Below are 115,343 nucleotides of genomic sequence, written 5' to 3'. Positions count from 1 at the left end.
AACCTTCACCGCTGCTAAAAGCCCTCGTCGAGAAACTAGCAACAACAGCCGAGCACTCAGATCTGCAAACCGATCTGCTGACGGTAGTAAGACATGAAGTATTGACTCTCTCTCCTAAACTAGCGCACTCAACGTTGACAAAAACCATCAATCAGTGGACCCCTGGCTGTGACATGGACATTTCTAAAGAGCTGTGCTTGGTACTCACACTCCGTGAAGCAAGAAAAATGAAGCTGTCGGGAAAGAAAGAAGAGCAGATTGTCGATACGCTTTTTGCGGGTAACACAGAAGAATATGAGCAACTTTGCTTTTTGGTCTTTGGAGAAGCGCTATAAGTCGCACTCTAACGAGCCATCTTTTCAGTATTACGCAGAGTAACGCGCGCAGAAAATAGAGACTCAGATAAAAATAAAAAGGGCGTACATGGATGATGTACGCCCTTTTTATGTTCGCTCAAGGTGACTAGAAGGGAACTTCAATCTGCATCATCCAGTCAGCGTCGTAATATTCGTGCCAACGATAATCAAATCGCATTCTTGGCTGTCCGTCGGATTTATCACCAAAACCCACGCTAAACATCAGGCCATGACTACGGAGCCACTCTTCTGTGTCCATTTTGCTCTCTTCGTCTCGGAGCTCTTCCGGCATCCAAAAACCAAGCCCAAAATAATTCTTTTCTAGATTTTGGGTTAGGAGTGGTGTGTCTTCCGGCTTAATCGCCCACTCTTCCCAATAGTTTTCTGTTGGCCCTTCGAATTTCGCTTCCGCAGCATACCAAATCAACGCATCCGTACTTAATACGCCAATGGAATCTAAAATTTCTTCACAGATAGGAAGGGTGTTATCTTCAAACACAACAGAACGATCAGAAAAATAGTTACACGCAGAATGAGCTTGTGTTACCACAAGCAGCGCACATGCACTAAATACGGCTAATCTGACCATGAAAATCTGACCTCTCAGTTCCCAGATAATGTTTCTTTGTATAAGCCTTCGTTAAGCAACAATTCACAGACGGACGGGGTTGTGTAGGCGTTTATGTCTTCACCCGTAACCAATGCGTTACGTATATCCGTGCTTCTGACTTTTACTTTTTCAGGGCACGCCATAACAGTCCAACGTTCCATAATCTCTTCTGCTCTACTAAATTTAGCAAATTTGAAGAAATTATCAGGACCTATGACAAAAGTTATATCGGCTGTTGGGTAGATTTCTTGAATTTTTTCTAACAACGCATAGGTTGTCACACTTTGTCCGGGTTGGTACAAAGCTTGCTCTGCATCAGAACGCCGAACATTAGAAAGTCCCATATCTTTGATGAATGCATCAACCATTTTGCACCGAGTTGGGTAATCGAGCATATTCTTGCCCCAAGCGTGTGCAATGCTAGGTTCAAGTAGCACAAGGTCAAAGTGGCTCAATGACTCAATAACACTTTTGTGCCCTAAACTAGGTGGGTTAAATGCACTACCAAAAATGGCGATTTTTTTCATATCCGGTGATTACCTGGTTGAAGAGAGTTTTCTAATCTGCTGATTTCGGTATGATACTACTAATCTTTACAGCTTTTGACCCTAAAGTCGTGTTTATCAGTCTCAATTGCATGGTTTATCACCATTTGAGCAAGCGGGCTTTGGTGTCTGAAATATTTGCAGGAAAAGGAACCCTAAATGGAACAATCCATCCGTGATGAAATGCGTGTACTCCCTTCAATTGATCCGCATTTTGAAATTGAACGCCGTATTGCTTTTATTAAGCGTAAGCTACAAGAAGCAGGTTGTAAGTCACTGGTGCTTGGCATTAGTGGCGGTGTTGACTCAACCACGTTAGGTCGCCTTGCCCAGCTTGCAGTAGAACAATTGAATGCGGAATCTGGTACTGACAAATATCAGTTTATCGCAGTACGTCTGCCTTACGGTGAGCAAAAAGATGAAGATGAAGCGCAACTGGCACTCTCTTTCATCAAGCCAACACACTCTGTGTCTGTGAACATTAAAGATGGTGTTGACGGTTTGCATGCGGCGACTGATACCGCGTTGCAAGGGACGGGCCTGCTTCCGACTGAAGCCGACAAAATTGATTTCGTAAAAGGTAACGTAAAAGCGCGAGCTCGTATGATTGCACAATATGAAATCGCTGGTTACGTTGGCGGCTTAGTATTGGGAACAGACCACTCAGCAGAGAACATCACCGGTTTTTACACTAAGTTTGGTGACGGCGCGTGCGACCTTGCCCCTCTATTTGGTTTAAGCAAGCGTCAAGTCCGCGAGTTGGCTGCAACATTAGGCGCACCAGAACTACTTGTTAAGAAAGTACCAACGGCAGATCTAGAAGAACTAGAGCCGCAAAAAGCAGATGAAGATGCTCTGAACTTAACTTATGAACAGATCGATGACTTCTTAGAAGGCAAACCCGTTCCACAGCAAGTGAGTGATCGTCTGGTAGCGATTTACAAAGCAACGCAGCACAAACGTCAGCCAATCCCGACGATTTACGACTAAGCGATATTTTCCGTTCACTTTTAAACTCAAAACGCTGCTAAAGTTAGCAGCGTTTTTATTGAGAACCGGGGAGCCTTCTCGCTTAGTTTGTTACCGTCACGTCCGTCTCTGGAACAGCACAACACGCCAATACGGTTCCCATCGCACGTTCCTCATCTGTCAACGCAGGCACGTCCGGATGATGTACTTGACCCGACGTAAGCTGAACCTTACACGCTCCGCATAAGCCAGCACGGCAGCTATTGCTAACAACCTTCCCTGCGTCTTCAAGCTGATCTAACAACGTTTTCTGATTATTCCCTACAACTTTCGTCCCATTAAAATCGATCGCTATGCTCTTCTCTGGTCTTGAAGTGACTGAAGATACGCCAAACGCTTCTTGATGGTAGTTTTCTTCTGGCAGCCCTTTTCTTAGTAGGAGATTTTTCGCTTTCTCCATAAAACCATCAGGACCACACACAAACACTTGCCGCTGTTCAATATCTTTGATTTGCTTAATGTGTGACAAACTTAAACGCCCTTTTAACCCAAACCAATCAACGGCAGGCTGCGTCAAGCAGATTTTCACTTCTAGCCCTGGGTGCTTACGCTTTAACTGCTCCAACTCAGAGCGACAAGGAATATCATTTTCGGTACGACATTGATGGTAGAAAACCACGTTCTCCAACTGATTATGATCCGCTAAGTAACGTACCATCGATAGCATTGGTGTTACTCCACTGCCTGCAGAGAGTAACAATAGAGGCTGCGCTTCATGAGTTTTTAGGTGGAACTGGCCATCAGGTTGTTCTGCCTCTAAAACATCACCGACTTGTAAATTGTCTAAGAGCGAATTAGAGACTCTTCCACCTGCAATACGCTTAACAGAAATAGCATAGCGACCCGGACGAGACGGACTGGATGATAGCGTATAGCGTCGACCCACTTTCTTACCATCAATATTCACCTCTATTGGCAGGTGTTGTCCTGGCAAGTAATTAGGCAAAGAACCTTTGTTTGGTTCTAACCATAAGGTCACAAAGTCTTGGGCGATTTCCTCACGCTCAACACATGTTAACGTCATGCGCACTGGCGAGTTATCCGCGTAAAACTCCGGTTCTTTGTATTCCAGCACCTCAACTTTATCGCCTTGACGAATAATGCCCTCATTTCGCGCGACAAGATTCTGACCAAAGAATACTCCACCGACATCGTTTGCACGGAACTGTTGCAAGGTCTTGAGCGGCTCTTTGCTCTCACGGAATGTGCCTCTTTGGGTATTCACCGTAGTCAGGATACAGCGCTCGCAAGGTTTGAGAGACTCAAACTCTACCTCACCGATTCGTATGCGCTTCCATGAATCTTCTTCAAACGGCTTGGTATCAGAGACCACTAAGTTAGTACGGAACTGATCCATAGAGTGTTGCTCAGAGCTTCTTCGGTTCAGTTCATCAAGGGAAGCCTGGCTAATCACTAACACCGGATAACCATCGGCAAAGCTAACGTTTTGACCTAGCTTTTCGCGGACACGATTCGATTGCTCACCACTAAACAACAACTCAACGCGCTGCCCCAACACACGACTAAACCAGTCATCTGCATCATCTGTCGTGGTATAGGCAGTAAACGTATCTTTCCAAACCGTTGCAGGTGTCTCCTGCATTTTGAAATCTTGGTAACGGATTTTAAGTGGCTCCATCCCCAAACTACTAAACACCACTCCATCGGACAATAAGGCAGACTTAATGGTTACCATTTGCGGATACTTTCGCGCAGTGATCATCGAGCCATCAGCTTTCGCAATCATAAAGCGACGATCGAAGCTCAATCCTTGCTTCTCAACCCATACGGACGACAGCGATAATCCGCCAACTGACTTAACCGGAAAAACATTAATTTGGGATAAAACGGATTGCGACATGGCCTTCTTCCTACGGGTGTTTTTTATTTGTTGCGGTATTGTATACTCAAATCACATTAAGTTGCAGAGTCTGCTCTCTCTTCATCCATCGCAACTTTCTAGAAACCATATTCTTATAAATTTGGTTTGAGCGACAAGTATTTACTACACTCAACATTCGCGTTTTTTAACACCGTTCTGACCAAATACCGTTTGATAAAGTGTGATACGGCACACATAATTCATCTGAGTTATCACTGCCCCCATTTATTGATTTGGAGCTTAATTATGGATACAAGAAAACTGGTTCTGATTTTGTTATGTATCTTTCTTCCACCCGTCGCGGTGTTTATGGAGAAAGGTTTGAACAAAGACTTTTTGATTAACCTAATATTGACGTGTTTCTTCTTTCTACCAGGTACGATCCACGCGCTTTGGTTAACAATGAAGTAACCACTTACACTCTCACTCTGTAGAAAAGTGAAAAATGGGATGAAATGTGAGGGCAATTCCTCTATCATCCTGTCGCCTAAGCGCAAGCGTTTGCTCAAAAGCAAATACGGCGCTTAGGCTCCAATCAGACAACTTTTCAATGGTGGGAGCAATTAATGACAACACTGACAATCACTCGTCCTGACGACTGGCACGTTCACTTACGCGATGGGGAAGTTCTTAAAGACACCGTTCGCGACATCAGCCGCTACAATGGCCGTGCGCTGATCATGCCAAATACCGTCCCACCAGTTACTACAACTGAGCTCGCCCTAGCCTACCGTGACCGAATTCTAAAAGAGCAACATGGCGAACAGTTTGAACCTTTGATGGCGCTTTACCTCACAGACAACACCACACCAGATGAAATACGTAAGGCTAAAGCCACCGGAAACATTGTTGCGGCCAAGCTTTATCCTGCAGGCGCTACCACAAACTCAGATTCCGGTGTGACCAATGCGAAGAACATTTACCACGTTCTCGAAGCGATGGAAGAAGTCGGAATGTTACTTCTGGTTCATGGCGAAGTAACACATCACGATGTTGATATCTTCGACCGAGAGAAAGAATTCCTTGATACTGTCCTCGCTCCTATCGTCAATGACTTCCCTAATCTTAAAATCGTTCTAGAACACATCACTACCGCCGACGCAGCAAACTTCGTTAATAACGCCTCAGATAACGTAGCTGCTACCATCACTGCTCACCATCTTCTTTTCAACCGTAACCATATGCTTGTGGGTGGTATTAAACCTCATTTCTACTGTTTGCCAATTCTTAAGCGCGGAACCCACCAGCAAGCGCTGATCGAAGCAGCAACTAGTGGTAGCAAGAAGTTTTTCCTAGGTACAGACTCGGCACCACATGCGAAAGGGGCAAAAGAGTCCGCTTGCGGTTGTGCTGGTTCTTACACTGCACACGCAGCGCTAGAGCTTTATGCAGAAGTATTCGAGAATGAAGGCAAGCTGGAAAACTTGGAAGCGTTTTCAAGCTTCAATGGTCCTGATTTTTACGGCATTGCGCGCAACACAGATACGGTAACGTTAGAAAAATCCGCTTGGGATGTGCCGGAAACGATGCCATTTGGCAATGATATCGTTGTGCCTATTCGAGCAAATGAACAAATTGAGTGGAAAGTGAAGTAACCACTTTACTGACGTTCCATCCATAAAAGAGGGTCATGCCTTTCTGTGAAAAGAAGTCATGACCCTTGTTGTTCTTGTCTTGCTTTGGGCTGTGATTACTAGTGGCCGCGAATTTTTTCTACAGCAGCCCACACAGCAACCACAATCAACCCCGCCACAAAGCCGATAATGCCGTTAAGCAAAATAGGCAGAATCGCTGTAGCAACCGAATGACCACTAAAGTTCATAATAATCGGCTCTACAAAGTGATGAATGGCAGGTACGTTGTGCACTACAATCCCCCCGCCGACTAAAAACATCGCGGCAGTTCCCACAATCGTTAACAACTTCATCAGCTTTGGTGCAAAAGCAACTAAAGCACTGCCGACTTTCGCCATCCAGCCCTTACCTTTTGAGCGAATTTCAAGGTAGAAGCCCAAGTCATCCAATTTCACGATGCCTGCTACTAAGCCATAAACACCAATGGTCATGATGACTGCAATTAAGCTCACCACTAAGATTTGCGTCACAAGGCTCGCCCCAGTCACGGTACCCAACGCAATCACAATGATTTCCGCTGAAAGAATAAAGTCCGTTCGAATCGCACCAGCAACTTTGCGTTTTTCATACTCTTCTATCGACTCGCCAGTATTAACTAACTCTTCTTTTTCTTCGTGCGGATGGGAGTGAGGGAATACTTTCTCAAGCACCTTTTCTGCCCCTTCAAAGCAGAGAAACAAGCCGCCAATTAGCAATAGTGGCATGATAAGCCATGGAATAATCGCGCTAATTAGCAACGCTGAAGGAACTAAAATCAATTTGTTTTTGAACGAGCCTTTCGCAACCGCCCAAACCACTGGAATTTCTCGCTCAGATGCAACACCAGACACTTGTTGAGCGTTTAACGCTAGGTCATCACCCAACACACCTGCGGTTTTCTTTGCCGCCATTTTCGACATTAAGGCGACATCGTCGAGTACCGTGGCAATATCATCCAACAGTGTGAGTAAACTTGCTCCAGCCATTTTTTGTCTCTTATATGAAATTGAGTAAGTAACAAAATGTAACACCAATAAATCACTCATCAAAGTGATGATTTTGCAAAGAATACTATCCCAAATGGTGTTTTATATTGCCGTTAAGATAAGACAGGTCTAGTCTTGTGGTACCTTTCAGCAGTCAAAAGAAAAAGTATAGATGAAAAGTGGATACATTTACCCAATCGGTACCCCTGGCCAACCTTGGAGCGAAGAAGAACGTAAAGCTTGGTTAGCAACGCAAGAAGTAAAACGTAGCTACCAAGATGAAGTTGTCAGTAAAATCGATGCTCTACGCGAGCGTTTTGATATTGAACAATACGGTGCACTCTCATACAACGAGGCACGTTTCCCTCTGTTTTGTATCAAAACTCGCAACTGGGATTCAACGAAGCCTGTTGTTTTGGTCACAGGTGGCGTGCACGGTTACGAGACGAGTGGTGTACATGGCGCTTTAAAGTTTGTAGAAACAGAAGCAGAGCGCTACGCAGAGCATTTCAATATTGTCGTTGCACCTTGCGTGAGCCCTTGGGGTTACGAGGTGATCAACCGCTGGAACCCAAACGCGATTGATCCAAACCGCTCTTTCTATAAGGATAGCCCTGCCGAAGAATCTGCCAACCTCATGAAGCTCGTTGCAACATTAGGCGATGTATTAATGCACATTGATTTGCACGAGACGACAGACTCCGATGAAACAGAGTTCCGTCCTGCGCTTGCCGCTCGTGATGGCATTGAGTACATCGAGGGCATGATCCCAGACGGTTTTTACACAGTTGGAGATAGTGAAAACCCTCAACCCGAGTTTCAAAAAGCGGTGATTGAATCGGTTGCGAAAGTGACTCACATTGCACCTGCAGATGAAAATGGCGAAATCATTGGTTCACCAGTCGTACAGTTTGGCGTTATCAACTACCCAATGGTGAAGCTGGGTCTGTGTGGCGGCGTAACAAATTGCGTTTACGGCACGACAACGGAAGTGTACCCAGACAGCCCAACGGTGACCGCCGAAGAGTGCAACGATGCGCAAGTTGCAGCCGTGGTCGGTGGTCTGAATTACGTTCTGGCTCAGTTATAATAAGCGGTTCTTATATTGCTCCGGTGTCATGCCGGAGTATTTCTTGAACATTGCGATAAAAGGGCTAGCTTGGTTATAACCTAACGTCAACGCGACTTCCTTTACGGTCTGCCCTTTACGCAGCAACTCCATAGAATGTAAATATCGCACACGTAAGCGCCACTCAGTAAAGCTCATGCCCAACTCACTCTGGCAATGTCTCGCTAACGTGCGTTCTGTGGTATGCACTTTTTCCGCCCACTCCGCCAAACTGATCTCATCCGTCGGCGATTCTTCTACTGCTTTTAAAATCGGTTCAAGATACTTATTATCGGTCGTTGGTAAAAAGTGGTGTTCCACTTCTTGCTTTGCGAGCTGGTCCAATAACACCTGGACCAAGCGCTTGTCTTCATCACTTTGCGCCACGTTAATGTCTCGTTGGCGAAAGTCCTCAATGATGGACGACACGATTGGAGTCACTTTGATCAGACTCGTTTTGGTAGGAAAGTGCGCCGTCAATTCAGGGGCAATGTTCAAAGAACAATATTCGATCGGTTTACGGTTGTAACTAGTATGACGGATACCAGCGGGAACCCAAATTGCAAGATGCGGAGGCGCTAGAAATCTTGTATCTTCTGCATCCATCTCTAGGATCCCACCGCTGATCAGCTGCACTTGCCCCCAAGGATGGCTATGAATTCGTGTTTCTGTATTAGAGAGAAAGGCTTCAAAATTCATAAATACATCCGATGGTGCGCGGTCGATTGATAATGAGGGATGAAGATTTCTGGCGCTCTTTTTCAAAATTGTCTTCCTATCGCTTACGATGTCTTTTAAGAGATACTTTTTATTATAAAGACCTGCCAGACTAGCGCCATCAATAATTGTGCTATAGGGTTCTCATGATTTATTTACTTCCGTTTTTCACCGTTATGATTTGGGGTGGTAACTCAATTGTGAATAAGATGGCAGCAAGCGCCATTGAACCAAGTGCGATGAGTTTCTATCGTTGGTTTGTCGCAATGGTACTTCTAACTCCATTTTGTCTACCTGCGATCATCAAACAACGACACATTATTCGACCTTACTTAACTAAGCTGGCATTTCTTGCGTTACTTGGCATGGTGCTCAACCAATCACTTGGCTACTACGCTGGTTTAACGACAACGGCTTCCAACATGGCACTGATTACCTCTTTGGTTCCTTTGATCAGTGTGTTTTTAAGTGTTCCTCTGTTAGGCAAGTCTGTATCAATGTTAAGTATCGTCGGTGGTGTGATTTCGCTCGGCGGCTTGGCGTTTATGCTTGGTCATGGTGATATCACCTACTTTTTACATCAAGACATGACCCAAGGTGATAGCCTTATGCTGATTGCAGCCATGGTATACGCGGCTTATTGCGTGCTGCTAAAACGCTGGAAAATGCCATTCAATAGTTTGACTCTGGTTTACATGCAAGGCTTCTTCTCGGTTGTGATGCTTACACCACTTTGGCTATCTAGTGAGCAACTGTTACCAAGCCAAGACGCGCTACCATTAATCGCCTATGCTGGCATTGCGGCTTCCATTTTTGCGCCGTTAATGTGGGTGAAAGCGATCGATTCAATTGGCGCTGATTCAAGTGCCATGTTCATGAACTTAATGCCCGTCGTTTCTGTCGTACTTGCTTCAACGTTGATTGGTGAGAAAATTTACGCTTACCACATTATTGGTGGGCTGTTAGTCATCTCTGGCGTTATCCTGTCGCAAATAAAAATACGACACAGAAAGCCATTGCCCAATTCCGAGATAGCCTCCACCGCCAATTAATCCCAGTTCCCCAAGCCACAGAACTGCGCTGTGGCTTTTTGTTTTCATCGTTCGAATAAAAGTTAATATTTTGTTTCATTCTCTATTCCCGAAAATTCATCTTACTGCTAAATTGGGAAAACAATAACCCATCAAGGAAAGACAGATGAGCAGTGGTCAAAGAGACATTACCCTTCGCTTTTTAGCAGAACCCAGTGACGTCAATTTCGGCGGAAAAGTGCACGGCGGCGCCGTAATGAAATGGATCGACTTAGCAGCCTACGCCTGCTCTGCAGCGTGGAGTGGCAAATATTGCATTACTGCATACGCAGGTGGTATTCGTTTTGTTGCGCCGATTCATGTCGGCAACTTAGTCGAAGTTAGCGCGAAAGTCATTTATACCGGACGAAGCTCAATGCACATCGCGATTGACGTGCAAGCCAGTGACCCAAAGCAAATGAAAAACAGACTCACCACCCACTGTATCGTTATTATGGTTGCTGTGGATGAAAACGGAAAACCAACCGACGTACCGAAATGGGTTCCAGAATCTGATGAAGATAAAGCCTTGGAACAATCCGCTATCCGCCTTATGAACATGCGCAAAGAAATCGGGGAAGAGATGGAAGCGCACGTAAAGTATCTCAAGTAACCTACATCCGTTAAGAACGCTATTGACTACCTCAACGTTACTTATAACCAGAGTGTGGAGCAACATCATGGTTTTGCCATTTGCTTCACACTCGGCCTCCTCTGTCATAAATCCTTCACCTAGCTTTGCTTAAATCCATCCACTATTTTGGAGTTGGATAGAGTTTGGATCTTGAGACTAAAAGAAACGACCTTAAGTGAAGAGACGTTGACCAATTTAAAAGCGGTCGAGTACCAGTGGGTAAGAACCATGTACGTCGAGGGGTATAACGAAACAGAAATTAACCATTACATTCAAACCTGCTTTGGCGGTGATGTCACCTTTGCAAATTTATTTCGTCGCGTCGCACTACAGCAAGAAAGCTTATACACGCTGCTTCAATACGTTGGATGTGCCCCCTCCAGTCGAGAGTTTTAATCCTTACCTACCTCAATTTTACTGATACCTGAACTCAGGTTATTTATGTGAAGTGCTACGCAGGGCATTACTCAAGCCCTGTGTAATCCATTGCAAAGCCGCTAATCTTTATCCGCTTATTGAACAACTGTATTTAACAGGTATAAAAAAACCTGAGTCTAAACTCAGGTTATGGTTACAAAAAACTGTTAGTGATTGAATCGTAAGGAACTAAGCTAACAGCCAGCTATGCGTAACGCCAATAAAAGCCAAGATATTACTGATCGGCGGCCAAACCAAAATTGTAATATCCGTGCTACGTATAAGGGCGACCATGTGGTCGCCCTTTTCTAGTTATTCTTATCAATCTCAGACCACAAGAGATTATCCTTTCACACCACCAGCGGTTAGACCACCAACCAACCAGCGTTGAGCAAGTAAGAATACGGCAGTGATTGGCACTGCTGAAAGTACAGCAGCTGCAGCAAAGTCACCCCACAAGTAGTTTTGTGGATATAGGTATTGCTGCATACCCACTGCAAGTGTGTACGAGTCTACATCAGAAAGTAGTAGTGATGCTACAGGAACTTCACCAATTACCATGATGAACGACAAGATGAATACTACCGCTAGGATTGGCACAGACAAAGGAAGCAATACCAAACGGAATGCTTGCCATGGTGTCGCACCATCCAGTGCCGCCGCTTCTTCTAACGAAGAGTCAATACTTTCGAAGTAGCCTTTAATCGTCCAAACGTGCAGGGCGATACCCCCTAAGTAAGCGAAGATCAGGCCGCCGTGCGTGTTCAAACCAAGGAAAGGAATGTACTGACCCAATTTGTCGAACAGCGCGTATAGAGCAACCAATGCCAATACCGCAGGGAACATTTGGAAGATCATCATCGCTTTTAGGATAGTGTTCTTACCTTTGAACTTCATACGAGCAAACGCATAAGCTGATGTGGTTGATAGCGCCACGATTAGGATTGCAGAAATACCACCCACTTTTACTGAGTTCCACAGCCATGTCATGACTGGGAATGGTGGCGGTGTAACTGTACCGTCTGGGTTAGTCACCGAGAAACCTAATGCCAATTTCCAGTGATCAAGCGTTGGGTTGTCTGGGATCAGGCTGCCCGTTGCAAAGTTACCTTCACGGAATGAAATCGCGATGATCATCAGTAAAGGGAAAATAATCAGTGCCAAGAATGCCCACATCGCAATATGAGTAGCCCAAACACGATACTTTAATGACTTACCTTGTACCATTGCCATTGTAATCTCTCCTTAGTCCTGAGCTACTTTAGTTACGCGTAGGTTGATAAGTGCCAATGCGCCAACCAATAGGAAGATAAGTGTTGCTACTGCACTTGCTAGACCGAAGTCTTGACCGCCCGCACCTTCGAATGCGATTCGGTAGGTGTAACTTACCAATAGGTCAGTGTAACCCGCAGGTTCTGACGTACCAATCATGTTTGGACCACCGCCTGTCAACAACTGGATAAGCACGAAGTTGTTGAAGTTGAAGGCAAAGCTCGCAATCAACAGTGGTGTTAACGGCTTCAACATCATTGGTAGCGTGATACGAGTAAAGTTAGTAATAAAGTTCGCACCATCAATTGCTGACGCTTCATATAAATCATCAGGAATCGCTTTTAGTAGACCCATACATAGAATCATCATGTAAGGGAAACCAAGCCACGTGTTCACAATCAGAATCATGGTTTTCGCCATGAATGGGTCTGAGAACCAAGCTGGGCTAATACCGAACAAACCTTCCAGAAGCATGTTGATCTCACCAAAGCTTTGGTTAAACAAACCTTTAAAGATCAAGATAGAAATAAACGCCGGTACCGCATAAGGCAGAATCAGTAAGAGTCGGTAAACCGAGCGGCCTTTTAATGCTTCCCACTGAACAACACTTGCTAGAACAAGACCAATTACAAGCGTAAATAGTACGGTGAGTGCCGAGAACACAATCGTCCAGATAAAGATACTGATAAACGGCTCTTTGATGCCATCATCTTTCCACACACGCTCAAAGTTGTGTGTGCCAATGTTCACCACAAAGCCAGGAGACACTGTGCTACCAACAAACTGACCGTTTTCATCGACAGGTTGGTAGTAACCTACTTCCATATTTGGACGTAACGTCTCTTCAGTACGGTTGTTGTAAAGCGTTTCGCCGTCTTCTTGCAGCGTGTACAAAGGCACAACTGCCGCAAACTTACGTAACCCGCTCATGCGGATGTCTTCACCGCTCGGCAGATGCAAATCAACACTGCTCAACGTATTACGGCTCTTAACAATCGTCTTGATTGATTCTTTCTCGCCCGTAGCTTCTTCAATTGGCGATAGGTCAAGATCCGATGCTGAAAGGCTATCTAGCTGAAAAGTGGGCGTAGCAAGTAGCTCACCATCTTTTTCAACCACAAGCTGATGTCCTTGATCCGTTTTATATAAAGTGAACGGGTAGCTATCACCACTTTGATAAGTTCTGTCCAAAAGTACGCTCTGCGCACGATCAAAAGAGAGTTGGTTTTTCGCGCTGTAGTTGGTAAACGCCAAACCTATGGTGTACGCCAGAGGGAAAAGAATGAAAAGGATCATCCCTGCGATACCAGGGTAGATGTAACGGTGTGCGTACGTCTTTTTACTACCAAAGATGAACAACGCTAAAGCGGTAAGAATGATCGTAAGTAGTGCAAACGCAATCTCACCGCGTGAATACATAAGGATTGTTGCGTAGCCATTGATAATGCCGACTGTGCCTAAAAGTGACCATTTCATGAACACTTTTTTGCTGCTCGGAAGGCTGGCTTCTGGTGCTGTCATAGCATTTGTACCTTGAACTGACTGCATAGGGAACCTGCTAGCGAATATAGAATAAATATAGAAAAGTAAGGAGGAGTTGCCTCCTCCTTAAAAAGGTCTTACTTAATTATTTAGTCATTTGTTTTTCTGCGTCTGCCAATGCTGCATCGACAGTTTGACGACCATCAACTACGTTGATGATTGCGTTCTTAGCCGCGCCCCAGAATGCGTTCATTTGAGGAATGTTTGGCATAATTTCGCCGTTCATCGCGTTGTCCATTGTCGCAGCGATACGAGTATCTGAATCTAGTTCACGTTGGAACGAGTTAAGCGCTACCGCACCTAGAGGCTTATCGTTGTTAACCATACGTAGGCCGTCGTTTGTTAGTAGGTAGTTCTCAATGAACTCAACCGCTAGGTCTTTGTTTGGAGACGCAGTGCTGATACCAGCCGTTAGAACACCAACGAATGGCTTAGAAGATTGACCTTGGAACTTAGGTAGCGTAGTCACGCCGTAGTTAACGCCAGACTTCTCGATGTTGCCCCAAGACCATGGACCGTTGATCGTCATCGCTGTCTTGCCTTGGTTGAATGCAGACTCAGATACTGAGTAGTCCATATCTGCAGAGATTACGCCTTTGTCTACCAAGCCTTTTACGAAGCTCATCGCGTCTTTAACGCCTTCTTTCGCGATACCAGCGTCTTTAACATCGTAACCTTCAGAAGTGTATTTGAACGCGTAGCCGCCATCAGCAGCCATTAGTGGCCAAGTGAAGTACGGTTCTTTTAGGTTCCACATGATTGCAGACTTGCCGTCTTTTTTAAGTTTTGCATCTAGCGCTGCAACTTCTTCCCAAGACTTCGGTGGGTTTGGAACTAGGTCTTTGTTGTAGATTAGAGATAGAGACTCAACCGCAACTGGGTAGCCGATCAATTTGCCGTCGTAACGTACAGCATCCCAAGCGAAATCAACAATACCTTCTTGAATGTTCTTAGAAGGTTTAATTTCTGCTAGCAGGCCAGCTTCTGCGTAACCACCGAAACGGTCGTGAGCCCAGAATACGATGTCAGGACCGTCACCAGTCGCTGCAGTTTGAGGGAATTTGTCTTGAAGGCCATCTGGGTGAGCCACTGTCACTTTAATGCCAGTGTCTTCTTCGAATTTTTTACCAACTTCAGCAAGGCCGTTGTAACCTTTGTCGCCGTTGATCCAGATAGTAAGTTGTCCTTCTTCGATGGCAGCATTAGCACCAAAAGAACCCAAAGCAACAAGAGTACCTAGTGCTACAGCGCTTAACTTTTTCATGTTCGTATCCTTTTTATATTTTTGATGTAGGGCTAGTCCATTGAGGTTCAGCCGTATTTCGACATATATCATCTGAAATAATCCAATATGTCTCATCCTCCTAATCCCTACGCCCTTACAATTATGACGTATTTTCGTGATCTAAATCGCCAAGGGTAAGAGACTCAAATCACAAAACGGACACTTCCTGTGATCGGTTTCAACTTTAGGTGGAGCAATAATGTGATTTCCGACCAACTGCTTTATTCCTCCTCCTTTTTTACTCCTCCCTACCTACTCCCCCTACAATTATTTCTATTAGGAGGATGTCGCACCTCGCACAATCTTACAAACTTCAGTCATCCAAGAGTGGATGGTAAGAACCCTTTCCCAGCAGTGCCTACGTATTAGGAAAAAGATTTGCTGGTTTTGCATTGCCAGACGAGTGGAATGTCATTATTGGTGTTGTTTGTGGTAATTATTTCACGGGGGAGACAACACGAATAATGTGGGGGAGAGAAACTCGTACTTGGCTATGATGGGTAGCACTTCTATTCAGGACATTTTATTGAAGTGCTACCCTACTTTTCTTACCAACCGCAATAACTTACCGATTCCTACTGTTACTGCTCGCTAGATAATTCATATAATGATGAGCGGTGAATAATAAAAAATTGATCGAGGACGAGCTACATGGCGAGTGTCACGTTAAAAAATGTTTGTAAAGCGTATGGCGACGTACTGATTTCTAAGAACGTAGACCTAACAATCAACGAAGGTGAATTTGTTGTTTTCGTAGGTCCATCAGGTTGTGGTAAATCTACCCTTTTACGTTGTATTGCCGGTCTTGAAGACATTACTTCAGGTGATTTGTATATTGGTGACCAGCGCATGAATGACGTCGAACCATCCAAACGTGGTGTTGGTATGGTATTCCAGTCTTACGCTCTTTACCCACACCTTAACTTATATGACAACATGTCATTTGGCTTAAAATTAGCAAAAGCAGACAAAGCAGAAATCGACAAACGTGTTGAGCAAGCTGCAGAAATTCTACAATTGGGTCACTTACTTGAACGCCAACCAAAAGCGCTTTCAGGTGGTCAGCGTCAACGTGTGGCTATCGGTCGAACACTGGTATCGCAACCTAATGTATTCCTTCTGGATGAACCACTATCAAACTTGGATGCCGCACTGCGTGTAAACATGCGTGCGCAAATCACTAAGCTACAACGTCAACTTGGTTGTACCATGATCTACGTAACACACGATCAGGTGGAAGCAATGACAATGGCAGATAAAATCGTTGTACTAGACGGCGGTTATGTATCGCAAGTTGGTAAGCCACTTGAACTTTACCATTACCCACAAAACCGCTTTGTAGCAGGCTTTATCGGTTCTCCGAAAATGAACTTCATGAGCGTATTCATTGATGAAGTAGAAGCAGAGCGCGTCAAAGTTCAACTATCTAATGGCGTATCTTTCTGGATTCCAGTGGATGGCACGACGGTTAACCGTGGCGACCGCATGTCTTTAGGCATTCGCCCTGAGCACCTATTATCCGCTTCTGAAGCTGATGCAAGCATTCACGGTGAAGTGATGATTGTTGAGAAGCTAGGTAACGAAACTCAAGTATACCTAAACCTAGAAGGTGCGGACGCGGACGTTATTTTCCGTCAGCCTGACACTCTCGCAGTCGATACCGGCGATAAAATCGAGATTGGTATTCCAGCACACCGTTGTCACCTGTTCCACAGTGATGGTCGTGCATGCCGCCGCCTATACAAAGAAAACGGCGTAGAAGTCGAATAATTCATTCGTCCTGATTCACAATAAATCCCTCTCACTTGAGAGGGATTTTTTTATCCTAATAAATATAAGTAATTCGATACTAAATCATTAATCGTTAACGAATAAGATCACCCGTTTCTTCTACCTTCACATAAACCATTGTCTTTGTACTGATACTTCATTTTTAATACTTTTCCTCATCCCTCATGAGTAAGTACCAGCTTTTTCCTAACCCGCCAAACTTAGCCAAAGGTCTAAATTTCATTCTTATTTCCACTTACCTCAACAACGCAAATTTTTACACTTATCAACGAAATTACACGTGACAAAAAACTCAGAAGCATTCAACAGAATGCTCTGTTCACCAACTACTAATAACGCTCACGACACGGCAATTGGGGGGAGACACCCAAGGGCGGTAGCGTGTAAGAAGGGAAACTGAGTCATGAAACAAAAAGGACTTATCCGCTCTCACGAGGTGGAGTTCGCTTTTTTATATCGCATCTCAGATCTTGCTGTCATCGTCTCTTTTATGCTGCTTTTAGTGTTCAAAGACATGAATACTGCGATGGGGAAAGATTACGTCATACTGGCTTTTGTTGGAGGCATCTCCTTTCTATTTATGGCAGAAAGCGGCAATCTGTACCGCTCTTGGCGAACCAGTTCGTTTAAAGAGCAGATGATTATTGTCTGTGTGGCCTGGGCAGTAACTTCCGCGCTTATCTTTATTGTTCTGTATTTTTCGGAAGTCTATGACTTATTTGATAACACTATTCTGGCATTGTGGTTTGCGATTACGCCCGCTCTACTTTTGGCATGGCGAGTGACATTCCGTACCGGATTAGCCTATTTAAGAAAAAAAGGATTCAACACTCGTACTGCGATCATCATCGGCCAAACTCCTCACGGCATTACCCTTGCTAACGAAATTCAAAACCACACTGAACACGGTGTACTTTTTGATGGCTTTTACGATGAGCGTTCTTCCGACAGGTTGCCAAATTCTGCTTACCCTATTAAAGGGGCAGTTGACCACGCTCTTGAGCGAGCCAAGAAAGGGGAAGTGGATTACGTCTACATCGCAATGCCAATGCACGCAAAAGAACGTATTGCATCGCTTCTTAACCAATTCTCAGACACCACCGCAAATACGTATCTGATTCCCGACTTCTTTACCTATAACCTTTTGCATTCTCGTTGGGCGCAAATCGGCCAAGTTCAAACGCTCAGCGTATCTGATACGCCATTTGCTGGAATTTCTTCCTGGGTAAAACGGTTTGAAGACATTTTGTTTTCGAGCATTATTTTAGCCTTGATCTCTCCAGTCCTGCTCGCCATTGCGATTGGCATTAAGCTGACCTCTAAAGGTCCGGTCATTTTTAAACAGCATCGTTACGGTCTCGATGGACGCAAGATTGAAGTATGGAAATTCCGTTCAATGACCACTATGGATCAAGGCCCTCACGTGAAACAGGCGACAAAGAACGACCCACGCATTACGCCTTTTGGTGGTTTTCTGCGTCGCACCTCTTTGGACGAACTGCCTCAATTTATCAATGTACTGCAAGGGACCATGTCTATTGTTGGTCCACGCCCTCATGCCGTGGCGCACAATGAAGAGTATCGCCAGATTGTTGACCGCTACATGCTACGTCACAAAGTAAAACCGGGCATTACTGGCTGGGCGCAAATTAATGGCTATCGCGGCGAAACAGACACCTTAGAAAAAATGGAAAAGAGAGTCGAGTTTGATTTGGATTACATCCACCACTGGTCTGTTTGGATGGACATCAAAATCATCTTCATGACCGTTTTCAAAGGGTTCACTGGTGCTAACGCTTACTAAGGTTGAGACTATGAAGAAACTGACAATGGCAATAGCATTGAGTCTGTTTTCAACTGGCTTACTCGCAGAACCGATGGCTTACCAAACCGAGTCTGGCATTGAGTTTATTCCCCTCGTAAGAACTTTCTACGAGGGCGATGACAACATCAACAAAGCGGAGGAATCCGGCAATGTAGAATCGGTCAATATTTGGGGTATAGAGCCAAGCTTATTAGCACGTATAGAAAGGAATCGCTATCGCGCAGATATTTTGTACAAGTTGAAAGCAGGTTTTTCATCCGATGACCGCAACGACTTCGACGATCATACCTTTCAGTTTTCCAACTTTTTTGAGTTCAATCATCGTCATCGTTTAGTGGTTGATTATCGTTTTCGCGCCCAGCATGAAATTAGAGGGGAAGACATTACCGAAGGTAATGGTAGCGCAATAGACTCACCAATTGAGTTCAACCGTAACGATATCAAAACCAATTATGTCTTTGGCTCTAACGGTGCAAAAGGCAGACTCGAATTCGGTTTAGGCTACAGTGATAAAACCTATCAAAACTACCGTGACGGATTACCTGGGCGCCCAAACGCTAAAACGAAATACAACGATTTTCGAGCTCCCAATGCACACTTGGAATTCTATTTAAGGGCGACGCCAAGAACCTATTGGTTGGTTGGGACAAAACAAATAGTAACCGACTATCAGCACCGAAATTCTGCGCAACCATCCAAAGATAACAACACCAGTTTCTATTACACCGGTGCCGAATGGGAAGTAACGGGAAAAACCAAAGGCATCGCTCGACTCGGTTATCAAATCAAAGATTTTGACAGCGCTCAACGAGAGACATTTAAAGGCTTCAGTTGGGATATCGGCTTTGAATGGCTGCCTCAAGAACAAACTCTAGTCAGCGTGAAAACCACTCAAGCGGCAGTTAACCCAGATCAAGATGGTGATTACAACCTACAAACTCGTTATCGACTGAACCTCAAGCACGATTGGAATAGTTACCTTGCAACTCGCTTAGGTGCTATTTATCAACAAGATGATTACACGGGAATCTCCAGAAACGACGATCGCTACACCCTATCTTTTGGTATCGATTATCAAATTAAACGCTGGATACAGCTGCAAGCCGACTGGCAATACCAAGATAAAACCTCTAACCGACCAGGTTATAGCTTCGAACAGAACATTTGGACTTTAAGCGCACAGTTTTCTCTGTAACAAGGATTATTAATGAAGTCATTCATCACATTCATGAGCGTCGCGTTATTGCTATTTAGCACCTTGGTAAACGCTGACTCAAACGAGGAAGATTACTTACTCGATACTGGCGATACCATTTCCGTGCAGGTCTATGGTGAAGAAGATCTTACGATTAAAAATATTCTAATAACGTCAGATGGCTATTTTGATTACCCCTACCTTGGCCGAATCAAAGCAATCAAAAAAACACCGAAACAACTCAAGTACGAAATAGAAACGGGCTTAAAAGGCGATTATCTCATCAACCCAAAAGTGATGGTCACTATCAATAACTTTCGTCTGTTTTACGTTAATGGCGAAGTCAGGAAACCAGGTGGATTTGAGTACCGTCCAGGGTTAACCATAGAGAAGGCCATCGCTTTAGCGGGTGGCTTGACCGACCGAGCCTCACGCAAAGGCATTAACCTCACCAAACATAAAACGGGTCAAACGATAGAGGGTGTCAGTATGCACCGCAACGTTGAACCTGGTGACATTGTATTTATTGACCAGAGCTTCTTTTAAGTGACAGGGAATCAAATGAACGGGACTCATCCAAATAATCTCCAGATGAACAAAGTAGAACTGATTCGTTTTGGTCATCACTTTAAAGCGATTAAAAAGAATTGGCTAAGCATCGCAGCTTTCACGCTTCTGTTTTCATTAACTTGTACTTGGTATATCTACTCCAAAGCATCGATATACCAAGCTACAGCAACGCTACTCATCCAAGAAGAGCAAAAAAGTGCCCTTTCAATCGAGGAAGTATATGGTGTCGACACAACAAAAAAAGAGTACTTTCAAACGCAAATCGCTATTTTAAAATCGAATCATATTGCAGATAAGGTCATTAGAGAGCTGAACCTAACTCAACTACCGGAGTTCACACGCTCAGGTGGATTAAATCAAAAGATCGACCAAATAAAGTCGATCACTTTTGTTCAAGACCTACTGAATGTGGCTCCAAGCCCAAAAGAAACTGCCCAGTTTTCAGAGTCCTATTATCAGGCACTTCAAGCTTTCAGAAGTAAACTCGATATTGAGCCAGTACGTAACACCCAATTAGTCAGAATTCGCTTTCGTTCTACCGATCCTAAGCTTGCTACGACAATCGCTAACGCGGTCGGCCAAGCCTACATTGACGCAAATTTTGAAGCCAAATTGGTCGTTACACAAAATGCGGCTACTTGGTTGACAAATAACTCACAAAAATTGGAGGAGCGATTACGTAACTCTGAGCAAGCGCTGCAAGAGTTCTTGTTAAAAGAAGGGTTGATCGATATAAACGGTATTGATGAAATTTACGCAAATGAGCTAGAAGAACTCACTCGAAAGCTAAATGTCGCTGTTAATAAGCGTATTGAAGCACAGACGTTAATCCAACTGTTAAGACGTAAATCCTCACAAAGTTTAGACAGCTTGCTGTCAATTGATGAATTCGCTAATCAAGCGCAAATCCGCGATCTAAAATTGTCGGAAGCACAGGCAGCCAAAAATCTCTCTGAACTGGCACAGCGCTACGGACCTAAGCATGATCGAATGATTCAGGCGAAAGCACAGCTTGCTGAAATTCAATCAAGAACCCAGCAACTCATCCGTGACATTTCCTTCAGTAAGCAACAAGACCTTCTTGCTGCAAAAGCGCAAGAGGACATGCTTCGAGCAGAACTCGATAACAAAAAGTCAGACTTCCAATCGTTAGGGTCACAAAAAGCGCGTTACGAACAGTTAAAACGCGAGGTTGAATCCAATAAGGCACTCTATGAAGCGTTCTTAAATCGTGAGAAAGAGACCAACGCCACCAGCGACTACAAGAATGTCACGGCTCGCTTTACTGATAAAGCCATCATTCCTCTATTCCCGGTGGCACCACAACGAATCAAACTGGTACTGATTGCCACCTTTTTTGGCTTTGCCATTGCTTGCGCTCTGGTCATCATCTTAGAAACGATGCGAGAAGTTATCCGAAGCACAGCCGATGTGCAGGAAAAACTTGGTGTTACGTGTTTAGGTGTGATTCCTATGGTCAAAAAACGCAATTTGCGTAAAAACGGCGTCAGTTATACCGCGTATTTAGATGATGAAGAAAAGCTATTTAGTGAAGCTTGCCGCTCGGTCAGAACCTCGCTTCTGCTCAGATTAACCAACACGAAGCAAAAGATATTGCCCTTTACCTCTGCTATTCCAGAAGAAGGAAAAACATCAACCAGTATCAATATGGCGGTGTCGTTTTCAAAAATGGAAAAGGTATTGATCATCGACTGCGATTTACGTCGACCTTCCATCGCAAAGCGATTCGGTATTGCTGAATCAAGCCCTGGCTTAACGCATATCCTGACGATGGATACGCCAATCAAAGATTGTGTTACACATATAAAAGAAGCCAACTTAGATGTATTATCGGCCGGCCTAATTCCGCCAAACCCACAGGAATTACTGGCTTCTGATCGCTTTAAAAAGTTGCTCGAACATTTTCAAAATAAGTATGACCGGATCATTATCGATACACCGCCCCTACTGTCAGTGAGTGACGCACTTATTCTTGGTCAATATGCCAATGGTCTGATTACCGTCATTCGCTCAGAATCAACAAAATCATCACTGGTTAACCTTGCGTTATCTAAACAAATACAACACTCAGTTCCATCTCTTGGCGTCTTAATCACACAAGCCAAGGCCAAGGAAGGAGAGACGCTTTATGTCCAGAAATACGCCTACTAACGTAAACCTATCTTGGTACCAAACCTTGAAAAGCGAAGAACAGCCGGTATTGATCTATCAAATGGGCAAAGTAGGTTCGAGTGCATTAGAGCATTCCATTCCTAACTCGATTCACTTGCACGACCTTATGACCGTCGATGCGCAAAAACAAATATCTCCCGTTAGAGCGCAATTGCATAAGCCTCAGATCAATGCGTTAAAGCGACAACTAAAGCGTATAACGATGAGCCACATGTTAAAGCGCAAGAAAAAAGTTCGAATCATCTCGCTGGTGCGTGAACCGATCGGACGAAATGTCTCAATGTTCTTTCAAGCACTTCCTTTTTGGATGGCGGACAAATATCTAAAGGATGACAGCGCAATACGTACCGAACGTCCGCAGTTACTCCAAGAGGCATTTGATAAGCACATGAATCATCAATATGCGCTGCAGTGGTTTGACAACGAAATCAAACAACTAACAGGGATTGATGTGTTTAACGAACCTTTTAATCACGAAGTAGGCTATCAGACATACCATAACAATAACTTTTCACTGTTGGTCATTCGAAGTGACAAGCTAAAGCAGGCTAACTCCGCAGTCGAAGGCTTTTTAGGTTACCCCGTGGATGTCGTTTATGAAAATCAGTCAGACAACAAATGGTACTCGCCACTAATGAAAGAATTCAAAACGCAATTTCAACCTACACCCGAGTACGTTGAAGAAATGCTGAATTCTAAATTGACGAAGCACTTTTTCTCAAATGCAGAAATCACCGACCTTAAACAGCAATATCTGACCAATTAATCATGAAAACCAAGATTCTACATATTATTAATGATCTTTCTCAGAACGGCGGTGCTCAGAAGTTCTTAGTCGACCTTGTTTTAGAACATAAGCCTGAATACGAAATCAAAATTTTGGTCTTGTGTGATGAAAATGATTACTTACCAACGCTATCCGCCCAAGGGATAGAGTGTTTTAACTGGCGCACTTTGTCATTGAGTGAGAAATACTGTTTGCTACGTTGGCCGCATGTCGTTCACGGGCACCTCTACCCTTCCATTTATCTAGCGCTATTGGCGGTAGGTAAAAAACGAATCCAGACTGAGCACTGCTCTTACAACCGTCGACGTGACTATCCGTTGTTTAAGTTCATGGAATATGTCTTGTATTGGGGCCACGACTTGACGGTCAGTATTAGTGAAAAAGTACAAGATGAACTGGTGAAGTTCATGCCTCGCTACCAACATAAATATCACGTGGTGCACAATGGCGTTGATTTAAAAAGGTTTCCTATGATGCCGAAGTGCGCCAGCCACCTGATCGACAAACCAGTCATCAAGATTGGCATGGTGGGCCGACTTCACCAACATAAAGATCATGAAACGCTTATCCAAGCACTTGTCCATTTACCAAGACGATACGAGCTCCATCTTGCTGGAGATGGCGAAAAAAAATCGCCACTGCAAGCATTGGCAACAAAGCTCAACGTCACGCAACGTGTTCACTTTCATGGGGTAGTTTCTGATGTTCCAGCGTTTTTGAACGACATGGACATTTACGTGCAATCATCGCATGTCGAAGGCTTTGGCTTGGCGGCGGTTGAGGCCATGGCAGCAGGCTTACCCGTATTATCATCGGACGTACCCGGTTTGGATGACGTCACCGGACGTGCCGAATATTTATTTCAGGTTGGTAACTCAAATGAGCTGAGCCAGAAAGTGCTCCAGCTGTGTGAAAGTGTTGAGCGGTATGACGCTGCAAGTCAATACTCAGTCAATAGGGCCTCTCTCTACACCATCGATAAATTTCGTGAAGGTTACTATGGAATCTACCAGCAGCTTTGCACCAACAAATAGCTCCGCGCCATCGAGCCATCGAGCCTCATGGTTTGCAGCATGCCTATTAGCATTGTTCTTTATTCCTATGAAGTTTCGTGCTGGAGGAATAGCACTAGCACCATCAGACATCGTAAGTCTTTTGTCCATTGGTTTTACAGCGTTAGTGGTATTGGAAGGAAAAGCTGAAAAACTCATGCATCCCTGCATGGGGTTCCTCGTATTGTTCACTGGGTATGTGTTCTTAAATGGCCTGCTAAATCGCGTCCCCCTAATGCCGCTAGTTATAGAAACCGTGCAATGGCTGGCGATTCTCTGCTTGCTTAGCCTAATGTACGCCTATGGCGTGTTTGATGATGAATGGGTAATGGTTTATTTCACTTATCTGCTGTTTTTCATCTGTACGCTCGTTGCCTTATGGCACTTTGCTCAAGGCTATCAAAGCGGGTTTAAGTTACTCGGGGTAAGTAAATACGGGTTCGGTATACTTTGCTCACTACTGTACCTTTATCGGGATAAAATTCGCGCTTTCCACCTTTTGATGCTCGTTGCTTTGGTATTACTGGTGTTGTCGCAAGAAAGAAAAGCACTACTTGGTTTTTGTCTGCTTTTCTTCTTTGACCAGCTGCTCGTAAAAAACCTGATGAGAAAATCGCTTAATGAAACGTATACGTGGACCATTTTATTGGCCTTAAGCTTTATGGTGTTCACTGCCGTCGCAACTACACTCTATGTTGGGTTTGAAACGTTAGCAGACACATTGGAAATAACCCAAGAAGACGTCTTATTTGCCAACCAAAGTGAAGCTCGCTGGGTGTCGAACCTTCATAGAAAACTCTTACTTGCCAATGGGTTAGATATTTTACTTCAACACCCTATTTTAGGTGTCGGCGCGAAGATGCTGCCCAACTTTATGATCAGTTACTTTAACTATGATGAGCTGGCGATCTACACCCACAACTTTGTGTTAGATACCGCAATTGAATACGGGTTGCTCGGTATCGCCCTATTATTTGGTGGTTATTTTCTTTTTATTCGCTTTTGCTTCCGTAGTCTCAATGACAACAGGAAAAGCCTCTTACTCGCGATATACGCCCTCATCATGGTGTTCTTCGTTGCGGTAAATACCACCATCATTTTAATACTCTTATTACCCGTCATGATAAGCATGAGCCGCGAGTCAAAGGTCAACACCATTGCTCATACTTTTCCGGTAAACCATCACCACGAATTTGAATAATCAAGGATAGGATAGATGAAGTATTCAATCTCTCGACAATTTGAAAAGAACCGAGAACTCCAAGCTGACAATTTTGTTTTAGTTTACCAAATGGGCAAAGTTGGCTCATCGTCAATTGAGCACACGCTGGGAGAAAGAAATATCCCAAGCTATCACATCCACACCTTTGATGATCACGAAGAATTTCACATGTATCACAATAAAAAAGACGTGAGTAAATTTTTCGATTTCAAAAACCGTGCGCTCTACCGCTTAGTGCTCAAGCAACGAAAACGTATCTTACAAAAACGCGAACAGATCAAAATCGTCACACTGGTCCGTGATCCAATCGCAACTGTCTTTTCTCGTTTCTTTCAAGACCTCCATTTGCAATTTATCGAAGGCAAAAAGAATGATGCAATTCACCGAGATATGGCAGTCACGTATCAGCACCTCGAACATTGTTTCGATAACTATATCAATCTCAACTATTTTGCGAACTGGTTCGACAACGAGTTAAAGCGTAATTTCAATATCGATGTGATGCGCCAAGAACTGGACAACACTCAACCTTTCTTCACATTCAAGAACGAGCAAGCCAACGTCATGCTAATCAAATGCGAAAAGCTCAGCTCTCTCGATAAAGAAATTGGTGAGTTTCTCGGGCTGCAAGACTTCGTGCTGAAAAACAGCAATGAAGCGAAAAACAAGTGGTACTCCAATATCCACCAGCACTTTAAGCATCACTACGACTTTTCAAAGCTGTTCTATATGTACGATCTTCCCTTATATCGCCACGTTTATTCAGAACAAGAGCGTGATGCTTTCAAACATAAATGGATGCAGACACCAGGAACAAAATCATCATGAAAAAAGTGCTCCATATTACAGAAGCCTTCGGAGGTGGCGTTCAAACCGCCCTCTATAGTTATGCTCACTCCTCTCGAGACGAACCCTATCAACATTTCTTGCTAGCCAGAGCTCGAGAAAACGACTTAACCAATGAAAACAACCATCATATTTTCACACAGACCAAATGGGTGGAAGGCGGCTTACTTCAATTTGTTCGCGATGCAAACCACATGATTGCATCACTTGCTCCCGACGTCGTGCATTTGCACTCGAGTAAAGCGGGATTTCTCGGCCGATTTCTACAGCTTGGTAAGGCACGCTTGGTTTATACGCCGCACTGTTATGCTTTCGAACGTGAAGATATCTCCGAATTCGCGCGCCAGCTCTATAGAGCGCTAGAGAAAGTAAAACTAAGCAAAATTGATGTGGTGGCAGGCTGTAGCCAACGAGAATGTGACTTGGCGATTAGTATTGGCGCGAAACGTGCTGAACTGCTCAACAACTACGTGTCCTATCAAAGTGAAGAGCGTTTATTGCGAAACAGACAAGAAGCGCTGCGACTTGTTGTGCTTGGTCGTGTCGCGCCCCAAAAGGATCCGCAATTTCTCATCGACACATTGCAACACCTTAATCGATATGCGCTTAACTGCCCATTAGATATCACTTGGATAGGTGGCGGTGACCACACACTCGAACAAAAATTGCGTACAGAAAATGTGGATGTGACTGGCATGTTGCCTCGTGATGAAGTGGTTAAAAAGCTCAAGGGTTCAGACCTTTACTTACATACTGCAGCATGGGAAGGGATGCCGTTAACTATTCTAGAAGCAGCCAAATTACACCTTCCTATGGTAATTCGAACTATCGGCGCGACCAAAGATCTCAACTACCCATTTTTAGCGCTAACACCTGAAGAAATGGCCAAGCAGATCGCGTACTGTGTCAATCATTATGATGAAATCGATTTTTGCCAATATACAACAGCGTTAAACGACGCCTTCAGTGAAGAAAAACAGCGCCTCGCACTCAATAATATTTACGGTTAAATACCTCTATGTTTCACACTATTCAACAAAAATTACTGTTGATGCCCAGCGGTAAAAAAAGCTTGCTATCTACTGGATTGAAAACCGCAATCACGCGTGTGTTGAGTGCGCTATTTGCTTTTTTACTGACACTGATTGTATCGAAGGCCAGTGACGCTTCGACTTCCGGTCAATTTTTCTTTTTATTCAACCTAGTCTCACTACTCGCGATCGTTTCTCAGCTAGGTTTTGATGTCTCATTAGTTCGCTACAATGCGATCGCCTTTAACAACAAAGAGACACTTCAACAAAGCCACAACTATAAAACGGCACTTTATCGAAGTATGGCGTTTTGCTTGCTAGCCATTGCCGTTTTGTTGGTAGGATTTAATCTGTTTCCTGAACAGCTAAATCAGACCCAATCGCCAATGCATGCGATTACTTTAGGCTTGTTCTGCATACCGTTTTTGGTGCTTGCACAGACCAACAGTCGTGTGCTTCAAGCATGTAGAAAGGTCGTGTCATCACTGTTTGCTTTACAGCTTGGCGTGAGTATATTGATGGTCTTTTTTGTCTTTGGCTTGGACTATATCGGTCAGCAAAATATCAACAATCTGATGACCGCACTGCTTCTGGCGAGTATGAGCGTCGCGGTAATATCCAGTGTTAATTGGCTAGGTTCAGGTCAGTATCAGACATCGGCTTTCGTACCAAACAAAAAAATGGTCGCTTCTGCCAAGCAAGTCTGGATTGGCAGTATCTTCACGAACGTTCTTCAATGGGGAAGCCTTGTCATTGCGGGCTTTTTTATCTCAACAGCGGAACTCGGTTTATTAGCTGCAGCTCAACGTACATCACTACTGATTGGCTTTGTGCTGATTACCATTAACTTTGTGGTCGCCCCTATGTTTGCCTCTCTCTACAAAGAACGCCAAATGATCAAACTGCAAAGCCTGAGCCGTTTAGCTTGCCGAGCCAACGTTGGTTTGGCCATTGTGCCCGTGATTATTTGCACTCTATTCCCAGAGTTTGTGATGCGGTTTTTTGGTGAAGAGTTTCTTGCTGCTGCGCCACTGTTAGTCGTCCTGTCTTTAGGGCAGTTAGTCAATGTTGCGACTGGCTCTGTAGGGTTTTTATTACTCATGAGCGGTCACGAAAGAACCATGAAATACATTACAATTTCCTCCGGCACAATCTCTATCTGCTTGCTCATTGCGCTTTGCCAAACGTTCGGTGTTATTGGTGCAGCATGGGCGATGGCAATTGGCATGGCAATTCAGAATCTAGCAGCATTGTACTTTGTAAAACGTTACTTAGGCTTCTTTCCAATAGGTTAATTATGGTTTCAATATTGACACGGATGAGTTTTGTTTTCGTTCTGGTGCTTACGGCTTCACTCTCTTTATGGAAAAGCTCTGACTTACACCATGCCACTTACCTGCAAATGGAAACCTACTTAGGTGGATCGAGTACGCTTCACTTTACCTTCAGTTTATTGATCGGCTTTTTATCGGTCTTCACCTTCCCCTCTTTGGTAAGCTCAAGTAAAGCCGACGTCTTTGGCATCCGCCTTTTGCTACTGCTGTTGGCTATCGTTTCAATGGAAGAAATAAGCCAACTTTTTATTCCAAGTCGCTCATTTAGTTTTGATGATCTCAGTACCAACTGGATAGGCATTATCTCGGGTTACTTTAGTGCCAAGTTGATTCGCGTCCTACGCACTCGCTCGTTCTCTTGAAATAAGCACCTCAAGGTTATTTGGGTATATAATTACGCCAAACAATCAGACTAACGAGTACATCATGTCATCCCACCCAACCAAGATTACCTTTTTTGAATTCTTAACCCCGTTGATCACATCAGGCAAAAAAACGATTACGATTCGAGATGAATCAGAAAATCACTACGTTCCAAATACAGAGGTCGAAGTTTTTACCCTAGAGACGGATCGTAAAGTCTGCAACATCAAAATACGCTCTGTAGAACCACTCAACTTTGAAGATATCAATGAGTTTCATGCTGAACAAGAAGCCATCGAACTACCAAAACTCAAGCAGTTAATTCGAGAAATCTACCCAAATACCGACACGCTATTTGTGATTGAGTACGAGCTAATCAAATAACCCACAACAAACACTAGACGACTGGTCTAATTCATTCTATAGTACGCTTCATGAACGCAAAGACGAACGACACACGCCAACATATTCTCGACGTCGGATACGAGTTAATCGTAAACCGAGGGTTTACGAGTGTTGGCCTTTCAGAGCTTTTAAAAAAGGCCGCGGTGCCGAAAGGCTCGTTTTATCATTACTTCAAATCCAAAGAACAATTTGGTGAAGCGATGATTCAAGACTACTTTACTAAGTATTTTGAGCGTTTAAACGCACGCTTTACCAATACCGATCTGAATGGCTACCAACGCCTAATGAGCTACTTTGAAGAAATGGTCAAAGTAGAAGACGACGTATGTAATGCGAACAAATGTTTGTTGGTCAAGTTAAGTGCGGAAGTCTCCGATCTCTCAGAGTCCATGCGTCTAGCGTTACGCCAAGGTGCAGACAAAACCATTCAAGCAATGGCGGATTGCATTGACGTAGGCATTCAAGATGGCTCTATCCCAAATGGTGACAGTGCTTTATTGGCAAGGCAGATATACTACCTTTGGAACGGCGCAAGCTTGCTGAACAAACTGTATCAAGATCAGGCAGCATTAACGCAAAGTCTGACCTATACTCAACATCTACTGCAAAACACGCGAACTTGCCCATAGTAGGTAGCGTAAAAGTAAGATGAACACCCTACATGTGTTTCACAGTTGGTAATAACTCCTGTGATTGCACAATACACCTTCCCGCTCTATGAGCGGGATATTTTGAAATCAAAACTAGACGACCGGTCTAATCAATAAGTGAGATAAATATGACTAACGCAACAAATCGCAGAATCGTACTCGCGTCACGTCCCCACGGTGCACCAACAAAAGAAAACTTTCGTCTAGAAGAAGTGGCGAAACCGACTCCTCAAGATGGTGAGATGCTACTGAGAACCGTTTACTTATCTCTCGACCCATACATGCGCGGTCGCATGAGTGATGCCGAGTCATACGCCGATCCTGTTGCGGTTGATGACGTAATGATCGCTGGCACAGTTTGTCAGGTAGAAGCATCGAACCACCCAGATTATGAAGCGGGTGAATGGGTTCTTGCATACACTGTTGGCTGGCAAGACTACGCCATCTCAACTGGTGAGATGGTGATTAAACTTGGCAAAGAACCACAAAACCCATCATACGCTCTAGGTGTTGCTGGCATGCCAGGTTTTACCGCGTATATGGGCTTGCTCGATATCGGTCAGCCAAAACTAGGTGAAACCATTGTGGTAGCGGCCGCGACAGGCCCTGTGGGCGCGACCGTTGGTCAAATTGGCAAAATCAAAGGTTGCCGAGTTGTTGGTATTGCAGGCGGAGAAGAAAAGTGCCGTTACGCCAAAGAAGTCCTTGGCTTCGATGAATGTATTGATCACAAAGCTGACGACTTTGCAGAGCAGTTGAAAAACGCCTGTGACCAAGGTATCGATGTTTACTTCGAAAACGTAGGTGGCAAAGTATTCGAAGCTGTAATGCCACTTCTGAATACCAGCGCACGTATCCCACTTTGTGGTTTGATTTCTCAGTACAACGCAACAGAACTGCCTGAAGGTACCGACCATCTTCCATTATTAATGGGTAAGCTGCTGACTAAACGAATCAAGGTGCAAGGCTTCATCATTTTTGATGACTACGGACATCGTTACGGTGAATTTGCGCAAGATATTAATCAATGGTTGGCAGAAGGAAAGATCCAATACCGTGAACATCTAGTACAAGGACTGGAGAATGCACCAGAAGCATTTATCGGTCTGTTGGAAGGTAAGAACTTCGGCAAGCTTGTAGTACAGATTAACGACCCATTATAAGGAAGGGATAAATAAATGATTAAACTTCACCATCTCAATCAGTCTCGCTCAAAGCGCATCATTTGGTTACTTGAAGAGCTAAATGTGGATTACGAAATCGTGCCTTATATTCGTGACAAAGTGACTTTCATGGCACCGCCTGAGCTAAAGAGCGTTCATCCGCTCGGTAAATCGCCCCTGCTTGAAGATGATGGCGAGTTCATCATTGAATCAGGCGCGATGACCGAATATTTGATTGAGAAGTACAGTGATGGTGCGTTGGCTCCTGAGCGTGGGACGAAGGCGCACACTGAGTACCTACAATGGATGCACTTTGCTGAAAGTTCAGCAATCTTACCAATGTTGTTAAAAATCTTTATTAGCAAAGAGCCAAACGAAACTCAATTTCTATCAGGCTATGCTGACAAAGAAGCGATGAACGTTCTGGGTTACTTCGAGCAATCGCTAGAAGGCAAAACTTACCTAGTAGAAGAACGTTTAACTGGCGCAGACATCATGATGTCATTTATTGTCGAGCTCGTGCATAAGTTCGGTTTGGCTGGTCACTTCCCGAATATTGAGCGTTATGGAAAACAACTCGCAACGCATCCAGCGTTTGAAAAAGCTGAGCAAATTGAAGTGAAGTACTCCTAATCATTCCGCCCCTTTGATGCTCAATAAAGCGATATCAAAGGGGCGATTTCCGACGTTAGCCTTGTCAACAAAGCGCAATTCATGCAAATGCCTGCGTGCTCTTTTTACCCTTTTCGCCAATACGTTAATAAACCAATCATAAAAATCAGCTAAGAATCTGATTCTAAGTTACTTTTCATCATCGTTCCCACCTATTGAATTGATAAGCAGTATCAGTTTTTGCTTCCAGCTTTTCCGTAATAATCTTCTCTTCAGTTGCTAAGGTATTGATCCCTGGAGGGAAAGAAAAATGACAAATAAGAAATTAACCACCGCCGCAGGCTGTCCTGTCGCCCATAATCAAAATGTGATGACTGCAGGTCCTCGTGGTCCCCAACTACTGCAAGACGTTTGGTTCCTTGAAAAACTGGCACACTTTGATCGTGAAGTGATTCCTGAGCGTCGTATGCACGCCAAAGGCTCAGGCGCTTACGGCACCTTTACTGTGACTCATGACATCACAAAATACACTCGCGCGAAGATCTTCTCGGAGATTGGTAAAAAGACCGAGCTATTTGCTCGCTTTACAACCGTTGCGGGTGAGCGCGGTGCCGCCGATGCAGAGCGCGACATCCGTGGTTTTGCGCTAAAGTTTTACACCGAAGAAGGCAACTGGGACTTGGTTGGTAACAACACGCCAGTGTTCTTCCTCCGTGACCCACTAAAATTCCCAGACCTAAACCACGCAGTAAAACGCGATCCACGCACAAACATGCGCAGCTCGACAAACAACTGGGATTTTTGGACATCACTACCAGAAGCATTCCACCAAGTTACGATCGTTATGAGTGATCGCGGTATTCCTGCGTCTTACCGTCATATGCACGGCTTCGGTAGCCACACATTCAGCTTTATCAACGCAGAAAACGAGCGTTACTGGGTGAAATTCCACTTTAAAACTCAGCAAGGCATCAAAAACCTGACTGACCAAGAAGCAGAAGCGATCGTAGGTAAAGACCGCGAAAGCCATCACCGTGACCTTTACGAAGCGATTGAGCGTCAAGACTTCCCTAAATGGAAGATGTACGTACAGATCATGCCTGAGCTAGAAGCGGATGAAGTGAACTTTAACCCGTTCGATCTAACAAAAGTATGGTCACAAAAAGATTATCCATTGATCCCAGTAGGCGAGTTTGAACTGAACCGTAACCCAGAAAATTTCTATGCGGAAGTTGAGCAATCCGCGTTTAACCCGGCAGCTATCGTTCCTGGAATTGGCTTCTCGCCAGACAAAATGCTGCAAGGCCGTCTGTTTGCATACGGAGATGCGCAGCGTTACCGCCTAGGTGTAAACCATCACCAAATTCCAGTTAACGCGCCTCGTTGTCCGGTACACAGCTACCACCGCGATGGCGCAATGCGCGTTGATGGCAACTTTGGTTCAACACTAGGTTACGAGCCAAACTGCAAACAAGAATGGGCAGAGCAACCAGATTACTCTGAGCCACCTCTACGCATCAACGGCAATGCTGATCATTACGATCACCGTGTAGACGAAGACTACTTCAGCCAAGCGGGAGACCTATTCCGTCTGATGAGCGAAGAACAGCGTCAAACTCTATTCGACAACACCGCTCGTGCAATGGATGGTGTGCCAGACTTCATCAAAGAACGTCACGTTAACCACGCCTACCAAGCGGACGAAGCTTACGGCAAAGGCCTTGAGATTGCGCTAGGCTTAAACAAGTAAACGGACACTGCGCCAGCAAATGCTGTGATAAGAAGACATAAAAAAGGAGGTGGCCCAAAGCACCTCCTCATTCAAGTTCGTTAGTCACACACTAATGTTCAAGGGGAACGATTATAATCAACTTAAATTTCTTCAAGCTCTTTGATACTAAAGAACTGTTTATCTACTACTGATTCTTAGCCACGGCTTTAATCAGAACAGATGTATCCATGCGACCTAAACCATCGCGTTGAAGGTCTGCGTATTGCTCATCCACTTTCTTAGTCAGTGGGAGCTCTAGACCCACTCGCTCTGCTTCTTGCAGACAGAAGCCTAAGTCTTTGCGCATCCAATCAATCGCGAAGCCAAAATCAAACTTATCTTGCGCCATCGTCTTGGCGCGGTTTTCCATTTGCCATGACCCGGCAGCACCGTGCTTGAGTGTTTCAACTACTTGTTCAATATCCAAACCGGATTTCTGCGCGAGTAACAACGCTTCGCTCAAGCCTTGAAGCACACCACCAATACAGATTTGGTTTACCATTTTACAACGTTGACCTTGGCCATTTTCACCCAGAAGCGTCATTTGCTTTGCATATACGTCCATCGCTGGAGACACACGATCAAAAATGTTCTGCTCGCCACCACACATGATGGTTAGTACGCCATTTTCTGCGCCTGCTTGACCACCAGATACCGGAGCATCAATGAAGTGATTGCCATATTTGGTACAAGCATCGGCCAATTCAACGGCTAAATCAGCGGAAGTCGTGGTGTGATCAACCAGTACCGCGCCTGCTTTTAGACCGACTAGAATGCCTTCTTCACCGTATACAACGCTGCGCACGTCATCGTCATTACCGACACAAGTAAATACGATATCGCAACCTTCTGCCGCTTCTCGCGGTGTCTCACACGCAATGCCGTTGTATTCTGCAGCCCATTTATCAGCTTTGGCTTTGGTGCGGTTGTATACTTTGGTTTCATATCCCGCTTTGCTCAAATAGCCCGCCATTGGGTAACCCATAACACCCAAACCAATAAATGCTACTCGTTGTTTTTCCATTGCACGCTTCCCTTAGTTCACCTGACTGAAATGTTTTGTAACATGCTACTAAAGAATTGAAAACATTACTCGTAATTTATCCTTCACTCGCGGCACAAATAAAAGCGAACCGCGATGTTGGAGTAAATACCAAAAGCATTCATCAGGGTCATCGAGGAGACATTTCTCAGAAGTTAAATGTTAAGACACTCTACGAGCTTGCAACAAAGCCGTGGCGTTCAACATAGCATCCTTGGTACTGACATCCAAGACTTGGATTTTTCGAAAACGTTCCGGTTCTTTAATCGCCACATCGTGAGCAAAAATCACAAACTTCGCTTTCTCGATGTCTTTCTCGGTAATTCGGTTGATGACGCCATTCGCGCCTTGGGTTTCGACTTTAATCTTAATGCCGAGTGCACAAGCCGCTTTTTCCAATGACTTAGCCGCTAAGAACGTATGTGCTACACCTGATGGACAAGATGTAATCGCCAAAACATCCGCCTCACCTTCGCCTTGAACGGAACCATATACTTGAGAATGACCTGTGTAGCTTTCATCTTCGGTGACGGTTTTCTTTAGTGCAATCACGATCAACGCCGTGGTAACAGAGCCCGCAATCGTGCCGATGATGTAACCAATTTTTCCATCCACAACAGGGAGAACAATCCAACCGCCCCACGGTGCATGGTTCATTACGTGGAACATAAAGCCAATCACGTTACCGACGATGCCCCCCGCCACAATAGCGGGTAATACTCGTGCAGGGTCGCCAGCGGCAAAAGGAATCGCACCTTCGCTAATACCGATCATCCCCATAATACCTGCGGCTTTCCCCGCTTCGCGTTCATCTCGCTTGAATTTACTCGGCGCCAAAAACGTGGCTAGTGCCATACCCAATGGCGGCGTACAAATCGCAATACCGACCCCGCCCATCAACCATGGCTGCGTGTTCACTTGGGTTTGAGCAAACAACGTCGCCACTTTGTTGATTGGGCCGCCCATATCAAACGCGGTCATTGCCCCAAGCACAGTTCCGAGCATTACTTTGCCTGAGCCCGCCATGCCCGTCAGCACCTCGTTCATGGTGGTCATTGCGCTGGCAATCGGAGCACCTATCACCCACATCACCGCGCCACAAGTAACAAACGTCCCCACTAGCGGATAAATAAAAATCGAGCCAAGCGAACTCATGCTGTCTGGTAGCTGAATTTTCTTTAATAGCCAAACGACAAAGCCAGCAAAAAAGCCGACCACAATCGCACCTAAAAAACCCGTATTGTAATGACTGACCGCAATCCAAGATCCAATCATACCCGGTGCAAGGCCCGGCTTGTCGGCAATGGAATAAGCAATGTAACCGCCAAGCACGGCAGTAAACAATGTCAGGCCAGCAATCCCCATTTGGGCAATATCGGCCAGAATGCCCTCTTGTGGTACACCACCGTGACCAGAGATCATCACCGACAACGACAACAGCACACCGCCCGCAACGATAAACGGGATCATGTGGGATGTGCCAAACAGCAGGTGCTCTTTAATGCGACCAAGTTTTTGCGCCCAAGGGCTCAGGGGTTCTGATGTAAATTCTAAAGAAGTTGGGAGAAATTCATTGGATTGGGTTTGAATATCAGTCAGCATCTCAAGTGCTTCTTCTCGCGATTGAGCCTGTTTGAGCTTTTCAACAAAGCCGTCTTCGATAATTTTGGTGGAAATTTGTGCCAATACTTCAATGTGATGATGATCATCACCATCTGGGGACGCCAGCATGAAAAACACATCGGACAGCTCGCCATCTTCGGCGCCATAATCAATCCCATTACGGCTGATCCCGACCGCGACAGCCGGTTTCGCTACAGCATCACTTTTGGCATGAGGGATCGCAATACCATCATCAAATCCTGTGTTACCGATCTCTTCTCGTTTCCAGATATCTGCCAAGAACTGGCTTTGACTATTGAGCTTGCCGGCGGCCTCTAGCATCTCGACCAGCTCTTTGAGCGCTTCATCTTTGGTTTGAGCTTTTAGATCTAAACATATCGTTTCCAGCTCAATTAGGTTTGTGATGTCCATTGTTTTACCTTCCAATATTCACGCTCGAATATATACCCAAGTGAGTTTGAGATACAGGGTCCCCTGGCTCGTATGCGTTCCAACTCATTTTATTTGGGCATAGATTAACCAGTGCCTCCCCTTTGATATATAGGACTAAAAGTGCATTAACTGGATTAATGTAACATGAGATTCAAACTGTGATAGAGCTCTTGCGTTAATCCAGCTCAAATCAATTCAATCTGCGGTGGCTGTGCTAATATCCACAAAAAATAAAATGGATAGAACATGAAAATCGTAGCGGTGACAGCATGCCCTACAGGCATCGCTCATACTTATATGGCAGCAGATGCACTAATGAAAGCTGCGCCAAAACATAACGTGCAAATTAAAGTAGAAACGCAAGGTGCGATGGGGATAGAAAATCAGCTCACTCCTCACGATATCGCTCAAGCGGATCGGGTTTTGATCGTGTCAGATATTGAGATAGAACAACCAGGCCGATTCGAAGGGACGCGCCAAATTCAAATCCCCATTGAAGAGGTTTTGCTTAACGTCGACAAAGTATTCCTCGTCCACTGCCGCGACTAAATTTGCAGATGAACGAATACCAAATCACCTTTTTCGTCGATAATGCAAATGCCAGTGCGCACGTTGCTCAGCCACTCAATCGAGTGGCAAAGAAGTTCAAAAGTACCTTACATATCATTAATGTAACGCAAAATCGTGTTGCGGAACTCACCAAGTCCGTGGCGATTTTGCAAGCAGGTCTACAACAAGGTGATTTGTGTCAAATCACAGCGATTGGCATTGACGCAGAGCTGGCCTGCTTCGTCATCAAAGACATGATTGCTGAACACTTTACTGTAGTGGGATCTCATATCAACTATGAATTTTCTAGCCAACTGGCCGAGCGTTTACCGCAAATTTGCCCACCTTGTGAAATCAAATGGCAGTACGCCAAAGCGCATACCGAGCTCACCAAGTTTGAATGCCTTAAAGGACTAGCTCAGCTCATCCACCCCATTCATCCCGACGAGCTGATTCTTGCTTTTATTAAACGTGAAGAACGTTCATCAACTTGCGTGACTCCGGGGATCGCTCTACCGCATGTGATGTTTTCAGGTGTTGACCATATTTCCATTGCCGTTATTGCGAATGAAAAGTCGATGGATTGGGCTTCGAAGATGGGTGATGTTCATCTGGCTATAGCACTGGTGATGCCAGAAAAGCCGACCCGAGAACAGATCATTGCGGCCACTAACCTCACACGAAATCTGCTTACCGATCAAATGGCGGAACGCCTACTACTAACAAAAAGCAGCGTCGACTTACAAGCGCTGCTGATGTACGCCATGTCGAGGCTGCTTGCCTAAACTTCTCTATGATTTACGCTCTCTGACTGAAGGCTTAAATCGAACCACGATATTCCGTCGGCGTTCTGCCTGTACGGTTCTTAAATACTCGGCAGAAATAGTTCACGTCTTTAAATCCACAGCGCACTGACACGTCATTGAGTTTGAAGTTGTATTTCTTGAGCATAAACTTCGCGCGATCCACGCGTACCCAAGTAATGTAGTCTGCCAAGGTCATGTGCCCCTGCTGACGGAACAAGCGCGACAAATGGTTCGAGGAAATACTGAATCTCGACGCAATGCTGTCACGCGTGATTGGGCGATGGAAGTTCTCTTGAATGTAGATGCAGATCCCTTGATAGAGATCTTGCACACGGCTATGTGACTGCTGCTCGACTGGTGCATCCAACATCGTCTTCGCGTATTGCAGTAATGCTTGTAGTAAAAGCTCATCCATTGGTTTTTTAGTATTCTCACGAGCCAGTGAGCTCAACGCTTCTAAGATGTTATCTATCGCAAATCCTGAGCGCGTTTGGATGCTATGCTTTTGAATATCGTAAAAGTTTGCCTCACCTTTGCGTTTGCTCACCAAACTCAACCCAAGTTGTCGACGCCCAAACAAAATACTTAACACTGAGCAATCGGTATTCCAGTCTGGTTTATTCCAACAGTTAGGTGGAATAAATATCGCGTCGCCTTTTTTAGCAACGATGTGCGTTACTTTTCGATCATGACTTTCCATTTCATTAATATATTCCCCATCCAGAACTAACTCTAGGCGAGGGAAATTAACTTGATAGCTAAATTCAGGCGGCGTATGAAAATCTCCTGCAAACCAAATATTATGAAATGGCTCTCTTTCATTTAATACCGCTGAAATTAAATCATGAAAAATCATTGTCTCACACTCTATATATGCATCAATGATGCTATTTACTATAGATATACACCGGACTGGACTTTTGTGCTATTGAGCAAAATCACACTTCCATTTTAATGTTACAAAAATCCAGTTAACGCATCAAATTTCCAGTGACAAAAACTCTATCAACAACACCAAATCCCTTTTCAAATGGGAGCAAAGCCACATTTCACTTATCGTTTAGCTTCTTATCCATCATGTCACAGATATGCAGCTAGATTTGTCTAATGAACGATCTAAATCACACTATAGTGAGTCGGTTACAATCCTCCAGTAAATGCATTTTTTCTTCACTACAGTCTTTTTCTCACTAATTTAAAAATATCCCTGAAATAAAAATTATATTTATAGGGGCTCTACAATGATCACCAAACTAATAAATGAAGACTTAATTAAGCTTGATCTTAAAGCGTCTTCAAAAGAAGACGTATTTAAAGAACTGGTTGCCGTTCTTCATGCCCAAGGTCGTATTTCTGACCAAACACAATTTCTTGCAGATATAAAAGCACGTGAAGAATTAGGAAATACCGGATTTGAAGATGGCGTGGCAATTCCACACGCGAAAAGCGCCGCTGTGATTGAACCAGCGGTTGTGATCGGCGTAAGCAAATCAGGTATCGAATACGGCGCGGAAGACGGCTTGCCTTCAAAACTGTTCTTCATGATAGCTTCTCCAGACGGTGGCGATAACCACCATATCGAAGTACTTGCAGAACTATCTTCAAAATTGATTAAAGATGGTTTCATCGATGCGTTCTTAGGCGCAACAAACAGCCAAGACGCACTGGCACTCCTACTTGCTAAAGAAGAGCCGCAAGCAGTGGCAGACGCACCAGCAAACCAAGGTTTCATCATTGGTGTTACTGGTTGTCCTGCGGGCGTTGCGCACACTTACCTAGCAGCAGAAGCGCTAGAGAAAGGTGCAGCGGCGATGGGCTACGAAATCAAGGTTGAAACGAACGGTTCAATCGGTGTGAAAAACAGCCCAACCGCAGAAGAAATCGAGCGTGCAGACGCAATCATCGTGGCATGTGACAAGCAAGTCGACATGAACCGCTTTGCAGGAAAGCGCGTGGTAAAAACCAACGTAAAGGCCCCTATCCGCGATGCTCAAGGTCTGATTAACGAAGCGTTAAGCGCTCCAGAATACCAAGCAGAAGCAAGCAGCAATGCACAAGCGTCTGTGGCAAACAAAGCCTCTCAGGCTCGCTCTGACCTATACCGCTACTTGATGAACGGCGTATCACACATGATCCCATTCGTTGTAACGGGTGGTCTGTTGATTGCACTTGCTCTTGCAGTCGGTGGTCAGCCAAGTGAAGCGGGCATGGCAATTCCTGAAGGCAGCATGTGGAACCAAATCCTCAACGTTGGTGTGGTTGCCTTTACGCTGATGATCCCAATCCTAGCCGGTTACATTGCTTACGCGATTGCTGACCGTCCTGCTCTGGCTCCTGGCTTGATCGGTGGTTGGATTGCAAACAACGGTTCTTTCTACGGCGCAGACGCAGGTACAGGCTTTATCGGTGCCATCATCGCTGGTCTGCTTGTGGGTTACTTCGTGAAGTGGATTACGTCGATTAACTACCACAAGTTCATTCAACCTTTGGTGCCAATCATGATTGCGCCAATCACAGGTTCGTTGTTCATCGCTGGTCTTTTCATCTTCGTTATCGGCGCGCCAATCGCAAGCCTAATGGACGGTCTGACTGCGCTACTAACAAGCATGAGTACAGGTAACGTCGTTCTACTAGGCATCGTACTTGGTGGTATGGCTGGCTTCGATATGGGTGGTCCATTCAACAAGGTCGCGTTCCTATTCTCTGTGGGCATGATTGCGAGTGGTCAAACTCAATTTATGGGTGCGATGGCGTGTGCAATCCCTGTTGCACCTCTAGGCATGGCACTAGCAACAGCACTTGGTCGTAAGTTCGACCTGTTCGAAGAATCAGAAACCGAAGCAGGTAAAGCAGCAGGTGCTATGGGTCTGGTTGGTATCTCTGAAGGTGCGATTCCGTTTGCAGCGCAAGATCCAATGTCAGTGATTCCAGCAAACGTACTTGGCTCAATGGTGGCGGCAGTAATGGCGTTCTCATTCGGCATTACTAACAGTGTTGCTCACGGCGGTCCAGTTGTCGCTCTACTTGGCGCGATGAACCACCCAGTACTTGCTCTGATTTGTATGGCAGCTGGCGCAGTGGTTACCGCAGTAACGTGTGTAACTCTGAAGAAAGTTCGTAAAGCAAAAATGATGCAAGCGGCCGCTTAATCACCCCTCCCCCCAAATGACTCCTATGGCTTGGGCAATGCCGCCCAAGCCATGATTTTCTCTCATGGTGACACTCTATGTCTGATTTAACGATGTCCGATACACAAACGATTCAAACTCAAGCTAAGCATCCGATGTTTTTCCTGATGAACAACGTGATTCAAAACTACGCTTGGGGCAGTACTACTTCTGTTAACCAACTGTTTGGCATTGAAAACCCAACGGGCGAACCACAAGCCGAAGTATGGATGGGCGCGCATCCAAACGGTTGCTCAGTGGTGATGGTAAACGGCGAGGAGACCAAACTCTCTTCACTGATTGCTCAAGACATGAATGCTTTTCTGAGTGAAGAAGTCGCAAACCGTTTTGGTGAACTTCCATACCTGTTTAAAGTGCTTGCTGCTGAGAAAGCACTGTCGATTCAGGTGCACCCAAACAAGCAACAAGCAGAACTGGGTTTTGCACTGGAAGAAAAACAAGGCATTCCCCTAACCGCTGCAAACCGTAACTACAAAGATCCAAACCACAAACCAGAATTGGTTTACGCGCTAACCGAATACCAAGCGATGAATGGCTTCCGCCCAACAAGTGAAATCATCAGCTTCTTCTCTGAGCTGGCGATTCCTGAGCTGCAAGGCTTGGTGAATGACCTTATCGCAAACCAAACGCCAACGGGCTTAGCGACCTTCTTCTCCGGTCTACTGTCACTAGAAGGCGAACAGAAAGAGATGGCGTTGACGGTGCTATTGGCACAAGCTCGCATCACCGACTTCCCTCTGTTCAACCTGATCTTGAAGTTAGAAACGCAATACCCGGGTGACATTGGTTTGTTTGCACCCTTGCTACTCAACGTCGTCACGCTGAAACCAGGCGAAGCGATGTTCTTGGATGCAGAAACGCCACACGCGTACTTGAAAGGTACGGGGCTTGAGATCATGGCGAACTCAGACAACGTGCTACGTGCCGGTTTAACGCCGAAGTATATGGATATAAAAGAACTCGTTGCATGCACACGCTTCGAAGAAAAACCATTCGATACACTACTGCTTGAACCAATCGAAAACGATGACATGTTGGAATACCCAATTCCCGTCGACGATTTCAAATTCGCGATTGTAAAACAAGCCAACCAACGAACGCTTGATGTAAGAACCGCAGAAATCCTGTTGCCGCTAGATTCCCCGCTCGTGATTACACATGCAAATGGTGAGACGTGCGCAGTAGACAAAGGCCAGTCTGTTTTCATCCCAGCTTACGCCAAACAATATACCTTGAATTGCAAAGGTCGTGTGGCGCGGGCTTATAGTTAATATCGCTGATTAAGTTTGCATGTCGTTACTGCCAATAAGCAAAAAAGAGCAGAGAAACGTCTCTGCTCTTTTACTTAATATGCGCTTTTCCCGATAAATTCACGCAATAATCAAATTATCTAGAAAGGTTTACTGCTTAGCGTGGAACATCGCTTGTCCACTTTTATCTTTATTCGACCAAAAGTTAATATTGAACTGTGCATCATCGCTCATTTCAATACGATGCCAATACTGTGGCGGGCTTGTCGCGAACTGACCTGCGTTGATCACGACGACCATTTCAGGCTCTGTCGCGAATTCATCTGCAAAACCATAATAGGTGACTTGCCCCTCCATTACGCATAACTGCCCAAACACGCCTTCGGCTGTGTTGTGATGAGTTAGAAGAGCAGGAGGCACACAGCCTTTGGTAAAAAAAGGCGTCGAACGTTGAACCGTCCAGTCTTTCGGAATACGAAGATGTGACATGGTTATCCCCTCTTTGAATATAAAATTGTGCCGCTTGAAGCGAGTTACGATTGTGCGACTTGAGACAGTTCACGCAGTAACGGAAAAGCCTGAGCCACTTGCTCACCCGTCACAACAAACCCTGTCAATATGCTTTGTTCATTTTCAGCTTTTGCCACGATGCCAGATTGAGAAATCTGCACATTCCAATTCGCGACAGCACTGAAGTCCCCGGCAAGCTGAATTGGGTAACTCGGCGTTTTGACTTTTACCATCATTGGCGGCAACTTCAATTGCGCTTCCTGCCCAAGCAACAGCTTACCTAAAACATTAGCGCTCAACACGATTGGCTGAAGGTATGGAAGCATACGCCCTTGTATCTCGGCGCAATCGCCCAGAGCGAATACATTGTTCGCAGAAGTCTGCAGCTTAGCGTCGACAGCAATGCCTTTCCCAACCTCTAATCCACAAGCATTCGCTAATTGAGTGTTTGAACGTAAGCCCGCGGCAGAAATCACTGCATCAGTCTCGATCACTTCACCGCTGTTCAAAGTCGCTACCAACGAATCGGCGTTACGACTCACCTCAACAACCCCATTTCCCAACGCCAATTGAATGCCTTGCTGCTTAAGTTGGCTTTCCAGAGGCAACGCCACAAACTCAGGAATAAGATTGGCAAGCAAGCGTTGGTTTGATTCAACCACCGTAACGGCTTTACCGCTGCTCGCAATATCCATTGCAATCTCAACGCCAATCAAACCACCACCGATAACCATTACGCGCTTTGCTTGACTGACTCTCTCTTCTGCGAGCTGATACTCTTGTAACGAATTGAGCGTTAGGACATCGCCAGAAGCATCACCTCGCATTGGAGGAACAAAAGCTTTCGCGCCCGTTGCAAAAACCAGTTTGGAGTACGCATAAACTTGTCCATCTGCTACCACTTGTTGGGCTTGCGTATCCACACTCTCAATTTTAGTGTGGGTTAATAACTCGATATGGTGCTCTTGGGCAAAAGCTTCTCCCGTTTTTACTACCAAATCCCTCGCGGTCTGTTTTCTACTGAACACATGGCTCAAATCGGGCTTGTTATACTCCGCACCGTCATCAGCGGTGAATACTTGAATTGACACCTGTGCATCCATTCGACGCACAGTTTTAACCAGTTGATAGGCAGCAAAGCCACTGCCTATGATTACAATTGGTGCTTGCATCACAGCTCCTTACCCCTTGAACTCAACAAATACATCTTTACCCAAGTGACACTCCGGGCAAAGGAAGTAATCCGGAACGTCTGACCACGTGGTACCCGGTTCAATTCCTTGGTTAGGCTCACCCTGAGCAGGGTCATACGCCCAGTTACAAACGGTGCAAATCATGCACTGGCAATCTGATGGATGTACTTCTGAGCTTGGATTAATAAGCTCCCTTTCGACCACGGCTTGCGTTTCTACTTGTACAACGGGCTGTGATTGAACTTGCGGTGCAGACGCAGCCATCATCGGAGACGCAACAGGGCTTGTTAGTGAATGTTCCGCCCACAATTTCGCGATGCTCTTGCCATGTTCACGACACTCACGCATCGCTTTACCATCTGGTCGCCATTTAGTTTTCAGGCTGACTGCCGTTTCAAAACCCGCGTCGGTCAACCGTGCGTGGATACGGTCTACCGCACCACCATTCCAGCCATAACTACCAAAGGCAGCGGCTTTCTTGGCTTTAAAACGAAGACCTGTGATCTCCTCCAGCATGCCAGCAATCTTCGGCATCATGACGTTATTCATGGTAGACGAACCAACCAAGATGCCTTTTGAGCGGAACACATTGGCGAGAATTTCATTCTTATCGTGCTTAGACACATTGAAGACTTTAACAGCGACACCCGGGTCGACATCGTGAATGCCCTGTGCAATCGCGTCTGCCATCATTCGGGTATTGTTCGACATTGAGTCGTAGAAAATTGTGATGCGATCTTCTTGGTAATTGTCCGCCCATTCCAAATATTGCTCGATGATTTGGACTGGGTTATCGCGCCACACAATACCGTGTGAAGTTGCAATCATGTCGACAGGCAAGTTGAAGCTCAGCACTTCTTTGATTTTAGCGGTTACCAAGCTGCTGAACGGCGTTAAGATGTTGGAGTAGTAACGCAGACACTGTTCCATCAACTCATTTTGATCCACTTCGTCGTTGAACAAACGCTCATCACAATAATGTTGTCCAAAGGCGTCATTACTAAACAGCACCGCATCACCCGTTAGGTATGTCATCATACTGTCCGGCCAGTGCAACATCGGCGCTTCTACAAATACCAATTGTTTACCGTTACCAATATCGATGTTGTCACCCGTTTTTACCGTTTTAAAGTTCCATTCGGGATGATGGTGATGACCAACAATCGAATCAATCGCCGCTTCCGTACAGTAAATTGGCGTGTTCGGAATCTTCTCCATCAATGCCGACAATGCGCCCGAGTGATCTTCTTCTGCATGGTTCACGACGATAAAATCGATCGTCTTAAGATCGATTTCCATTTCTAGGTTCTGGATAAATTGCTGGCTGAATCGATGATCGACCGTATCGATCAGCACCGTTTTTTCTTCACGAATTAGATAACTGTTGTAGCTGGTACCTTTTGTCATTTTGTATTCTGTACCGTGGAAGTCTTGAACTTCCCAATCGCGTTGACCTACCCAGTGGATGTTGTTTTTTACGTGAATTGTCATGATTACTACCTTGAATGACGGGATAAACAAAAATAATTTCTTCTTGTAATGCACTGGGCATGCCAACTTTTAATTGCTATATATTTCAATAATTTAATTAAAATACAACTTTAACAAGTGTCATTTAGACACAGTTGAAAATTGTCATTAAGACACTACAATAGTCATATTGACACAATTGGTATTGGCTATGACTTCTTTAATCGCGCAATGGCTACACATCACGCAAGACCTAAATTCAGCGCTCACTCGGCAAGCTCGATTTGATACCTTATTAACAACGATTCGCGAGATATTAAAATGTGATGCTTCTGCTCTTCTTTTGTATGAAGATCAGCACTTTAAGCCGCTGGCTATCAATGGCTTAGCAAAGGAAGTATTGGGACGCCGTTTTTCTATAAACCAACACCCGAGATTGGAAGCCATTGCACGCGCTGGCGATATCGTACGGTTTCCATCAAATAGCGACTTACCCGACCCCTATGACGGGTTAATTCCGAACCACGACGACAAGCTGCACGTCCATTCATGTATTGGTCTCCCTTTGTTGATCGACGATCAATTGATTGGCGCGATCACTATTGATGCCTTCGACCCGAATCAGTTCGATGGTTTACTCAATCAAGAACTACGCTTTTTCAGTGCGTTAGCCGCGGGTGGCTTGCACACTGCTCTACTACTGGAGCAGTTAGAAACACAAGCAAGCTTGCCACGTGAGTCTTACACTGAGAAACGCACACTAAGCAACGAAATCATTGGCAAATCTGCTGGGATGAAAGCACTTCAAGAGCAAATCGATGCGGTGGCAGATACCGAACTATCTGTGTTGATAATGGGTGAAACAGGGGTTGGTAAAGAGCTCGTCGCAAACGCAATTCATCATCGCTCTCACCGAGCCAATAATACCTTGGTGTACTTAAACTGTGCCGCGTTACCTGAGTCTGTCGCAGAGAGTGAGCTTTTCGGCCATATCAAAGGCGCATTTACAGGTGCAATCAGCAATCGCAAGGGTAAGTTCGAGCAAGCCGACGGCGGCACACTGTTTTTGGATGAAGTCGGCGAACTGTCGTTAGAACTGCAAGCTAAGTTACTTCGAGCTCTCCAATACGGCGACATCCAACGTGTGGGTGATGACCGCCATATTCGAGTCAACACACGCATTGTGGCGGCAACGAACCGTGTTCTGCATGAAGAAGTAAAAGCTGGCCGTTTCAGAGCAGATTTGTACCACCGTTTGAGTGTATTCCCTCTTCATGCTCCCCCACTTCGTGAACGTGAAGACGATGTCGTGCTACTGGCTGGTTTCTTTGCAGAGCAACTACGCAGCAAGTTGGGGCTGAACAGTGTTCGACTCTCTCCCACTCTAGTTCAAGCACTCAAAGATTACTCTTGGCCGGGCAACGTGCGTGAACTGGAACACGTAATCAAACGAGCGGGCGTGCTTGCCAAAGCTAGAACTCAATCGCTGGATATCGAATTGGTGGAACAAGATTTCGATATCAAAGCATCGAACAATCAGCCCATCACTGAAGAGCCAGGTATACCTAGCTCTTCATTTGAACTGTCAGACGCTGGTTTAAAGCAAGCCACTGACACCTTCCAAAAAGCCATTATTCTAAAAGCACTAGAGCAGAATCAAGGAAACTGGGCTGCAACAGCACGTCAGTTAGAACTCGATAATGGTAATTTACACCGCTTAGCCAAACGGCTAGGTATAAAGTAAAAAAGGATACGGACGGTTTGAATTCCGCAAGAAAATCTATCTCGCTTATGTCAAAATGCACCATCACAATCGAAAAGTCTGTAATGTAATGAACTACCAAGCTGCTATTTTTGATATGGATGGTTTGCTCCTTGATACTGAGCGCGTCTGTATGCGTATTTTCCAAGAAGCATGTGAAGTCCAAAACCTTCCGTTTTATGAAGATGTTTACCTGTCGATCATTGGTCGCAATGCGGCAGGTATTGAAGCAATTTTCCGCAAAGCCTACGGTGAGAACCTAGACCGCCTGCATCATGAATGGCGTACTCGTTACAATGCTGTCGTCAAACACCAAGCCATCCCAGTGAAAAATGGTGTTGTTGAGCTGCTAGAATGGCTGAAAGCACAAGGCTTACCAATCGCAGTAGCGACTTCTACGGCAAAAGAGGTGGCGAAAATCAAACTGGAATTAGCGGGTTTGAGTAAGTACTTCGACAACCTCACCACAGGCTGCGAGGTAAACCACGGTAAACCCGATCCAGAAATCTATTTGCTGGCAGCGAATCGTCTGGATGTAGAACCAAGCCAATGTTTGGCCTTTGAAGATTCCAATAACGGTGTTCGCGCAGCCGTGGCAGCGAATATGGTTACTTATCAGATTCCGGATTTAGTTGAACCTTGCGAAGAGGTAAAACAATTTGGTCATTTCATCGTGCCGTCATTACATGAAGCGTTAGATGCGTTGAAGCAAAATCGCTAAACGTAAACTGCCGCTCTAACTGTTAAAGCTCAGCAATTTGGCTGAGCTTTTTTATGCTTGAGCCTCTCCTCTCACCTTCTCTAATCTACTTCTAATAAATGCCCAAGATACTGCTCCAAAGGCTTAATAAGATAGACCTTATCTCTGCACGGGGCGTGTTCCTTTCTTTTTTGATTTACCTCACGCCATCGCATGAAATAGGGTCTATGAGTGATCAAATAGTGGAACTAACCAGTACAACTTTGCAACAAAACGTCAATATACCGCTTGAAGCACGTTTTTCGAGTGAAAATTGGCTGATAATGAGAACTATTGGATGAGATTAATCCAAGTCAGCCCAAAATATAAAATGGAGAGTGTTATATGTCTTTACGTTTATTAGCAGCAACCTTCGCATTAGTAGGAATGAGCTTTGGTGCCCAAGCCAGTGCCGAGTGTGAAGTGTCCCTAGATGCTAACGATATGATGCAGTTTTCTACTAAAACACTGAGCGTTCCAGCCACTTGTAAAGAAGTAAAACTGACGCTAAACCACACAGGTAAAATGCCTGCACAATCAATGGGTCACAACGTCGTTATCGCAGATACCGCTAATCTACAAGCAGTAGGCACGGACGGCATGGCAGCAGGTGCAGAAAACAATTACGTGAAGCCAAATGACGACCGTGTATACGCTCACACAAAAGTGATTGGCGGCGGTGAAAGCACCAGCATTACGTTCAGCACTGAAAAAATGAAAGCTGGCGGCGACTACTCATTCTTCTGCTCATTCCCTGGTCACTGGGCGATCATGCAGGGTAAATTTGAGTTCAAATAAGAGCTAACAAAGTCAAAACAAGACTCACTATAGGGAAGCCATCGCTTCCCTTTTTATTGCACCTTAGTTAAGCACGTCGATGGATAATCTCATCCAAAGGTACAGGCCTTGCTAAGTAAAACCCTTGAACTTTATCAACCCCACTTGACCGCACAAAGTCATAGTCAGACTGCGTTTCCACCCCTTCCGCTACGACCTCGCAATTTGCAATATGTCCTAACTTAGCAACCAATCGATACAGTTGCCGTCCACGATGATCGTTAGCGTCCAATAGCAGCGATCTGTCTAGCTTAATCTTGTTAAATGGATACTTGAACAAATGAGGAAACGATGCGTAGCCCGTACCAAAATCATCCATTGTGATACGAACTCCCATACTCTGTAGAGCTTTCATGGTGTTAGTTAAAGAAACTTCATTGTCTAATACGGCTTCTTCAGTAATTTCAATTTCAAGCCATTCAGCCGGGATTCCAAAATAGACCAACCGGCCTTGTAAATGCTGAACAAAATCCACTTGTTGAATGGTAGCAACAGAAACATTAATGGCCACTCTTCGTTGCTCAGATAATCCCATTTCCTTCATATCCGACAACACCTTTTCGAGTACTAATTTATCGAGCAGTGGCATGGCATCTAACCGGTGAAAATCTTCAATAAACGTTGGTGAAAGTAAGTTTCCATCTTCATCTTTATATCGAATAAGCGCTTCGTAAGAATACTGTTCCGCATCCTTTGTTGAGTGCTGCTTTTGATAAAACATCACCAACTCGCCTTCACGAAGAATGGAAGTTAAACGCTTCTGCGCGGATGACTTGCTGATACTCGATGTGTTCGCATCTTTCACACTACTGAGTAGTGATTTAAATAGGGATTGTTCTAAACCATTGTAAGTATTACTTACACCAAGCTGCCCCACATATTTGCCTGCATAGGCTAGATAAAACGGTCGATAAATTAGTACACCAATCGCAATCACCACCAGTTGAAGTATCGCCCCTTGAACCTGATGCCCCATTGCAACATAACCACTCAACAGAGGCGGTGTCATCCAGTTCACAATATTTTCAACAGGCGCAATTAAGCCGGAAGCAATCGCGCAGTAGGTGATGATAAAACTTACCAGCGGTACTAATACAAATGGGACGACCAGAATAGGGTTAAAGATGATAGGCAAGCCAAATAGCAGCACTTCATTGATGTTGAACATCACCAATGGTGCTGCCGCTAATGCCAGTAAAATATGATTGCGCTCTTTAGCGAACAATAACAGACACAGGAGTAAACTAATGCTATTCCCTGACCCGCCCATGGATAAAAATGCGTCGTAAAAACCTTGGCTAATGACGTTAAGCGACGCTTCGCCTGTTTGCCAAGCAGCCATGTTGGCTTCGGTCGCAGCGTATATTTGCTGCTTGATGGCAAACAACATGTTGTGACCATTAATGCCCGACGCTCCTAATAAGCTCAAGATGGATTGATAAAATAACCCTCCTGTGAACGTCAGCGGATCAAAGTTAAGTCCAGCCACTGCTGTAGTAAAAGCATCCATCACCGCTGCGGTGACATGAGATAAGCTAACCGCAAATAAAACGAATACGAAAAAATGTAAGACATCTTTAAAAAGACGAGAAGAGAAGTCCATTGCTTGAGGATCAAGCAGCTCAATTCGGAAACTTTTACAATAAACGTATGACACCGTTGCACTAAAGAGTGCTAATAACGGGTTATTCGGCAACATGTAATTACTAGAAAGGCTGTCATTCTCTATTGAAATTAAATAGAACATGACCAACGAATAAATGATGATAATCGCGCTCGACACATTCACTTTATGCGATAAATAGTAACCAGCCACAATGCAAAACGCTGTGGGATATAAGTTGATTAAAATATCAGAAAGATGGAACAATAACTGAGAAACCTCTGACACCCCTAGGATTCTAGAAGCGTGACCAAAAAAGATGGCAAGTGCGTTAGATAGCGTCAGCGGTAACAGCAATAAGGCAATAGATGCGAGATCAGTAAGATAAGATTTAGATCCAAGTCGCCATTTATCTGTAAATACCGTTAGACGATGAAAGGGGTCAAATACGCGTTCACGACGAGTGTGCATGGTGAGTTCTTATATTAAGTAATAATCATCGGCTGCGAAATAGGCAGCCGTAAATGCAACGGACAGACTCAGTAACGTATTATTTGGTGGATAATTTTTAGTGTTTCTATTGGCTAAAACAATAGTTTGAATTGCCAGTCACAGCGCAAAGATGTCGCAAGTGCAATTTAACGATTATATACCCCTTGATCCAATGAAATTATTATCCTTAACGATAAAAGCCATACCAAGCATCTCGATATGGCTATCGTTAAAACTGATGTATATACCCAAATGACTTCAAGAAGGAGGCTTCGGTGACACGCCCTTAACGAGCGAGTTGATTTGGCTCACATACACTGTGAACGATTTTTGATTTAGCACGAGTAGAACTTCAAGTCGTTGTCTCGTCTGTAAAACAAATCATTCAATCCCGTGTAGCTCTTTCCAGTTTCCTGGATGAACCACGTAGCCGAATAGAGCATGCCCACCATAAACCAGCTCGGTTCCTTCCGGGATCCATAGCATCTGACCTGGGTGCACAAAATGTGTCTCACCATTTGCGGTCAGCTCGAAACAGCCTTCAATCACAAAAATAACCTCATCATAAAGCACCGTCCAAGCCACTTGAGCGCCTTCCCATTTAGCAAAGCCTACGCCAATGTTTGGTGAGATTTCTGGGCTTAACGCTCGGGCTACGTACGCCATTCCCGGCGTATCACCACGAACATTAAAATCTAGGTTTTTACTATCAACGAGTTTGACTTGCTTCATAACTCACTCCTGCTTTGCCATTTTGCTAATTGGATACGCGTTTTTACTCCCATGCCTAAAAAAGGCTCTGGCGGATTCAAACAAGGCATCCCTGTCACTTGCTGTATGTCATCCAATGATTTAGATGTCGCACCTACGACATAGTCAGCTAACAGCGTTCCAGAAATAGTTCCCCACGCAGCACCAACACCATTGTCACAAGCGCTGGCATAAACACCTTCATCTAATTGACCAAAAAAGTTAGTAAAGTTACGAGAGATGGCATATACCCCACCCCATGTGTGAGTAAATGGTATGTCGGCCAGCTCGGGGTAACGCGCCAAAAAGACTTGACGATGATCGTCTCGGATTTGCTCTCTGACTTTATCGTTCATGCTTGAGCCATATTTCGGCACGTGTTTGTAAGTATTTCGGATCAAAATACGTCGATCGGCGGTCATACGTAACGTCGTTCCCGCATGATCTGCTGGAGTTAAACCCCAATTCAGCTCACCTCCGTATCGTTGCATTTCTGCGTCGGTCAATGGACGCGTCCAGCTTGCAAACGTCATCACTGGCAGTAATCTGTTTTTAAGGTAACCAAACTCACGAGTAAAAATGCTGGTGCCAAGTAACAGTTCAGTGGTTTCAACAGAACCACTATCTCCATGTAATACCCAGTAACCGTTTTCTTTACTGAGTTTGCGGATTGGCGAGTTTTCTAACAACTCGACATTCTCTGGAAGGCTTTCCCCTAGCCCACGCACCAGAGCAGCAGGTTGCATTAAATAACCACCTGGCGTGTAAATTGCGCGGCTGTAGTAATTTGTCCCTAAAACTTTCGCCAGCTCACTGCCATTAACATGGAAGTATGGTTCGCCAAGGTCTTTCATTAGGTGCTCAAAGTGATCGAGATACGCTTCACCGCGCGCCCCTACGGCTCCTTGATATTTGCCCTTTGCTGACCACTGACAAGAAATACTGTGCTTCGACACTAAAGTGTCTAGCTGAGCAATCGCAGAACGGTTGAGCGATAACAACTTTTGTTTGTGCTCAGGGTCGGGATGCTCAAGTGAAAACTTATGAGGCAAATCGATCACAAAGCCCGAATTTCTCCCTGACGCCCCTTGGCCGATACGTTGCGCATCAATCAGTATAATTCGTGCGTTAGGCTGAAGCTCAGCTAAACGTCTTGCCATAGCTAGTCCAGCGAAACCGGCACCTAGCACGGCATAGTCAGCAGTTTGTTTACCTTTTAACGCTGGTTTTTCTGCAATACTTGGCAACGCATGGTACCAACCACATGTTGCATCATCATTGGGTAAATGAATCATCTTCTTTCTCCGTTACGCTGCTGAAAGTTTCAATGACAATTGATCTAGCCAAGGACTACGTAATGACTGTACTTTTCTTCCTAGCAACGCAAAGCCAAGCATCGTTCCCTCAGGAGAATAAAACGCAGCGGTCAATTCATCTGCCTGACTCTCGATATACCATTGTCCCAGTTCGTTCGGGGCAACCGGGAAAATAGTGAGTGGAAGAATCGGCGTTTTTACAATCACAGGAGTTGGCGTTAACGAGATTGACGCGACATCGCCTAGCAAGCTTTTCGCTACGGAAGGAATCATTTGATTAATCGGCGCAATATACGGCTGCCAACCTTGCTCGGTTTCAACACAGTCGCCTAGCGAGTAAATACTCTCATCACTCGTCTGGCCGAATTGATTCACTTTAATGCCGCGGCCCACTTCGAGCCCTGCTTGCTCAGCCAGCGATACATTTGGCTTGAGTCCAACCGCGCTTAGCACTAGGTCTGCTTCAATTTGCTTGCCACTGTTTAGATGCAAAACCGCGCTTGATTCGGACCTTGGCTCGATTCTGGCGATACTGTCTTGTAGAGCCCATTGCACGCCTCGATCGGCAAGTGCACTTTGTAATGATTCACCCAACTGTTGCGGGATCAAACGCTCCATTGGCCATTGACCTAACCCGATAACTGTTACTTCATAACCGCTTTCGATCAGGTCATTCGCGAACTCACAGCCAATTAAGCCATCACCTAGGATTGCGATGCGCTTTTTGTCTTGCAGCTCCGCTCTGAAACGCCGGTAATCAACTAAGTCGTTCACACTCATAACACAAGAGCGATCACCCTCAATTGGGATTTCAATCGGTGATGCACCTGTTGCCAGTACCAAGCGACTGTAGGCGTATTTACCGATGGAGGTATGTAGCGTTGAATTGGCACGATCGATATGTTCAACACGGGTATGCGGGTAAACGCGGATATTGAGACGGCTTTCCCACTCCAACGCGCTTTCACTTTGTAGCGCGTCGCCGTCTTTATTCATGACCAGTGCATTAGACAAGGCAGGCTTGCTGTACAGTGCGCCATCATCAGCGGTAAAGACAGTGATCGGAACCGTTTCAGATTGCGCTCTAAGTGCCGCTGCCAACTGGTAACCACTGTGGCCACTACCGATGATAACGATAGGGTCAGCTGAAAATATAGGCTGAGTGACTTCAGATGGAAGTGGCTGAGCCGCATTTGGCTGAACAGACGATCCTACCGACACCGAAGACACTGCCGCGACCTCTTCTACTGGCGTATCGTCGGTGATTTCGATCATTTCAAAATCGGCCTTACCCACTAAACAGTCGGGGCATAACCAATCATCCGGCACATCTTCCCATGCTGTTCCTGGTGCAATGCCATCGGATGGCCAACCTTGTGCTTCATCATAGATTAAGCCGCAAATAATACAGAGCCACTTTCTCATCACTTTTACTCCAACTACCTTGTTCAGAATTTCCGTGTTTACAAACCGCTGTCAGATTTGTAGCGATTCCATCAACCTCGCCCTAGCTTGTGGTCTGAAATCCAAGCCGGTGCGAGGTGATGAAAATCAAGTTACACGGTAGCTATACGTTGCTGTCTTGCTGCAAACGAATGGCAATATTGCGTGTCTGGACATAGCTATAAATCGCTTCTTGTCCTTTTTCTCGCCCAAAACCGGACAAGCCCACGCCACCAAATGGTGTTTCGATACCACCAGCAAACCATTCATTGATGAACACTTGCCCACCACGCAGTTGCTGCGCCACACGCAATGTTTGGTTTAGGCTTTCACCAAAGACACCAGCGACCAGGCCAAAATCGGTGCCATTCGCGATCTCGATTGCTTCTTGCTCAGTTTCAAACGGTGTAATCACCAACACAGGACCAAACACTTCTTCTTGTGCAATGCGCATATCTGGCGTGGCTTCAATCACTGTTGGTGCCACAAAGTAACCCGATAGATCAGGTGCGTAGCCACCCGTCAGGATGTTTGCGCCGTCGGCTTTTGCTTGCTCTATCATTTCAAGCACGCGTGCTTGTTGATCAGCCGATACCAACGGTGTGATGTCCGGCTGGCTTTCGCCTTGGCCAATGGTTAGGCTTTTTGCCATTTCCACAACCGCCGCTTTTACTTCTTCATAACGCTCTTTTTGAATCAGCAAACGAGACATTGCCGAACAAACTTGACCCGCGTTAAAGAAAATACCGACTTGAACGCTTTGTAAAAGCGTTTCGAGACTCACATCTTTCAGTGCGATAGCGGCCGATTTACCACCCAGCTCCATCACAGATGGTGTGGCGCGTTGCGCTGAATCTTTCAGGATGCGTTGGCCGGTCGGTACCGAACCCGTAAAGACAATTTGATCAACGTCTTGGTGCTGCACCAAATGACTGCCAACCACAGAACCTTTGCCACATAGCAGGTTAATCGTGCCTTTCGGGAAGCCCGCTTTTTCAATCGCTTTAATCAACAGTGTCATGGCAAGTGGAGAAATCTCTGGCGATTTGATCACCACTGCATTACCAGCAGCTAATGCTGGTGCCAATGAGCGTGCACAAATAGAAACTGGGAAATTCCACGGCACAATCTGCACCGACACGCCAAACGGCACATATTGAGTGAAGTCGACATAGTCTTTACCCAACGGAATTGACGTGCCTTCCAGCTTGTCGGCCATGCCTGCGTAGTATTCAAAGTAACGTGCCGACTCTAAAAACTCATCTTTGGCATCTTGCAAAGATTTCCCATTTTCACGACAGGCAACTAACCCACCTTCATCAACCATTTCACGAATAGCTGCGGCGGCTTTTAACATCCACTCGGTTCTGACGGCTGGACGAACGTCCGAAAGAAGGCCTTGATTGACCACTCGGCGTGCCGCTGCCATTGCGCGATCGGCATCGGTGATAGTGGCTTCTGCAATCGTCGCATACGCTTCGGCTGTGCCAGGATTCATGACGGTCAGCGCTTGCTCTGAATCGCACCACTCTCCATCAATATAATTAAGGTAATGCATCATCTTACTGCTCCAGTGCCGCTTTCACTTGCTTTGCCAACCAGGTTTGGAAGAAATGCGTCGGAACATCCATTTCTGGTGAGAACACGCCACCACTAAAGCCAGGTGAGTAACGACCTTCCTGCATACCTTCGACCGCTCCAATATCTTCGCCGAACACGACTCGCCACGACTCAACGGTAGCGGTACGACACGCAGCAAACTCATCTTTCGTTGCTTCATCACCCACATAGAAAACACGTAGGTGCTCAACACTCTTATTCGCAGTGATTGGTTCAATCATCATTGCAAAGGCATGATCGGCTTGAATACCAAGCAACACGTTTGGAAAGAGTGCAACGTATTCTGCATGACGCAGTTTATCTTCTGGCCAGCTTGGAAATTTAGGTAAGTGTGTTCCTGCTGTATCAGAAAGGTTGTACGCGAGACTACCTTGACCAGCAAAGCGCTCTGCAAACATGATGTTGTAGTGATCCTCTAGGCGAGAATAACTGTTCAAACTCGGATGCACCCAAGGTAAGTGGTAAGCCTCACAGTAGTTTTCTACGGCAAGCTTCCAGTTACTTTTCACTTCGATCTCTAAGTTGCCACCCATGTTCACGCGGCGAAGAAGACCTAACCCATCTTCACCTAAGAACTGCTGCCAACGTTGCTCTAGCGGCGCGATATGATCTTCAAAGCTTTCTGCATTGCCCGATAAGTTAACGAATACCATGTCCATCCAAACGGCTGAACGAAGTGGCTTAAGGCCGTGTTTTTCACACTTAAATCGATCATCTTTGTGTTTTGCGATACCACCGATGTGTGGTGTGCCTTTTAGATTGCCGTCAAGATCGTACGTCCATGAATGGTAAGGACAGCGAATCATGCCTTGAACTTCGCCTGCCTCATGCACCAGCTTCATACCACGATGACTACATACGTTGTGGAAGACTTGGACTTCACCTTGACGATTTCTCATCATGAGTAGTGGAAGATTCATGAAATCAAGTGGCATCACATAGCCATTTTTAAGCAGGTCTGATGCAAAACCAATGCATACCCAAGTGTTACCAAACACCTGATCACGCTCAAAAGTAAAATACTCTTCGCTGGTGTAGGCCTGATTCGGCATTCCTGTTGCTTCACTGATTGGGTTCAGTACATTATCAACAAGTTCAACAGGAATAATGGTTTGGTTGACATTGCTCATATTCTTATCTCCGAGAGTCGAGTTGCATCCAGTGCGTACAACATCGTGTTGTGTTAGTGGAGATGATTTTGATTAACAACCCAGCAACAAACAAACGACTTTTTCGCCGGGTTTGGATGAGTTTTTGTCATTCGTGCATTGATCTCAAACAACAAAATAACCTTTTAATTAAAAAGGTTCTTCTTGTCATGATTAATACTCATTAACCGATGAGTATTAATCAGTTGAAACACAAAAGCCCTCTCTCTACTCTCTTTCAAAAATTAACAATAACGCAACAAACAATAACGCTAAAACAAAAGCACTGTGAGGGATGCCTATGAGAGCAACATCTGGGATATTGAAAGGACTCAATCCGACTGTGACTATCGCATCAAAGATCGTCGTTATCGGTTTTGTACTTTTCTGCGCCATTCTCGCCAACCAAGCGGGTCAATACTTCGAAACGATTTCCGGCATTTTGCTGCAGAATATGAAGTGGTTTTACATCGGACTTGTTTCACTCGTTGTCGGTTTTCTTCTTTATCTTATGGTTAGTCGATATGGACATATTCGTTTGAGTAAAGATGACGAAAAACCAGAGTTTAGTTATTTGTCTTGGGTATCCATGCTTTTTTCCGGAGGCATGGGGATAGGCTTAATTTTCTGGTCGGTCGCCGAACCGATGTGGCATTACGCTGACAACCCATTTACTCAAGGCCTGACCAATGAAGCCGCAACAACATCAATGAAGCTGACATTCTTTCACTGGGGTCTACACCCTTGGTCTGTCTTTATTATTGTTGCACTCGCATTAGCCTACTTTTCCTACCGTAAAGATCTGCCTTTTACCCTACGCTCTATCTTGTACCCTTTGATTGGCGATCGTATTTATGGGCCTATCGGGCACACGGTTGATATCCTAACAGTCGCGGTGACTGCTTTCGGTATCTCTCAAACCTTGGGGATGGGAGTTATCCAAATAAACTCTGGTTTGAATCAAGCCTTTGGTCTAGACATTAGTTTGGGGATTCAACTCTTTATTATCGTTTCCCTTTGTACTTGTGCGGTTGCGTCGGTGCTATCTGGTGTAGGGAAAGGTATTCGCCGTTTATCAGAATGGAACATGCTGCTTTCACTCGCACTCGTGCTGGTCGTACTTTATATTGGCCCAACTCGCTATATCTTAAATACGCTACTTGAAAGCACGGGGCTTTATGCACAAAACATTGTCGGTATGAGCTTATGGAGCGATGCACAGAATGACTCTGGCTGGCAAAACTGGTGGACGGCTTATTACTGGCCTTGGTGGATGACTTGGGCACCTTTCGTTGGCATGTTTGTAGCTCGTATCTCTAAAGGACGCACAATACGTGAACTTATCGGTGGTGCATTAATTGTACCTACGCTAATCACTTTTTTATGGATTTCAGTATTTGGTGGTGCAGCGTTGAAGGTAGAGCAAGACGCTCGTGTTGCTCATCAAGAGCAAGTCACTGCGGCACAAGAAGCAAAACAAACACCACCTGCAGATTTTTCTGGCGGCCCGATTCTTGAAGCGACTAAAGCCGATACGACACGCGCTTTGTTTACGCTATTCGACAATCTAGATACAGGTATGTTTGGTAAACTACTTAGCGTGCTTGCGTGTCTATTACTCGGTACTTATTTCATTACCTCCGCTGACTCGGGTACCTTGGTTCTATGTACCCTCGATGCCGCTGGACACAGTGAGCCTCCTACGTCTATACGCGTATTGTGGGGAATCATGATCGCTGCCATTGCGGGAGTGCTTCTATACGCAGGAGGTTTAAAAGCAATGCAAACGGCCTCCATTATTGCCGGTTTCCCTATCGCCATTTTTATCGCGGTGATGAGCTTAACGCTGTTCCATAGTATTCGACGCGAACCTAAGCCATGGGCAATGCTTCCTGAGCATGTTCACCCAGAGCAAGAGAAACTTGATGGTCCTGTTGAACCGCTTGTTGAAAGCAAAACGGTAGCTTCTGAACCTATTACTTCAACATCCTCGCTGAAAGATGATTCGACACTCAATCAAGGACCAGCACTCACTTAGTGCGTCATTTCATCCAATCAATTCAAACAAAGCGGGAACTGATATTCCCGCTTTTTTAACATTACCAAACTCTGTTCTTTTCTCCACTTATTGATTTAGGCTAAGCCTCGATCACCTACCTCATCTGGCAACTGATGCAAAAGCCATTCTCTAAAACGTTTGACGCTTGCTGGGATTAAACCTCTATTTTTAGGTTCAAGCATAGAGAAATTGGAAGGTGTTGAAAGCACGTGTTCGACTGGCCTAACCAAAGCGCCGCTTTGTAAATAGTCGTCCACTAATGAGCCCCAGGCTAACGCGATGCCCTGACCATTAATTGCCGCTTGTAACAGCATTGGATAGTTATTGATGTTCATGCGATTACGAGGCGAAATATTTGGCAACCCCACACTTGCAAACCACTGCTCCCAATTCACCCAATCTCTTTGAGACTCTTCCAGATAGAGTAACGTTTTATTGAAGATTTCTTCTGGCTCACTAGGCTGGCCGATTTTCTCTAAATAAAGCGGGCTACACACAGGGAATACTTCTTCTGAAAATAGCGTTGTCACATCCATTTCCGCAGGTGGAGTGCGACAATAAAACAAGGCGATATCGCAATCTAATCGGCGTAAGTCCAACACATTATCTGAGGCCAATATCCTTATATCGATGTCATCATGTTCATTTTGAAATTGAGCAACCTTAGGCAACAACCACAAGGCTGCCATTGCATTTGTCGTCGCAACCGTGATCTTTTGTTCGCCCTGCCACTTCTTCACTTCACCCGTAATTTGAGCAATATCGAGCAAAGATTGGCTGACGGCTTGATAATATTGAAGACCTGTAGGCGTTAAGTTAATGCTTCGATTGGCTCTCGTGAACATAGCCTTGCCCAAGTATTCTTCTAATTGTCTAATTTGGCGACTGATAGCACCTTGGGTCACGTTTAGCTCGTCAGCGGCTAACGTAAAACTCAAGTGCCGCGCCGACGCTTCAAACGCAACGAGGCTATTTAAAGGCGGGAGGGGTTTGATTTTCATGTATCTTCCAGTAAGGCAGTATTGTAATTATTTTTATTCCCGGCAATCTTATGTTGCACGTGGATAATGCCATTCTGGACAACACCTCAAAAACGACAATTTATAAATGATAAAAAATAGAGATGAATCATAAATTGTTGTGAGAGAGGCAACCGTATACAGTTTCGTGGCTACAACGAGCACAAAAAGAGGAGCAGTTACTCCTCTTTTGCCTAGCCTTTTGCTCACTTTCTTCGAGTTAGCCTATTTACCCTATTGCCAGTTTAGTACTCGCGTAACGCGCTTTTTTCTTTCTTGGACTGGCTAAGAAGTACGCCAAAGTAAGAGGCCCTAATCGCCCCATAAACATCATGAAGATGATCACTAGCTCACCCGGTTCGGACAAACTGCCCGTTAAGCCTCGCGATAACCCAACCGTACCCAGCGCCGAGACCGCTTCGAACATAATGTCTAACATAGACGCTTTCTCGGTCAGTAACAGCGTGAATATGGCAAACCAAGTCACGCCCACCGAGATCAGAGTCAGCGCCAATGCCTTGCTGATGGTCTCTTTGGGAATCTCACGTTGAAACGCATAGGTTGCTTCATCGCGACGCAAATAGCTGTAAGTTGCCAAGACTAACACCATAAATGTCACAACTTTAATGCCACTTGCCGTGCTCAATGATCCACCGCCGATAAACATCAACACCAGAATGATCGCCGTTGTGGCATCTTCCAACTGATCGATAGCTAAAGTATTGAACCCCGCCGTTCTTGGCGTCACCGCTTGAAACCACGATGCCCACCATTTCCCTGCTTCGCTCAAAGGGGCAAGCGTGTTGGGGTTGTCATATTCAATCAGGTAAATCGCAATAAGTGCCACCACGTTAATGATCACCGTGCCTAAGATCATCATTCGACTGTAAACGGTGAGTCGGTGCCAACGGCGATTGCGTTTTAAGTCAATCCAAACCGAGAAGCCTAAACCACCAATAATGAACAAACTGGTAATAGTGAAGTTAACAACCGGGTCGTCCACGTAAGGCATTAAGCTATCGGCACTTAACGCAAAACCTGCATTGTTAAACGCACTGATGGTGTAGAAGAAACCATGGAACAAACTGGTTTTCCAGCCCAGCTCTTCACTCCAATAAACGCTCAAAATAGTGAAACCAATAAGTTCAACGAGCAGAGCGAACATCAATACAGATTTAGCAGTGGCAATGAGTGTCGACGAGTCAGTTTGGTTGAACGCCTCTCTCGCGACGGCTCGCTCCAAAAAGCCAATTTTTCCGCCCAGAGCCAGCAAGGTCACGATGGCAAACGTCATTAAACCTAGGCCACCACATTGAATCAGGAAAGCAATAACCACTTGCCCAAAAGGCGTAAACGCCGTGCCCGTGTCCACCACAACTAATCCCGTCACCGTAATGGCCGATGTCGCAGTAAACAGGCTTTGAATCCAAGTGATGGGCTCTGTGGTGGCAATCGGCAGTTTGAGTAAGACCGTGCCGAGAATGATCAAGCACGCAAAACTGAGGCTAAGTATTAATGGCGGTGCGCCCAACAATTTTTTGCCCGCTTTGGGTTTTCGCTCGATTGGGATAATAGCGGGATGCCACAAAACCATGTTACACCAACCTTGGAGCGACGTATTTCAGCTCAGCGCGACTACCACAAAGCAACAGCGTGTCGAACTCATTAAGCACAAACTCATCATTGATATTGGTGTAGACGGCTTCTTCGCGCTTCACCAAGATAGGCTGAATGTTGTAACTGCCTCGGCTGATCAACTTAGAAAGCGGCGTATTGTGCAGATTGGATTTAACGTGGATTTCCACCACATACAAACCATGCCCCATTTCCAAATAGTTGTTCACCATCGGATAGTTGAGTGCCTGCGCGACTCTTACGCCCATCTCCTCTTCCGGATGAATAATGCGTTGTACACCCAGCTTAGATACGATGGTGTGGTGTGCTTTGGTGCTCGCTTTGACCCAAATGGATTTCACACCCAGATTTTTCAGCGCCAGCGTACACAACAAACTGGCTTGCATGTCTTCACCAATCGCCACCAACACCACATCACTGTTCGCTAGCGCTAACTCTCTGAGTGCACCTTCGTCTGTTGCGTCACATATAACCGCTTGCGTTAACTCTTCGACGTATTTTTCGACGATTTTCGGGTCGCTATCCACCCCCGTTACCGTGTGTCCAAGATGAATAAGTTCTAAGCTGGCGGCAACGCCAAATCGCCCTAAACCAATTACTGTAAAGTGAGCCATATCAATCCCTAACTGTGTTTTATGTATAGAAAATGCTAATGCGCTAAGGGCTAGACTGACTTTCCGTCACGGAAAATAGGCAACACGAATCCTGTTCGAGTGCCGATAACCAGCACTAAACCTTGGCATTAACGTTGATTAAATTTGGAATTTAGTGGTGCTTGGACGTCTCAAGCACTAAACGATAACCCAGCCCCGGCTCGGTTTTTAATAGCCGCTGTTCGTCAGCACTATCGTTCAGTTTTTTGCGTAGTTGACTCACTAACACGCGTAAGTAGTGGGTATCTTCGATATGACTTTTTCCCCACATTACCGATAGCAAATGAGTTTGCTCAATGAGTTTTCCCGGCTTGAGAATCAACTGTTCAATGAAGGAAAACTCTTTCTTGGTGAGTGGAATTTCCCTCTGATCCAACCAAAATTGGTGAGTACTTTTGATGATTTTGACTCGGCCAGCCACCAGCTCATCAGCGACGGCTTGCTCATCCACCAAATCTCGAACCAGCACTTTGATGCGCGCGATGAGCTCTTTTACGCCAAAAGGCTTGCTCAAGTAATCATTCGCGCCCGCTTCTAAAAGGCGGATTTTTTCCTTTTCTTGATCACGAGCTGTCAGCACTAACACTGGCGTTTTATACGTCTGACGAAGCGTAGTGAGGAACTCCGTCCCATCGCCGTCGGGCAAGCCTAAATCTAGCAGAATGACGTGCGGCGAATGCGCTTCGAAACACGCTTTGGCTTCTGCAATGGTACTCGCGCCAATGTAATCAAACCCTTCAGCAGACAGCGAAATTCGAATAAAGGTATGAATGCGAGGCTCATCGTCCACGACTAAAACTTTGTAACTCACGCCTGCTCTGCTCCTTGATTGAGTGGAAGTCGAATGCGGATCAGCGTCCCTTCTGATACTGGCATAGATTGAATCTCTCCTTGGTGCGCGGTGATGATGCCTTTGGCAACCGCGAGTCCCATTCCGGTGCCTGAATCGGCCGATTTGTTGTTCGCGCCGGAATAGAAAAGGCTGAATATTTTTTCCGCATCTTCAGCTTTGATGCCAATCCCCATGTCCCGAACATCAATCACGCACGACGAACCCTGCTTAGAAAGAGAAACCTCAACAGATTCACTCTCTGGCGAAAATCGCATGGCATTATCCAGCACATTAAAAATCGCTTGTTCGATGAGCGAACGACTTACTGACAAATAGCCTACGGCATAATCCATATTCATGGATACTTTCTCGGTGTAATTCGGCAAACGAGAAACTGCATCCTGCACAATATTCGCAATAGGCTCATCTTTTTTGGTAATTTTTAATGTGCCATGTTGGAGCTTAGTCGCCTGTAAGAGGTTCTCTATATATTGATGCAAGCGGTGGCTTTCTGAAGTCGCACTGTCGAGCAATTCTTTGCGCTCTAAGTCATTGAGCTTGGGCATGTACTCGTTGAGTGTGGTCAGTGTTCCAATAATGGTTGCCAGCGGCGTGCGTAGGTCATGGGACACCGATAGCAGGATGCTGTTTTGCAACTTGGTTTGTTTTAACTCGCCCTGCTGGCGACGATAGAGATCCGCAAAGGTACTGGTGATAAATGCCACCACCATAAACACGACTAGATTAAAAATGTCTTCCGGGCGAAACATCTGCAAAGAGTAACGAGGCGTCGTGAAAAAGAAGTTGAAGCTCAACGCTTCGATCACCGCCGCCGCATAAGCGAATCGCGAGTTGCATTGAAACGCCACCACCACAACTGCTAACTGCAAAATCAGCAGGACCGCAGCTGTAGAGCCAAACAATTGGTCCAACAGCCATGAGGCCGCAACCGCGCCAACAATCACGATGGCAGAAAAAATAAATGTGTTATCTCGCCAATGAGCAAACATAAAGTACATCAACCAAAATTCGATGCAGAAACTTTAGCAAAAGCCCATTCGGAGTTCGCGTAAAAAAAGCGTAAAAAATTCAATAACGACAGGCAGTTATAAACATAACCATCATTAAGTTGGCCTAACTTAATGAATAATCACAAGTTAACGTTTCCCATTGACGCCCACCCACTCGGTATAAATGACAGACACAAAAAAGAGGAGCATTTGCTCCTCTTTCGTGTAGCGTCATATTAGATGACTTGCAGTTGAGCATCACCTTGCTCAGACAAAAAGCCGCCGGTTTGATGCTTCCACAACTGAGCGTAAACACCACCCAATTGCAGCAGCTCGTAATGCGAGCCTTGCTCAATGATTTTGCCGTCATCCATCACAATCAAACGATCCATCGCGGCAATCGTTGATAAACGGTGAGCAATCGCAATCACAGTTTTTCCTTCCATCAGAACTTCAAGGTTTTCTTGAATTGCCGATTCTACTTCTGAATCAAGTGCAGACGTTGCTTCATCCATGATCAAAATTGGCGCGTTTTTCAGCAGCACGCGAGCAATCGCCACACGTTGACGCTGACCGCCAGACAGCTTCACGCCGCGCTCCCCAACTTCAACGTCATAGCCAACGTTACCTTGCTCGTCTCTTAGAGATTGAATGAAATCATGAGCGTGTGCTTTTTCAGCAGCTGCGATAACGGCATCCATTGAAGCATCTGGATCACCGTAAAGAATGTTTTCCTTAATTGAGCGATGTAGCAAAGAGGTGTCTTGCGTGATCATACCAATGTGTTGGCGCAGCGACTCTTGTTCGACTTGAGAAATATCCTGTCCATCAATACAAATTTTCCCCGTATTTACGTCGTAAAAACGCAGCAACAGGTTAACCAACGTGGATTTGCCTGCCCCAGAACGACCGACAATGCCGACTTTTTCGCCCGGTTTGATAGTCAGATTCAAGTTCTCAAATACTGCCTTCTCATCACTGTAGTTAAAACCTACGTGATCAAAGCAGATCTCACCTTGAGAGATTTGCAAAGGCTTAGCATTTGGTACGTCTTTCACTTCAACATCGTTTGAAATCGTATTTATACCGTCTACTACTGTACCGATGTTTTCAAACAGTGCGCTAACTTCCCACATGATCCACTTCGACATACCTTGTACGCGCAACGCAATACTGATGGCAATCGCAATAGCACCAATTGTTACAGCGTGATCTAGCCATAGATAAACCGAAATGGCACTAATAGACATCAGCAGCAAATAGTTGATGGCATCAACACTAAACAGTAAACAAGTCACCATGCGCATTTGGCGGTAAACCGTCACCAAAAACTGCTTCATGCTGCTTTCTGCGTATTCCAACTCTCGCTGTGAATGAGCGAATAGTTTTACGGTAGAAATGTTGGTGTAAGAATCGACAATGCGCCCAGTCATTACAGAACGAGCATCCGCTTGCTCTGTCGCTACTTGTTTCATTTTAGGGATAAAGTAGAACTGGATAACCGCGTACATTCCTATCCAAATCACAATAGGCAACATCAGCAAACCATCGGCCTCGCCCATCATCCAAAGCATCGAAAGAAAATAAACGCTGATATAAACCAGTACATCCACCAACTTCATGACCGTTTCTCGTACCGCTAACGCACTTTGCATCACTTTGGTCGCAACTCGGCCTGCAAAGTCACGTTGGAAAAATCCAACCGCTTGTTTTAGCAAGTAACGGTGAATCAACCAACGGATAGACATCGGGTAGTTACCCAATAACGTTTGGTGCATCACCATTGAGTGGACAAAACCGAGAACTGGCATCACAACCGCCACTAAGAACAGCATCATTAGCATGCGATCACCCTGATCTTGCCAGAATGTTGCGCGATCTTGATTAGAGAGAATATCGACGAGCTCGCCCATATAACGCAACAGCGTCACCTCAGTAATGGCAATAAGCGCACTGAACACAGCCATAACAAGTAAAGGGGCTTCAAAGCCACGAGTGTAAAAGCGACAGAAGCCAAAAAGTGTCTTCGGTGGCTTTTCGGTTTCCATCTGGGGAAAGGGTTGGGTCAGTTTTTCAAACCAATTGAACATAACAACGACTTTAAGTACCGCGAATGAATTTGCGAACGTTTTACTATCTTTTGATACAAAAGTCAGTAAAATACCGAAACAAAAGTTCAAATGATAATAATTACAATTAAGCTTAGCGTTAATCATAATTGTCGGGAATATATTTATGACAAAGAATAACTTACTGACCATCGCGATCCGTAACGCGTTGGTCTGTGCTTTGGCACCAACAGCAGCAGTGGTTGCATTCACAGCACAAGCTCAAGAAGACGTTGTACAAGATGACATTATTGCAATGGAGACTATTACGGTCACCGCGCAAGCACTTAAAGTAGAAACCCCTGCGGCAGAAACACCGCGCAGCGTATCTATCATTTCTGAAGATGAACTTCGTGTTCGTGCACCGCAAAAATTGGACGAAGCATTACGCTACACGTCTGGTGTAACCGCTCAACCTTATGGCGCAGACAACGACACTGATTGGTTCAAAGTTCGTGGATTTGATGCAGCGACTTACCTAAACGGCAACCGCCTATTCCGCGATGGTTACTACACATGGTTAGTCGAGCCTTACGGCCTAGAAAGTGTAGAAATCGTTAAAGGCCCATCAGCTATTCTGTTTGGTGAATCGGCACCAGGCGGTATCGTGAATGCGGTGCAGAAAAAACCAACGTTTACGCCTCAAGGCGAAGTAAAAGTCGAAGTTGGCAACAACCAACACCAATCCGTAGGTTTTGACATTGCTGACGAAGCAAACGACGCAGGCACCGTGCGCTATCGTTTGGTTGGCTTGATGACAAGCCAAGACGGTGAACTGGACGGCACCAATAACGAGCGTTTCTACCTAGCGCCAAGTGTCGAGTTCGACATTTCTGACCGTACAATGCTGACCGTTTTGGCTACTTACCTTCATGATGACGGTGTACCAACTAACCCATTCTTCCCGGCAGCAGGTACTCTGATTGGTTCTAACTTTGGCAAAATCGATCCTTCGACTAACCTTGGTCAGCCAAACTACGATAAATACGAACGCACGCAGTTTTCTCTAGGTTACTTACTAGAGCACGACATCAATGACACGTGGTCATTCTCGCAAAACCTCAACTACGGTTCGAATGAGTTGTACTTGCGCAGCTCTTACGCGTTCTCAAACAACGATCCAGCGAAAGAAGAATTAACGCAAGGCATCGTATTCCGTGACGGCAAAAACCAGAGCATCACGTTCGATAACAATGCTGTCGGCAACTGGATGACAGACAACGCAGAGCACACGGTGCTTGTCGGTATGGATCTGCAATTCCACAAAACCGATGGAGACGAGCAGGACAACTACGCGTTTGGCACCATCAACCCGTGGAACCCAGTTTACGGCAACTTCACCCCACTTGATCCTGCCAACAACGTGAAACGTGAGATTGAGAAATCTCAAGCAAGTTTCTACTCGCAATACCAATTGAAACTGCATGAACAATGGATTGGTAACGTGGGTGCTCGTTACGACTGGGTGAAAACAGAAAACTCTGGCAAAGGCGCTACCGTTAACCAAAGTGAATCTCGTGATGATGGTCAGTTGTCTCTCAGCGCGGGTGTGATGTTCCTTGCAAACAATGGTCTGTCACCTTACGTAAACTACTCTCAATCGTTTGAAGTGATCAGCACCATTGATGCGGCAACCAATGAGCTATACAAACCGCTGGAAGGCGAGCAAGTAGAAGTGGGTGTGAAGTATGAGCCAAGCTTTATGGATGGCTTTATCAACCTTGCATGGTTCGACATCACGCAAAAGAACGCGTTGGTGACCAACCCATCAACATGGATTGCGACACAAACAGGTGAAGTGACATCTCAAGGTATTGAGCTAGAAAGCACGGCGCAGCTAACCGACGATCTAAAACTGATGGCAAGCTACACCTACACCAAAGCGAAAACAGACGAAAGCTTTGGCCAAGGTAAAAAACAAGCCGCACTTATTCCTGAACATCAAGCCTCTGCATGGGTAGACTACAGCGCCTACAGCCTGATTCCAGGCCTCAATATCGGTACTGGTGTGCGCTACGTAGGTGAGTCAAAAGATAACCCTAAAAGCTCGAACCTAACTGTTCCTTCAGTCACTCTTTGGGATGCGTCAATCACTTACGACATCACTTCACAGTGGCAAGCACAGCTAAACGTGAACAACATTCTGGATAAAGAGTTTGTTTCAGGTTGCGATTATTGGTGTTACTACGGCCAGTCTCGCTCTGTCATGCTAAACGCAAACTACCGCTGGTAATTGAACTTCCTACTCCCCTCTCTTGAGGGGAGTTTCCTCCTAAGAGTCATCCATGTTTCAACTGTCTAATATTGAGATCGTTCGAGGTGGACGTCAGATCCTCGGCATCGAACAACTTAACATCCCAACAAATGAGCTAACGGTCGTTTTAGGCCATAACGGTTCAGGTAAGTCGACACTGGTGAACCTGCTTTCTGGTCAAATGCCACCAGATAAAGGCACGGTAACACTAAACGATACTTCCCTTTCATCACTCAAAACCAAAGAGTTGGCAAAACAGATCGCCTATTTGCCACAAAAGCTGCCCTCTTCGGCTGGTTTAACGGTAGAAGAGCTAGTGCGCTTAGGTCGCTTTCCGTGGTGTGGGGCACTTGGTCGTTGGAAAACAGAAGACAAACAGATCATCACGCAGGCTATGGAACGAACAGGAGTTACACCTTTTGCTCAAGCATTAGCGGACGATTTATCGGGTGGTGAGCGCCAACGCGCTTGGGTGTCTATGCTGTTGGCTCAACAATCACCGATTTTGATTCTCGATGAACCGACCTCCGCGCTCGATGTTCACCATCAATTTCAATTGATGGCGCTACTGGCAGAGCTGAATCGAACCGAGAACGTAGGCATTATCGTGATCCTGCACGATCTGAACTTAGCACTGCGCTACGCAACGCACATTGTCGCGCTCAAAAAAGGTCAAATTGCGTTCGAAGGCAACGCCGACATGCTGCTAGATGAGGAGCGCCTTTCTGAGTTGTATGAGTCACCGATTAAGCTCATTGATCATCCAACTCCAGCCAACACATTGGCGAGCCAAAAGGTGGCTGTTGTATGCGCATAATAGCTCGTTTACTTACTGTGGTTACACAATCTGCTTTTCTGTTAGCATTTTTTATGACTAATGCAAATGCAGTCATCACCGTTACCGATGAATATGGTGAGCATAGTTTTGAGCAAGCGCCGCAGCGCGTTATTGCCTTAAATTGGGACATCCTAGAACAAGTTTTGGCGCTAGGCATGGAACCAATTGCCGCTCCCAATTTACCAGGCTACCGCCAATGGGTAGTTAATCCAACTGCGCCAGAGTCAATCGAAGATATTGGAACCCGAGCAGAGCCCAACTTAGAAAAAATAGCCAGTTTGAAACCAGATGTCATCCTTGCTGCGTCTCCACAGCAAGACTTGATTCCGTTACTCAAACAAATTGCTCCGGTAATCTATCTACCTAATTTTTCTGAAAGTGAGGCCGCAGCTGAAACGGCCATTCGTCACTTTCGTACGCTCGGCAAGCTATTCAATAAAGAGGCTCTTGCTGAACAGAAACTGGCAGAATTAGATGCTTCATTTGCGCAGATGCGCCAGAGAATTCACCACTATTACTCTGAACCACTCAGTGTTCTGGTGATGCGTTTTTCAACGCCGAATACGGTGTTTCTTGCAACCGAAAATTCCACCACAGACTACGTGGTCAGAAAGCTGGGATTACAGACTCCAATTAAAGAGGCTCCACGCGCGTGGGGCGTAAAGCAAGATCGGATTAATCGACTTCAAAACCTTCAAAACAGCTACGTTCTCTACGTACAACCTTTTCCAGAAGAACGCAAACTAAAAGATTCGCCACTTTGGCAAGCGATGCCGTTTGTAAAGAAGCAGCGGGTAAATTCAGTCAGAGCAGTGTGGGCGTATGGCGGTGCTATGTCTTTGCAATACACCGCTGAAGCGATTACCGACAGTCTAATAGAGTTGGCACCAAAGCAATGAGAACGAAACATTATATTGGTTATCTGGCGCTGATTACGTTACTTAGCGTCTTTAGTCTACAAATTGACACTAATTTATCACTCTTCGAACAGTGGCAATTATTAACAAAACCAGAGGTAGTGAGCGAATTTCGTGACGTATTTTTTACGCAAGCTCAGCTTCCTAGGTTAAGTATGACCCTGCTTGTTGGTGCCATGCTTGGTCTCACTGGCAGCTTAATGCAGCAATTAACGCAGAACAACCTCACCTCGCCGTTGACTCTTGGCACCTCTTCTGGCGCTTGGCTTGCATTAGTCGTGGTAAACATTTGGTTTGTTGATTGGGTAGCCGACTACTCTGCATTAGCCGCAATGGTAGGCGCCTTAGTGGCGTTTGGCCTGATCGTATCTATTGCCGGTGTGCGTAATATGACGGGTTTACCGCTAGTCGTTTCAGGGATGGTGATCAATATCTTGCTCGGTTCTATTGCCACAGCCATCATTATTTTAAATGCTCAGTTTGCACAGAATATCTTTATGTGGGGAGCAGGAGACCTTTCTCAATACAGCTGGGATTGGTTTGAGTGGTTATTGCCTCGCTGCGCTATCGCTATCGTAATTTTGATCGTCGCACCACGTATTCTGACCTTAATGAAACTAGGACAAGAAGGCGCAGCAGCCCGAGGCTTAGCGGTATTACCCGCGTTTGGTGCGTTAATGGTGATGGGTATTTGGCTGGTATCAGCCTCAATCACCGCAGTTGGCATTATCAGCTTCATCGGATTACTGACACCCAATATTGCCAGAGCAATGGGGGCAAGAACGCCACGCGACGAATTGATCAGCAGCATGCTAATGGGCGCAATGCTATTAATCATCACCGACTCTGCCGCCATCTCGCTAAGCTTATGGTTAGAGGAAACCATTCCTAGCGGCGTAGCGGCTGCAGCTATTGGCGCTCCCGCTTTAATTTGGTTTACTCGTAAAAAGCTGACGGCAACCGATCAACTTAACCTTTCAATGAGCCAAGGAAAAACGGCGCTTTCTAAACGCGCGGTATGCAGCATTGCGCTATTCAGTCTGGTTGGGATTCTAGCTTACTCATTCGTTACCCATGGTATAAACGGGATCCAATGGTCCGTGCCAGGGGAGTTTCAATGGCAATTGCGCTGGCCGCGAATGTTAACCGCACTTTCTGTCGGTATTGCTCTATCCGTTGCCGGAATCATTTTGCAACGCATTGTTTACAACCCTCTGGCCAGCCCAGATATTCTCGGTGTGTCTTCCGGAGCCACGTTTGCCATTATTACGACAGGAGTCATCGCTGGGTCACTTCTCTCCGCATTTAACTGGGGTATCGCTTTTTTCGGAAGTATGTCCGTATTGATGTTATTGCTGATTATCGGTAAACGAAGCCATTTTAATCCATCTAACTTCGTGTTGTCCGGCATCGCACTAACGGCACTATTAGAAGCCCTTGTTCAATTTTCGCTAGCTCAAGGTTCTGGTGACAGTTACAAAATTTTATTGTGGCTAACTGGTTCAATTTATCGAGTCACAGCCGACACCGCACTGATGCTATGTTTGGCAATAATGGTTCTGCTTACCGCTGTATTAGCGATTTCTCGCTGGCTAACATTAATTTCCATCGGACGACAATTCTCAAATGCACGAGGACTTAACCCCACCGTAGCCAATACGCTAATGCTCACCATCGTTGCTTTATTATGCGCCTTTTCTACCGCTACAGTTGGTCCGATATCTTTTGTTGGCTTGGTCGCTCCCCATATGGCGATGATGTTAGGAGCAAGAAAAGTGAAAGAGCAACTAAGTGTCGGAGCCTTAATTGGTGCAACCCTAATGTTGTGGGCAGATTGGCTGGGACAAATCGCTATTTATCCAAGTCAGGTCGCAGCTGGCACATTGGTCGCTATTTTAGGCAGTACTTACTTTCTGTTTTTAATGCTGAAAAGTAAATTCAGCTAAGTATTCAGGGAATATAGTTAGAGCTGGAAATACCGTTAGAAAAACAAACCCCGCTATGTTTGATAGCGGGGTTTGTTTTAACTGGCGTACGACACTTCTCTATTTTTCACTCACCACAGGAAAGCGCTGCTCATAAAGTTCCATAAAGTCTTTACGAATCAAATACTCCAAGTGGTTAGCTTTATCGGTCGGGCAGAAAATCATAACATGCAAAATCTGCTCACCATTGATATTGCTAGAAATATGCATATGTGGCTCTGCACCGGGAAGATCGACCCCAGCGTGTTTTTCAATCATCGCATTGTAGCGATGTGCAACATCACTGAAGTAGCTACAATGCTCTTCAATCTTGTCGGTCAAGATTGGTAACAGAGGATACAAATTAACGAAGTCTTTCACCACGATAGAGAAATTGTGGTAGACGTAGCGCTTCATAAAATTGAGGTTCTTTACTGGGTAAGTAAAAAACATACTATTGGGTAAGGTCGCGGTTTTTCCGGTGTAGTGATATTGACCATGGTGCAGGTCGATCTCTTGAATCACCGTCGCCATCATATTGTGCTCGATCACTTCGCCGCACAGTTTACCGACCTCAATCCAGTCACCGACACGAAAAGAACGTGAGCTTGCTCTTTGAATCGAGCCTGTAAAACACAAAATTATCTCTTTGGATGCCACAACAATGGCAACCGCTATCGCCGTGACACTTAGAGCAAACTCGTTTATTTCTGATTGCCATAAAATAAATAAAATCAGTAATGTAACGGCAAAGGTGCCGTTCTTAGTTCTGGACATCCAGCTGCGCTGATCTTCAGAAAGAAAGGCATGGTCACCACGAATCATCGATAAAATGGTACGACGAATTAACCACATAATCACAAAGATCAGTGCGGTAAAAATCAGTTTATGAGTGAGAAGAAAATCGACGACTAACTGCACTTTCTCCATTCCACGGCTCCCTTAGAATTAAAATACGGCCTAGTAACGGGTAACCATAACAAATTATTTTGTCAGTTGTCCGTGTTCACTCAAGTACTTTTGAGATTACTCCTCTCTAAAGGCGCGATTCATGCTTTCAGTGATTGGCTTTATTAAATAACTTAAAGGCGTTCGCGGTTCAGATAAAATAAGCACTTCCGCGTTCATTCCTGAAGTTAAGCGGTGTTTGGCTACATCTTCTTGCGAAATTGCAATTCTAGCGAGGTAAAAATCCTCTTGGTTTTCTTGTGAAAGCTTATCCGCAGAAATCGTTAACACCGTGCCGTCTAATGGTGCCAACGTTCTAGCATTCAGAGCGGTCAGACGAACATGCGCCTGCTGACCTGGGTTAACTAAATCGATATCCTGGGGATTCACGCGAGCCTCGACTAACAACTTATCGTCTTGAGGAACCAACTCCAATAGCGTTTCACCCGAACCAATCACACCTTTTTCAGTAAACACCTGCATGTTGACCACACGGCCTGCAATAGGTGCATTGATGGTTGTTCTCGCTACAATATCTTGGGCTGAGCGATACTCTTCACGAATGGCGACGATTTCCTTTTTGGTGTTTCGTAGCTCCTCGACAATCTCATTTAGTCTTTCAAGCTTCAACTCTTCAATTTGCGCTTGGTTTTCATCCAACCTTTTGCTTACTGTGAGTGATTGTCTGTCTAACTGACTTAAGGTACTCCGCACTTCCGCCGCAAGACGTTTGAGTTGAAGTAAGGTGGATTTACCCGAAAAGCCTTTTTGAACTAGAGCTTGGTTACTGTCTATTTCTTCGGCGATAAAATTAAGTCTTTCTCTCTCAATGACTTTGGTTTGCTGGAGGTTTTCCAGCTCCAAATTTGCCCCAGAAATACTCTGCTCAATGATGCTCAGCTTACTATCAAAGAATCGCTTTCTCGCTTCAAAGATCTTGTTTTGAACCAGTTGAGCTTCTTGGACGATATCGACGCGAGGAATACTTTCAAGATCATCAGACCATACGATCGTTGGCAATTCATCTAGCTCAGCACTTAGACGGTTTTCCTTCGCTAGAGTATGAATAAACTGACCACTTAATGAATCCAACTTCGCCATAGCTTGTCGCTTAGAGAGTTGAATTAATAATTGACCTTTTTCAACCAAGTCTCCCTCCTGCACGTACAGCTTTTCAATAATGCCGCCTTCTAGATGTTGAATTTCTTGTCGCTTAGTGAGAACAGACAAATCGCCATAAGCAATTGCAGCACTCTCTAATTTCGCTGTCGCAGCCCAGTAGCCTAGGCCACCAAGAAAAATACTTAGCGTCACCACACCAAGTAAAATTGGTTTTCGAAAGCTTAGTTTCGCTTGCGGACTAAAACGATAAACGGTTTCAGACGGATGCTGATTAACGGCTGGCAGTTGATTGCTCATTTCTTACCCTTGGAATATCTGTTCTTTCTTCGCCCATCAAGCGTTTTAATACTTCATCTTTAGCACCGTATAATTTGACTCGACCTTCAGCCAAATACAGCAATCTATCCATTTGTCGTAATGTACTCGGATTATGGGCAATGACGATAATCGTTGAGCCTTGCGCCTTTAAATGGGCAATCAAACGTTGATATGCAGCCTCTCCTTCACCATCAAGGTTGGCATTAGCTTCATCGAAAATCACAATAGATGGATCGCCATAAACGGCTCTTGCAAGTGCGATTCTCTGCCTTTCTCCTCCAGATAAACCACGGCCATTTTCGCCAATAACGAAATCATAGCCTTTGTTTTTCTTGAGTATTAATTCATGACATCCTGCTAGTTGCGCCGCCTTGATGACTTTAGCGGGGTCTTCTTCTTTGAAGCGCGCGATGTTCTCTCGAATTGTGCCAGGAAACAACTCTACTTCTTGAGCGAGATAACCAAAATGGGCGCCGCGATCTTCCGATGCCCAAGTAGACACTTCCATACCATCAAGCGTAACCTTACCTGCTAATGGCTTGATCGTACCTAATAACAACCGAGCAAACGTCGATTTACCAGTACCAGAAGGGCCAATAACTCCGACAGCGACTCCGGGAGGAATAGATAAGTTGATCGATGAGAGTACAGGCTCTGCTGTGCCAGGATGGCGATAAGCAAGCCCAGTAAGTTCATAGTGTCCTTTTGGCTTTGGCAGTGGCATATTCGATTCATCTTGGCGCACGATTGCGTCGATTTCTTTTAGTCGTTTATACGCGCCTTTAGCAGACATAGCACTTCGCCATGTTCCAATCGCCTGCTCCATCGGCGAGAGTGCCCGACTCATTAAAATGGAACTCGCGATCATCGCTCCCGCAGTAATCTCATGTTGGATCACTAACCATGCTCCGCCTCCCAACAAGAAGATCTGTAGTGAACCACGTACAAACTTAGAAAAGTTAGCCATGTAAATGGACTTACCTGCCACTCGCTCTTCGAGCATATTGACTTCATTCACGCGCGACTGCCATTTCTCTAAAAACGCGTTCATCATCCCCATCGCAAGAATTGAATTGGCATTTTGCGTGGCTAGCTCGGCGTTGTTGATATGAGAGATCGCCCTAACTTCACTTTCTTGCATGGTTTTACGCGTCATTAGCTCATTGAGTAGCCCGAGACTAAACAATACAATAGACCCGAGTAACGCGATGTGACCCAATACTGGGTGCAATAAATATACGAACAAAATAAACAGCGGTGTCCAAGGCGCATCCAATAGTGGATAGGGTGCTTGGCTGCTCAAAAAGCTTTTGATGTTCTGAATGTCTCGCAGCGTTTGCGAGGTGTAACTCTTCCCTGTGTGCGATTGGTATTGAATGCTGCGCTTAAGCATAAAAGTGGACAGTTTGGTGTCCATCCAATAACCAAATGATTTACTCATTTGCGCGCGAGCGATATCAATAATCGACATAGTTAGTAACGCGACAATCACGATAATAGTGAGCAAAAGTAGAGTATCGGTTGAATAGGAGGATATCACTCGGTTGTACACTTGAAGCATGTACAAGGGTATCGAGAGGACTAGTAAGTTGATAAAAAGGCTAAAAGCGATTAGCAAGCCCGCAAGCGTGCATAGTTTTTGTCTCACTTCTTTGAAAACCGTTTTTTGCACGACTATTTCCGTTTAAATTGAAAATGTAGGCGCCAGCAAAAGCTAGCACCTAACTTAAGACAGCCTCAAATACACTCTAGAATGACCGAGTTAGTTCACCTCAGCGTGACAGAGCCACACAAACTAAATCCCATTCTGAGTGATTTAGGTCATTTAGATTGCAAATAAATCCGCACCGTAAGTATTGATGTCAGTTTCGGTAACGCCAATGAGTTTCACGGTTAGATCAGCACCATCGGTAAACACGGCATTACCTACAGCATCATAGCTAAAGCTTAAATCACCGAAGTCTGTGACCGAGTCGCTAATAATGTGCAAAGAATCTTCACCAATGGTGAAATCCACAACTTTTGCTTCGCCATGGCCACCAAACTTATCCGTGAACACAAACTTATCGCCATTGCTGCCGCCAACTAGAACATTATCACCGGAACCAGCTACAAGAATATCTTCACCGACGCCGCCATTTAGTTTGTTGTCACCCAACAAACCCAAAAGCAAATCATTACCTGTACCACCGCCGAGGTAATCGTTTCCTGTACCAGCCCTTAGGATGTCATCACCTGCACCACCAGTTAGGCGATCATCACCGTCGCCGCCGATCACATAATCGTTACCGCCACCGCCAACAAACGAATCATTACCACCAAAACCAATAAACAAGTCATCGCCGCCATCGAAATCAGCAAATTGGTTATTTACACCTGCATCGCCTAGATACGTGTCATTGTCACTTGTGCTCATTTTTATTCCCTCTTGTCTTAATAATTGAATAGACCTTTTATTCTATGTCTGAGTAGATTTGTAACAGACATGAGAAGTCTAATAGTCAACCGAATAGGAATAAGTTTGAATATGGGATGATATTTCAGACTGACATTTTAATAATAAATATAAAACTTAGTACTTTATAGAGTATTTTCTTTTTATTACAGTAAGTTAATACTAGTACTACAGATTTCGCCTAGCCCAACTTGTTGCTTGCGTACGGTTCTTTACTTCTAACTTTCTAAAAATATTGTATAGATGTGATTTAATAGTATGCTCACTGATAAATAAAGAATCAGCAATTTCCATATTTGAGCCTCCTTCTTTCAACATTTTTAAAACTTGAATTTCACGCCGAGTAAGCTCTACCTCGATAGCAGGCTCAATAATGCTATTCGCTTCTTTTCCTCGATAATAATTAACCAGCTGATCCAGTAATCTTCGAGACAGCCAATTATCTCCTTTTATTATTGCTTTTAACCCCTGACACACCTTGTCCATGGAGTCTCCCGGACCGAATATACCCTTTACATGCGGCCATGAGGCGAGTTCTTCTGTGTCTAAGTCATAACCTAAATTAAGCATTATGGTTCCTAGCACTTTATTACTATCTTTTAAATAAACTAAAGTTTCGGATGGAATCTCAACTGAAAAATCAACAAGCAAAAAGTAGCGTTCCGGAATGAGTTCGTGATAACTAGGGTTTTTAGTATCTATGATCGTTATTTTAGTTTCTATATTTTTAGAAAGCATTTCCTTAAAGTTTTCACTCTGTAAACTTTGTTGAGTGAGCATTAGGACTTCAGGCTTTTCCATATACTGTTCCATAATGTTTCTCATACTTTCAGTGACTTAACATTCTTAAATTCGTCGTTAATCGTCCGCACTTAGTGTGATATGTAAGTGCTAGCCCACAGAGTAAAGTTATTTGCTACTTTTTTAAATTCCAAAGTTATTAAAAAGAGAATCAAAAAAAGTGTTTCTCATAAAAGAAACACTTTTAACACATTTAGGTCACAGTAATGATTAAGAATTCACTAAATTAAATAACGTAATATTTCAAGGAGATTACACTGTTAACGAGTTATCCGAAATATTTTCTTTCGCCCAAATAAGTGCTTGGACTCTATTTTTTACTTCAATCTTCTTGAAAATATTGTGTAAATGAGTCTTTACCGTATTCTCGCTCACAAATAGTTGTTCGGCAATTTGTTGATTGGAAGCCCCCATAGAGAGAAAGGTAATTATTTGTTGTTCTCGTTTGGTCAAAATAGCGGGAACATTCTTATTTATCGGTTTGCAGTGGCGACGAAGGTGAGTAATGTATTGCTGAGAAAACTTACGGCTGAACCACATATCCCCCTGAAGTACCTTACCAATCCCAACTTGCAGCGTTTTTATATCATCAGAGGTATAGAAAATACCTGCTAGAGTACGCCAAGCAAAAAGATCTTCAGTCGAAATGGATTGATCACAATTAATTAAGATTTCGAGCGTATCTTTCTGTTGCGACTCTTTAAACTCCGAATAACGCCGAAATATTTCATCAGTGATCACGCTGCAATCAACAATAATGGCTGACGCTAAAGGCGAATCTAACGCTCCTTGAATAAGAGAGTTTGGTGTGATTAGAGCAACACTAATACCGAGTTTGGTCTCCAATACATCTTTCAGCAGAGATGACTGCAGACTGCCCTCCGTGATTAAAATGACATTTCTTGTTTTTTGTTGCTCCATCCTGATCGCATTCCCTTGGTCGCTTTTATTGAAATACGCAATAGATTTAGATAGAGCAGTAGTATTGTCAAGTATGAAAATAACTAGTACTAATTAATAACTCATTGAAGTGTCAATAATTTTTAAGTGGCAAGTATGTAAGAGGTATTAGCATTTTTCAGGCATTAAAAAAGGGAGCATACACTCCCTTTTTTGTATTTGAGTTGGTGATTTTGTCGCGCCCGTTAGAGCCGAAACCTCACCCTAGCTTAGTGAACTGGAACAGAGTTTTTTTGGTTAAATTTACCAAAGTGTTGCTCTAACACTTCTGCCGTCAACTTACCTTCTGCTTCCAGCTTTTTTAGCTCAGCGACGATCGCTTTTTGCTCTTCTAGCGACGGCAGTTTTACTTCTGGCTCCTGAGCGGCTTCCTGAGAAATCTGCTCTAGTTCTTTTTCGAAGTCATTCATAGTACTTACCTAAATTTAGTTAGTGAACTTTTAAACTTCGGCTATTCTATCCAACTCTATAGCTTGAAGCTACCAACCATCTTGTCCAGACGTGAAGAGAGCGCTTGAAGATCACGACTTGCATCCGCCAGCTCTTCTGCCGTTGCCGTTGTCATTTCATTGATCGCGTTGATTTCTTCAATGTTTTGGTTAATGGTATGCACCACAGTGGATTGCTCTTCCGTCGCCGTCGCAACTTGCGTATTACGATCAGAGATGTCTGTAATTCGCTCAGAAATATTGACTAACACTTCCACGGCTTCATCGGTTGAAGCGACCCCTTCAATAGTGACCGCTTTACCCGCTTCCATAGCACTTACCGCATCTTGTGCGTCACTTTGAAGTTGGTTGATCATCCGTTGGATCTCTTCTGTTGAATCAGCCGTGCGTGACGCTAGGTTTCTTACCTCGTCAGCAACCACCGCAAAACCACGACCTTGCTCTCCAGCGCGTGCAGCCTCAATCGCGGCATTCAACGCGAGCAAGTTGGTTTGTTCTGATATGTCACGAATTACGCCCAGAATCGAGCCAATATCTTTAGTTGTCGATGCCAGCTGCGTGACGACAATATTGGTCGTTTCTACGTCATCAGCTAGGCGGCTAATCACCTCTTTGGCTTTCATAACCACTTCACGACCCGTTTGAGTATTATCAGAAGCCTGATTTGCCGTATCGGCAGCAGTAGCCGCGTTCGATGCAATTTCGCTGATGGTCGCACCCATCTGGTTAATCGCCGCAACAACTTGAATGGTTTGATCACGTTGCTCTTGGCTGTTGTCATGTGTGGATGTTGCTTTCGTCGAAACACTTTCTGCCGCTTGACTTAATGAGCCGCTAGTTAAAGCAACTTCTTTCATTGTGGCGTGGATCTTCTCAATAAATCCGTTGAAGCCTTTTGAAAGCTGAGCAATTTCATCATTACCCTGAATTTCAATGCGCTGCGCCAAGTCGCCTTCACCTTGCCCAAGGTCGGTAAAACGATCGGCAATCAGTCGAATTGGTTTAGTAATACTATTTGCCAACCATACGCCCATCAGAATGAATACAACGGCGACAATGATGGTCGTAAACAGCATTTTTTGCGCAGTAGCATTTAGGTCCGCGAAGACTTCATCGACAGGAACTACACCAATGACAAACCAATTCATTGAAGGAACATACAAACTGGAAACAAACGTGTCCTGCCCTTCAAAGTCCACATTAATCAAATTGAAGCTGTTTTTATTCAGCAGTGCACTCGCATCACTACCAAATAGCTTGGTGATAGAAGTTTGGTTTTTACCTTGTTGACGATGTATTTGAATCTCACCCTGTTCGTTAGTGAGGAACACATAACCCGTATCTTCAATTTTAAACCCATTGAGCAGCGCAACCATGTCGTCCATCGACTTTGAAAGACCTGACATTGATGTGCCATTTAAGTCTTGGTAGTTGGCAAACATTTTTACTTCGCCGTTTGCTTCTTGGAAAACGCTCACTGACGTTTCTTGACCAGAAGACGTAAAGCCAAAGAACCAAGCATCTTGAGTTCGATTAAGCTGACGCAAGAACCCGTTTTGATTCCAGTAATATGCCGTTTGACGATTGGCTACCGACGCATCATTAAGTCCGTACTGGGATTTAACGTTATTGAGCTGCTGAACTAACTGAACTTCTACCGACGGGTCGCGGTCTGTATTAGATAGGGCTTCGACAATAAACTCGTTTGTTGCGAGCTGTTTTGCGGCTTGTTGCATCTCTACAACTTCGCGGTCAATTTCTGTATTGATTTGCTGCAGCATCGCAGGTAGTTCGATATCAATAAGACGGTGGCTCAACACATCTCTTGCATGACGCTGAGCCATAACACCAACGATTATTGTTGATGCTAAAACAGCAAACGTAATACCAAGTACAACCTTCTGTTTGATGCTCAAGGAATGAAGTTTCAACATATTCGGACCTTTTAAAAGAATCACTTGTTATTGGCCCCATAAGGGGAATCTGGTGCATATCTCATGACACGCACATCACAGAAACTTTATCGGCTCACATATACAAAACTAGAGGCATTTCTCACTATATTATGAAAAATAAATGTAACGCTCTGTCAGATAAGAACTTTCAGTGATAGCAAGTACTTGCAATTCTCTGCAGCGTCCCAATATTGAAAAGATAAATTGCGAAAGCGCATTGGAACTTTTTCCATCTGGAAAATGACCAATACTCAACACAAAAATCAAATGGATATCGAGAGTCCAAAGCATGCATAAATCTAACTTCGAAACTCTTCAGCAATACCTAGAGTCGCAGATCATTGGTCAGCAAGATCTAGTCAAACAACTGCTTGTTGCCCTTTTGGCAGATGGACATATTTTGGTTGAGGGCCCTCCTGGGCTGGCAAAAACCCGTGCAGTAAAATCACTCTCAGATTGTGTTGAAGGCGACTTCCACCGAATTCAGTTTACCCCTGACTTGCTGCCAGCCGATTTAACCGGCACCGATATCTTCCGCCCCGAAACCGGAGAGTTCACTTTCCAATCTGGTCCTATCTTCAATTCTCTTATCCTTGCGGATGAGATAAACCGTGCACCGGCCAAAGTACAAGCAGCGATGCTTGAAGCAATGGCAGAGAAACAAGTCACAGCAGGTCGCCATACTTACCCGTTGCCAGAGTTGTTTTTGGTCATGGCGACTCAAAACCCGATTGAACAAGAAGGGACTTATCCACTACCTGAAGCACAGCTAGATCGCTTTTTATTACATTTAGAAGTGGAATACCCAGATGCGGAACATGAGCTATCTATCTTGCGTATTAACCGCGGTGAAGCAAAAGGCGAAACTACCGTCGAGCGCCCAATGTTAAGCCAACAAGATATCTTCACTGCGCGTAAAGAAGTGTTGGATATTCATATGGCGGAAACGATAGAGCAGTACATCGTCCGTTTAGTTATGGCAACACGTCGAGCCAGCGAATATGACACTGAGCTGGATAAGTGGTTGTCAATGGGCGTTAGTCCACGTGCCACCATCGCTCTGGATCGTTGTGCCCGTGCGCACGCTTGGCTTGCAGGTCGTGATTTTGTGTCCCCAGAAGATGTTCAAACCATGGCTTATCCGGTTTTGCGCCACCGTTTATTACTGAGTTACCACGCTCAAGCGGAAGGCATTACGGCAAACCAAGTCATTGATAAGCTGCTAAACCTCGTTGGCAGTGCATAAGACGAGGGAGTGATATGTCCACAACGCATCCACTGCCACCTCATGCGAATGGGGTGACATTAACCCTTGAAGAGCTGCTGCAATACCGCACTCAATCTGTACGTTGGTTGCCACCAGCACAAAGTATCTGGTCGCAAATGAGCGGTAACCATACCAGCCGCCAAAAAGGGCGAGGCATGGATTTTATGGAAGTACGCCAATACCAACCTGGCGATGATATCCGCAGTATTGATTGGCGGGTAACTGCTCGTACAGGGAAAGCGCACACAAAGTTATTTGCAGAAGACAAAGAGCAAGCTGTGATTCTTTACCTTGACCTGAGTTCTAGCCTGCATTTTGGGTCTAAGTATATGCTTAAGTCGGTTCAATTGGCTCACTTTGCCAGCGTGTTGATTTGGCTCACTTTGGCTAAAAAGGATCGCATCGGTGCGGTGATTGACGATGGACATCAATGTTTTGAGTTTCGCCCTTCCTCTCTACAAAAACAGGGGCTGCGGATTCTTAATGCTATCGTCGATACACATAACGCGCAGGTGGCTCGTACTGCCAACAACGAGGCTCGTACACTGCCGTATACTCAGGTGTTAGAAACACTTCATACACTGACACCTAAGGGCAGCGAACTGATTATGCTCAGCGACTTTGCCCACATAAGCGCGGCAGAGTTGACGCAGTTACGTCGACTAAAACAGCACAACACTGTGAGGGCTATTCAGTTTTATGATCCTTTAGAAAGAGGTGAAACAAACTTTAGAGGTCAAGTAAAAGCCTCGGATGGACAACGTAGTCAATGGTTCAACTTTGGCTCCAAGGGCCAAAGAAAGGAACTCGAAACACACTTTACTCAACACCAAGAAACCATTAAACAGCAATGCCATTCGATGGCGATTCCATTTAACACGCTATCAAGTGGTTGGCCCTTGATTTCACAATTAAGCTAACAAACTGTACAAGCAGCATTTATTAAGCAGTAATAATAATGACAACAAACAACCAAAGCCTAGACCTTGAACCTCTGATTTTACCAAACGCTCCGGATTGGTTTCCGCTCGCTTGGGGATGGTGGGCAGTGCTTGCGGCCACCGTACTTTTCGTTTTCAGCATTTATCTTTATACGAAATGGCGTAAAAAACGCCTACGCGCGCAAAAGGCAGCCTTAAAACTTTTAACTCAATCTGTCACACCTCATACCCCTTCCTCTGCTCTAGAAATATTGCGTCAGGCGGCATTGAGTTACTTTCCGCGTGAAGAAATCGCGCCATTAACAGGAATCGCTTGGTATGAATTTCTCGATAGCCATACCAAAGAAACTCGATTCGTAGACAAACAACATCAGTGGCAAGAAGCGCTGTATCAGAAATCCTCTCAAGAAAATCATCAAAGCTTGGTCGATGATTGTGTCTTTTGGATAACTCACGCTTTGCCACCAAAGAAAAAGGCAAATAACCGTGACTGAGCAAACACTCATAACCGATCTTGCCCAATGGCTAAACATTGAATTTGTCTGGTGGTGGGCACTATTTTTGCTGCCTGTCCCCTGGCTGGTATACAAGCTCCTGCCACAAGAATCTCAACAAGCCGAGATCAAATTGGCGTACTTACCAACTAATGAGAATGGCAGCAAGCCTAAGCAAGCCCTGCAAAAATCACTATCAGTGGCGATCTGGGTTCTTCTTATCATTGCTTGTGCGCGTCCAGTTTGGTTTGGTGATCCAGTTGAGTTCCAACCCAAATACCGGGACTTGATGTTAGTCGTCGACCTATCTGGCTCGATGCAGCAAGAAGACATGGAGCTCAACGGCGAATACATCGACCGCCTCACCGCTGTCAAAAAAGTTCTGTCTGATTTCGTGGCAAAGCGAAAAGGCGACCGTCTCGGGGTTGTTTTGTTTGGCGATCACGCGTATTTGCAAACGCCACTCACTGCAGACCGTAAAACCGTCATGCAGCAGATTAATCAAACCGTCATCGGCCTGGTTGGTCAACGAACCGCCATTGGTGATGGCATTGGTCTAGGCACGAAAACCTTTGTAGACAGTGATGCTCCGCAACGAGTCATGATTTTGCTTAGTGACGGCAGCAACACTGCCGGTGTGCTCGAACCGCTCGAAGCAGCGGAAATCGCAAAAAAATACAAAGCGACCATTTACACCGTAGGCGTAGGTGCTGGTGAAATGATGGTGAAAGAGTTTTTCATGACTCGTAAGGTTAACACCGCAGCCGACTTGGATGAGCAAACACTAACTAAAGTGGCAGAGATGACTGGTGGACAATATTTTCGGGCGCGAGATACTGATCAGCTCGAAAAGATCTACGACACGATCAACCAGCTCGAGCCCGTGTCAAGCGACACGCAAACTTGGCGTCCGCAGTCAGAATGGTTCCCATACCCATTAAGCGCTGCATTCGTACTGTCGGTATTGTTATTCCTACTGAGGAGAAAACATGGCTGAGTTTATTTTCCTTAACCCTTATTGGCTTTTGGGGCTTATCGCAATCCCTATTGCGCTCTTGCTCAATCACAAATTTAGAGCAAAAAAATCGACACTGATTGCCCCTCACCTAGCTAAAGTGCTCGGACAAAACACGCAGTCCAAACACTATTTTATTCTCTGGGGCGTAGCTTGGGCCATTACCTGTATTGCGCTAGCGGGACCAAGCTGGCAATCCAACGCTCGCCCAAGCTTTGAGTTAAACCAAAACCGCATTTTGGTGCTTGATATGTCTCGCTCGATGTTCGCTACGGACATCAAGCCTAATCGACTCGCGCAAACACGTTATAAGGCGCTGGACTTACTTCCTAAATGGAAAGAAGGGGCTACGGGTCTTATTACTTACGCTGGCGATGCCTATAACTTAAGTCCACTGACGACTGATTCCAGTACGCTTGCCGGCATTATCGAGAATTTGTCACCAGAGCTAATGCCTTTTCAAGGGGCAAACCTGCCTTCCGCAATTGAATTAGCGCTCAACCAGTTCTCTCAAGCAGGTGTGCAACAAGGCGACATCATCGTGTTAGCTGATGACCTCGATGAGTCAGAACTGTCTCGCGCGTTGAATTTGGTCGAAGGTAAAAACATTCGGATCTCTGTTCTTGCAGTAGGAACCGCTAATGGTGCTCCCATCGCCCTACCCGATGGTTCTCTTCTAAAGACTGCACAAGGCACAACAGTCGTAGCGAAAACAAATCTGAAGAATTTGCAAATACTAGCAAAGAAAACAGGTGGAATTTTTGTTCCTATTCAGCACACCAATCACGATGTTGAGAACATTTCGGCCTTTACGAGCAACGTTGGCAGTCAACTTTCGGCCAAGAAGAGTGAAGAAGTGAGCACTGACTCTCGCTTAAACGGTGGCTTTTGGTTGCTGCCGCTGTTACTTCTGCCTGCAGCTTTACTGTTTCGACGCGGCCTGATTTGGATGCTTGTGGCAACAGTAATACCGATGACTTGGACACAACACGCCGAAGCAAATCCGTTCTTAAATGCCGATCAACGAGGAGCGGAACTCTACAAGCAAGGTGAGTATGAACAAGCTCAAAACCTATTTACAAACCCAAGCTGGAAAGGAGCCGCCAGTTACCAAAAAGGTGACTACGAAGCCGCTATCGAAGCATTTTCTCATGACGCCTCTCCTAACGGCCGCTATAACCTTGCCAACTCTCTGGCGCAAAATGGTCAATTAGAAGAAGCAGCAGAGCTTTATAAAAAACTGCTTGAAGAAAAGCCCAACTTTGAAGCTGCAAAGAAAAACTTGTCGGTTGTGGAACAGAAGCTGAAACAGCAACAGCAACAGCAACAGCAACAGCAACAGCAACAGCAACAGCAACAGCAACAGCAACAGCAACAGCAACAGCAACAGCAACAGCAACAGCAACAGCAACAGCAACAGCAACAGCAACAGCAACAGCAACAGCAACAGCAACAGCAACAAAAGTCTCAAAACGGTGAGAAGGAAGAGCAAGGACAACAGTCACAAAATCAGCAAGAATCTGAAAATAAAACAGAAAAGCAAAAAACAGAGCAGCATCGACCGAAACGAGGTGAAAAGCAGGCTCAGGAACAAGGTGAGCCAATGCCGGCTCAAGTGCAGCCAAAAAACACGCATCGGGATGATCCTGAATTCCGTCGTCTAGAAGCCGTCGAAAGCGCTCGCGATCCAAGCTTTTTGATTCGTGCACAAATGCAGCTTCAAGCTCAACAAAAACAACCTCCACAACAATCTCAAAAGGAGTGGTAAGCCCGTGATGAACAAAGGCGTACAACTGATCTTTATTCTTGTGGCCAGCCTATTATCCAGCTTCTCGGTGATGGCACAGACGCTTCAAGCAAGCGTCAATAAAACACAAGTTGCTAAGAATGAAGTGATCAACCTCAGAATCATGGCAGATACTGAGCTCAGCTCAGATGCAATTGACTTCAATGTTCTAGAGAAAGACTTCTTCTTGGGTCAACCTCGTTATGGGCGCTCTAGCAATAACATTAACGGAAGAAAATCAGTGCGTACCGAGTGGAGTATCTCGATTGCACCAATGAAAGAAGGTGTTCTGACTATTCCGAGTTTTTCCGCAGATGGTATGAGAACGGAGCCAATAAAGCTTCGTGTCACCGCAAGCCAAGCTGAACCCAATCTCGATGACCTATTTAGCTTTAATATCAGTGTCGACAACAGCACGCTGTACCCTCAGCAATCTGCGACATTACGTATGCAGCTTTTGATCAAAGCAGATACCCGCCGTCTTGATAACCCACAAATTGTGCCTCCACAGATTGAAGGCATGAAGCTTGAAGCTATTGGTGGCTTACAGCAGGGACAAAAGATCTTAAATGGATTAGAAGTAGCGGTCATTGAACAGTCGTTTCGCTTAACGGCGAATCAGCCGGGTACTTACACCTTGATAGGTCCTAGACTGACAGGCTCTTACATTTATGGCGACAGCTTGACGGGCTCTACCAAGATCATGCCAATCAACACCAAAGCTGAGCAAATGCCTATCGAGGTAAAACCAATCCCAAGTGAATTTGAAGGGGAATGGCTTCCAGCTTCAGCGTTAGAAATGACGCAGAGCTGGCAAGACGATCAAGGTAATCCACTGTCGGTTAATGCGCTCAACACTGTCAAACAGGGCTCTTCACTCACTCGAACCATTCAAATTAAAGCTCGCGGAACACAAGCCGAATACCTTCCACGAGTAAGTATTGATTATCCAAGTTCACTACGGGTCTACCCAGAACAGCCTCAATTCGACAGCGCGAGAGATGGCACCGTTATCATGACAGTGAAGCAAGTCATTATCCCCACTGAGGCTGGGTCATATACCTTGCCGGGATACCATTTGAACTGGTGGGACAGCCAAAATGATGAAGCGAAAAAAGCGACGTTACCAGAGCTACAATTAGAAATAGAGCAAAGTGACACCGGGCTTATCACATTGCCGGAATCGCCTCTGCCAACACCACCTGAGTCAGCCATCAGTCCCGAACCAAACGGTGGAGTGAGCAGTCTCTGGCAAACCCTGACCTTTGTTTTCGCTGGACTTTGGGTAGCGACGTTAGGAATCGCGATTTGGGCATGGAAGAAGCGTCCTATGACGGCGAGCAAAACGGTTTCGAATACCGAGCAACCTCTTTGCGTTGATGCGTTGAAAAAAGTCATCAATGAAGGGGACGCTGCTAAAATTGAACGCTCAGTAAACGAGTATCTAAACACTCACCGAGACAGGTTAAGCCCTGGTGATGCGCAAGCCGTAAAACAAGAACTTGACGCCATGAACCAAGCGCGTTTTAGTGCCAATCAACAACCTTGGCATCCAGACTCGCTACTGGCAAAAATTCAAAACCTTGGCAAAGCAAACGTAACGAAAACCGACCACCAGCTAGAAAAACTATAAAGCAAAATGGCAGCTCAAGAGAGCTGCCATTTTTCTTGTGCGACCAAACACACTTTAGCAGTTTTATCTAAAAATCAACCAAACTGTCTCAGTAACTTTGATGTTATGAGCATCACTTATTCAACAAAAGCTTGATGCTCGAACTCATATCGCCTTACGCAATTTCGACCATGACTCTTCGCTTGATAGAGAGCCTTATCCGACAACTGGTAAAGATGGTCGAAATTAAAGTCTTTGCCTTTCGTTTTGTAGCAAGAATAACCGACTGACACAGTGAGCAACTCCCCTTCTGGGTTGTGTTGGTGTTTGATGCCTTCATCTTCAATGCATTGACGAATACGTTCCGCTCTCTGCTTTACCGCCTCTTGATCAGAGCCGATCATTAGTAACACAAACTCTTCTCCACCAATGCGACAGAAAACCTCGTCTTCACCTTTGGTATGATGATCCAAGATATGACCCACGCGCATTAGTGCGATATCCCCTTCGAGATGGCCATAGTGATTGTTAAACAAGCCAAAGTGATCAATATCAATCAGGATAAGACCAAAGGACATCGCTTCCTCACACTCTAGCGCGCAATATTTCTGCATCACATGTTCTAACATACGGCGATTGCCAAGACGTGTCAGAGGGTCAAGTTTAGAAAGCACCTCAAGCTGTCGGTTGGCTTCTTCCAACTCTTTGGTTCGGTTTTGTACTTCTAACTCCAGGTTTTCGTTTAATCCGCGAATCGCCTCTTGCGCTTGAGTGCGCTGCAAAACCTCCGCTAGACTGGAAGCGAACATACGAATCACTTCACGTAGCTGAGAAGTCAGCGGCGCGCGCGTCAATAAGTTATCAACAGCAATAAAGGCGATGGGCCCGCTGCTGTTCGAAGTCAAAACCGTCATCGCAGCCCAGCCAAAGCCGACAATATTACAGTCATGATAAATAGGAACGGATTCCTCAAATGCAACTTCACTAGGTACGGCGCGAGCTAAATTGATCAACGAAAAGTCTTGTGTCTCACCAAAGAAATAAGACTCATCCACCACATTGCCTTGAATGTCAGTCCCCCAAGTACCTTGCATGTATGAGCAGTTTTCATCGGTCAAAAACACCGCCATCCGATCAATACCAAGATTTTTGATGGCAAAAGTGACGGCCGATTTACATACATCACTGACGGTTGTACAGCGTGATAGCTCAACCATGCTTGAATGCAACATACGCACGTTCTGCTCTTGGCGCTTTCGAATGTAAATTTGTGAGAAAAGGGAGCCAAACGAGTCCAACATCTGTTTTTGATACGCTGTTATCGGCTTGCGATGAATAAAGTTATCAAGCGCGAACCAACCAAATGGCTCATTGCCATCACGTAGAATCAACATCGCGTTCCACCCCTGCCCAACCACTTTACCTGCTGTGTATATCGGCGCATCTTCTACGATCACTAGGTTGCTCTCAAGGCTTGACAGCGCAGCGATGTATTCTTCGCTCAGTTGATGTAAATCGTATTGCGTGTGGAATTCATCAATGGTGATGCCTGATTCATCCGTGCCGTACGTTCCACTGAAACTGCGCTTTTTCATGTCCAAAAGCATCAGTGTGGAGCGATCAAACCCCAACCGTTGACGTAGCGCTTCGACGGCTTTGTAATACAAATCTTTTAAGGAATCAGGGTTGGAGATCTCGAGAGCAACTTGCTGAACTAACTTCATGTTCTCGATAAAGCGCTCGCGTTGGTTAATTTCATCGACATATTGCGCTTCACGAATGTCTCTGTGTCTCATCTCTTGCGACGCATTTTTCTCGGCGCGAATGCACTGCCAACGCGCCGCTGCAAGCTGCATTGCATCATAGCTTTCTTCATAGATATTGTGTGCCGTGCGAGCATGAACAGATTGAATCAGTAGGTAGGTGCGTTTGATAGGCGTGTTATCGAGCATCATTATGTAACTATCTCCACCTAAATCTTGGGTGTGATTCCAGTTACAAGTATTGATCGCCAGAGGAATGATGCTTTCAGAAGTGTCAAACTGACTTGCCCACTCCCAGAAGCTGTCAGGATAGCTTTGGATTGGGTAAAGCTCCCCGCGAGAGAAACTCACAGAATAACGGGGATTGATTGAAGGATCTTCAAAAATGGCTAAGGCTTGAGGGGAGAACAAACTCTCTAAATGATCAAATATCGCCTCCGCTAATAAGCGATGATCCCTCGTTGAAGACACTTTTCTTGTAAAACTTCTTAAACTCACCCTACCAACCTAATCTACTTTTTTATTCTCGATAAAAAACTACTTAGGCCATCATATGCAATCAATACAATCAAATTTGAGCTGTTAAGTCATTCGCAAAATTATCAGACTTAGTTTCACATTCGAGAGCTCTTCAGCACTTTTATAACCGTATTTCACATAAGTTACATGTTCTATAAAAAAGGGAGGGATATTTGTGCTTCCTTGCAAGAATTATTGGTATAGGTTGGTGTTATAAATCTGCAGCTTGAAAAGAAAAAGGCCCCTCAAAAAGAGGGGCAAAGTTACCATCGCTTATAGTTATTTAGTTATGCTTGTAAATATGGCGAATTAACCGAAATCACCATTTACGTAGCCTTGAGTACGGTCATCTTGAGGGTTACTGAAGATCACTTGAGTATCGTTATGCTCAACCAGTTCACCCATTAGGAAGAACGCAGTACGGTCAGAGATACGACGCGCCTGTTGCATTGAGTGGGTCACGATAACGATGGTGTAGTTCTTCTTCAGCTCTTCCATCAACTCTTCGATTTTATGTGTCGCAATTGGGTCAAGTGCCGACGTTGGTTCATCCATCAGGATTACGTCCGGCTCCATCGCGATAGTACGCGCGATACACAGACGCTGTTGCTGACCCCCCGATAGACCAAATGCGTGTGACTTCAGACGATCTTTCACTTCGTCCCAAAGTGCTGCGCCGCGTAGTGAACGCTCTACCACTTCGTCAATGTGTTTCTTGTCTTTGATACCTTGAGCACGTAGGCCGTAAGCCACGTTTTCGTAGATGCTCATCGGGAATGGGTTTGGCTTCTGGAACACCATGCCAACCTTGATGCGAAGATCCGCGACATCAATGTTGCCGTAAATGTCTTCGCCGTCCATCGCCAATTTACCCGTAATTTTCACGCCTTCTATTAGGTCGTTCATGCGGTTCAAACAACGTAGAAGCGTTGATTTACCACAACCTGACGGGCCGATAAGTGCCGTTACTTGGCGAACTGGAATTGGTAGGTTGATCGATTTCAGTGCTTGGTTTTCACCGTAGAATAAGTCTAGGTTTTCAATATCAAATTTGTTCATTTTCTTAATCTCTTAAATCTTGAATTCGTGTCTTTTAACGTGCGTTCTTAATTAGTGTTGTTAGTAAGTTGCGGTGTTAAAACGTCTAGCAATCAGTTTCGTTACCATGTTGATCAGAAGAACAACCACGATAAGCACTGTTGCGGTACCGTAAGCCTGATTCCATTCTTCAACGGTAAACAGTTCGGTAGTCAGTTTGTATAGGTGAACGGTTAATGTACGACCTGAATCCAATAAAGAATCCGGAATACGTGCAACCATACCTGCTGTCAGGAATACTGGAGCAGACTCACCAATGACACGACCAATACTTAGAATGACCGAGGTTAAGATACCTGGCATTGCACTCGGAAGAATCAAACGCCAGATAGTGTAAATTTTTGAAGCGCCAAGGCCGTAAGAGCCTTCACGATACGTTTGAGGCACTGCCATTAGTGCTTCTTCCGTAGTACGGATGATCACTGGCAGAATAAGAATACTTAGAGTCAGTGCACCCGACAGAATCGAGAAGCCCAGACCAAGAATTGCCACGAAGAACGTCATACCGAATAGACCGAAGATGATCGACGGGATACCCGCCAACGACTCAGTACAGAATCGGATAATTTTTACCAATCGGCTACCGACTTTCGCGTATTCGGTTAAGTAGATTGCCGTCATGATACCCAGTGGCGCCGCTACCGCGATGGATGCGATAACCATGTAGATGGTCGAGACGATCATCGGGAAGATACCGTGCTCTTCACCAGTACGTGTGTAGTTATCAGTAATGAAGTTCCAATCTACGTGTTGTAGACCATTTGATAGGATGTACCAGATAATCCAGAACAAAAAACCTACCGTTAGTGCTGCCGAAATCCAAACCAAAGCGTTAAAGACGTTATCTTTGAACTGGCGAGCTTGTTTTAGTTTTGCGCGATCCATAATAGTCACCTTTAACGAGCGATTACTTCGCTTTTTCTCGGTTTAGGTAAAGAAGTACAGCGTTCAACGACATGATGAAGACCAGAAGTACAACACCAGTGGCGTAAAGAGCGTTGGCGTGAATACCACTTGCGTAAGACATTTCAATCGCGATGTTTGCGGTTAGCGTACGTGCCGAATCTAGGATGCCTTCTGGCATAGCAGGTGCATTACCCATCACCATGATGATCGCCATTGTCTCACCTAGAGCACGGCCAATACCCAAAATCACACCCGTCATGATGCCTGAACGAGCCGCTGGAACGAGCAATTTGAAGATTGTGTATATTTTCGAAGCGCCAAGAGCCAAAGAGCCTTCTTTGTATGCGCGAGGCACAGCTCGAATAGACGTTTCAGATACCGTGATTACGGTCGGTAGAATCATCACACCAAGCACGATGATACCTGCCAAAATCGTGTTACCCGCAGGGACATTAAAGATGTTTTGAATCAGCGGTACGATGATGACCAAACCAAAGAAGCCATAAACCACAGACGGGATACCTGCCAAAAGCTCAACTGCAGGACGAATAATATCCGCAAGACGCTTTGGTGCGATTTCGGCAATAAAGATAGCCGTCAGCACACCAATTGGTACACCAACGATTACCGCACCTGCCGTCGATACAATAGATGCAACAATCATTGTCGCAACACCGTAAAGTGCAGGCGGCAGCCAGTTTTGTCCAAGAACGATGCCCGATATACCAGCTTCTTGGAATGCCGGGATACTCTCTCGAACAATGAAGTATGCAATAACGGCTAATGAGACGATGCCGATAACGGCACTGGTTAGGAACAAGCCGTGGAAGATACGCTCTTTCCAGTCTACGCGACGTTTCTCGCGCAGGCCGGGCTTGCTGATAGCTTTAGCGTCAGTATTCATAAGCTTTTCACTATTTGTTGCGATGGTCATTTAAAAAATCTCACGGTTCTGGGCGTTTTGCCGGTGAACACTATGGATAGAAAAGGCTCAGCCCTAAATGGTGGGCTGAGCAAACTTAAGAGTCCCGATAAAATTAGTGAACTGAGATGTAACCGTTTTGGTCAACTAGCTTTTGCGCATCTTCAGTTAGCATCCAGTCTAGGAATTTTTGCGTTTCAGCTGATGGCTTGCCTTCTTTGTAAAGAACAAGGAATGGACGAGCTACTTTGTAAGAACCGTTTTTCACGTTAGCCACTGTTGCATCAACACCGTCGATTGCTAGAGCGTTAACTGTGTTGTCTACCGTACCTAGTGAAATGTAGCCGATTGCGTATGGGTTAGATGCAACCATTGTTTTGAGTGCGCCGTTACCGTTTGCAACTTGAGCACGTTGAGAGATAGCTGATACCTTCTTACCAGAAATCTTCATTTTAAGAGACATGATGTCTTCAAATGCGCCACGAGTACCTGAAGCCGTGTCACGAGTAATTGCTACGATTGGCTTGTCTGCACCACCGACTTCTTTCCAGTTTGATACTTCGCCTTTGTAGATTGCAGTCACTTGCTCTGCTGTTAGGCCAGGCAGTTTGTTTTGTGGGTTAACAACCACTGCGATACCATCACGAGCAACCACTTCTTCGATTAGTGTTGATTCTTTTTCAGAGTCTTTTAGATTACGAGAAGACATACCAAGGTCTGCTGAACCATTTTTTGCTGCTTTAACACCAGCTGAAGAACCAGGGCCTTGAACTTCGATAAATACGTTAGGGTTCTTCTTCATGTACGTTTCAGAGAAAACTTCCATCAGTGGAGTTACGCTGCTAGAACCCACTGCAGAGATAGTTTCTTTAGCAGAAACAGGAGTCACTGCCATTGCGCCTAGAAGTGCGATTGCACCGATTACTGTCTTTTTCATCACAATTTCCTTAAGTGGCTTTATTGCCGTTGTGTTTCACTTGAACGGTGCTCACTTTAGAATTTGAATATGACAGTTGTGTTTCACTTAGTTGAACCCTCTATGACACGTTGTCATTTCTGTATATTAATTCCGCGACTGATCCCTCTACCGTTTTTAGCTTAGCGCTTTTATAAATTGCCGCGCGCTCAAAATGATAACTCCATCGATTTTGGTACATTTCATAACAATTGGATATGAGTAAGTCATTGATTTGACGAATGTGGCAATTAAAATCGAAATGCTTATTTATAAAAAAGATAATAATCAAACCGATAGAGGGTCAATCATGCGTCAATTTCTTAGTACGCTTTCTATTAAACTTCAGGTCTTATTGCCTGTTCTATTCACCGTTGTATTACTCATCATTGGATTGAGCATCGGAATCGGCAAGCTCGACCAAGCATTCAATAAGGTTTCCACTTCCACCAACAAGCTGATCATTCATAAAGAGGAACTCAGCGCCATCGTAGACAACACCTACGCCATGCGCATCAAAGCCATTTACAGTCTATTTAGAGCCGAAGATGTCCAATCTCTCAACCAAGAACTGTCTGAACGACAAAACAAAAACCGCGATTTTCTCAATTCCATCGATAGCCTCCCTGGCGTTCAAACCGAAGTGAATGCCATGCGCAAAGCCATGGATCACTATGTTGATTTCACGCGCGTCACTATGACACCTCTGCTCACCACCAAACACTCTTCTGGCTACACCACATCCGATTTCAATCAAAAGTACGAATCTGCGATGGCAGAATATCGATTGGCTGGCGAAGCAATGATCAACGCCATCGACAACCTGTCTAAACAATTGAATCAAATCGTCACCGATGAAGTGGAAGCGAATGGCGAACAGCATTCAACCACGCTCACTTACAGTGCGGTTTCACTTGCGGTGATCTTGAGTGCTGCTTCGCTTATTAGTTGGATACTAGCCAGCTATATCGTTGCACCGATTCGTAACCTTCAAGGAACCATGCAAGAAGTCGCGAAGGGAAATCTATTGGTTAAAGCCGAAGCCATCGGAAAAAACGAAGTGTCGCAACTGGCTCAGGATGCAAACCAAACCATCAACAAACTGCGTGAAACCGTGAGTGCATTAGTTCGAATTAGTGAAGATGTGGCATCAGCATCGACCGAGTTAGCGACCGTTATGACTCAAAGCAGCGTTAACTCGGATCAAGAAAAACAAGAAGTTGAGCAAGTGGCTTCGGCAATCAACCAACTAGAATCGACTGCAGCTGAAGTGTCGACCAATGCACAAGAAGCCGATAGCGCATCAAATCAAGCAAGCATGCTTACCTCACAAAGTCTGAGCATGTTTGAGGAAAGCACTCGCGCAAGCGAAAAAATGGCAGAACAACTCAACGAAGCCGCAGCCGTCGTGACATCGCTGAAAGATCAATCAGAACACATTGGTCGCGTGATCGAAGTGATTGAAGGCATTTCTGAGCAAACCAATTTGCTTGCACTGAATGCAGCGATCGAGGCTGCACGAGCGGGCGAAAGTGGCCGAGGCTTTGCGGTAGTCGCCGATGAAGTACGTATGTTAGCGGCGCGAACTCAGGAATCGACAAAAGAGATCCAGACCATCATTGAAGAGCTTCAACAGCAATCGGGTCACGCGAATGAAAGCATGCACTCTAGCTTAGCCATGTTGTCAGACAACCAAACTCTGGCACAAGAAGTTAGCCAATCACTTGTTAATATCAGTAACGCTATCGCCGATCTGAACTCAATCAACACGCAAGTGGCGACCGCATCAGAAGAGCAGAAACAGGTCACGGCCGATATCAACAACAACTTAACGAACATCTATGAACTAGTGAGCCAGAACGTGACTGGCATTACGCAGTCCGCCTCTGCCGCTCAAGAACTGTCTGGTTTAGCAGAAAACCAAAAACATCAGCTTAAGCAGTTCCAAGTTTAAACATTCTGCTCAACACGATAAGTGCCAAAGGTTAGAAAAGAAAAAAGCTCCGCACTGGCGGAGCTTTTTATAAAGGCAAAGCTATCAATCTTTATTAACGTAATAAGTATTATTCATCTGTCACTAACAAGAGAGAGCTTTTGAAACTTGAGTCTAATGGATCTCTATTGAAAACCTCACCATTAGTCGTATCAAGAGTAGCAACATGCTTACCGTCACCATTAGGTGTGTTACTCCAGATATTACGTCCTAAAATATCGTCCTTGTCTGTCAGTGTATAACCGCTCGCAAAGCCTGTACCATTCATCGCTGGGCTATAGCAAGCTTGCTCCGTTAACGATACCAACTCTTTAATGTTTGCTAGTCGCCAATTCTTTTTGCCAGCAAAGTTGTGTAGAGGGTGGTTACCGGACGGATTACGAATTTGTTGGGCCGTAGACAGCGCGAATTGCCATGACATCGTAGCTCGCGTTCCGGTGCATTCTTCGTTTGCTGCATTCCATGTCATACCGACTGGACAGCGCATCCATGTAAGACCTGTTTTTAAGTCAGTTACAGTTCCCTTATCTGAATAAGTGTAACGTGTATTAGGTGCTGTTTTAGCAAACTCAGTCGAACACTCTTGTGCTGCCATTGCTACTTGAGAAGCCAACACAAGAGATAGCGCGGTCATTAGTTTCTTCATCTTATTGTCCCTTAACTGCTACTAGACGGATTGGGAATTGGTAGGAATCATAGGCATCTTCACTTGTACTGCTTGAGCGAATCTCAACGAATGAAGTGGCCCCTCTATCTGCGCCCCGAGAGACAATTGCGGGGAAATAAATCTCACCATCCATGAGCTGTGATGATGTTTCCGTAAACCTAAAACCATCATGCCAAAACGCACCTTTTTCTAAATAAGGGCTGCCTAAAGTTTGCTGTGGGAAGTATTTGACATTAAAACCATACACATTGTTCGGTTCATATTCTGTGCTCGGCGCAAATAGTGTCTTTTCACCGAAATCTAGTAAGTCATAAGTTTCACGGTAAGTAGGCAGGCGCCAACCAGTGATTCCACATAACGATTGTTTGTTTATGTACTCAACGTATTGGCTCGTAGTACAAATTTCATCGCCCACCTCTTTACAGCCCGCAAGATCTACATCTTTGCTAAATGGCTTAAATGTTTCAGACTCAAACGCAAATAGGCGGTCTTTAAATTGAATAGAGCTCGCATCCGCACTCTTGTTTTCCCAAACAAGACCAGTACGCTCATCCAAAGTGCAAGCCCACTCAGTGGCATCTGCAGCTAAAGCAGCGCCTTGTGAATCTAGCTTAACGAACTTAAAGCCCGCGCCTGTCGACGTTTGCTTGTCCTGTTTGTCGAAGCCGTATTCCGCATCTTGACCAGGGTAAGAAGCTTGGACCTCTGCAACGTCTGCAGCGCCATCAGCAAAGTGAAGAATGGCACCCGTATCGTTACTACCAACCGTTTGTTCAGCAACCGCTGCAATCTCTTCAGCAAATGCACTCACTTCCGCTTCAGACAGAAGATCAGAGGCTAGCGATTTACCTTGGAAGCTAAGACTTTGAGCAAGCAGCGCTACGCCTTTGGTCATTTGTTGTGGTTGCATCGCAGCTAATAGCGCAACCGTGTTTTGCTCTAGCTTGTCCAGCTCGCTGGCTTCTGCGTTAGACATCACCAGACCATTCAGCGAAACGCCTACACTAGCCAGTTGCGCTTTAACAATCTCTTCAGCTTGAGCAACGGTTTTACCGTCAACCACAAGACCTGCGAGCAATGTTGTTACACCATTTACTGTGTTACCCGTGGCTAAGTTTTGGCCTGGAGCCGCAAGACGCAACGTTTGGTTTGAGCCTTGATCAACTTGAGCAAGAATCGTGCTAGTCAAAATGTTCTTGTCGCTTGACGTCAGGGAGAACTTACCAGCATTATCCGTTTTAGCACTCGGTTCAGTAGTATCACAAACGTAGTTCTGGTTTAAATCGATACATACTGGCGTATCAAGAAGTGTACCTGCAGAAACGATGGTGCCAGCTACATTATAGGTCGGTGTTGACGTGTCACCACCAGAACCACCGCCACAACCAGCTAGGGCTAGTGACATAGCAACGAAAGAATATTGAAACTTCATAAATTTTGTCTTCTTTAGATTTTAATTAACGAGAACGAATCACTCTCACCATTGAAAGCAGGAAAAGTCCTACCAAGGTCCAAAGCGAACCACTGCCACCTGAACCACCACTGCTTTCTTTAGTGGTATCAGCACTACACTGATACTGAGCAAAGTGACTAACACCCCACTCTTTCAACACCCCAGAGTTCCCTGACACGCGGTCAGATACTTCGAGACGCCAAGTACCCCAACTCGGTTGACCGACAAGTGCTTGTAACTCCTCGTCATACTGAGCGGTGAAGTAACCTTTAAATCCATTGGTATTGCTTGATTGATGGCTAAGTAGCACAACCGATTTACCTTGTGGAGACACAAGCGTCACTTGCAGATCCTGCAGTGAGTCATGTTCGATGTTCAGGTAAACCGCAAACGAATCATCAATCGTGCGTGACTTGTCCGATAGCGTCTGAGAGAACAATCTGTCACCCTGCTCCGGCAAAGCGGAGTTCACTGGTTGAGGCTGGATATCGAGCTCTGGCGTACCATTAACCAGCATCACCTTTTCGCTCCACTGGTGAGCCTTTAAACCTTTAGCAAATTGGTAATCCAATAAAATAGAGGAATCGAATTGCGTGCCACATGTCAGACCGCTTGGTAACGCCACCTTCATTGAGGTCGAGTCAGAAAGCGTTTCATCAAAGTCGAAAACGGATGCGTTATTTAGCTGCCATTGCCCTTTGATGCTCGCTTCGCGGCCAGTTTGGCTCAGGCTCACTCCCACGTCTTGACCTTGTGCGATGTATCGAGCGTCATAGCGAACGCGAAAAGGCGCTTTAAGCAAGTTATGTTTGTTGAAGCTGTCCGTCAGGAACTGGGCATAGTCTTTATTTGGGAACAAAGTGCTTGCGGCAAACACGGTGGACTCTGCCAAATCATGCATTTTTACACCACGACCAATACCGTACATGCCTTCAAGAACAATGGCGTCAAACTCGCGGAACACGCTATCGGTATCATCACCATATCGTTCAACCGACGCTTTAAGTGCTTGGAACAGTGGCGTTGACCACAGCTCATCGCCTAGTTCACCGCCCACACTAACGTGCGCTGGATACTCTGAGCTCTCGAAGTAACGCGCTCTTTGGTTCCATAAGCTACGAGTTGTTTTGCGTGTTCCGAACATACCGTCCCAGTTGAACACCGTATCTAACTCGAATTCTTGGCCACGGCGAGCTGCGTCTAAATACTGTGTTCGGTAGCTCGCGCTGCCCGCCCAGTAATCACCAACACCTTCTCCAATCGCACCAGTATGGCCATACGCCCAATCAGGAACGATTTGATAGTGAATACCGTGTCCTAGTTCGTGCAAAATCACATCTGCATCCGCAGCATCCGGAGATACTCCGCCAACGCCTAACATCAACGCACGCGAACCTGTGTAGTAAGAAGAGTTGTCGAGCGCTAAACCACGTCCATCAAAACGAAGCGGTTCTTCAAATAAGTCATAGCTCAAGCTCGATAAGTACTGCAGTGAGCTATCAAGATGATAAAACGCCATCAACTGCAAAAAGGCATTGTCGCCAAGTTGAGCGCTTTGCATCGCTTTTACATCCGCAAAAGATTGAACCCCCTCAGGCGGCAAAATACTGCTTGTATCACGCACAGGCTCCGCACCTACCGCAGGTGAAGACAGTAATGCAAGTGCATCCACCTGTTTAACGCGCTCGTTGGCTAGGTAGAACTTGCCACCAGACTGCAAAACTTGAATCTGCTTCTCAACATATTGAAGTGGCTGCGGATAATCCTCTAACGAATTCCAAGCAGAATCAGGCGCAGCTTGTTGTTGCATTGTACGTAAATCAGGATCAAAGAGTGAGATGGGAACGGTCACTAACTCACCAGAGCTCAATGCTGGCGGCTCGGTCACTTCCAAGCGAACAGGCAGTTCCAGTTCTCCAGCTGGCATCGCCTCACCATTACGAATCACCGTATCTTCAAGGCTTTTGAAAATACGCTCAACTTGACTGTCTTGGTTAGTCGACAGCACAATGGTGCGTTGCGGTTGATACTGCCCATCGACCCACACATCAAAGTTGTAATGATCTCCGAGCTGAGAACGAGTTTGATAGCGAAACTTAAGTTCGCCAGCGCTAGCGTAATTGGCTTGTAAGTAGCGCAGCGCTTCGGCTTGGTTCGTGACCGTAATAGCCGCGCTAGGGTAATCCCACTCGGCAGCGTTCGTCACTTGAACGCCTGCTAACGTAAGAGAAAGCGCCAAAAGTTTGAGTTTCATGCTGGGCTCCTACTAAAAGATGTACTTCGCGTTAACCGTAAAGTAACGACCTGGTTCCGTTGAGTAGCGTTTGCTCTCATCTGCTATGCCAGCAACGTCTTGGTAGCGAATGTATTCTTTGTCGAACAGGTTGATGATGGTCGCACTCAAACGAAAATCTTTGGTGATTTGGTAACTTGCCCCCAAATCGAGCGTGTTCCATGAATCTGTTTGTGCGCACTCGGTCTTTTGTCCAAGTGACGTTTGGCAACTCGGCACACGATCCATCGAACCAGCCCAGTTCCACGTCGCGAACGCATTAAAGTCTTGCTGCTGATAGTTCAGCCCAACATTGCCCTCGAAAGGTGTGATGCTACGAACGTACTCGCCTTCGGCGTCCTTTCCGTCAACATAACCAAGCTTGGTACTTAGCTTCCAAGACGAAGTGAGAGCATACGCAGCAGAAAGCTCTGCGCCGTAGGTTTCAACGCCGTGTAAATTTTGGTATTGCTTGATGTAGTTACCGAAGTTATCTTGCCCTGTGGTAACAACATCGATGAAGTTTTGGAACTTGTTGTAAAACGCAGAAACGTAAAGTTGCGCGCGGCCATTATCGAATTTGTTACCGATTTCAAAGGAGTCCGAAGTTTCAGCCTCTAGGTCCATGTTCGGTGCAATGACAAACGGCGTTAGCGGCACAAAGTCATGGTTTACGAAGCCATACGCTTTGTCGTATTCCGGAGCACGATAACCGTGGTTATAAGATACATAAGCGATGTTATTGGAAAACACTTCACGAGAAATCGATAGGCTTGGAGATACCTCTGAGCTATCCATGTCTTTTAATGGGAAGCCGCCCACTTCACCCTCACCGTCCGGTGTTAGACGATGCGCATCAAAGCGCAGGCCGCCTGTAATGGTCCATTTATCCAGCTCCACCATGTCTCGAACGTACAGACCAATGTTATAAGCGCGAGCAGGAGCGAAAGGTTGTTTGGTCGAAGGCGTTACCCCGTTCCAATCAATCTTGGAATCGCTATCTGTGCGTTCATAATAGTCAGTAGAAAGCTCGATACCGTAAGCCAATTGGTGCTCAGCATTTGCAGCATAAATCGTATTGGTGAAATCACCACGGAAGCCAATTGTTTCGTCAATGAAGGTTTTGTGTTCTAGCTCGCGACGTCTAACAGTCAAACCATTGTGGTCAACTTGTCTCATTAAACGATTCGTGTCTTCCACCACTTCGGTGTGGCGCCAGTAGACCTTTGTATCTAACTCTTCGAACCAAGTTGGATTAATCGGTGTAACCTCTGCACCAATGTAAGCGCTGTACTCTTTTGTCGATTCATCTTCTGCGAAGTCTTCGATATGCCATTTGCCATCCTTCTGTATAGATGGCGAACCTTCCAGGCGTTGTTGGTCTTGCCGATAAAGTTCGGCACGCGCTTTGACCATCACTTCATCATTGAGGAAATGATTGATGGCGTATGACGCGCTGTAACCATCCAAATCGCGGTTGTACAAATCTTGGCTGAAGTTACGCGTCTCTTCACCTTGCCAATACGCCGCGTTGACCAAGCTTTCCGTGTCGCCAGAACGAAATGCCAGATTGCTCGCGCCTTTGTATTTATTGCTGATCCCCGTGTACGTGCCCGTGGCATCAACATAAAAGTCACGATCTTTTAAAAACTTGCCCGGCTGTTTGGATTTTAGAATCACAGCGCCACCGATAGCACCAGAACCTAAGACTGAGGAGCTCGCCCCTTTCACTACTTCTAATGATTCCAAATTAGAAAGATCAAACGTATCGCGGCCCACTTTGTCATTGCTGTCATTCGCACCAAAACCGTCTGCTGAGCGAATGCCGTCACGAATGATCATAATGCGGTTACCCGTCATGCCTCGAATCGTGATGTTTTGTGGACGCCCAGCGCCACCCGACACACTTACCCCAGGTTCATGACGCAGCGCATCATAAAGCTCTGTTTCGCCCTTTTGTTCAATCTCTTCGCTAGTGACAACTGCGACGCTGCCTGCTAGTTCAGACATTGGTTGTTCAATCCGATTCGCCGTCACCACGACCTCTTCCATAGAGAAAACGTCAGATTTGGCGTGCACTGGGCTGGCAGCTAGTACCGAAAGTACTGCCGCTGACACTGGGGTAAGCTTCATTTACTGCTCCGCTTTAGATGTTTTAATTAGTGATAAAAGAAAGGCGTATTCTTTTGCTTGTTGTTCTTGCGCTTGTCGTGGGTCCATTTGGTGGCCCGAATTAAAATCGGTCTGCAACAAGTACGGCCCGTCGAGCTCACTTAGCGCGGAAACCTTGGCGAGATACTTGGCACCTTCCCAGTAAGGCACGCGCTGATCGATCAAACCGACTTGAACCAGCATGGGTGGGTAAGCGTCTTTATGAATGTTGAGAATTGGATCGTACGCTTTCATTAGCGCCAATTGCTCAGATTTGGTTGGGTTACCCCATTCGCCATACTGCTGTGTGGTCAGCGGAAGTGAGGTGTCCGACATGCTTGCTACCACTTCAACAAAAGGTACTTTAAGCACGACACCTGAAAATAATTTAGGGTCTTGATTAACCGCTCCCGCGACCAACGTGCCACCAGCACTTGAACCGATGGCAAAAATCTCTCTATTGCCGCGTTCAAACGTTTGCAGCGCATTAGCGGCCGCGACAAAATCACCAATAGAATTGGCTTTGCGCACACCACGGCCCTGCTCGTGCCACTCATCGCCAAAGTACCCACCGCCGCGAACATGGGCGATAGCGTAAATCACGCCTTGGTCGAGCAAGCTTATGACTTGAGGCATAAAGTAGGGCTTCATCGTAAAACCGTATGCGCCATAGCCGTAAATCATCACAGGTGATTGCGCGTGTAATTTGTCTTTGCGATACGCTAAAGAGACCGGGACAGAAACACCATCGTGCTTGATAAAAATGCGTTGGGAGACATAACGTTGGCTATCAAAATCTTGGTAAGCATCTTGAGAATACAAGGTTTTAGTCAGCGTTTTTACATCGAACTCTTCCCTCTGAGGAGGCGTAGTCATCGACATACTTCGTATACGAATCTTGTTTGATTCAAAATCGCCCAACGTGCTCAACCAAGCGACATTGCCATCCTGTTCTAATGGCAGTATCACTTTTTCCTGACCTTGGTATGAATACACCGTCAATGTCGCTACGTTGTTCGGCTTACTGAGTGCCACAACTCCTGCATCATAAAGGTAGAACTGGCCAAGCGGTTCACGAGGGGTCGTAAAGCGTTGCCATGTTGCGCTAAGAGGTGCTAGATCGGTTTGATAAAGTGCAAATGTACCTTCAAGATTGCTGTTGATGTAAACGCGCCCTTTCGCCACATCCGCGTAATATTCCACGCCCGCTTCCGGCACTCTCAGTGAATCACTTACGGTGCCCGTTTCTAGATCAACAAGCTTCTGCTCTGTGGTTGACTCGTTGTTGCTTTGCAGCACCACGTAACGGCTATCTGCCGCACGGTAGAAAGAAAGTAACCAATCTGATTTGTATTCGTGCCATACAACGGTTTTAGCCGAAGATTCAGTGGAGATGCGTAGGATCTGATGAGGTCGCTGTGTACGCATTTCCTTCGAAACGAGGTAAGCCATCTTACCATCAGGTGAAAGCAATACACCGCTATCGACGTGCGTTGCCAGCTCCGTAGATTGGCCAGAGAGTAAATCAACAACCACGGCGCGATATTGCTCGCTTCCATCAATATCTTCAGTGAAAAGCAAAGTGTCTCCGCTTACTTGCCACTGCCCTACTTGATAATACGGATATGCAGATTGACGTTCAGAGAAATCAAATACTGTGTTCTCTTGTGCATACTGGTTCGAACGTGATAGCAACACATAACCACTGTCACGACGCGTTAACGTCCATTCGCGTCCATTTACGATCGACCATGGTTTATCACCTTTATCTGCCACCATGGCTTCCCACTGCGCGAGCAGATCTTGCGTCAACGTCTGATATTTTTTTTGATGCTGTTCAGTCTTACGGTTCTGCTCTGTTAGGTAGGTAAGAACTCGCTCATCTTTACGAGCGTCATCTCGCAACCAATTAAAGTCATTAACGGCAAAGCAAGAACTAGAGGTAATTATGAGCCCTAAAAAAACATGAGTAAATTTCATATAGAGAGCGAATTCATTTATAGGATTAATACAATGGCGCGTATTTTGCCCTTAAATAAAAATGAGATCAATTATCATTTTCATAATCATGTGAAATTTTTATCTAGTATGTGAGGAAAAACGTTTGCTTGGACTGAGGTGATAAAACTTAATATCTCTCTAAATTAGCGATCTATGCTGTTTATATAAAACCAGATAAATATAAAAGCCTAGCAAACACGTTAGTATAGAAAGACATCATTTCGCCTGGAGATAAGCATAAAAAAACCCGAGTGCGAACACTCGGGTTTTGAAAAACTAAAATCAGTTGAAAACTGGTGCGACTTTTACTCTTCAGAGTTTGGTGCCGCTGGCTTTTTCTTCGGGATGAACACATCATCACCCACTGATACGTTTTTGTAGAAACTCTTGTCACGTTTAACAGGTTTCTTAGCCGACTTCTTCGCTTGAGGGCGTGATTTCTTCGCTGTCGCTTTCTTGTTACGGAAATCTGGCTTAGGTGGCTTCAGGCCTTTGAACTTACCTTTCAGATCTTCGAATACTGAAAACTCAAGATCTTGTTGTAGGTAAGCTTCTACACGTTTAAAGCTATCCCAGTCTTTTGGACCAACAAGAGAAATCGCATCACCCTTGTTACCAGCACGGCCCGTACGGCCAACACGGTGTACATATTCTTCAGTATGCTTTGGCATATCGAAGTTAATGACGTGTGTCACTGTCGCAATATCCAAGCCACGAGAAGCGACATCTGTTGTCACTAGGATCTTGAATACCGCTCGCTCAAACTGGCTCATGATCGTATTGCGTTGAGTCTGGTTCAAGTTACCACTCAATGCAACAGCCTTCAGTTTCTTCTCGTTTAGCTTCGCTGTTAGGCGTTCTGTATCATCGCGCGTCGCCGTGAAGATGATAACTTGACGATATTCTGCTTCTGAAAGTACGCGATCTAGAATCGCCTCTTTATGATCAAGATGATCACACAAGTAGAATTTTTGCGTGATATCTTTGTGTTCTTCGTTAGAAACACCGATAGCAATACGTTTCGGAGCATTAAGCATTTCAGCCGCAATGTCATTTACGTCGGCGTGATCCAACGTCGCAGAGAACATTAATGTTTGACGGCGACGATGCTTAGCTGCTTTATGGATACGACGAAGCTCTGGTGCAAAGCCCAAATCCAGCATACGGTCTGCTTCATCAAGGATCAGAGTTTCCAAACCTTCAAGGTAAAGCGAGCGGTGCTCTAAGTGGTCAGCCAGACGTCCTGGTGTCGCCACGATGAATTTCGGGTAACGGCGCAGTGCTTTCACTTGATCATTAAAGTTCTCACCACCCAAAATCAATGCAGCTTCATAAGATAGGCCAGCAAGCATAGAGCGAAGCTCACCATACACTTGTTTCGCTAGCTCACGAGTGGGAGCAAGAATAACTGCGCGAGGGTCTTTGGCAGAAAACGATTTTGTCTTTAAAGACTTGTGAAGCATTGGTAATACAAACGCCAAAGTCTTGCCCGAACCCGTTTTCGAAGATGCCAATAAATCCTTGCCTGCAATCGCAACAGGAATAGCCTGCTTTTGAATGTCAGTTGGTTTTTTAAAATCGTAGTGTTTTAGGTTCTTCAACAATCGGTTGTCTAGGCCTAGATCTTTAAATTGCAAAGTATTCTCCAATAAATCAGTCAGCGTCTGAGCGCTCTGTAATGTCGTTTCCGCTCTAACGCAGCAAAAAAATAAAGCTCGGTATAATACCGCAAATCATAGGAGTATAGATAGAGATCACACAAACTAATTCCCACGGATGAAAACAAAACATCATTTGCGGCTCAATTAAGAACAAACCCTCGCTTTATTGGTCAGCTGCTTGGCTTAAGATTTAGAGAAAAGCGAGCTCAAGGTGCGCCTCTCGTTCTCCAATAAAACTGCGTAAATGCAGTTATTTGCGCCGAGAAACTTTCATTTGTGTCAATATCGTCTAAATTATTGATATCAGGAACGTGGCAAAAACACCTGCTATGAGAACTGTTGTGGGAATAAGGGAGAGGATAATTCACTCACCTTTGTTAAGCTCAGGTAAAAGTTGACGTCAGGTACTCCATGAAATTCTTGGGTTTTTTTGACTTTTGCTACATCATGTACTGATAAAATGTATCCACATTTAACCTCGCTACTGTATAAAATAATAGTTGGTAGCGAGACTTTCACTATAAGCAAGGAGTTCTTATATGAACAAAACGTTGATCGCAGCTGCAGCAACTTCAGTACTTCTACTAGCAGGTTGTGCTTCTTCTGATGACGCAGCAACAGCAAATGCAGCAAAACTAGACGAACTAAGCAACCAAGTTAGCCAACTAAGCCAAGACGTACAAGCTCTTCAATCTGACGTTCAAAAATCAGGTGCAGCAGCAATGGCTGCTCAAGAAGAAGCTGAGCGTGCTAACGAGCGTATCGATAACATCGCTCAGTCTTACACTAAGTAAGATTTGATACCGCGTCTTAACGCCTGTTAAGGCGCGGTTATTTCGACAGGAACCCCATTCTGTGCGGCAATCGCTGCTTTAGCCTTCACATTTTTCAGTCCGAACTCATCCAGCCACCACTTTAACTCTTTTGGTACCTGTAGGTGATCTTTCTCACCATTGCTGCGAGTCAATGGCTCATGTGCCTCTAAAAATACACTTCTGTCCGGCTCTAGTGATACTTTCACTGGTTGGTTAATGATATTCACTTCTTCACCGTTACGAACTTTTTCAAACAACCATTCAATGTCGCTTGGGTCCATACGAATACAACCCGCGCTGACGCGCATGCCGATGCCGAAATCTTTGTTGGTACCGTGAATAAGGTACTCGCCATTTCCGTAGGCTAAACGCAATGCAAACATCCCAAGTGGGTTGTCTGGACCGGCAGGTACAACGGTTGGCAAGTCAATGCCCTTCGCTTTGTACTCGGCACGAATCGAGGCTGGCGGCGTCCACGTAGGGTTTGGACGCTTTTGGCTAATACGCGTTGTCATCACCGGGGTGTCTCGCCCAATTCGCCCGATTCCCACGGGGAATACATGCACAATATCTTCCCCTTTCGGGAAGTAGTATAAGCGCAATTCCGCTAAATTGATGACAATGCCTTTGTGGGGTACATCTGGGAGGATCAGTTGTGTTGGAATAGTAAGAACGTGTCCCTCTTCTGGCAAGAAGGGATCCACGCCTTTATTTGCCGCCATTAAACCTAGCATCCCGACATCGTAGTGCTTGGCAATATTTGCCATGGTTTCGCCTTCTTGCACGACGTGGTTTTCAAGGCGACCAATTAAACGACTGCCATCCTCTGGTAGCTCGTACATTTTAGCGAATGACAAACCACTCGCTAAAGATAACGATACAGATAACAGCGTACGTTTTGCGAAACTCATTGATCGCTTTTTGCTAAGCATTTCACTTTATTCCTTGGCACTTTTAAAGAGCCGTAAGGTTATCTCTCTTTCTGTCTTGTGATCAACCATCGGCTTGTGATATTCCAGTAAAGAAAATCCCTCCCAAGTCCAAGGTTTATGGATGTATTTGTTTGGCACACTTTTGATTTCAGGCACCCAGTGGCGCACGAATTGACCATCAGAGTCAAACTTCTCACCTTGGCTTATCGGGTTGAAAATACGGAAGTACGGCTGCCCATCACACCCCGTCGATGCAGACCACTGCCAACCACCATTGTTTGCTGCGAAATCGCCGTCCACCAACTTACTCATGAAGTACGCTTCGCCCCAACGCCAGTCAATGTGTAAGTCCTTGGTGAGAAAGCTCGCGACAACCATGCGAAGCCTGTTATGCATCCAGCCTGTTTGGTTGAGCTGACGCATTGCTGCATCGACGATCGGGTACCCTGTCGCTCCTGTCTTCCATCGCTCAAAAGCCTGCTCATCATAAGACCATTGAATTTTATCTTCCCAGTCGATAAAGCCTTTGCCTTTAACGAGCTTTGGTTCGAAAACCAACAGATGCTGATAAAACTCACGCCAAATGATCTCACTCAACCAAGTTGCTTTCCCTTCTGTTAGGTCATTTTGTTGGTTTTCAGCATACAAGCGAGCAATACATTGCCTTGGTGACAATGCACCAATCGCAAGATAGGGAGACAGTTGACTGGTGCCAACAATAGCCGGAAAATCTCGATCTTCCTTGTAAGCATCACTGCGCTCACGAGCAAATTCCCTAAGCTGCTTTAAAACATCATTGGTCGAAGCAAACCAATCCTCGCTGGACTCTCGAGGATAGCTAAACGTGAAGTCTGAACTAAATCGAATCGGCTCTAATTGTTCCAATAGTTTACTGCTTAGCGGCGCTTGTTCGTGAGGCTTTGTTACCGCTGGCATTTGAAACTGCGTCAACCAAGCACGTTTGAATGGTGTAAATACCTTAAAATACTCACCTTGCTTATTGAGAACCGTCGTTGGTGGGTGCACACATTTGTCGTGAAACAGTTCAAAATCGATATCATGGGAAGCTAGCGCCTCATTCACTTGTGCATCGAGCTCTCGTTCATTCACTTCATAGTGAATATTCGCCATAACAGACGTTGCTTCAAGTGTTTTCGCCCATCCACTAATCACTTCGGTACAATCAGAAAACGACGGCACCTCTTTATATAAAAAAGGAACATTCAGGCTTTCCAACTCGTCGTTGAGATACTCTAAACGACGAGCAATGAGATCCGCCTGCATCGGCGCCATGTGGTGTTCTCGCCACTGCTCTGGCGTCGCGATAAAACAAGCGACAACAGGCTGACCTGAATCTAACGCCGCCCTAAGTGCAGTGTGGTCTAACGTTCGTAAATCACGTCGAAACCATACTAAGATCATGGTGTCTCCTTCGTTTCGTCTACTCTGTTAGGTGCAGTTTCTCAATCACTTCAGAACATCCAATACGTTCGCCAAAACGTGTTTGAAGCATTTTGATGGACTCCACTTGCTTAGCTGCCAGCGCTTTATTGGAAAACAGGTAAATGAGCGAGTAGTTATCAACAACTTCGTGCTCCAGTAAACCAGAGACATCATCAACTTTGTCGATCAACGTCGTGTGATACCCTTGCTCACACAACTTCGCCGCTTGAATCCAGCTCTCTGCTTCCCTATGTTGTTCAAAGCTGATAAGCAAGCACTTCCCTTTGGAAGCGGCTTTGTTTTCAGAGTCGATAACAAGGGCAAGACGAGTGATCAAACAAGTTTGAAATAACCCCATCTGCAACGATCTCAGCGATCCTTTAACCATCTCCAGCGCGTCAAATACAGGGTCAATAAATTGTTCAATAACCAAGTTCAATGGATACTCTTTGAGAACAGAGGCAAGTAAGCTCTCCGCTTTGCCTCGATTCAGTTTCGACAGTGCAGATAACATGGTTTCTACTTCTTCGAGAGTACGAACTTCATTGTTGACTTCTACGTCAGCACTTTTTCCCAAAAGTCCCTTTACTTTACCGATGGCAATCCCCTTCGCGAGCCAACTCTGGACTTCACGAATCGTATCGAGATCTTGCTGTCGATAAAGTCTGTGCCCTTTTTCTGTTCGCTGCGGCTGGATCAAATTGTATCTTCTCTGCCAAGCTCTTAGCGTAACTGGTTTCACACCCGTGATTTCTGCGACATCTCGGATCGCGTATAGTTTTTCTTCTGAACTACAAACCATAGCGTAATCTCATCTCCTGCGGATACGGTTCTAAAAACTTCTGTTTTGCTAAGTACTCATCTGGGTAAGTGTTTAAGTAGTGCTTAATCAATGTCAACGGTGCTAATAATGGCAATGTACCAGTGCGGTAGTCATGAATTACTGTTGCTAATTCTTCTTTTTCGTCTTTAGTTAAAGCGCGCTTAAAATACCCTTGTAAATGCATTAGTACGTTAGTGTTGTTTTTTCGGCTAGCACGATTCGCAAGTGCCTTCATAAGACCTAAGCGATACTCTTGATAGAATTCTTCGATTTTATAGCTAGCGACATCGGCAACTAAACGACCAAGAGAGCGGTATGACTCAGGGTGATGCGCCATCAAGGTCAACTTATAGCGCGAATGAAAATCGATAATTTTGCCTCGAGTTGGCTCTCCGTCCATCGAGTCATAAAAGTCGTTTAGGCAAAATACTCGGGTAATAAAGTTTTCTTTTAATACAGGATCGTTGAGTCGGCCATCCTCCTCGACGGGCAACCAAGGCATTTTTTTCATCAGCGTTTGTGTGTACAAGCCGACGCCTTCTTTCGCTGCGTTATTTTTGCTATAAACCTTGACGCGCTCCATACCGCAAGTTGGAGACTTGGCACAGACGATGTAACCACAAAGTTGCTCGCTTTGTAGCTCCTCCACTTTGTTAGCAGAGTAAGCAAGCATATTATCGGTATGGTCATTTTCTGGATTTTTAGTTTCTACCAGCGCCACACGCTCTTCTTCGGAAATCAAACGAATTGTTGGTCGCGGCACTGGCATTCCGACACCCACTTCGGGGCATACCGAAACAAAGTCAAAATATGGGCTGAGCTCTTTAGTCACAAAGTTACTTACTTTATGACCAGAGTCAAAACGAACTCGTTCACCCAAAACACAAGAACTGATACCTACTTTGATTGAAGATTCCATGATGACGCATCCCTATACAAAATGTTTTGTTGTATAACTTATAGCAAGACTTTTTAGATTGTACAAGAAAATAAACTGTACAATTTAATCATTTTACTCTTCTCAAGAGCATTTCGATCAGCGCTTTCTCAAAAGTTTTTGATGTTCTCAGAGTCCATTTTGTGCGCGCAATCGACAAATCGCTCAAAAGCGAATCGATTGCTCTTTTGCTTTCAACAGATTTAGTTATCAATGACGTTCATGGTTTCTAAAAGCGTGGTTTTTGTGACTAAGCTCTCAAGGGGCCACTGTACGTCCCGATATTATTGCTTCAACGAAAACGAACAAGTTCAACAGAATTGGTAATAGCGTTCTATACTAGAGGCGTTTTATCAAAACAAAACTTTGGAGAGCACTTATGGCAACCCCACACATCAATGCACAACCAGGTGATTTCGCTGAAACGGTTCTAATGCCAGGCGACCCTTTACGTGCTAAATACATCGCAGAAACGTTTCTTGAAGATGTGAAGCAAGTTTGTGACGTTCGTAACATGTTCGGCTTTACTGGCACTTACAAAGGCAAAAAAGTGTCTGTTATGGGTCACGGCATGGGTATCCCTTCTTGCTGTATCTACGTACACGAGCTAATCGCAGAATACGGTGTGAAAAACGTAATCCGTGTAGGTAGCTGTGGTGCGGTACGTGACGACGTTAACCTAATGGACGTTGTTATCGGTATGGGAGCTTCTACAGACTCTAAAGTGAACCGTATCCGTTTCAACAACCACGACTTCGCTGCAATCGCTGACTACGGCCTTCTAGAAGAAGCGGTAAATCAAGCGCGTGCTCAACAAGTACCAGTGAAAGTTGGTAACGTATTCTCTGCAGACTTGTTCTACACACCAGAAGCTGACATCTTCGAGAAGATGGAAAAACTAGGCATCCTAGGTGTAGACATGGAAGCGGCTGGTATCTACGGTGTTGCTGCAGACCTAGGTGCGAAGGCGTTAACTATCCTAACGGTTTCTGACCACATCATCCGTGGCGAAAAACTAAGCTCAGAAGAGCGTCAAAAGTCGTTCAACGACATGATGAAAGTTGCGCTAGAAACCGCAATCAACATCTAAGAACAAGTAGTAAGTAATAATTTGCAGCCAGAGTTATTGCTGGCTGCCCGAATTATCCCGAGGGGGCGATTGTGTCTAACGGCGAACTGCCAAAAGACGCAGATGGGTTACAACTCAACTTTTGTAAAACATTGGCGTGTGACAACTTTGGATTGAGTGATGCAAAGCGTTACGTTCTGCAACATGCTAACCCTAAACGTCCGGCGATGGTATGCCGTGAATGTGGAGCTTTCCCCCCCTTACTTAACAATCGCGATGTCGTGAACGAACTTCATCGCCTGCGACACGTCCACAGTGACGGGTTGCCTGCGTGCCGCAATGATGATTGCGAGAACTTTGGACTATCCGTCCACACACATAAACACCTCTACCACGCTTTCGGTTACAGTGGTGATCGTCAACGTTACCGTTGTAAAGCGTGTCAAAGTACCTTTGTTGATAAATGGTCAGGCGCGAACAAAAAGCTACAATTCCAAGAGAATTTAATGGGCTTATTGTTTACTGGTTACTCTGTGCGCGAGATCTGCCGAAAACTCAGTATCAACCCGAAAACCTTTTACGATCATGTTGATCATATTGCGAGTCGCTGTCGCCGTAAATTAGCCACTATTGATGCTCGTTGGGTAAACCACGCAACGCACTATGAATTGGCCTCAAATTATGTTGCATTGCAGCCAAACAGCAATAATGGTGTCTACTGGATTGTTTCTGGTGAAGCCCACTCAGGCTATATTCTTTGTCAACATGTGAACTATTCTGCTGATGAAGAGCCAATCGCCACGCTAGACCATAACCCGTACGACGAGGTCTCTCGTTTTGTTTCCCAAGAGTACACAGCGGAAGCAAGTGAACCGCCAGCGGAACCTTCGAACCTCCTGCGTGAGCGTATTGACCAAAAATACCAAACCATTTTGGCTCGCGGTAACGTGGAAGATCCTCTTGGTAATCTTTCCGTATTCCATTACCCATCTAAAGGTGCATTAGTTCGTCCGCCTTACACATCATACGCTCATTACCTGCATGTACTTGATATGTGTTGCCCCAACAAACGTGTATCTCTATATATGCCTCAAGACCCCCTACTACGTTCGGCAGCACTGAGCGTTTGTTTGTCTCGAATTAAAGAGAAAAATGTCGACTTGATGTACGTAGAAGAAGATGCAAATTGGGACATGAGCACACCTTTTGGCAAGGTCGATATCGCCTATATGAGCTGGTGGCGAGATCGCTGGGCGATCTCCACTCAAGACGAAAGCCATAAAGGCATTTGCTACCTTGCAGGTGATAGAAATGAGCCCGAGAAATGGTTTAACGTTGCAACAACTCGCCATGTGCAGTTCTATCAAAATCGCTTCCAGATCCTTTTCGAAAGCTTCATTAACGAGCCACGTCGCAAATTACGACCTGCTGGAATTTTACCTCTTTTAGATATATTCAGAGCTTGGCATAATTTGTGCTATCAGGATAAGCAGGGTCTTACCGCCGCACAAAGGCTAGAAGTCACTGATGCTCCTTTGACCATCAAACAGCTCCTATCGTAACTATTGGCATTTAGATGTAGTAATTAGGGGCTGTGACAGTATACATTACGGCACCTAATCGTTTACCAAAGCGTTATCCGCATCGTTTTGGTAATAAAACATGCATCTAACCACTTAATATTAGGTGTGAATTCCAGTTCGATAGTCATGGATGTGAACGTTGGATAAAAACCAAATTCAGCTAGAAGATGAGCTCAAAAAGCTTAAAGGCCAAATAAAAACGGCCCCTGAACACACCTTCAGTATTGCGCAGCAATACCGTATCCGCGCGGAGCAAATTTTATTTGTGGATGGTGAAATCAGAGCATTGCTGATAATGGCGCAGTGCTGTTGGTGCCTA

At 45.2% G+C, this 115,343-nt stretch carries 97 protein-coding genes and 1 pseudogene (2 of these 98 cut by a window edge); 48 read left to right on the top strand and 50 right to left on the bottom strand.

What is annotated here, in order from left to right:
• Window positions 1-335, top strand: partial view of an AraC family transcriptional regulator gene (locus ACHFJ9_RS07020; RefSeq protein WP_395354434.1) — the 3' portion only. Its footprint begins 274 nt before the window's first position; only the last 335 of its 609 coding nucleotides appear in the window; the start codon falls outside the window, past its left edge; it ends in the stop codon at window positions 333-335.
• A 127-nt stretch (window positions 336-462) separates the two neighbouring features.
• On the opposite strand, the gene ACHFJ9_RS07015 is transcribed toward ACHFJ9_RS07020, so the two are convergent.
• The gene (locus ACHFJ9_RS07015) at window positions 463-945 is read right to left on the bottom strand and encodes a hypothetical protein (protein ID WP_006742203.1); all 483 of its coding nucleotides are present in this window, start codon (window positions 943-945) and stop codon (window positions 463-465) included.
• 14 nt (window positions 946-959) lie between these two features.
• Window positions 960-1,493, bottom strand: a complete 534-nt coding sequence (locus ACHFJ9_RS07010) for a nicotinate-nicotinamide nucleotide adenylyltransferase (protein WP_048625315.1) — start codon at window positions 1,491-1,493, stop codon at window positions 960-962.
• 177 nt (window positions 1,494-1,670) lie between these two features.
• Between ACHFJ9_RS07010 and nadE the strand changes: the two genes are divergently transcribed.
• Window positions 1,671-2,501 (top strand): ammonia-dependent NAD(+) synthetase, encoded by an 831-nt coding sequence (gene nadE / locus ACHFJ9_RS07005; RefSeq protein ID WP_006742205.1) that lies wholly within the window; start codon window positions 1,671-1,673, stop codon window positions 2,499-2,501.
• 82 nt (window positions 2,502-2,583) lie between these two features.
• Here nadE and ACHFJ9_RS07000 read toward each other — a convergent pair whose 3' ends face one another.
• Window positions 2,584-4,401, bottom strand: coding sequence for a hybrid-cluster NAD(P)-dependent oxidoreductase (locus tag ACHFJ9_RS07000; RefSeq protein ID WP_074189863.1), 1,818 nt, complete (start codon window positions 4,399-4,401; stop codon window positions 2,584-2,586).
• A 267-nt stretch (window positions 4,402-4,668) separates the two neighbouring features.
• Between ACHFJ9_RS07000 and ACHFJ9_RS06995 the strand changes: the two genes are divergently transcribed.
• Together ACHFJ9_RS06995 and pyrC are read left to right on the top strand one after the other, a co-directional pair.
• Window positions 4,669-4,833 (top strand): YqaE/Pmp3 family membrane protein, encoded by a 165-nt coding sequence (locus tag ACHFJ9_RS06995; RefSeq protein WP_005375297.1) that lies wholly within the window; start codon window positions 4,669-4,671, stop codon window positions 4,831-4,833.
• A 155-nt stretch (window positions 4,834-4,988) separates the two neighbouring features.
• A complete protein-coding gene (gene pyrC, locus ACHFJ9_RS06990; protein WP_048625318.1) occupies window positions 4,989-6,017 on the top strand; it encodes a dihydroorotase in 1,029 nt (342 codons plus the stop codon).
• Between the two features lie 98 nt (window positions 6,018-6,115).
• Here the strand turns inward: pyrC and ACHFJ9_RS06985 are convergent, their stop codons facing one another.
• Window positions 6,116-7,021, bottom strand: coding sequence for a DUF808 domain-containing protein (locus tag ACHFJ9_RS06985; protein ID WP_005392495.1), 906 nt, complete (start codon window positions 7,019-7,021; stop codon window positions 6,116-6,118).
• Between the two features lie 172 nt (window positions 7,022-7,193).
• On the opposite strand from ACHFJ9_RS06985, the gene ACHFJ9_RS06980 reads away from it, so the two are divergent.
• Window positions 7,194-8,111 carry a M14 family metallocarboxypeptidase gene (locus ACHFJ9_RS06980; RefSeq protein WP_395354429.1) on the top strand — a complete coding sequence of 306 codons (918 nt, stop codon included), beginning with the start codon at window positions 7,194-7,196 and terminating at the stop codon, window positions 8,109-8,111.
• On the opposite strand, the gene ACHFJ9_RS06975 is transcribed toward ACHFJ9_RS06980, so the two are convergent.
• Window positions 8,106-8,894, bottom strand: coding sequence for a helix-turn-helix domain-containing protein (locus ACHFJ9_RS06975; protein ID WP_048625321.1), 789 nt, complete (start codon window positions 8,892-8,894; stop codon window positions 8,106-8,108). The genes ACHFJ9_RS06980 and ACHFJ9_RS06975 overlap by 6 nt on opposite strands.
• A 98-nt stretch (window positions 8,895-8,992) precedes the next feature.
• Between ACHFJ9_RS06975 and ACHFJ9_RS06970 the strand changes: the two genes are divergently transcribed.
• From ACHFJ9_RS06970 to ACHFJ9_RS06960, 3 genes are all read left to right on the top strand, one after another.
• On the top strand, window positions 8,993-9,898 hold the full coding sequence (locus tag ACHFJ9_RS06970) for a DMT family transporter (protein ID WP_258666154.1): 906 nt from the start codon (window positions 8,993-8,995) through the stop codon (window positions 9,896-9,898).
• 145 nt (window positions 9,899-10,043) lie between these two features.
• On the top strand, window positions 10,044-10,529 hold the full coding sequence (locus ACHFJ9_RS06965; protein WP_005392490.1) for an acyl-CoA thioesterase: 486 nt from the start codon (window positions 10,044-10,046) through the stop codon (window positions 10,527-10,529).
• 171 nt (window positions 10,530-10,700) lie between these two features.
• On the top strand, window positions 10,701-10,946 hold the full coding sequence (locus ACHFJ9_RS06960; protein ID WP_005375277.1) for a hypothetical protein: 246 nt from the start codon (window positions 10,701-10,703) through the stop codon (window positions 10,944-10,946).
• 363 nt (window positions 10,947-11,309) lie between these two features.
• On the opposite strand, the gene malG is transcribed toward ACHFJ9_RS06960, so the two are convergent.
• The 3 genes from malG to malE all read right to left on the bottom strand — a co-directional run bounded on the left by malG (window position 11,310) and on the right by malE (window position 15,045).
• Window positions 11,310-12,200, bottom strand: coding sequence for a maltose ABC transporter permease MalG (gene malG, locus ACHFJ9_RS06955; protein ID WP_005375275.1), 891 nt, complete (start codon window positions 12,198-12,200; stop codon window positions 11,310-11,312).
• 12 nt (window positions 12,201-12,212) lie between these two features.
• Window positions 12,213-13,787, bottom strand: coding sequence for a maltose ABC transporter permease MalF (gene malF / locus ACHFJ9_RS06950; protein WP_031780258.1), 1,575 nt, complete (start codon window positions 13,785-13,787; stop codon window positions 12,213-12,215).
• A 79-nt stretch (window positions 13,788-13,866) separates the two neighbouring features.
• Window positions 13,867-15,045 (bottom strand): maltose/maltodextrin ABC transporter substrate-binding protein MalE, encoded by a 1,179-nt coding sequence (gene malE / locus ACHFJ9_RS06945; protein ID WP_005375272.1) that lies wholly within the window; start codon window positions 15,043-15,045, stop codon window positions 13,867-13,869.
• Between the two features lie 672 nt (window positions 15,046-15,717).
• Between malE and malK the strand changes: the two genes are divergently transcribed.
• The 17 genes from malK to ACHFJ9_RS06860 all read left to right on the top strand — a co-directional run bounded on the left by malK (window position 15,718) and on the right by ACHFJ9_RS06860 (window position 33,855).
• Window positions 15,718-16,836: a maltose/maltodextrin ABC transporter ATP-binding protein MalK gene (gene malK, locus ACHFJ9_RS06940; protein WP_005375271.1), complete on the top strand. Its 1,119-nt coding sequence runs from the start codon at window positions 15,718-15,720 to the stop codon at window positions 16,834-16,836.
• Window positions 16,837-17,260: 424 nt separating this feature from the next.
• Window positions 17,261-18,661: an undecaprenyl-phosphate glucose phosphotransferase gene (locus tag ACHFJ9_RS06935; protein ID WP_395354424.1), complete on the top strand. Its 1,401-nt coding sequence runs from the start codon at window positions 17,261-17,263 to the stop codon at window positions 18,659-18,661.
• Window positions 18,662-18,671: 10 nt separating this feature from the next.
• Entirely contained in the window at window positions 18,672-19,877 is a 1,206-nt protein-coding gene (locus ACHFJ9_RS06930; protein ID WP_253657923.1) for an outer membrane beta-barrel protein, read from the top strand.
• A 12-nt stretch (window positions 19,878-19,889) separates the two neighbouring features.
• Complete coding sequence (locus ACHFJ9_RS06925; protein ID WP_048625325.1) at window positions 19,890-20,423, top strand: polysaccharide biosynthesis/export family protein; 534 nt, start codon at window positions 19,890-19,892, stop codon at window positions 20,421-20,423.
• Window positions 20,424-20,438: 15 nt separating this feature from the next.
• On the top strand, window positions 20,439-22,619 hold the full coding sequence (locus ACHFJ9_RS06920) for a GumC family protein (RefSeq protein ID WP_395354422.1): 2,181 nt from the start codon (window positions 20,439-20,441) through the stop codon (window positions 22,617-22,619).
• Window positions 22,597-23,406 (top strand): putative capsular polysaccharide synthesis family protein, encoded by an 810-nt coding sequence (locus ACHFJ9_RS06915; RefSeq protein ID WP_253657921.1) that lies wholly within the window; start codon window positions 22,597-22,599, stop codon window positions 23,404-23,406. Before ACHFJ9_RS06920 ends, ACHFJ9_RS06915 begins: the two co-directional genes overlap by 23 nt.
• A gap of 2 nt (window positions 23,407-23,408) precedes the next feature.
• On the top strand, window positions 23,409-24,461 hold the full coding sequence (locus tag ACHFJ9_RS06910) for a glycosyltransferase (protein WP_006742216.1): 1,053 nt from the start codon (window positions 23,409-23,411) through the stop codon (window positions 24,459-24,461).
• Complete coding sequence (locus ACHFJ9_RS06905) at window positions 24,427-25,680, top strand: O-antigen ligase family protein (protein ID WP_395354419.1); 1,254 nt, start codon at window positions 24,427-24,429, stop codon at window positions 25,678-25,680. Before ACHFJ9_RS06910 ends, ACHFJ9_RS06905 begins: the two co-directional genes overlap by 35 nt.
• 15 nt (window positions 25,681-25,695) lie before the next feature.
• Window positions 25,696-26,529 carry a putative capsular polysaccharide synthesis family protein gene (locus tag ACHFJ9_RS06900; protein ID WP_047008449.1) on the top strand — a complete coding sequence of 278 codons (834 nt, stop codon included), beginning with the start codon at window positions 25,696-25,698 and terminating at the stop codon, window positions 26,527-26,529.
• Window positions 26,526-27,557 carry a glycosyltransferase family 4 protein gene (locus ACHFJ9_RS06895; RefSeq protein ID WP_395354417.1) on the top strand — a complete coding sequence of 344 codons (1,032 nt, stop codon included), beginning with the start codon at window positions 26,526-26,528 and terminating at the stop codon, window positions 27,555-27,557. The genes ACHFJ9_RS06900 and ACHFJ9_RS06895 overlap by 4 nt, the downstream gene beginning before the upstream one ends.
• An 8-nt stretch (window positions 27,558-27,565) precedes the next feature.
• A complete protein-coding gene (locus tag ACHFJ9_RS06890; protein ID WP_182018236.1) occupies window positions 27,566-28,873 on the top strand; it encodes an oligosaccharide flippase family protein in 1,308 nt (435 codons plus the stop codon).
• Window positions 28,874-28,875: 2 nt separating this feature from the next.
• Window positions 28,876-29,274 carry a VanZ family protein gene (locus ACHFJ9_RS06885; protein WP_074189855.1) on the top strand — a complete coding sequence of 133 codons (399 nt, stop codon included), beginning with the start codon at window positions 28,876-28,878 and terminating at the stop codon, window positions 29,272-29,274.
• A 64-nt stretch (window positions 29,275-29,338) separates the two neighbouring features.
• A complete protein-coding gene (gene yqfB, locus ACHFJ9_RS06880; RefSeq protein WP_395354414.1) occupies window positions 29,339-29,659 on the top strand; it encodes a N(4)-acetylcytidine aminohydrolase in 321 nt (106 codons plus the stop codon).
• A 50-nt stretch (window positions 29,660-29,709) separates the two neighbouring features.
• Entirely contained in the window at window positions 29,710-30,309 is a 600-nt protein-coding gene (locus ACHFJ9_RS06875; protein ID WP_006742221.1) for a TetR/AcrR family transcriptional regulator, read from the top strand.
• 149 nt (window positions 30,310-30,458) lie between these two features.
• Window positions 30,459-31,493 carry an NADP-dependent oxidoreductase gene (locus ACHFJ9_RS06870; RefSeq protein ID WP_258460315.1) on the top strand — a complete coding sequence of 345 codons (1,035 nt, stop codon included), beginning with the start codon at window positions 30,459-30,461 and terminating at the stop codon, window positions 31,491-31,493.
• A gap of 15 nt (window positions 31,494-31,508) precedes the next feature.
• On the top strand, window positions 31,509-32,126 hold the full coding sequence (locus tag ACHFJ9_RS06865) for a glutathione S-transferase family protein (RefSeq protein WP_395354411.1): 618 nt from the start codon (window positions 31,509-31,511) through the stop codon (window positions 32,124-32,126).
• Between the two features lie 289 nt (window positions 32,127-32,415).
• Window positions 32,416-33,855, top strand: a complete 1,440-nt coding sequence (locus ACHFJ9_RS06860) for a catalase (protein WP_395354408.1) — start codon at window positions 32,416-32,418, stop codon at window positions 33,853-33,855.
• A 166-nt stretch (window positions 33,856-34,021) separates the two neighbouring features.
• Here the strand turns inward: ACHFJ9_RS06860 and ACHFJ9_RS06855 are convergent, their stop codons facing one another.
• Both ACHFJ9_RS06855 and ACHFJ9_RS06850 read right to left on the bottom strand, forming a co-directional pair.
• Entirely contained in the window at window positions 34,022-34,900 is an 879-nt protein-coding gene (locus ACHFJ9_RS06855; protein WP_085344112.1) for an NAD(P)-dependent oxidoreductase, read from the bottom strand.
• 180 nt (window positions 34,901-35,080) lie between these two features.
• Entirely contained in the window at window positions 35,081-36,952 is a 1,872-nt protein-coding gene (locus ACHFJ9_RS06850; RefSeq protein WP_395354406.1) for a fructose-specific PTS transporter subunit EIIC, read from the bottom strand.
• 267 nt (window positions 36,953-37,219) lie between these two features.
• Here ACHFJ9_RS06850 and ACHFJ9_RS06845 point away from each other — a divergent pair, with 267 nt between their 5' ends.
• Together ACHFJ9_RS06845 and ACHFJ9_RS06840 are read left to right on the top strand one after the other, a co-directional pair.
• The gene (locus ACHFJ9_RS06845) at window positions 37,220-37,522 is read left to right on the top strand and encodes a PTS fructose transporter subunit IIB (RefSeq protein WP_006742227.1); all 303 of its coding nucleotides are present in this window, start codon (window positions 37,220-37,222) and stop codon (window positions 37,520-37,522) included.
• An 8-nt stretch (window positions 37,523-37,530) separates the two neighbouring features.
• Complete coding sequence (locus ACHFJ9_RS06840; protein WP_104973061.1) at window positions 37,531-38,307, top strand: PTS sugar transporter subunit IIA; 777 nt, start codon at window positions 37,531-37,533, stop codon at window positions 38,305-38,307.
• A 34-nt stretch (window positions 38,308-38,341) separates the two neighbouring features.
• Here the strand turns inward: ACHFJ9_RS06840 and ACHFJ9_RS06835 are convergent, their stop codons facing one another.
• Window positions 38,342-39,184: a helix-turn-helix transcriptional regulator gene (locus ACHFJ9_RS06835; RefSeq protein WP_145535617.1), complete on the bottom strand. Its 843-nt coding sequence runs from the start codon at window positions 39,182-39,184 to the stop codon at window positions 38,342-38,344.
• Between the two features lie 385 nt (window positions 39,185-39,569).
• Between ACHFJ9_RS06835 and ACHFJ9_RS06830 the strand changes: the two genes are divergently transcribed.
• Both ACHFJ9_RS06830 and manA read left to right on the top strand, forming a co-directional pair.
• Window positions 39,570-41,477, top strand: coding sequence for a fructose-specific PTS transporter subunit EIIC (locus ACHFJ9_RS06830; RefSeq protein WP_395354403.1), 1,908 nt, complete (start codon window positions 39,570-39,572; stop codon window positions 41,475-41,477).
• 77 nt (window positions 41,478-41,554) lie between these two features.
• Window positions 41,555-42,787 carry a mannose-6-phosphate isomerase, class I gene (gene manA, locus ACHFJ9_RS06825; RefSeq protein WP_395354401.1) on the top strand — a complete coding sequence of 411 codons (1,233 nt, stop codon included), beginning with the start codon at window positions 41,555-41,557 and terminating at the stop codon, window positions 42,785-42,787.
• A 129-nt stretch (window positions 42,788-42,916) separates the two neighbouring features.
• On the opposite strand, the gene ACHFJ9_RS06820 is transcribed toward manA, so the two are convergent.
• Genes ACHFJ9_RS06820 through norV form a run of 3 tightly spaced genes read right to left on the bottom strand, consistent with a single transcriptional unit; the run spans window position 42,917 to window position 45,960 of the window.
• Window positions 42,917-43,255: a DUF1971 domain-containing protein gene (locus ACHFJ9_RS06820; RefSeq protein ID WP_395354399.1), complete on the bottom strand. Its 339-nt coding sequence runs from the start codon at window positions 43,253-43,255 to the stop codon at window positions 42,917-42,919.
• 44 nt (window positions 43,256-43,299) lie between these two features.
• Entirely contained in the window at window positions 43,300-44,448 is a 1,149-nt protein-coding gene (gene norW, locus ACHFJ9_RS06815) for an NADH:flavorubredoxin reductase NorW (RefSeq protein ID WP_395354397.1), read from the bottom strand.
• A gap of 9 nt (window positions 44,449-44,457) precedes the next feature.
• Complete coding sequence (norV, locus tag ACHFJ9_RS06810; protein ID WP_395354395.1) at window positions 44,458-45,960, bottom strand: anaerobic nitric oxide reductase flavorubredoxin; 1,503 nt, start codon at window positions 45,958-45,960, stop codon at window positions 44,458-44,460.
• A 190-nt stretch (window positions 45,961-46,150) separates the two neighbouring features.
• Here norV and norR point away from each other — a divergent pair, with 190 nt between their 5' ends.
• The 3 genes from norR to azu all read left to right on the top strand — a co-directional run bounded on the left by norR (window position 46,151) and on the right by azu (window position 49,238).
• Entirely contained in the window at window positions 46,151-47,683 is a 1,533-nt protein-coding gene (norR, locus tag ACHFJ9_RS06805; RefSeq protein WP_395354393.1) for a nitric oxide reductase transcriptional regulator NorR, read from the top strand.
• A gap of 88 nt (window positions 47,684-47,771) precedes the next feature.
• Entirely contained in the window at window positions 47,772-48,422 is a 651-nt protein-coding gene (locus ACHFJ9_RS06800) for an HAD family phosphatase (RefSeq protein WP_225461277.1), read from the top strand.
• A gap of 363 nt (window positions 48,423-48,785) precedes the next feature.
• Window positions 48,786-49,238: an azurin gene (azu, locus tag ACHFJ9_RS06795; RefSeq protein ID WP_005392455.1), complete on the top strand. Its 453-nt coding sequence runs from the start codon at window positions 48,786-48,788 to the stop codon at window positions 49,236-49,238.
• A gap of 67 nt (window positions 49,239-49,305) precedes the next feature.
• On the opposite strand, the gene ACHFJ9_RS06790 is transcribed toward azu, so the two are convergent.
• From ACHFJ9_RS06790 to ACHFJ9_RS06760, 7 genes and pseudogenes are all read right to left on the bottom strand, one after another.
• Window positions 49,306-51,351 carry an EAL domain-containing protein gene (locus ACHFJ9_RS06790; RefSeq protein WP_395354391.1) on the bottom strand — a complete coding sequence of 682 codons (2,046 nt, stop codon included), beginning with the start codon at window positions 51,349-51,351 and terminating at the stop codon, window positions 49,306-49,308.
• Between the two features lie 402 nt (window positions 51,352-51,753).
• Complete coding sequence (locus tag ACHFJ9_RS06785; protein ID WP_025768531.1) at window positions 51,754-52,104, bottom strand: ethanolamine utilization protein EutQ; 351 nt, start codon at window positions 52,102-52,104, stop codon at window positions 51,754-51,756.
• A complete protein-coding gene (locus ACHFJ9_RS06780; protein ID WP_395354389.1) occupies window positions 52,101-53,417 on the bottom strand; it encodes an NAD(P)/FAD-dependent oxidoreductase in 1,317 nt (438 codons plus the stop codon). The genes ACHFJ9_RS06785 and ACHFJ9_RS06780 overlap by 4 nt, the downstream gene beginning before the upstream one ends.
• A gap of 12 nt (window positions 53,418-53,429) precedes the next feature.
• On the bottom strand, window positions 53,430-54,713 hold the full coding sequence (locus ACHFJ9_RS06775; RefSeq protein WP_395355352.1) for an NAD(P)/FAD-dependent oxidoreductase: 1,284 nt from the start codon (window positions 54,711-54,713) through the stop codon (window positions 53,430-53,432).
• Window positions 54,702-54,863 (bottom strand): annotated as a pseudogene (locus tag ACHFJ9_RS06770) (rubredoxin); the annotation flags it as partial. The pseudogene ACHFJ9_RS06770 and the gene ACHFJ9_RS06775, both read right to left, overlap by 12 nt.
• 142 nt (window positions 54,864-55,005) lie before the next feature.
• Complete coding sequence (locus ACHFJ9_RS06765; protein WP_258431273.1) at window positions 55,006-56,442, bottom strand: aldehyde dehydrogenase family protein; 1,437 nt, start codon at window positions 56,440-56,442, stop codon at window positions 55,006-55,008.
• Window position 56,443: 1 nt separating this feature from the next.
• On the bottom strand, window positions 56,444-57,631 hold the full coding sequence (locus tag ACHFJ9_RS06760; protein ID WP_005392447.1) for an aromatic ring-hydroxylating oxygenase subunit alpha: 1,188 nt from the start codon (window positions 57,629-57,631) through the stop codon (window positions 56,444-56,446).
• Between the two features lie 319 nt (window positions 57,632-57,950).
• Here ACHFJ9_RS06760 and ACHFJ9_RS06755 point away from each other — a divergent pair, with 319 nt between their 5' ends.
• Entirely contained in the window at window positions 57,951-59,687 is a 1,737-nt protein-coding gene (locus ACHFJ9_RS06755) for a BCCT family transporter (RefSeq protein ID WP_114322813.1), read from the top strand.
• Window positions 59,688-59,782: 95 nt separating this feature from the next.
• On the opposite strand, the gene ACHFJ9_RS06750 is transcribed toward ACHFJ9_RS06755, so the two are convergent.
• The 6 genes from ACHFJ9_RS06750 to ACHFJ9_RS06725 all read right to left on the bottom strand — a co-directional run bounded on the left by ACHFJ9_RS06750 (window position 59,783) and on the right by ACHFJ9_RS06725 (window position 66,947).
• A complete protein-coding gene (locus ACHFJ9_RS06750) occupies window positions 59,783-60,709 on the bottom strand; it encodes a LysR substrate-binding domain-containing protein (RefSeq protein WP_005392445.1) in 927 nt (308 codons plus the stop codon).
• Between the two features lie 247 nt (window positions 60,710-60,956).
• Window positions 60,957-62,321, bottom strand: a complete 1,365-nt coding sequence (locus tag ACHFJ9_RS06745) for a TrkH family potassium uptake protein (protein ID WP_025535287.1) — start codon at window positions 62,319-62,321, stop codon at window positions 60,957-60,959.
• A gap of 1 nt (window position 62,322) precedes the next feature.
• Window positions 62,323-62,976: a TrkA family potassium uptake protein gene (locus ACHFJ9_RS06740; RefSeq protein ID WP_317396569.1), complete on the bottom strand. Its 654-nt coding sequence runs from the start codon at window positions 62,974-62,976 to the stop codon at window positions 62,323-62,325.
• Between the two features lie 151 nt (window positions 62,977-63,127).
• Entirely contained in the window at window positions 63,128-63,826 is a 699-nt protein-coding gene (locus ACHFJ9_RS06735) for a response regulator transcription factor (protein ID WP_395354384.1), read from the bottom strand.
• Complete coding sequence (locus tag ACHFJ9_RS06730) at window positions 63,823-64,866, bottom strand: ATP-binding protein (RefSeq protein ID WP_395355350.1); 1,044 nt, start codon at window positions 64,864-64,866, stop codon at window positions 63,823-63,825. The genes ACHFJ9_RS06735 and ACHFJ9_RS06730 overlap by 4 nt, the downstream gene beginning before the upstream one ends.
• A gap of 227 nt (window positions 64,867-65,093) precedes the next feature.
• Window positions 65,094-66,947: an ABC transporter ATP-binding protein gene (locus ACHFJ9_RS06725; RefSeq protein ID WP_395354382.1), complete on the bottom strand. Its 1,854-nt coding sequence runs from the start codon at window positions 66,945-66,947 to the stop codon at window positions 65,094-65,096.
• Between the two features lie 145 nt (window positions 66,948-67,092).
• On the opposite strand from ACHFJ9_RS06725, the gene ACHFJ9_RS06720 reads away from it, so the two are divergent.
• Genes ACHFJ9_RS06720 through fhuB form a run of 4 tightly spaced genes read left to right on the top strand, consistent with a single transcriptional unit; the run spans window position 67,093 to window position 72,920 of the window.
• Window positions 67,093-69,198, top strand: a complete 2,106-nt coding sequence (locus ACHFJ9_RS06720; protein WP_395354380.1) for a TonB-dependent siderophore receptor — start codon at window positions 67,093-67,095, stop codon at window positions 69,196-69,198.
• A gap of 52 nt (window positions 69,199-69,250) precedes the next feature.
• Window positions 69,251-70,036, top strand: coding sequence for an ABC transporter ATP-binding protein (locus ACHFJ9_RS06715; RefSeq protein WP_395354378.1), 786 nt, complete (start codon window positions 69,251-69,253; stop codon window positions 70,034-70,036).
• Complete coding sequence (locus ACHFJ9_RS06710) at window positions 70,027-70,956, top strand: iron-siderophore ABC transporter substrate-binding protein (protein ID WP_395354376.1); 930 nt, start codon at window positions 70,027-70,029, stop codon at window positions 70,954-70,956. The genes ACHFJ9_RS06715 and ACHFJ9_RS06710 overlap by 10 nt, the downstream gene beginning before the upstream one ends.
• On the top strand, window positions 70,953-72,920 hold the full coding sequence (gene fhuB, locus ACHFJ9_RS06705; RefSeq protein ID WP_395354374.1) for a Fe(3+)-hydroxamate ABC transporter permease FhuB: 1,968 nt from the start codon (window positions 70,953-70,955) through the stop codon (window positions 72,918-72,920). The genes ACHFJ9_RS06710 and fhuB overlap by 4 nt, the downstream gene beginning before the upstream one ends.
• 99 nt (window positions 72,921-73,019) lie before the next feature.
• On the opposite strand, the gene ACHFJ9_RS06700 is transcribed toward fhuB, so the two are convergent.
• From ACHFJ9_RS06700 to ACHFJ9_RS06665, 8 genes are all read right to left on the bottom strand, one after another.
• Window positions 73,020-73,868 carry a mechanosensitive ion channel family protein gene (locus ACHFJ9_RS06700; RefSeq protein ID WP_258666182.1) on the bottom strand — a complete coding sequence of 283 codons (849 nt, stop codon included), beginning with the start codon at window positions 73,866-73,868 and terminating at the stop codon, window positions 73,020-73,022.
• Window positions 73,869-73,964: 96 nt separating this feature from the next.
• Window positions 73,965-75,305: an HlyD family type I secretion periplasmic adaptor subunit gene (locus ACHFJ9_RS06695; RefSeq protein ID WP_005392416.1), complete on the bottom strand. Its 1,341-nt coding sequence runs from the start codon at window positions 75,303-75,305 to the stop codon at window positions 73,965-73,967.
• Window positions 75,280-76,998 (bottom strand): type I secretion system permease/ATPase, encoded by a 1,719-nt coding sequence (locus ACHFJ9_RS06690; RefSeq protein ID WP_317420430.1) that lies wholly within the window; start codon window positions 76,996-76,998, stop codon window positions 75,280-75,282. The genes ACHFJ9_RS06695 and ACHFJ9_RS06690 overlap by 26 nt, the downstream gene beginning before the upstream one ends.
• 153 nt (window positions 76,999-77,151) lie before the next feature.
• Window positions 77,152-77,742 (bottom strand): calcium-binding protein, encoded by a 591-nt coding sequence (locus ACHFJ9_RS06685; RefSeq protein WP_005392412.1) that lies wholly within the window; start codon window positions 77,740-77,742, stop codon window positions 77,152-77,154.
• Between the two features lie 207 nt (window positions 77,743-77,949).
• Window positions 77,950-78,606 (bottom strand): LuxR C-terminal-related transcriptional regulator, encoded by a 657-nt coding sequence (locus ACHFJ9_RS06680; protein WP_080619247.1) that lies wholly within the window; start codon window positions 78,604-78,606, stop codon window positions 77,950-77,952.
• A gap of 228 nt (window positions 78,607-78,834) precedes the next feature.
• Window positions 78,835-79,503, bottom strand: coding sequence for a LuxR C-terminal-related transcriptional regulator (locus ACHFJ9_RS06675; RefSeq protein WP_134646042.1), 669 nt, complete (start codon window positions 79,501-79,503; stop codon window positions 78,835-78,837).
• A 248-nt stretch (window positions 79,504-79,751) separates the two neighbouring features.
• Window positions 79,752-79,952, bottom strand: coding sequence for a restriction endonuclease subunit S (locus ACHFJ9_RS06670; protein ID WP_047008479.1), 201 nt, complete (start codon window positions 79,950-79,952; stop codon window positions 79,752-79,754).
• 56 nt (window positions 79,953-80,008) lie between these two features.
• On the bottom strand, window positions 80,009-81,925 hold the full coding sequence (locus ACHFJ9_RS06665) for a methyl-accepting chemotaxis protein (protein ID WP_005392399.1): 1,917 nt from the start codon (window positions 81,923-81,925) through the stop codon (window positions 80,009-80,011).
• A 310-nt stretch (window positions 81,926-82,235) separates the two neighbouring features.
• On the opposite strand from ACHFJ9_RS06665, the gene ACHFJ9_RS06660 reads away from it, so the two are divergent.
• Genes ACHFJ9_RS06660 through ACHFJ9_RS06635 form a run of 6 tightly spaced genes read left to right on the top strand, consistent with a single transcriptional unit; the run spans window position 82,236 to window position 89,082 of the window.
• The gene (locus ACHFJ9_RS06660; RefSeq protein WP_005392397.1) at window positions 82,236-83,192 is read left to right on the top strand and encodes an AAA family ATPase; all 957 of its coding nucleotides are present in this window, start codon (window positions 82,236-82,238) and stop codon (window positions 83,190-83,192) included.
• 14 nt (window positions 83,193-83,206) lie between these two features.
• On the top strand, window positions 83,207-84,133 hold the full coding sequence (locus ACHFJ9_RS06655) for a DUF58 domain-containing protein (protein ID WP_046875799.1): 927 nt from the start codon (window positions 83,207-83,209) through the stop codon (window positions 84,131-84,133).
• Between the two features lie 38 nt (window positions 84,134-84,171).
• The gene (locus ACHFJ9_RS06650) at window positions 84,172-84,648 is read left to right on the top strand and encodes a DUF4381 domain-containing protein (protein ID WP_047008481.1); all 477 of its coding nucleotides are present in this window, start codon (window positions 84,172-84,174) and stop codon (window positions 84,646-84,648) included.
• On the top strand, window positions 84,641-85,645 hold the full coding sequence (locus ACHFJ9_RS06645) for a vWA domain-containing protein (protein WP_256955366.1): 1,005 nt from the start codon (window positions 84,641-84,643) through the stop codon (window positions 85,643-85,645). Before ACHFJ9_RS06650 ends, ACHFJ9_RS06645 begins: the two co-directional genes overlap by 8 nt.
• Window positions 85,638-87,431: a VWA domain-containing protein gene (locus ACHFJ9_RS06640; RefSeq protein WP_395354367.1), complete on the top strand. Its 1,794-nt coding sequence runs from the start codon at window positions 85,638-85,640 to the stop codon at window positions 87,429-87,431. The genes ACHFJ9_RS06645 and ACHFJ9_RS06640 overlap by 8 nt, the downstream gene beginning before the upstream one ends.
• A 4-nt stretch (window positions 87,432-87,435) precedes the next feature.
• Window positions 87,436-89,082, top strand: a complete 1,647-nt coding sequence (locus ACHFJ9_RS06635; RefSeq protein WP_395354365.1) for a BatD family protein — start codon at window positions 87,436-87,438, stop codon at window positions 89,080-89,082.
• Window positions 89,083-89,198: 116 nt separating this feature from the next.
• Here the strand turns inward: ACHFJ9_RS06635 and ACHFJ9_RS06630 are convergent, their stop codons facing one another.
• The 5 genes from ACHFJ9_RS06630 to ACHFJ9_RS06610 form a co-directional block, all read right to left on the bottom strand.
• On the bottom strand, window positions 89,199-91,322 hold the full coding sequence (locus ACHFJ9_RS06630) for a diguanylate cyclase (RefSeq protein ID WP_256894837.1): 2,124 nt from the start codon (window positions 91,320-91,322) through the stop codon (window positions 89,199-89,201).
• 330 nt (window positions 91,323-91,652) lie between these two features.
• Complete coding sequence (gene pstB, locus ACHFJ9_RS06625) at window positions 91,653-92,402, bottom strand: phosphate ABC transporter ATP-binding protein PstB (protein WP_005397884.1); 750 nt, start codon at window positions 92,400-92,402, stop codon at window positions 91,653-91,655.
• A gap of 60 nt (window positions 92,403-92,462) precedes the next feature.
• Entirely contained in the window at window positions 92,463-93,326 is an 864-nt protein-coding gene (pstA, locus tag ACHFJ9_RS06620; RefSeq protein WP_005397882.1) for a phosphate ABC transporter permease PstA, read from the bottom strand.
• A gap of 22 nt (window positions 93,327-93,348) precedes the next feature.
• Window positions 93,349-94,281: a phosphate ABC transporter permease subunit PstC gene (gene pstC / locus ACHFJ9_RS06615; protein ID WP_005397881.1), complete on the bottom strand. Its 933-nt coding sequence runs from the start codon at window positions 94,279-94,281 to the stop codon at window positions 93,349-93,351.
• Window positions 94,282-94,384: 103 nt separating this feature from the next.
• Window positions 94,385-95,206: a phosphate ABC transporter substrate-binding protein gene (locus ACHFJ9_RS06610; RefSeq protein WP_005397879.1), complete on the bottom strand. Its 822-nt coding sequence runs from the start codon at window positions 95,204-95,206 to the stop codon at window positions 94,385-94,387.
• Between the two features lie 328 nt (window positions 95,207-95,534).
• On the opposite strand from ACHFJ9_RS06610, the gene ACHFJ9_RS06605 reads away from it, so the two are divergent.
• A complete protein-coding gene (locus ACHFJ9_RS06605; protein ID WP_258625643.1) occupies window positions 95,535-97,178 on the top strand; it encodes a methyl-accepting chemotaxis protein in 1,644 nt (547 codons plus the stop codon).
• Between the two features lie 109 nt (window positions 97,179-97,287).
• On the opposite strand, the gene ACHFJ9_RS06600 is transcribed toward ACHFJ9_RS06605, so the two are convergent.
• The 6 genes from ACHFJ9_RS06600 to ACHFJ9_RS06575 all read right to left on the bottom strand — a co-directional run bounded on the left by ACHFJ9_RS06600 (window position 97,288) and on the right by ACHFJ9_RS06575 (window position 107,410).
• Window positions 97,288-97,863, bottom strand: a complete 576-nt coding sequence (locus tag ACHFJ9_RS06600) for a DUF1566 domain-containing protein (RefSeq protein WP_053808314.1) — start codon at window positions 97,861-97,863, stop codon at window positions 97,288-97,290.
• A gap of 1 nt (window position 97,864) precedes the next feature.
• On the bottom strand, window positions 97,865-99,316 hold the full coding sequence (locus ACHFJ9_RS06595) for a DUF1566 domain-containing protein (RefSeq protein ID WP_395354360.1): 1,452 nt from the start codon (window positions 99,314-99,316) through the stop codon (window positions 97,865-97,867).
• Window positions 99,317-99,341: 25 nt separating this feature from the next.
• A complete protein-coding gene (locus ACHFJ9_RS06590; protein ID WP_395354358.1) occupies window positions 99,342-101,591 on the bottom strand; it encodes a proprotein convertase P-domain-containing protein in 2,250 nt (749 codons plus the stop codon).
• 12 nt (window positions 101,592-101,603) lie between these two features.
• Complete coding sequence (locus tag ACHFJ9_RS06585) at window positions 101,604-103,742, bottom strand: TonB-dependent hemoglobin/transferrin/lactoferrin family receptor (RefSeq protein WP_395354356.1); 2,139 nt, start codon at window positions 103,740-103,742, stop codon at window positions 101,604-101,606.
• Window positions 103,743-105,740, bottom strand: a complete 1,998-nt coding sequence (locus ACHFJ9_RS06580; RefSeq protein ID WP_395354354.1) for a prolyl oligopeptidase family serine peptidase — start codon at window positions 105,738-105,740, stop codon at window positions 103,743-103,745.
• Window positions 105,741-106,066: 326 nt separating this feature from the next.
• Entirely contained in the window at window positions 106,067-107,410 is a 1,344-nt protein-coding gene (locus tag ACHFJ9_RS06575) for a DEAD/DEAH box helicase (protein ID WP_047009779.1), read from the bottom strand.
• 551 nt (window positions 107,411-107,961) lie between these two features.
• Between ACHFJ9_RS06575 and ACHFJ9_RS06570 the strand changes: the two genes are divergently transcribed.
• Window positions 107,962-108,216 (top strand): Lpp/OprI family alanine-zipper lipoprotein, encoded by a 255-nt coding sequence (locus tag ACHFJ9_RS06570; RefSeq protein ID WP_005375145.1) that lies wholly within the window; start codon window positions 107,962-107,964, stop codon window positions 108,214-108,216.
• Between the two features lie 26 nt (window positions 108,217-108,242).
• On the opposite strand, the gene ACHFJ9_RS06565 is transcribed toward ACHFJ9_RS06570, so the two are convergent.
• From ACHFJ9_RS06565 to ACHFJ9_RS06550, 4 genes are read right to left on the bottom strand one after another with little or no spacing between them, the layout of a single operon-like run.
• Complete coding sequence (locus tag ACHFJ9_RS06565; RefSeq protein WP_005394922.1) at window positions 108,243-109,169, bottom strand: L,D-transpeptidase family protein; 927 nt, start codon at window positions 109,167-109,169, stop codon at window positions 108,243-108,245.
• Window positions 109,170-109,175: 6 nt separating this feature from the next.
• Entirely contained in the window at window positions 109,176-110,591 is a 1,416-nt protein-coding gene (gene phrB, locus ACHFJ9_RS06560; protein WP_395354351.1) for a deoxyribodipyrimidine photo-lyase, read from the bottom strand.
• A gap of 19 nt (window positions 110,592-110,610) precedes the next feature.
• Window positions 110,611-111,414 (bottom strand): MerR family transcriptional regulator, encoded by an 804-nt coding sequence (locus ACHFJ9_RS06555; RefSeq protein ID WP_182036012.1) that lies wholly within the window; start codon window positions 111,412-111,414, stop codon window positions 110,611-110,613.
• Window positions 111,404-112,354, bottom strand: coding sequence for a YbgA family protein (locus tag ACHFJ9_RS06550; protein WP_395354348.1), 951 nt, complete (start codon window positions 112,352-112,354; stop codon window positions 111,404-111,406). The genes ACHFJ9_RS06555 and ACHFJ9_RS06550 overlap by 11 nt, the downstream gene beginning before the upstream one ends.
• A gap of 397 nt (window positions 112,355-112,751) precedes the next feature.
• On the opposite strand from ACHFJ9_RS06550, the gene deoD reads away from it, so the two are divergent.
• From deoD to ACHFJ9_RS06535, 3 genes are all read left to right on the top strand, one after another.
• Window positions 112,752-113,462, top strand: coding sequence for a purine-nucleoside phosphorylase (deoD, locus tag ACHFJ9_RS06545; protein WP_005394915.1), 711 nt, complete (start codon window positions 112,752-112,754; stop codon window positions 113,460-113,462).
• Window positions 113,463-113,533: 71 nt separating this feature from the next.
• Window positions 113,534-115,003, top strand: a complete 1,470-nt coding sequence (locus ACHFJ9_RS06540; RefSeq protein WP_005394913.1) for a hypothetical protein — start codon at window positions 113,534-113,536, stop codon at window positions 115,001-115,003.
• Between the two features lie 160 nt (window positions 115,004-115,163).
• Window positions 115,164-115,343, top strand: partial view of a tetratricopeptide repeat protein gene (locus ACHFJ9_RS06535; protein WP_047009573.1) — the 5' portion only. The gene runs 1,305 nt beyond the window's last position; only the first 180 of its 1,485 coding nucleotides appear in the window; it begins with the start codon at window positions 115,164-115,166; its stop codon lies off the right edge, out of view.

The sequence above is a fragment of the Vibrio sp. D3 genome (assembly GCF_043995865.1).
GTDB lineage: Bacteria > Pseudomonadota > Gammaproteobacteria > Enterobacterales > Vibrionaceae > Vibrio > Vibrio diabolicus.
Note: the sequence above shows the minus strand (reverse complement) of the source record. Positions and strands in the feature narration are given on the sequence as shown.

Coding starts and splice junctions, on each gene's coding strand:
- nadE (WP_006742205.1), top strand. CDS start 1,671: ATGGAACAATCCATCCGTGATGAAATGCGTGTACTCCCTTCAATTGAT.
- ACHFJ9_RS06985 (WP_005392495.1), bottom strand. CDS start 7,021: ATGGCTGGAGCAAGTTTACTCACACTGTTGGATGATATTGCCACGGTA.
- ACHFJ9_RS06740 (WP_317396569.1), bottom strand. CDS start 62,976: ATGGCTCACTTTACAGTAATTGGTTTAGGGCGATTTGGCGTTGCCGCC.
- ACHFJ9_RS06595 (WP_395354360.1), bottom strand. CDS start 99,316: ATGAAGTTTCAATATTCTTTCGTTGCTATGTCACTAGCCCTAGCTGGT.
- ACHFJ9_RS06890 (WP_182018236.1), top strand. CDS start 27,566: ATGTTTCACACTATTCAACAAAAATTACTGTTGATGCCCAGCGGTAAA.
- malF (WP_031780258.1), bottom strand. CDS start 13,787: ATGCAGTCAGTTCAAGGTACAAATGCTATGACAGCACCAGAAGCCAGC.
- ACHFJ9_RS06750 (WP_005392445.1), bottom strand. CDS start 60,709: ATGAAAATCAAACCCCTCCCGCCTTTAAATAGCCTCGTTGCGTTTGAA.
- ACHFJ9_RS06870 (WP_258460315.1), top strand. CDS start 30,459: ATGACTAACGCAACAAATCGCAGAATCGTACTCGCGTCACGTCCCCAC.
- norV (WP_395354395.1), bottom strand. CDS start 45,960: ATGACAATTCACGTAAAAAACAACATCCACTGGGTAGGTCAACGCGAT.
- ACHFJ9_RS06895 (WP_395354417.1), top strand. CDS start 26,526: ATGAAAAAAGTGCTCCATATTACAGAAGCCTTCGGAGGTGGCGTTCAA.
- ACHFJ9_RS07000 (WP_074189863.1), bottom strand. CDS start 4,401: ATGTCGCAATCCGTTTTATCCCAAATTAATGTTTTTCCGGTTAAGTCA.
- ACHFJ9_RS07010 (WP_048625315.1), bottom strand. CDS start 1,493: ATGAAAAAAATCGCCATTTTTGGTAGTGCATTTAACCCACCTAGTTTA.
- ACHFJ9_RS06780 (WP_395354389.1), bottom strand. CDS start 53,417: ATGATTCATTTACCCAATGATGATGCAACATGTGGTTGGTACCATGCG.
- yqfB (WP_395354414.1), top strand. CDS start 29,339: ATGTCATCCCACCCAACCAAGATTACCTTTTTTGAATTCTTAACCCCG.
- ACHFJ9_RS06650 (WP_047008481.1), top strand. CDS start 84,172: ATGACAACAAACAACCAAAGCCTAGACCTTGAACCTCTGATTTTACCA.
- ACHFJ9_RS06550 (WP_395354348.1), bottom strand. CDS start 112,354: ATGGAATCTTCAATCAAAGTAGGTATCAGTTCTTGTGTTTTGGGTGAA.
- ACHFJ9_RS06655 (WP_046875799.1), top strand. CDS start 83,207: ATGTCCACAACGCATCCACTGCCACCTCATGCGAATGGGGTGACATTA.
- norW (WP_395354397.1), bottom strand. CDS start 44,448: ATGCAAGCACCAATTGTAATCATAGGCAGTGGCTTTGCTGCCTATCAA.
- ACHFJ9_RS06555 (WP_182036012.1), bottom strand. CDS start 111,414: ATGGTTTGTAGTTCAGAAGAAAAACTATACGCGATCCGAGATGTCGCA.
- ACHFJ9_RS06755 (WP_114322813.1), top strand. CDS start 57,951: ATGAGAGCAACATCTGGGATATTGAAAGGACTCAATCCGACTGTGACT.
- ACHFJ9_RS06860 (WP_395354408.1), top strand. CDS start 32,416: ATGACAAATAAGAAATTAACCACCGCCGCAGGCTGTCCTGTCGCCCAT.
- ACHFJ9_RS06875 (WP_006742221.1), top strand. CDS start 29,710: ATGAACGCAAAGACGAACGACACACGCCAACATATTCTCGACGTCGGA.
- ACHFJ9_RS06590 (WP_395354358.1), bottom strand. CDS start 101,591: ATGAAACTCAAACTTTTGGCGCTTTCTCTTACGTTAGCAGGCGTTCAA.
- ACHFJ9_RS06920 (WP_395354422.1), top strand. CDS start 20,439: ATGAACGGGACTCATCCAAATAATCTCCAGATGAACAAAGTAGAACTG.
- ACHFJ9_RS06600 (WP_053808314.1), bottom strand. CDS start 97,863: ATGAAGAAACTAATGACCGCGCTATCTCTTGTGTTGGCTTCTCAAGTA.
- ACHFJ9_RS06835 (WP_145535617.1), bottom strand. CDS start 39,184: ATGATTTTTCATGATTTAATTTCAGCGGTATTAAATGAAAGAGAGCCA.
- ACHFJ9_RS06900 (WP_047008449.1), top strand. CDS start 25,696: ATGAAGTATTCAATCTCTCGACAATTTGAAAAGAACCGAGAACTCCAA.
- malK (WP_005375271.1), top strand. CDS start 15,718: ATGGCGAGTGTCACGTTAAAAAATGTTTGTAAAGCGTATGGCGACGTA.
- ACHFJ9_RS06790 (WP_395354391.1), bottom strand. CDS start 51,351: ATGCACACTCGTCGTGAACGCGTATTTGACCCCTTTCATCGTCTAACG.
- ACHFJ9_RS06855 (WP_085344112.1), bottom strand. CDS start 34,900: ATGGAAAAACAACGAGTAGCATTTATTGGTTTGGGTGTTATGGGTTAC.
- ACHFJ9_RS06980 (WP_395354429.1), top strand. CDS start 7,194: ATGAAAAGTGGATACATTTACCCAATCGGTACCCCTGGCCAACCTTGG.
- manA (WP_395354401.1), top strand. CDS start 41,555: ATGTCTGATTTAACGATGTCCGATACACAAACGATTCAAACTCAAGCT.
- ACHFJ9_RS06775 (WP_395355352.1), bottom strand. CDS start 54,713: ATGATCGAAATCACCGACGATACGCCAGTAGAAGAGGTCGCGGCAGTG.
- ACHFJ9_RS06865 (WP_395354411.1), top strand. CDS start 31,509: ATGATTAAACTTCACCATCTCAATCAGTCTCGCTCAAAGCGCATCATT.
- ACHFJ9_RS06925 (WP_048625325.1), top strand. CDS start 19,890: ATGAAGTCATTCATCACATTCATGAGCGTCGCGTTATTGCTATTTAGC.
- ACHFJ9_RS06885 (WP_074189855.1), top strand. CDS start 28,876: ATGGTTTCAATATTGACACGGATGAGTTTTGTTTTCGTTCTGGTGCTT.
- ACHFJ9_RS06700 (WP_258666182.1), bottom strand. CDS start 73,868: ATGGAGAAAGTGCAGTTAGTCGTCGATTTTCTTCTCACTCATAAACTG.
- ACHFJ9_RS06845 (WP_006742227.1), top strand. CDS start 37,220: ATGAAAATCGTAGCGGTGACAGCATGCCCTACAGGCATCGCTCATACT.
- ACHFJ9_RS06565 (WP_005394922.1), bottom strand. CDS start 109,169: ATGCTTAGCAAAAAGCGATCAATGAGTTTCGCAAAACGTACGCTGTTA.
- ACHFJ9_RS06905 (WP_395354419.1), top strand. CDS start 24,427: ATGGAATCTACCAGCAGCTTTGCACCAACAAATAGCTCCGCGCCATCG.
- ACHFJ9_RS06660 (WP_005392397.1), top strand. CDS start 82,236: ATGCATAAATCTAACTTCGAAACTCTTCAGCAATACCTAGAGTCGCAG.
- ACHFJ9_RS06580 (WP_395354354.1), bottom strand. CDS start 105,740: ATGAAATTTACTCATGTTTTTTTAGGGCTCATAATTACCTCTAGTTCT.
- ACHFJ9_RS06675 (WP_134646042.1), bottom strand. CDS start 79,503: ATGGAGCAACAAAAAACAAGAAATGTCATTTTAATCACGGAGGGCAGT.
- fhuB (WP_395354374.1), top strand. CDS start 70,953: ATGAGAACGAAACATTATATTGGTTATCTGGCGCTGATTACGTTACTT.
- ACHFJ9_RS06745 (WP_025535287.1), bottom strand. CDS start 62,321: ATGGTTTTGTGGCATCCCGCTATTATCCCAATCGAGCGAAAACCCAAA.
- ACHFJ9_RS06785 (WP_025768531.1), bottom strand. CDS start 52,104: ATGAAGCAAGTCAAACTCGTTGATAGTAAAAACCTAGATTTTAATGTT.
- ACHFJ9_RS06800 (WP_225461277.1), top strand. CDS start 47,772: ATGAACTACCAAGCTGCTATTTTTGATATGGATGGTTTGCTCCTTGAT.
- ACHFJ9_RS06710 (WP_395354376.1), top strand. CDS start 70,027: ATGCGCATAATAGCTCGTTTACTTACTGTGGTTACACAATCTGCTTTT.
- ACHFJ9_RS06765 (WP_258431273.1), bottom strand. CDS start 56,442: ATGATGCATTACCTTAATTATATTGATGGAGAGTGGTGCGATTCAGAG.
- ACHFJ9_RS06995 (WP_005375297.1), top strand. CDS start 4,669: ATGGATACAAGAAAACTGGTTCTGATTTTGTTATGTATCTTTCTTCCA.
- norR (WP_395354393.1), top strand. CDS start 46,151: ATGACTTCTTTAATCGCGCAATGGCTACACATCACGCAAGACCTAAAT.
- ACHFJ9_RS06760 (WP_005392447.1), bottom strand. CDS start 57,631: ATGAGCAATGTCAACCAAACCATTATTCCTGTTGAACTTGTTGATAAT.
- ACHFJ9_RS06695 (WP_005392416.1), bottom strand. CDS start 75,305: ATGAGCAATCAACTGCCAGCCGTTAATCAGCATCCGTCTGAAACCGTT.
- ACHFJ9_RS06725 (WP_395354382.1), bottom strand. CDS start 66,947: ATGTTCAATTGGTTTGAAAAACTGACCCAACCCTTTCCCCAGATGGAA.
- ACHFJ9_RS06665 (WP_005392399.1), bottom strand. CDS start 81,925: ATGTTGAAACTTCATTCCTTGAGCATCAAACAGAAGGTTGTACTTGGT.
- ACHFJ9_RS06715 (WP_395354378.1), top strand. CDS start 69,251: ATGTTTCAACTGTCTAATATTGAGATCGTTCGAGGTGGACGTCAGATC.
- ACHFJ9_RS06840 (WP_104973061.1), top strand. CDS start 37,531: ATGAACGAATACCAAATCACCTTTTTCGTCGATAATGCAAATGCCAGT.
- deoD (WP_005394915.1), top strand. CDS start 112,752: ATGGCAACCCCACACATCAATGCACAACCAGGTGATTTCGCTGAAACG.
- ACHFJ9_RS06850 (WP_395354406.1), bottom strand. CDS start 36,952: ATGGACATCACAAACCTAATTGAGCTGGAAACGATATGTTTAGATCTA.
- pstB (WP_005397884.1), bottom strand. CDS start 92,402: ATGAACAAATTTGATATTGAAAACCTAGACTTATTCTACGGTGAAAAC.
- ACHFJ9_RS06820 (WP_395354399.1), bottom strand. CDS start 43,255: ATGTCACATCTTCGTATTCCGAAAGACTGGACGGTTCAACGTTCGACG.
- ACHFJ9_RS06730 (WP_395355350.1), bottom strand. CDS start 64,866: ATGTACTTTATGTTTGCTCATTGGCGAGATAACACATTTATTTTTTCT.
- ACHFJ9_RS06685 (WP_005392412.1), bottom strand. CDS start 77,742: ATGAGCACAAGTGACAATGACACGTATCTAGGCGATGCAGGTGTAAAT.
- ACHFJ9_RS06640 (WP_395354367.1), top strand. CDS start 85,638: ATGGCTGAGTTTATTTTCCTTAACCCTTATTGGCTTTTGGGGCTTATC.
- ACHFJ9_RS07015 (WP_006742203.1), bottom strand. CDS start 945: ATGGTCAGATTAGCCGTATTTAGTGCATGTGCGCTGCTTGTGGTAACA.
- pstC (WP_005397881.1), bottom strand. CDS start 94,281: ATGACCATCGCAACAAATAGTGAAAAGCTTATGAATACTGACGCTAAA.
- pstA (WP_005397882.1), bottom strand. CDS start 93,326: ATGGATCGCGCAAAACTAAAACAAGCTCGCCAGTTCAAAGATAACGTC.
- phrB (WP_395354351.1), bottom strand. CDS start 110,591: ATGATCTTAGTATGGTTTCGACGTGATTTACGAACGTTAGACCACACT.
- ACHFJ9_RS06935 (WP_395354424.1), top strand. CDS start 17,261: ATGAAACAAAAAGGACTTATCCGCTCTCACGAGGTGGAGTTCGCTTTT.
- ACHFJ9_RS06570 (WP_005375145.1), top strand. CDS start 107,962: ATGAACAAAACGTTGATCGCAGCTGCAGCAACTTCAGTACTTCTACTA.
- ACHFJ9_RS06965 (WP_005392490.1), top strand. CDS start 10,044: ATGAGCAGTGGTCAAAGAGACATTACCCTTCGCTTTTTAGCAGAACCC.
- malG (WP_005375275.1), bottom strand. CDS start 12,200: ATGGCAATGGTACAAGGTAAGTCATTAAAGTATCGTGTTTGGGCTACT.
- azu (WP_005392455.1), top strand. CDS start 48,786: ATGTCTTTACGTTTATTAGCAGCAACCTTCGCATTAGTAGGAATGAGC.
- ACHFJ9_RS06610 (WP_005397879.1), bottom strand. CDS start 95,206: ATGAAAAAGACAGTAATCGGTGCAATCGCACTTCTAGGCGCAATGGCA.
- ACHFJ9_RS06670 (WP_047008479.1), bottom strand. CDS start 79,952: ATGAATGACTTCGAAAAAGAACTAGAGCAGATTTCTCAGGAAGCCGCT.
- ACHFJ9_RS06830 (WP_395354403.1), top strand. CDS start 39,570: ATGATCACCAAACTAATAAATGAAGACTTAATTAAGCTTGATCTTAAA.
- ACHFJ9_RS06720 (WP_395354380.1), top strand. CDS start 67,093: ATGACAAAGAATAACTTACTGACCATCGCGATCCGTAACGCGTTGGTC.
- ACHFJ9_RS06910 (WP_006742216.1), top strand. CDS start 23,409: ATGAAAACCAAGATTCTACATATTATTAATGATCTTTCTCAGAACGGC.
- ACHFJ9_RS06585 (WP_395354356.1), bottom strand. CDS start 103,742: ATGAAGCTTACCCCAGTGTCAGCGGCAGTACTTTCGGTACTAGCTGCC.
- ACHFJ9_RS06605 (WP_258625643.1), top strand. CDS start 95,535: ATGCGTCAATTTCTTAGTACGCTTTCTATTAAACTTCAGGTCTTATTG.
- ACHFJ9_RS06915 (WP_253657921.1), top strand. CDS start 22,597: ATGTCCAGAAATACGCCTACTAACGTAAACCTATCTTGGTACCAAACC.
- pyrC (WP_048625318.1), top strand. CDS start 4,989: ATGACAACACTGACAATCACTCGTCCTGACGACTGGCACGTTCACTTA.
- ACHFJ9_RS06970 (WP_258666154.1), top strand. CDS start 8,993: ATGATTTATTTACTTCCGTTTTTCACCGTTATGATTTGGGGTGGTAAC.
- malE (WP_005375272.1), bottom strand. CDS start 15,045: ATGAAAAAGTTAAGCGCTGTAGCACTAGGTACTCTTGTTGCTTTGGGT.
- ACHFJ9_RS06680 (WP_080619247.1), bottom strand. CDS start 78,606: ATGAGAAACATTATGGAACAGTATATGGAAAAGCCTGAAGTCCTAATG.
- ACHFJ9_RS06930 (WP_253657923.1), top strand. CDS start 18,672: ATGAAGAAACTGACAATGGCAATAGCATTGAGTCTGTTTTCAACTGGC.